Annotated in this window: 120 protein-coding genes and 2 pseudogenes (2 of these 122 cut by a window edge); 70 read left to right on the top strand and 52 right to left on the bottom strand. The window is 52.8% G+C overall.

Going from position 1 to position 112,770, the window contains the following annotated elements:
• Positions 1-31, top strand: the 3' end of a protein-coding gene (locus CRO33_RS17935) for a LysR substrate-binding domain-containing protein (protein WP_034829867.1). The gene continues 842 nt to the left of window position 1, outside the view; 31 of the gene's 873 nt are visible here — the last part of the coding sequence; its start codon lies off the left edge, out of view; it ends in the stop codon at positions 29-31.
• Here the strand turns inward: CRO33_RS17935 and CRO33_RS17940 are convergent, their stop codons facing one another.
• Together CRO33_RS17940 and CRO33_RS17945 are read right to left on the bottom strand one after the other, a co-directional pair.
• A complete protein-coding gene (locus CRO33_RS17940) occupies positions 32-208 on the bottom strand; it encodes a DUF1289 domain-containing protein (RefSeq protein ID WP_034829866.1) in 177 nt (58 codons plus the stop codon). It abuts the gene before it with no gap.
• 12 nt (positions 209-220) lie between these two features.
• Positions 221-1,246 (bottom strand): nickel/cobalt efflux protein RcnA, encoded by a 1,026-nt coding sequence (locus CRO33_RS17945; RefSeq protein ID WP_097119188.1) that lies wholly within the window; start codon positions 1,244-1,246, stop codon positions 221-223.
• Positions 1,247-1,361: 115 nt separating this feature from the next.
• On the opposite strand from CRO33_RS17945, the gene CRO33_RS17950 reads away from it, so the two are divergent.
• Together CRO33_RS17950 and CRO33_RS17955 are read left to right on the top strand one after the other, a co-directional pair.
• Positions 1,362-1,637, top strand: a complete 276-nt coding sequence (locus CRO33_RS17950; RefSeq protein WP_097119070.1) for a metal/formaldehyde-sensitive transcriptional repressor — start codon at positions 1,362-1,364, stop codon at positions 1,635-1,637.
• Positions 1,638-1,646: 9 nt separating this feature from the next.
• Positions 1,647-1,997: a DUF3147 family protein gene (locus CRO33_RS17955; RefSeq protein ID WP_097119071.1), complete on the top strand. Its 351-nt coding sequence runs from the start codon at positions 1,647-1,649 to the stop codon at positions 1,995-1,997.
• A gap of 172 nt (positions 1,998-2,169) precedes the next feature.
• Here CRO33_RS17955 and CRO33_RS17960 read toward each other — a convergent pair whose 3' ends face one another.
• On the bottom strand, positions 2,170-2,706 hold the full coding sequence (locus CRO33_RS17960) for a cysteine hydrolase family protein (RefSeq protein WP_097119072.1): 537 nt from the start codon (positions 2,704-2,706) through the stop codon (positions 2,170-2,172).
• Between the two features lie 352 nt (positions 2,707-3,058).
• Between CRO33_RS17960 and CRO33_RS17965 the strand changes: the two genes are divergently transcribed.
• From CRO33_RS17965 to CRO33_RS17975, 4 genes are all read left to right on the top strand, one after another.
• Positions 3,059-3,880, top strand: a complete 822-nt coding sequence (locus tag CRO33_RS17965) for a helix-turn-helix transcriptional regulator (protein ID WP_255253289.1) — start codon at positions 3,059-3,061, stop codon at positions 3,878-3,880.
• A 68-nt stretch (positions 3,881-3,948) separates the two neighbouring features.
• Entirely contained in the window at positions 3,949-4,320 is a 372-nt protein-coding gene (locus tag CRO33_RS24855) for a LysE family translocator (RefSeq protein WP_255253297.1), read from the top strand.
• Positions 4,251-4,496, top strand: coding sequence for a LysE family translocator (locus tag CRO33_RS24860; RefSeq protein ID WP_303621686.1), 246 nt, complete (start codon positions 4,251-4,253; stop codon positions 4,494-4,496). The genes CRO33_RS24855 and CRO33_RS24860 overlap by 70 nt, the downstream gene beginning before the upstream one ends.
• Before the next feature lie 24 nt (positions 4,497-4,520).
• Positions 4,521-4,808: a chorismate mutase gene (locus CRO33_RS17975; protein WP_097119074.1), complete on the top strand. Its 288-nt coding sequence runs from the start codon at positions 4,521-4,523 to the stop codon at positions 4,806-4,808.
• Between the two features lie 95 nt (positions 4,809-4,903).
• On the opposite strand, the gene CRO33_RS17980 is transcribed toward CRO33_RS17975, so the two are convergent.
• Entirely contained in the window at positions 4,904-5,194 is a 291-nt protein-coding gene (locus CRO33_RS17980) for a hypothetical protein (protein WP_097119075.1), read from the bottom strand.
• Positions 5,195-5,318: 124 nt separating this feature from the next.
• Positions 5,319-5,564, bottom strand: coding sequence for a regulatory protein YcgZ (gene ycgZ, locus CRO33_RS17985; protein WP_058960954.1), 246 nt, complete (start codon positions 5,562-5,564; stop codon positions 5,319-5,321).
• Between the two features lie 317 nt (positions 5,565-5,881).
• On the opposite strand from ycgZ, the pseudogene CRO33_RS24990 reads away from it, so the two are divergent.
• From CRO33_RS24990 to CRO33_RS17995, 3 genes and pseudogenes are all read left to right on the top strand, one after another.
• A pseudogene (locus tag CRO33_RS24990) lies at positions 5,882-5,980 on the top strand (hypothetical protein); the annotation flags it as partial.
• Positions 5,974-6,246 carry a type II toxin-antitoxin system RelE/ParE family toxin gene (locus CRO33_RS24995; RefSeq protein WP_097119076.1) on the top strand — a complete coding sequence of 91 codons (273 nt, stop codon included), beginning with the start codon at positions 5,974-5,976 and terminating at the stop codon, positions 6,244-6,246. The pseudogene CRO33_RS24990 and the gene CRO33_RS24995, both read left to right, overlap by 7 nt.
• On the top strand, positions 6,239-6,565 hold the full coding sequence (locus CRO33_RS17995; RefSeq protein ID WP_097119077.1) for a helix-turn-helix domain-containing protein: 327 nt from the start codon (positions 6,239-6,241) through the stop codon (positions 6,563-6,565). The genes CRO33_RS24995 and CRO33_RS17995 overlap by 8 nt, the downstream gene beginning before the upstream one ends.
• An 87-nt stretch (positions 6,566-6,652) precedes the next feature.
• Here the strand turns inward: CRO33_RS17995 and CRO33_RS18000 are convergent, their stop codons facing one another.
• A complete protein-coding gene (locus CRO33_RS18000) occupies positions 6,653-7,492 on the bottom strand; it encodes an oxidoreductase (protein WP_097119078.1) in 840 nt (279 codons plus the stop codon).
• Between the two features lie 108 nt (positions 7,493-7,600).
• On the opposite strand from CRO33_RS18000, the gene CRO33_RS18005 reads away from it, so the two are divergent.
• Positions 7,601-8,539, top strand: coding sequence for an AraC family transcriptional regulator (locus tag CRO33_RS18005; protein WP_255253290.1), 939 nt, complete (start codon positions 7,601-7,603; stop codon positions 8,537-8,539).
• 3 nt (positions 8,540-8,542) lie between these two features.
• Here CRO33_RS18005 and CRO33_RS18010 read toward each other — a convergent pair whose 3' ends face one another.
• Entirely contained in the window at positions 8,543-9,124 is a 582-nt protein-coding gene (locus CRO33_RS18010) for an XRE family transcriptional regulator (RefSeq protein WP_058960949.1), read from the bottom strand.
• Between the two features lie 55 nt (positions 9,125-9,179).
• On the opposite strand from CRO33_RS18010, the gene CRO33_RS18015 reads away from it, so the two are divergent.
• Positions 9,180-9,686, top strand: a complete 507-nt coding sequence (locus tag CRO33_RS18015) for a GNAT family N-acetyltransferase (protein ID WP_097119080.1) — start codon at positions 9,180-9,182, stop codon at positions 9,684-9,686.
• 102 nt (positions 9,687-9,788) lie between these two features.
• Here the strand turns inward: CRO33_RS18015 and CRO33_RS18020 are convergent, their stop codons facing one another.
• Positions 9,789-10,712, bottom strand: coding sequence for an AraC family transcriptional regulator (locus CRO33_RS18020; RefSeq protein WP_255253291.1), 924 nt, complete (start codon positions 10,710-10,712; stop codon positions 9,789-9,791).
• Between CRO33_RS18020 and CRO33_RS18025 the strand changes: the two genes are divergently transcribed.
• The 3 genes from CRO33_RS18025 (at position 10,687) to CRO33_RS18035 (ending at position 14,819) form a co-directional block, all read left to right on the top strand.
• Positions 10,687-11,844, top strand: coding sequence for an SDR family oxidoreductase (locus tag CRO33_RS18025; RefSeq protein ID WP_255253292.1), 1,158 nt, complete (start codon positions 10,687-10,689; stop codon positions 11,842-11,844). The two genes, CRO33_RS18020 and CRO33_RS18025, sit on opposite strands and share 26 nt — an antisense overlap.
• 123 nt (positions 11,845-11,967) lie before the next feature.
• Positions 11,968-13,167 (top strand): FAD-dependent oxidoreductase, encoded by a 1,200-nt coding sequence (locus CRO33_RS18030; protein WP_097119083.1) that lies wholly within the window; start codon positions 11,968-11,970, stop codon positions 13,165-13,167.
• A 455-nt stretch (positions 13,168-13,622) separates the two neighbouring features.
• A complete protein-coding gene (locus CRO33_RS18035) occupies positions 13,623-14,819 on the top strand; it encodes a cupin domain-containing protein (protein ID WP_097119189.1) in 1,197 nt (398 codons plus the stop codon).
• 39 nt (positions 14,820-14,858) lie between these two features.
• Here the strand turns inward: CRO33_RS18035 and CRO33_RS18040 are convergent, their stop codons facing one another.
• A complete protein-coding gene (locus CRO33_RS18040) occupies positions 14,859-15,320 on the bottom strand; it encodes a YlaC family protein (protein ID WP_097119084.1) in 462 nt (153 codons plus the stop codon).
• A gap of 116 nt (positions 15,321-15,436) precedes the next feature.
• Here CRO33_RS18040 and CRO33_RS18045 point away from each other — a divergent pair, with 116 nt between their 5' ends.
• A complete protein-coding gene (locus tag CRO33_RS18045) occupies positions 15,437-15,979 on the top strand; it encodes a DUF924 family protein (RefSeq protein WP_097119085.1) in 543 nt (180 codons plus the stop codon).
• Between the two features lie 225 nt (positions 15,980-16,204).
• Here CRO33_RS18045 and CRO33_RS18050 read toward each other — a convergent pair whose 3' ends face one another.
• From CRO33_RS18050 to CRO33_RS18065, 4 genes are all read right to left on the bottom strand, one after another.
• Positions 16,205-16,918, bottom strand: a complete 714-nt coding sequence (locus CRO33_RS18050) for an ArsR/SmtB family transcription factor (RefSeq protein WP_255253293.1) — start codon at positions 16,916-16,918, stop codon at positions 16,205-16,207.
• Positions 16,894-17,289 carry an amino acid-binding protein gene (locus CRO33_RS18055; RefSeq protein ID WP_097119086.1) on the bottom strand — a complete coding sequence of 132 codons (396 nt, stop codon included), beginning with the start codon at positions 17,287-17,289 and terminating at the stop codon, positions 16,894-16,896. Before CRO33_RS18055 ends, CRO33_RS18050 begins: the two co-directional genes overlap by 25 nt.
• Complete coding sequence (locus tag CRO33_RS18060) at positions 17,282-17,599, bottom strand: antibiotic biosynthesis monooxygenase family protein (RefSeq protein WP_097119087.1); 318 nt, start codon at positions 17,597-17,599, stop codon at positions 17,282-17,284. The genes CRO33_RS18055 and CRO33_RS18060 overlap by 8 nt, the downstream gene beginning before the upstream one ends.
• A gap of 107 nt (positions 17,600-17,706) precedes the next feature.
• Complete coding sequence (locus CRO33_RS18065) at positions 17,707-18,348, bottom strand: HD domain-containing protein (protein ID WP_097119088.1); 642 nt, start codon at positions 18,346-18,348, stop codon at positions 17,707-17,709.
• A gap of 155 nt (positions 18,349-18,503) precedes the next feature.
• Here CRO33_RS18065 and CRO33_RS18070 point away from each other — a divergent pair, with 155 nt between their 5' ends.
• Positions 18,504-19,415, top strand: coding sequence for a GlxA family transcriptional regulator (locus tag CRO33_RS18070; RefSeq protein ID WP_369682981.1), 912 nt, complete (start codon positions 18,504-18,506; stop codon positions 19,413-19,415).
• 178 nt (positions 19,416-19,593) lie between these two features.
• Here CRO33_RS18070 and CRO33_RS18075 read toward each other — a convergent pair whose 3' ends face one another.
• Both CRO33_RS18075 and CRO33_RS18080 read right to left on the bottom strand, forming a co-directional pair.
• Positions 19,594-21,054, bottom strand: a complete 1,461-nt coding sequence (locus tag CRO33_RS18075) for a UbiD family decarboxylase (protein WP_097119089.1) — start codon at positions 21,052-21,054, stop codon at positions 19,594-19,596.
• 10 nt (positions 21,055-21,064) lie between these two features.
• Entirely contained in the window at positions 21,065-21,637 is a 573-nt protein-coding gene (locus CRO33_RS18080; protein ID WP_097119090.1) for a non-oxidative hydroxyarylic acid decarboxylases subunit B, read from the bottom strand.
• Between the two features lie 86 nt (positions 21,638-21,723).
• Between CRO33_RS18080 and CRO33_RS18085 the strand changes: the two genes are divergently transcribed.
• Both CRO33_RS18085 and CRO33_RS18090 read left to right on the top strand, forming a co-directional pair.
• Complete coding sequence (locus CRO33_RS18085; protein ID WP_097119091.1) at positions 21,724-22,188, top strand: MarR family winged helix-turn-helix transcriptional regulator; 465 nt, start codon at positions 21,724-21,726, stop codon at positions 22,186-22,188.
• Between the two features lies 1 nt (position 22,189).
• Positions 22,190-23,218: a GlxA family transcriptional regulator gene (locus CRO33_RS18090; protein ID WP_097119092.1), complete on the top strand. Its 1,029-nt coding sequence runs from the start codon at positions 22,190-22,192 to the stop codon at positions 23,216-23,218.
• 23 nt (positions 23,219-23,241) lie between these two features.
• Here CRO33_RS18090 and CRO33_RS18095 read toward each other — a convergent pair whose 3' ends face one another.
• The gene (locus CRO33_RS18095; RefSeq protein WP_097119093.1) at positions 23,242-24,618 is read right to left on the bottom strand and encodes an MFS transporter; all 1,377 of its coding nucleotides are present in this window, start codon (positions 24,616-24,618) and stop codon (positions 23,242-23,244) included.
• A 294-nt stretch (positions 24,619-24,912) separates the two neighbouring features.
• A complete protein-coding gene (yddG, locus tag CRO33_RS18100; RefSeq protein ID WP_097119094.1) occupies positions 24,913-25,827 on the bottom strand; it encodes an aromatic amino acid DMT transporter YddG in 915 nt (304 codons plus the stop codon).
• 383 nt (positions 25,828-26,210) lie between these two features.
• On the opposite strand from yddG, the gene CRO33_RS18105 reads away from it, so the two are divergent.
• The 3 genes from CRO33_RS18105 (at position 26,211) to CRO33_RS18115 (ending at position 29,542) form a co-directional block, all read left to right on the top strand.
• Positions 26,211-27,110 carry a dihydrodipicolinate synthase family protein gene (locus tag CRO33_RS18105; RefSeq protein ID WP_097119095.1) on the top strand — a complete coding sequence of 300 codons (900 nt, stop codon included), beginning with the start codon at positions 26,211-26,213 and terminating at the stop codon, positions 27,108-27,110.
• Positions 27,111-27,119: 9 nt separating this feature from the next.
• The gene (locus tag CRO33_RS18110; RefSeq protein ID WP_097119096.1) at positions 27,120-28,616 is read left to right on the top strand and encodes an aldehyde dehydrogenase; all 1,497 of its coding nucleotides are present in this window, start codon (positions 27,120-27,122) and stop codon (positions 28,614-28,616) included.
• Positions 28,617-28,840: 224 nt separating this feature from the next.
• Positions 28,841-29,542 (top strand): GntR family transcriptional regulator, encoded by a 702-nt coding sequence (locus CRO33_RS18115; protein ID WP_097119191.1) that lies wholly within the window; start codon positions 28,841-28,843, stop codon positions 29,540-29,542.
• A gap of 67 nt (positions 29,543-29,609) precedes the next feature.
• On the opposite strand, the gene CRO33_RS18120 is transcribed toward CRO33_RS18115, so the two are convergent.
• Both CRO33_RS18120 and CRO33_RS18125 read right to left on the bottom strand, forming a co-directional pair.
• On the bottom strand, positions 29,610-29,855 hold the full coding sequence (locus CRO33_RS18120) for a DUF2543 family protein (protein WP_058960931.1): 246 nt from the start codon (positions 29,853-29,855) through the stop codon (positions 29,610-29,612).
• Between the two features lie 13 nt (positions 29,856-29,868).
• Entirely contained in the window at positions 29,869-30,351 is a 483-nt protein-coding gene (locus CRO33_RS18125; RefSeq protein WP_064511353.1) for a cold-shock protein, read from the bottom strand.
• A gap of 202 nt (positions 30,352-30,553) precedes the next feature.
• Here CRO33_RS18125 and CRO33_RS18130 point away from each other — a divergent pair, with 202 nt between their 5' ends.
• Positions 30,554-31,252, top strand: a complete 699-nt coding sequence (locus CRO33_RS18130) for an RluA family pseudouridine synthase (protein WP_097119097.1) — start codon at positions 30,554-30,556, stop codon at positions 31,250-31,252.
• 15 nt (positions 31,253-31,267) lie between these two features.
• On the opposite strand, the gene CRO33_RS18135 is transcribed toward CRO33_RS18130, so the two are convergent.
• Entirely contained in the window at positions 31,268-31,807 is a 540-nt protein-coding gene (locus tag CRO33_RS18135; protein ID WP_097119098.1) for a DUF2058 domain-containing protein, read from the bottom strand.
• A gap of 94 nt (positions 31,808-31,901) precedes the next feature.
• Positions 31,902-32,252, bottom strand: a complete 351-nt coding sequence (locus CRO33_RS18140) for a DUF1304 domain-containing protein (protein ID WP_045815627.1) — start codon at positions 32,250-32,252, stop codon at positions 31,902-31,904.
• Between the two features lie 259 nt (positions 32,253-32,511).
• On the opposite strand from CRO33_RS18140, the gene yajD reads away from it, so the two are divergent.
• The gene (yajD, locus tag CRO33_RS18145) at positions 32,512-32,859 is read left to right on the top strand and encodes an HNH nuclease YajD (protein ID WP_034824111.1); all 348 of its coding nucleotides are present in this window, start codon (positions 32,512-32,514) and stop codon (positions 32,857-32,859) included.
• Between the two features lie 63 nt (positions 32,860-32,922).
• Here yajD and CRO33_RS18150 read toward each other — a convergent pair whose 3' ends face one another.
• A complete protein-coding gene (locus CRO33_RS18150) occupies positions 32,923-33,594 on the bottom strand; it encodes a DUF3313 domain-containing protein (protein ID WP_097119099.1) in 672 nt (223 codons plus the stop codon).
• 172 nt (positions 33,595-33,766) lie between these two features.
• Between CRO33_RS18150 and CRO33_RS18155 the strand changes: the two genes are divergently transcribed.
• Positions 33,767-33,988, top strand: a complete 222-nt coding sequence (locus tag CRO33_RS18155) for a hypothetical protein (protein ID WP_097119100.1) — start codon at positions 33,767-33,769, stop codon at positions 33,986-33,988.
• On the opposite strand, the gene CRO33_RS18160 is transcribed toward CRO33_RS18155, so the two are convergent.
• Together CRO33_RS18160 and CRO33_RS18165 are read right to left on the bottom strand one after the other, a co-directional pair.
• Positions 33,976-34,596 carry a TetR/AcrR family transcriptional regulator gene (locus tag CRO33_RS18160; RefSeq protein ID WP_097119101.1) on the bottom strand — a complete coding sequence of 207 codons (621 nt, stop codon included), beginning with the start codon at positions 34,594-34,596 and terminating at the stop codon, positions 33,976-33,978. The genes CRO33_RS18155 and CRO33_RS18160 overlap by 13 nt on opposite strands.
• A 100-nt stretch (positions 34,597-34,696) precedes the next feature.
• The gene (locus tag CRO33_RS18165; protein ID WP_097119102.1) at positions 34,697-35,569 is read right to left on the bottom strand and encodes an EamA family transporter; all 873 of its coding nucleotides are present in this window, start codon (positions 35,567-35,569) and stop codon (positions 34,697-34,699) included.
• A 68-nt stretch (positions 35,570-35,637) separates the two neighbouring features.
• On the opposite strand from CRO33_RS18165, the gene CRO33_RS18170 reads away from it, so the two are divergent.
• On the top strand, positions 35,638-36,159 hold the full coding sequence (locus CRO33_RS18170) for a MarR family winged helix-turn-helix transcriptional regulator (protein WP_097119103.1): 522 nt from the start codon (positions 35,638-35,640) through the stop codon (positions 36,157-36,159).
• A 356-nt stretch (positions 36,160-36,515) separates the two neighbouring features.
• On the top strand, positions 36,516-37,835 hold the full coding sequence (locus CRO33_RS18175; RefSeq protein ID WP_097119104.1) for an NAD(P)/FAD-dependent oxidoreductase: 1,320 nt from the start codon (positions 36,516-36,518) through the stop codon (positions 37,833-37,835).
• A gap of 47 nt (positions 37,836-37,882) precedes the next feature.
• Here the strand turns inward: CRO33_RS18175 and CRO33_RS18180 are convergent, their stop codons facing one another.
• Positions 37,883-38,734, bottom strand: a complete 852-nt coding sequence (locus CRO33_RS18180) for a Vmh family MBL fold metallo-hydrolase (protein ID WP_097119105.1) — start codon at positions 38,732-38,734, stop codon at positions 37,883-37,885.
• A gap of 120 nt (positions 38,735-38,854) precedes the next feature.
• Here CRO33_RS18180 and CRO33_RS18185 point away from each other — a divergent pair, with 120 nt between their 5' ends.
• From CRO33_RS18185 to CRO33_RS18195, 3 genes are all read left to right on the top strand, one after another.
• Positions 38,855-39,733, top strand: coding sequence for a LysR family transcriptional regulator (locus CRO33_RS18185; RefSeq protein ID WP_097119106.1), 879 nt, complete (start codon positions 38,855-38,857; stop codon positions 39,731-39,733).
• Between the two features lie 68 nt (positions 39,734-39,801).
• On the top strand, positions 39,802-40,485 hold the full coding sequence (locus CRO33_RS18190) for an O-methyltransferase (protein ID WP_097119107.1): 684 nt from the start codon (positions 39,802-39,804) through the stop codon (positions 40,483-40,485).
• Between the two features lie 127 nt (positions 40,486-40,612).
• Positions 40,613-41,701 carry a dienelactone hydrolase family protein gene (locus tag CRO33_RS18195; RefSeq protein ID WP_255253294.1) on the top strand — a complete coding sequence of 363 codons (1,089 nt, stop codon included), beginning with the start codon at positions 40,613-40,615 and terminating at the stop codon, positions 41,699-41,701.
• A 4-nt stretch (positions 41,702-41,705) separates the two neighbouring features.
• On the opposite strand, the gene CRO33_RS18200 is transcribed toward CRO33_RS18195, so the two are convergent.
• Complete coding sequence (locus CRO33_RS18200) at positions 41,706-42,680, bottom strand: AEC family transporter (RefSeq protein ID WP_097119108.1); 975 nt, start codon at positions 42,678-42,680, stop codon at positions 41,706-41,708.
• 91 nt (positions 42,681-42,771) lie between these two features.
• On the opposite strand from CRO33_RS18200, the gene CRO33_RS18205 reads away from it, so the two are divergent.
• Complete coding sequence (locus CRO33_RS18205; RefSeq protein ID WP_097119109.1) at positions 42,772-43,659, top strand: LysR substrate-binding domain-containing protein; 888 nt, start codon at positions 42,772-42,774, stop codon at positions 43,657-43,659.
• 314 nt (positions 43,660-43,973) lie between these two features.
• Positions 43,974-45,311 (top strand): DUF4105 domain-containing protein, encoded by a 1,338-nt coding sequence (locus CRO33_RS18210; protein WP_141399033.1) that lies wholly within the window; start codon positions 43,974-43,976, stop codon positions 45,309-45,311.
• A gap of 17 nt (positions 45,312-45,328) precedes the next feature.
• Here the strand turns inward: CRO33_RS18210 and CRO33_RS18215 are convergent, their stop codons facing one another.
• Both CRO33_RS18215 and CRO33_RS18220 read right to left on the bottom strand, forming a co-directional pair.
• Positions 45,329-46,042 (bottom strand): substrate-binding domain-containing protein, encoded by a 714-nt coding sequence (locus CRO33_RS18215; RefSeq protein ID WP_097119110.1) that lies wholly within the window; start codon positions 46,040-46,042, stop codon positions 45,329-45,331.
• A complete protein-coding gene (locus tag CRO33_RS18220; protein WP_097119111.1) occupies positions 46,011-47,081 on the bottom strand; it encodes an ABC transporter substrate-binding protein in 1,071 nt (356 codons plus the stop codon). The genes CRO33_RS18215 and CRO33_RS18220 overlap by 32 nt, the downstream gene beginning before the upstream one ends.
• A 219-nt stretch (positions 47,082-47,300) precedes the next feature.
• Here CRO33_RS18220 and leuE point away from each other — a divergent pair, with 219 nt between their 5' ends.
• From leuE to CRO33_RS18260, 8 genes are all read left to right on the top strand, one after another.
• Positions 47,301-47,939, top strand: coding sequence for a leucine efflux protein LeuE (leuE, locus tag CRO33_RS18225; protein WP_058961387.1), 639 nt, complete (start codon positions 47,301-47,303; stop codon positions 47,937-47,939).
• A gap of 335 nt (positions 47,940-48,274) precedes the next feature.
• Positions 48,275-49,261 carry an ABC transporter substrate-binding protein gene (locus CRO33_RS18230; protein ID WP_097119112.1) on the top strand — a complete coding sequence of 329 codons (987 nt, stop codon included), beginning with the start codon at positions 48,275-48,277 and terminating at the stop codon, positions 49,259-49,261.
• Between the two features lie 61 nt (positions 49,262-49,322).
• On the top strand, positions 49,323-50,168 hold the full coding sequence (locus CRO33_RS18235; RefSeq protein WP_097119113.1) for an ABC transporter permease: 846 nt from the start codon (positions 49,323-49,325) through the stop codon (positions 50,166-50,168).
• A complete protein-coding gene (locus CRO33_RS18240) occupies positions 50,168-50,929 on the top strand; it encodes an ABC transporter ATP-binding protein (RefSeq protein WP_097119114.1) in 762 nt (253 codons plus the stop codon). The genes CRO33_RS18235 and CRO33_RS18240 overlap by 1 nt, the downstream gene beginning before the upstream one ends.
• 18 nt (positions 50,930-50,947) lie before the next feature.
• Positions 50,948-52,276 carry a histidinol dehydrogenase gene (hisD, locus tag CRO33_RS18245; protein WP_097119115.1) on the top strand — a complete coding sequence of 443 codons (1,329 nt, stop codon included), beginning with the start codon at positions 50,948-50,950 and terminating at the stop codon, positions 52,274-52,276.
• The gene (locus CRO33_RS18250; protein WP_097119116.1) at positions 52,269-53,564 is read left to right on the top strand and encodes a hypothetical protein; all 1,296 of its coding nucleotides are present in this window, start codon (positions 52,269-52,271) and stop codon (positions 53,562-53,564) included. The genes hisD and CRO33_RS18250 overlap by 8 nt, the downstream gene beginning before the upstream one ends.
• Position 53,565: 1 nt before the next feature.
• Positions 53,566-54,531 carry a zinc-dependent alcohol dehydrogenase gene (locus CRO33_RS18255; RefSeq protein WP_097119117.1) on the top strand — a complete coding sequence of 322 codons (966 nt, stop codon included), beginning with the start codon at positions 53,566-53,568 and terminating at the stop codon, positions 54,529-54,531.
• A gap of 5 nt (positions 54,532-54,536) precedes the next feature.
• A complete protein-coding gene (locus CRO33_RS18260) occupies positions 54,537-55,289 on the top strand; it encodes an SDR family NAD(P)-dependent oxidoreductase (RefSeq protein ID WP_058961388.1) in 753 nt (250 codons plus the stop codon).
• Here the strand turns inward: CRO33_RS18260 and CRO33_RS18265 are convergent.
• Together CRO33_RS18265 and CRO33_RS18270 are read right to left on the bottom strand one after the other, a co-directional pair.
• Entirely contained in the window at positions 55,282-56,418 is a 1,137-nt protein-coding gene (locus CRO33_RS18265) for an alpha-hydroxy acid oxidase (RefSeq protein WP_097119119.1), read from the bottom strand. The two genes, CRO33_RS18260 and CRO33_RS18265, sit on opposite strands and share 8 nt — an antisense overlap.
• Positions 56,419-56,522: 104 nt before the next feature.
• Positions 56,523-57,359 (bottom strand): undecaprenyl-diphosphate phosphatase, encoded by an 837-nt coding sequence (locus CRO33_RS18270; RefSeq protein WP_217992814.1) that lies wholly within the window; start codon positions 57,357-57,359, stop codon positions 56,523-56,525.
• A gap of 438 nt (positions 57,360-57,797) precedes the next feature.
• Here CRO33_RS18270 and CRO33_RS18275 point away from each other — a divergent pair, with 438 nt between their 5' ends.
• From CRO33_RS18275 to biuH, 3 genes are read left to right on the top strand one after another with little or no spacing between them, the layout of a single operon-like run.
• A complete protein-coding gene (locus CRO33_RS18275) occupies positions 57,798-59,246 on the top strand; it encodes an amidase (protein ID WP_097119121.1) in 1,449 nt (482 codons plus the stop codon).
• A complete protein-coding gene (locus CRO33_RS18280; RefSeq protein ID WP_097119122.1) occupies positions 59,239-60,549 on the top strand; it encodes a purine-cytosine permease family protein in 1,311 nt (436 codons plus the stop codon). The genes CRO33_RS18275 and CRO33_RS18280 overlap by 8 nt, the downstream gene beginning before the upstream one ends.
• Positions 60,542-61,249 carry a biuret amidohydrolase gene (gene biuH, locus CRO33_RS18285; protein ID WP_097119123.1) on the top strand — a complete coding sequence of 236 codons (708 nt, stop codon included), beginning with the start codon at positions 60,542-60,544 and terminating at the stop codon, positions 61,247-61,249. The genes CRO33_RS18280 and biuH overlap by 8 nt, the downstream gene beginning before the upstream one ends.
• On the opposite strand, the gene CRO33_RS18290 is transcribed toward biuH, so the two are convergent.
• Together CRO33_RS18290 and CRO33_RS18295 are read right to left on the bottom strand one after the other, a co-directional pair.
• The gene (locus tag CRO33_RS18290) at positions 61,238-62,140 is read right to left on the bottom strand and encodes an alpha/beta hydrolase (RefSeq protein ID WP_097119124.1); all 903 of its coding nucleotides are present in this window, start codon (positions 62,138-62,140) and stop codon (positions 61,238-61,240) included. The genes biuH and CRO33_RS18290 overlap by 12 nt on opposite strands.
• Positions 62,141-62,238: 98 nt before the next feature.
• The gene (locus CRO33_RS18295) at positions 62,239-63,570 is read right to left on the bottom strand and encodes an aspartate aminotransferase family protein (RefSeq protein WP_097119125.1); all 1,332 of its coding nucleotides are present in this window, start codon (positions 63,568-63,570) and stop codon (positions 62,239-62,241) included.
• A 98-nt stretch (positions 63,571-63,668) separates the two neighbouring features.
• Here CRO33_RS18295 and CRO33_RS18300 point away from each other — a divergent pair, with 98 nt between their 5' ends.
• On the top strand, positions 63,669-64,568 hold the full coding sequence (locus CRO33_RS18300; protein WP_097119126.1) for a LysR family transcriptional regulator: 900 nt from the start codon (positions 63,669-63,671) through the stop codon (positions 64,566-64,568).
• Between the two features lie 300 nt (positions 64,569-64,868).
• Here the strand turns inward: CRO33_RS18300 and betA are convergent, their stop codons facing one another.
• Genes betA through betI form a run of 3 tightly spaced genes read right to left on the bottom strand, consistent with a single transcriptional unit; the run spans position 64,869 to position 68,657 of the window.
• The gene (betA, locus tag CRO33_RS18305; protein WP_097119127.1) at positions 64,869-66,548 is read right to left on the bottom strand and encodes a choline dehydrogenase; all 1,680 of its coding nucleotides are present in this window, start codon (positions 66,546-66,548) and stop codon (positions 64,869-64,871) included.
• Positions 66,549-66,574: 26 nt separating this feature from the next.
• Positions 66,575-68,047, bottom strand: coding sequence for a betaine-aldehyde dehydrogenase (gene betB / locus CRO33_RS18310; protein ID WP_097119128.1), 1,473 nt, complete (start codon positions 68,045-68,047; stop codon positions 66,575-66,577).
• Positions 68,048-68,060: 13 nt separating this feature from the next.
• Complete coding sequence (betI, locus tag CRO33_RS18315) at positions 68,061-68,657, bottom strand: transcriptional regulator BetI (RefSeq protein WP_034824050.1); 597 nt, start codon at positions 68,655-68,657, stop codon at positions 68,061-68,063.
• A 253-nt stretch (positions 68,658-68,910) separates the two neighbouring features.
• Here betI and CRO33_RS18320 point away from each other — a divergent pair, with 253 nt between their 5' ends.
• Both CRO33_RS18320 and uvsE read left to right on the top strand, forming a co-directional pair.
• A complete protein-coding gene (locus CRO33_RS18320) occupies positions 68,911-70,941 on the top strand; it encodes a choline transporter (protein ID WP_045815600.1) in 2,031 nt (676 codons plus the stop codon).
• A gap of 86 nt (positions 70,942-71,027) precedes the next feature.
• Positions 71,028-72,002, top strand: coding sequence for a UV DNA damage repair endonuclease UvsE (gene uvsE, locus CRO33_RS18325; RefSeq protein ID WP_097119129.1), 975 nt, complete (start codon positions 71,028-71,030; stop codon positions 72,000-72,002).
• Here uvsE and CRO33_RS18330 read toward each other — a convergent pair.
• The 5 genes from CRO33_RS18330 to ascF all read right to left on the bottom strand — a co-directional run bounded on the left by CRO33_RS18330 (position 71,989) and on the right by ascF (position 77,344).
• Complete coding sequence (locus CRO33_RS18330) at positions 71,989-72,462, bottom strand: OmpA family protein (protein WP_097119130.1); 474 nt, start codon at positions 72,460-72,462, stop codon at positions 71,989-71,991. The two genes, uvsE and CRO33_RS18330, sit on opposite strands and share 14 nt — an antisense overlap.
• Complete coding sequence (locus CRO33_RS18335; RefSeq protein WP_058961349.1) at positions 72,459-73,673, bottom strand: diguanylate cyclase domain-containing protein; 1,215 nt, start codon at positions 73,671-73,673, stop codon at positions 72,459-72,461. The genes CRO33_RS18330 and CRO33_RS18335 overlap by 4 nt, the downstream gene beginning before the upstream one ends.
• 1 nt (position 73,674) lies before the next feature.
• Entirely contained in the window at positions 73,675-74,259 is a 585-nt protein-coding gene (locus CRO33_RS18340) for a YfiR family protein (RefSeq protein WP_097119131.1), read from the bottom strand.
• A gap of 195 nt (positions 74,260-74,454) precedes the next feature.
• On the bottom strand, positions 74,455-75,888 hold the full coding sequence (locus CRO33_RS18345) for a 6-phospho-beta-glucosidase (RefSeq protein ID WP_097119132.1): 1,434 nt from the start codon (positions 75,886-75,888) through the stop codon (positions 74,455-74,457).
• Positions 75,889-75,904: 16 nt separating this feature from the next.
• The gene (ascF, locus tag CRO33_RS18350) at positions 75,905-77,344 is read right to left on the bottom strand and encodes a PTS cellobiose/arbutin/salicin transporter subunit IIBC (RefSeq protein WP_097119133.1); all 1,440 of its coding nucleotides are present in this window, start codon (positions 77,342-77,344) and stop codon (positions 75,905-75,907) included.
• A gap of 254 nt (positions 77,345-77,598) precedes the next feature.
• Between ascF and CRO33_RS18355 the strand changes: the two genes are divergently transcribed.
• Entirely contained in the window at positions 77,599-78,627 is a 1,029-nt protein-coding gene (locus CRO33_RS18355; protein ID WP_097119134.1) for a LacI family DNA-binding transcriptional regulator, read from the top strand.
• Between the two features lie 312 nt (positions 78,628-78,939).
• Positions 78,940-79,998, top strand: a complete 1,059-nt coding sequence (locus CRO33_RS18360) for an acyltransferase family protein (RefSeq protein ID WP_097119135.1) — start codon at positions 78,940-78,942, stop codon at positions 79,996-79,998.
• Positions 79,999-80,039: 41 nt separating this feature from the next.
• On the opposite strand, the gene CRO33_RS18365 is transcribed toward CRO33_RS18360, so the two are convergent.
• Positions 80,040-80,363, bottom strand: coding sequence for an AzlD domain-containing protein (locus CRO33_RS18365; RefSeq protein WP_034824025.1), 324 nt, complete (start codon positions 80,361-80,363; stop codon positions 80,040-80,042).
• A 1-nt stretch (position 80,364) separates the two neighbouring features.
• Positions 80,365-81,105, bottom strand: a complete 741-nt coding sequence (locus CRO33_RS18370; RefSeq protein ID WP_097119136.1) for an AzlC family ABC transporter permease — start codon at positions 81,103-81,105, stop codon at positions 80,365-80,367.
• A 104-nt stretch (positions 81,106-81,209) separates the two neighbouring features.
• On the opposite strand from CRO33_RS18370, the gene CRO33_RS18375 reads away from it, so the two are divergent.
• From CRO33_RS18375 to CRO33_RS18425, 11 genes are all read left to right on the top strand, one after another.
• Complete coding sequence (locus tag CRO33_RS18375) at positions 81,210-82,043, top strand: helix-turn-helix transcriptional regulator (RefSeq protein ID WP_034824023.1); 834 nt, start codon at positions 81,210-81,212, stop codon at positions 82,041-82,043.
• 18 nt (positions 82,044-82,061) lie between these two features.
• Positions 82,062-82,496, top strand: a complete 435-nt coding sequence (locus CRO33_RS18380) for a DJ-1/PfpI family protein (RefSeq protein ID WP_097119137.1) — start codon at positions 82,062-82,064, stop codon at positions 82,494-82,496.
• 70 nt (positions 82,497-82,566) lie between these two features.
• The gene (locus CRO33_RS18385) at positions 82,567-83,622 is read left to right on the top strand and encodes an NAD(P)H-dependent flavin oxidoreductase (RefSeq protein WP_097119138.1); all 1,056 of its coding nucleotides are present in this window, start codon (positions 82,567-82,569) and stop codon (positions 83,620-83,622) included.
• A gap of 145 nt (positions 83,623-83,767) precedes the next feature.
• The gene (locus CRO33_RS18390) at positions 83,768-84,202 is read left to right on the top strand and encodes a RidA family protein (RefSeq protein WP_045815588.1); all 435 of its coding nucleotides are present in this window, start codon (positions 83,768-83,770) and stop codon (positions 84,200-84,202) included.
• Between the two features lie 2 nt (positions 84,203-84,204).
• Positions 84,205-84,879: a DUF1028 domain-containing protein gene (locus tag CRO33_RS18395; protein WP_097119139.1), complete on the top strand. Its 675-nt coding sequence runs from the start codon at positions 84,205-84,207 to the stop codon at positions 84,877-84,879.
• A 14-nt stretch (positions 84,880-84,893) separates the two neighbouring features.
• Positions 84,894-86,045, top strand: a complete 1,152-nt coding sequence (argE, locus tag CRO33_RS18400) for an acetylornithine deacetylase (protein WP_097119140.1) — start codon at positions 84,894-84,896, stop codon at positions 86,043-86,045.
• Positions 86,046-86,275: 230 nt separating this feature from the next.
• The gene (locus CRO33_RS18405) at positions 86,276-87,424 is read left to right on the top strand and encodes an ABC transporter ATP-binding protein (protein ID WP_097119141.1); all 1,149 of its coding nucleotides are present in this window, start codon (positions 86,276-86,278) and stop codon (positions 87,422-87,424) included.
• A 3-nt stretch (positions 87,425-87,427) separates the two neighbouring features.
• Positions 87,428-88,423, top strand: a complete 996-nt coding sequence (locus CRO33_RS18410) for an NAD(P)H-quinone oxidoreductase (protein WP_097119142.1) — start codon at positions 87,428-87,430, stop codon at positions 88,421-88,423.
• A complete protein-coding gene (locus CRO33_RS18415; protein WP_097119143.1) occupies positions 88,420-89,034 on the top strand; it encodes a glutathione S-transferase in 615 nt (204 codons plus the stop codon). The genes CRO33_RS18410 and CRO33_RS18415 overlap by 4 nt, the downstream gene beginning before the upstream one ends.
• 12 nt (positions 89,035-89,046) lie before the next feature.
• Positions 89,047-89,496 (top strand): type II 3-dehydroquinate dehydratase, encoded by a 450-nt coding sequence (locus tag CRO33_RS18420; protein WP_045815582.1) that lies wholly within the window; start codon positions 89,047-89,049, stop codon positions 89,494-89,496.
• Complete coding sequence (locus CRO33_RS18425) at positions 89,493-90,422, top strand: 2-hydroxyacid dehydrogenase (protein ID WP_097119144.1); 930 nt, start codon at positions 89,493-89,495, stop codon at positions 90,420-90,422. The genes CRO33_RS18420 and CRO33_RS18425 overlap by 4 nt, the downstream gene beginning before the upstream one ends.
• Positions 90,423-90,428: 6 nt before the next feature.
• Here CRO33_RS18425 and CRO33_RS18430 read toward each other — a convergent pair whose 3' ends face one another.
• Positions 90,429-91,391 carry a LysR family transcriptional regulator gene (locus CRO33_RS18430; RefSeq protein ID WP_097119145.1) on the bottom strand — a complete coding sequence of 321 codons (963 nt, stop codon included), beginning with the start codon at positions 91,389-91,391 and terminating at the stop codon, positions 90,429-90,431.
• Between the two features lie 344 nt (positions 91,392-91,735).
• Here CRO33_RS18430 and CRO33_RS18435 point away from each other — a divergent pair, with 344 nt between their 5' ends.
• The 5 genes from CRO33_RS18435 to CRO33_RS18455 all read left to right on the top strand — a co-directional run bounded on the left by CRO33_RS18435 (position 91,736) and on the right by CRO33_RS18455 (position 97,099).
• Entirely contained in the window at positions 91,736-92,767 is a 1,032-nt protein-coding gene (locus tag CRO33_RS18435) for an ABC transporter substrate-binding protein (RefSeq protein WP_058961376.1), read from the top strand.
• A gap of 64 nt (positions 92,768-92,831) precedes the next feature.
• Positions 92,832-93,686, top strand: a complete 855-nt coding sequence (locus CRO33_RS18440; protein WP_097119146.1) for an ABC transporter permease — start codon at positions 92,832-92,834, stop codon at positions 93,684-93,686.
• Between the two features lies 1 nt (position 93,687).
• Positions 93,688-94,512: an ABC transporter permease gene (locus CRO33_RS18445; protein ID WP_097119147.1), complete on the top strand. Its 825-nt coding sequence runs from the start codon at positions 93,688-93,690 to the stop codon at positions 94,510-94,512.
• A gap of 118 nt (positions 94,513-94,630) precedes the next feature.
• A complete protein-coding gene (locus CRO33_RS18450) occupies positions 94,631-95,881 on the top strand; it encodes a flavin-containing monooxygenase (RefSeq protein WP_097119148.1) in 1,251 nt (416 codons plus the stop codon).
• A 78-nt stretch (positions 95,882-95,959) separates the two neighbouring features.
• Positions 95,960-97,099, top strand: coding sequence for an alpha-hydroxy acid oxidase (locus tag CRO33_RS18455; protein ID WP_255253295.1), 1,140 nt, complete (start codon positions 95,960-95,962; stop codon positions 97,097-97,099).
• Between the two features lie 45 nt (positions 97,100-97,144).
• Here the strand turns inward: CRO33_RS18455 and CRO33_RS18460 are convergent, their stop codons facing one another.
• The 4 genes and pseudogenes from CRO33_RS18460 to CRO33_RS18475 all read right to left on the bottom strand — a co-directional run bounded on the left by CRO33_RS18460 (position 97,145) and on the right by CRO33_RS18475 (position 101,216).
• A complete protein-coding gene (locus CRO33_RS18460; protein ID WP_255253296.1) occupies positions 97,145-97,741 on the bottom strand; it encodes a dienelactone hydrolase family protein in 597 nt (198 codons plus the stop codon).
• A 402-nt stretch (positions 97,742-98,143) separates the two neighbouring features.
• A pseudogene (locus tag CRO33_RS18465) lies at positions 98,144-98,890 on the bottom strand (MFS transporter); the annotation flags it as partial.
• A 204-nt stretch (positions 98,891-99,094) separates the two neighbouring features.
• Positions 99,095-99,784, bottom strand: a complete 690-nt coding sequence (locus CRO33_RS18470; protein ID WP_097119151.1) for a type 1 glutamine amidotransferase domain-containing protein — start codon at positions 99,782-99,784, stop codon at positions 99,095-99,097.
• Between the two features lie 13 nt (positions 99,785-99,797).
• On the bottom strand, positions 99,798-101,216 hold the full coding sequence (locus CRO33_RS18475; RefSeq protein WP_097119152.1) for a coniferyl aldehyde dehydrogenase: 1,419 nt from the start codon (positions 101,214-101,216) through the stop codon (positions 99,798-99,800).
• A gap of 104 nt (positions 101,217-101,320) precedes the next feature.
• Here CRO33_RS18475 and CRO33_RS18480 point away from each other — a divergent pair, with 104 nt between their 5' ends.
• Positions 101,321-102,211 carry a LysR family transcriptional regulator gene (locus CRO33_RS18480; protein ID WP_097119153.1) on the top strand — a complete coding sequence of 297 codons (891 nt, stop codon included), beginning with the start codon at positions 101,321-101,323 and terminating at the stop codon, positions 102,209-102,211.
• On the opposite strand, the gene CRO33_RS18485 is transcribed toward CRO33_RS18480, so the two are convergent.
• The 5 genes from CRO33_RS18485 to CRO33_RS18505 form a co-directional block, all read right to left on the bottom strand.
• The gene (locus CRO33_RS18485) at positions 102,208-102,954 is read right to left on the bottom strand and encodes a Fic/DOC family protein (protein ID WP_097119154.1); all 747 of its coding nucleotides are present in this window, start codon (positions 102,952-102,954) and stop codon (positions 102,208-102,210) included. The two genes, CRO33_RS18480 and CRO33_RS18485, sit on opposite strands and share 4 nt — an antisense overlap.
• A complete protein-coding gene (locus CRO33_RS18490; RefSeq protein ID WP_058961386.1) occupies positions 102,951-103,214 on the bottom strand; it encodes a hypothetical protein in 264 nt (87 codons plus the stop codon). The genes CRO33_RS18485 and CRO33_RS18490 overlap by 4 nt, the downstream gene beginning before the upstream one ends.
• A gap of 130 nt (positions 103,215-103,344) precedes the next feature.
• Positions 103,345-104,991: a malate dehydrogenase (quinone) gene (gene mqo / locus CRO33_RS18495; RefSeq protein ID WP_034823997.1), complete on the bottom strand. Its 1,647-nt coding sequence runs from the start codon at positions 104,989-104,991 to the stop codon at positions 103,345-103,347.
• Positions 104,992-105,297: 306 nt separating this feature from the next.
• On the bottom strand, positions 105,298-106,686 hold the full coding sequence (locus tag CRO33_RS18500; RefSeq protein ID WP_097119155.1) for an APC family permease: 1,389 nt from the start codon (positions 106,684-106,686) through the stop codon (positions 105,298-105,300).
• 149 nt (positions 106,687-106,835) lie between these two features.
• Complete coding sequence (locus CRO33_RS18505) at positions 106,836-107,666, bottom strand: helix-turn-helix domain-containing protein (protein ID WP_034823993.1); 831 nt, start codon at positions 107,664-107,666, stop codon at positions 106,836-106,838.
• Positions 107,667-107,897: 231 nt separating this feature from the next.
• Between CRO33_RS18505 and CRO33_RS18510 the strand changes: the two genes are divergently transcribed.
• The 5 genes from CRO33_RS18510 to leuD form a co-directional block, all read left to right on the top strand.
• Entirely contained in the window at positions 107,898-109,037 is a 1,140-nt protein-coding gene (locus CRO33_RS18510; RefSeq protein WP_097119156.1) for a tyramine oxidase subunit B, read from the top strand.
• A gap of 25 nt (positions 109,038-109,062) precedes the next feature.
• Positions 109,063-109,485, top strand: coding sequence for a RidA family protein (locus tag CRO33_RS18515; protein WP_097119157.1), 423 nt, complete (start codon positions 109,063-109,065; stop codon positions 109,483-109,485).
• Between the two features lie 16 nt (positions 109,486-109,501).
• Positions 109,502-110,797: an NAD(P)/FAD-dependent oxidoreductase gene (locus tag CRO33_RS18520; RefSeq protein WP_097119158.1), complete on the top strand. Its 1,296-nt coding sequence runs from the start codon at positions 109,502-109,504 to the stop codon at positions 110,795-110,797.
• 147 nt (positions 110,798-110,944) lie between these two features.
• Positions 110,945-112,366: a 3-isopropylmalate dehydratase large subunit gene (leuC, locus tag CRO33_RS18525; protein WP_097119159.1), complete on the top strand. Its 1,422-nt coding sequence runs from the start codon at positions 110,945-110,947 to the stop codon at positions 112,364-112,366.
• Between the two features lies 1 nt (position 112,367).
• On the top strand, positions 112,368-112,770 hold the 5' portion of the coding sequence (gene leuD / locus CRO33_RS18530) for a 3-isopropylmalate dehydratase small subunit (protein WP_097119160.1). 224 nt of this gene lie beyond the right edge of the window; 403 of the gene's 627 nt are visible here — the first part of the coding sequence; it begins with the start codon at positions 112,368-112,370; the stop codon falls past the right edge of the window.

Here is a 112,770-nt window from a genome sequence, read left to right on the forward strand (position 1 = left end):
GCTGGTGCGCATGATTGAACGAAGCACCTGACTATTTTATTTGCAACGTCGCAACGCGATCTTTCAATGCGCGTTCAATCGCCTTGCGGTGATAGGGTGACATTTTGCGCCACTCCTGTGCCTCTTTACGCGTACGGCCGCAGGCACGACACCAGCCATTTTTTCCCTCAAAAATACAGACATCAGTACAAGGCGATTTTACAGACATGGAAATAATTCCTTATTGGGTGAGGCCACTGTAGCCATGGAACATCATATAGACGCCCACGATGGCAATCAGGGCACTAGAGAAGTAAGGTGCGCGGCGTGCAATATCGGCGAAACCTTTCCATCGACGGGATACATGCCGAACACTTAGCGCCGCACCTACGCCGACGGTCACCAGCGTAAGCGCCAGGCCGATGCTGAAGCAGACCACCAGCGCCGCACCAAGACTAAACTGCTTCACCTGCAGGCAGAGAAGGAGGACCGTGATCGCTGCGGGGCAGGGAATTAATCCCCCCGTCAGGCCGAAGAGAAGAATTTGCAGATTGCTGATTTCACGGCCATCAAAGCGTCGGCGTATGTCTTCCGCGTGCGCGCGCTCGTGAGCATCCTGATATTCCTGAGAACCTTTCGCGAACCTGGCCAATTCGCCATGATGTCCGTGTTCATGATGATGCCCGTGCCCATGATGATGTTCATGCTTATGATGATGCCCGTGCTCATGATGATGCTCATGTTCATGATGATGCCCGTGCTCATGATGATGCCCGTGCCCATGATGATGCTCATGCTTATGATGATGCCCGTGCTCATGATGATGCTCATGTTCATGATGATGCCCATGCTCATGATGATGCCCATGTTCATGATGATGATCCTGCGTATGTTCATGATCGTGGTGCTGATGCCACGCTTGTGCTTCAGACCAGGTACGCCAAAACATCCAGGCAGCTGTTGCAATGATAATGAGGCCCGAAATCAGCTGCAGCCAGGGTTCGGCAGCTTCGGCAGTAAACTGCCGACTGATATACATCCCGCCCATCGCAATCAGCCATACCACCGTAGTGTGGGAAAAAGTGGCTGCCAGACCCAGCATCACCGCCTGGCGAACACTGCCACGTATGGCGACGATAAATGCCGCCATCATCGTCTTAGAGTGACCCGGCTCCAGGCCGTGCAACGCCCCAAGCAAGATGGCGCTTGGGATAAACAGCAACGCGCTAGACGTGCCCTGGCTCAGCAGGGCAGCGAAATCATTCATGGTGTGCATCTCGTGTCGTGATAAGTTGAAAGCGGCATTGCAGTGCCGTAAAATCAAAAAATTCAAAGAAAATATACTATACCCCAGTATACATTAAGATCAACAGGAGCCGAGAATGGGCCATATACTCAAGCATCAGAAAAGCCTGTTAACCCGCGTACGTCGTATTAAAGGGCAGGCAGCTTCGCTCGAGACCGCATTGGAATCGGGTGAGGAGTGCCTAAAAGTGTTGCAGCAGGTAGCAGCGGTACGCGGGGCAGTTAATGGTCTAATGGCAGAACTGCTGGAGGGGCATATCAAAGAGCACCTGATGAATGAATCTGCCACCGAAGCGGAGCGCACTCAGGATTTGGAAGAGATTGTCAGCGTTATTCGTTCATATCTGAAGTAGGAGCAAACCATGCTGTGGCTCATCGTAAAATACGCCATCACGGCGGGCATGGTGGTGCTGATTTCTGAAGTGGCGAAACGCAGTGACCGTCTCGGAGGGTTGATTGCGGCGCTGCCATTAGTGACGATATTGGTGTTGATCTGGATGAAGCTGGAAGGTCAGAGCCAGGCAAAGATCGCCAGCCACGCCTGGTATACCTTCTGGTACGTGGTGCCAACCCTGCCGATGTTTGTCGCCTTTCCATTTCTCTATCAGCGCTGGGGATTTTGGCCCACGCTGGTGGCGAGTTGCCTGTTAACTATCGTGATTTTTGTCCTGTGGGCAACGTTGCTAAAGCGCTTTGGCATACAATTGATGTAGTCTGATATTTTATGCCTGCACCCTTTTTCTTTACCCCTTTTTTATCTCGCGCTTGATGAATGAGGAGGGAGAATCCAGCACACAGGTTTATCAAAGTATTTTACTGGGTGCGGGATTCAGCGGGCGCGCGCGGTACTGAGGTCAGGGCGCGATATTGACCGCGCCCAAACATTCAAATGAGCGCGTCAGCCGTAGCCGCCAGTTGGGCAAACGGACCCGATAGCGTTTGGTTATGATGGGCAATGATCTGGGATGCACTCATCTGCCCGTTGTCTGTCGTGCTATGTGCATCGCTGATTAATACCACGCGAAAGCCTAAGTTTGCCGCTGCCCGGCAAGTCGTATCCACGCAATATTCTGTTTTCATACCACAAATCACCAACTCTTCAATTCCGGCGAGTTGTAGCGAAGCCAGGAGCGTCGTGCCACGGAAACAGTTGGGGTAGCGTTTCACAAACACACCATCCAACTCGGCATCTATCGCCAACTGTGGAATAAGCTGCGTGAGAGGACTGCTCTCGGCAAGAGGTGTTCCCTCAGGCCCGGTATGGCGAGCAGCAAAGATCGGAGCTTTTGCGTCGCGTGCACGGGCAATCAACGTGTTGATATTGTTCAGCAAAGTTTCTGCGGCAAATGGCTGCTGCGGCGCAAAAAACAAACCGTGTTGCATATCGATAATCAATAGCGCTTTTTTACTTGAGGATGGCATGGTGTGTCTCCTTTCACTGGGTGATGAACGGAGACAATCCCCGTCCATTGGCTGACGGGGTGAGGATTCTGTACGCTTACGTTTTTGCTACAGATACACTCACGCCGCCGATGAATGCGGTGGTGGTTGTCACTGTGGTCAACGTAATGAACCAAGACATCATCGGCTCGCGGCAGATTGGGGAATAAATCTGACGTTAGCACAACATCGTACAAAATCCCTGCGGTTTTTTTTCTGCTGAGAGGAAAAGGCGCTAAAGTAGCAGTCAGTGTGTATCTGCGGAGAAACGACGTTGGTAAAGCCCGTCCACTTGTCACGCGTTCTGCATAGCCCTATGGCGGGTACAGAGGCCATGGCGCTGCAGAGCGAACATACCTTCCCGCGCCATTCCCATGATCACTTCGGGATGGGTGTCATCTCGCAAGGTGCACAGCGCTCATGGAGCCTGCTGGGGCAGATAGAGGCCGGCCCTGGAGATGTGATTATTGTCAATTCGGGAGAAGTGCACGATGGTATGCCGCTTCAGGGCGCGCGTAGCTGGCAGATGGTCTATCTGGAACCTGAACTGTTGTGGCAGGAGTTACGGATGGAGAGGATTGATGCCGATGCAGTGCTCAAGCCGTTAGTCAGAGACAACTCTCTGAGCCATCGTCTGCTTCAGCTTTTTTTTGCCCTAAATCAGACCAAGGTTGAACCGGGTTTTCTGGAAGAGACGTTATTACAATGCTTAATGCACCTCTGTCATCACCACCTTCTGACCCTGGCTTTCCCGCCCAACATGACACCCACGATACAAAGGGCAAAGCAATATTTAGATGATGCTCCATCACGTCAGACGAGCCTGAGTGAATTGGCAACGTTGTGTGGGCTAAGTCGATTCCAACTTTTGCGCAGTTTTGCTCGTGAAGTTGGAATGACGCCCCATGCCTATCTCATGCAGTTGCGCGTCCGTAATGCAAGACAATGGCTGGCAAAAGGGAATAGTGTGGCTGATGCCGCTGTTATGAGTGGTTTTGCCGATCAAAGCCACCTCACGCGTGCATTCTCGCGCCAAATGGGTATCACGCCGGCACGCTATCAAAAAGCCATTCTGCTGCAATCCTCAGCAATTTTGTTCAAGACGCAGGCATTTCGTGAATTGATACTCAGGCGATACATTCGACTGAGGGATTAAAAATGCACGCTGGAATAGAGTTTTATGTCACTACTTTGGTGGTGGTGATGTCACCGGGCCCTGGGGCTATGTTAACTATTGCCAGCGGTCTGAATCGAGGAATGCGTGTCAGTTTTATTACGGCTTTAGGGTGCACGCTCGGTATTGTGCCGCATCTTCTCGCTACATTGCTGGGATTAGCCGTTATTTTTCATACCAGTGACTACGCATTCAACATGTTGAAGCTAATCGGCGTTGGCTACTTGCTCTACATGGCGTGGATGGCGCTACGTGAGCGGACGTCACTGACCACGGAGGTGGAGAGTAAAAATCCGCATTGCGTATTATTAACCATGCTCTGTTACTCAATCTCTTTAACCCTAAATTATCGCTGTTTTTTCTGGCTTTTTTACCGCAATTTATCGCTTCAGAGAGTTCGACGCCGACACAAGATATGTTAGTGCTGAGTGCCATTTTTATGTTGCTGACGCTTTTCATCTTTATGTTGTATGGCGCTTTTGCCGCGCTGATGAGGCGTCGGGTGCTCGAAAAACCGCGCGTGATGCGCTTTATGAACCGAATCTTTGCGTTGAGCTTTGTTTGCCTGGGCATCAAATTGCTCATCAGTTCGCGATAACCCATTTATAAAGGAGAAATCTTGATGGAATTTGACTCTATTGATGCAGTCAGGGAAGAAATTGATAAAGTGGATCAACAAGTTGTGGCACTGATTGCCCGGCGTGGAGAGTGTGTTAAGGCCGCTGCACAGTTTAAACAAGACCGCGCAGCGGTACGCGCTCCCGATCGTGTCCAACAGGTGATTGATAAAGTGAGATGTCAGGCAAAAGCGCAGGGGTTATCTGAGGAAATTATTGAGCAGGTTTACCGTGCGATGATTACGGCCTTTATCGATTATGAGCTGCAACAGCATGGTGAATTGAAAGCGTAGTGAAGCGCCCGACAAAAAAAGGCTGCAATGGGTTAAAATTGCAGCCTTAAGTTATGAAAATTTCATTAACAAGAGGGTGCCTCGAGGCCCCGATTTTAATGCTGTGTGTCTTTGCCCGTATTATCGCGGTTGCGAAAAATGTGTGTGACGTTGTTGGTATCTTTGAGTGCCATGCTGTCCTGAGTGGAGGATTGCATGTTGTTCTTCACTTCTGCCATGGCGCGGCTTAGTGCTTTTTGGCGGCCAGCATCGGGTTCAACGGACGCCATCAAACGAAGCTTATCGAGCAGGGCGCTGTTCGTCACCGGCCCCTTTTTTTTCAGCAGCTGCAGTACGGCATCGCCCATGACGATATCAGTTAATCGTTCATCTTTACTTCTGTTCATACACGTTCTCTGGTTACCGCAAAGACCTGCGACAGGTAACAAAGTGGATTCAGTCTAACGTGAAATAACCTATGAGGCGGAAGCCACTTTGTCCGATGTCAGGTCGGTGCGTAAGTTCTCAGGATCATCGCTCGGAGGTAAACATCAGGCCAATTAACTGTTGGTAGTGCAACTCTTCTTCCGGGCTGTTGGCCTGTTCCAGTCGGCAAATCAGCTTGGTGCAGATCGTTTTGCGACTCAGTGAACGGCCTGAACGCAGTATTTCTCCAACGATTTTACCCAGGATTTCCTGCTGAGAAGGCAGGGAAGCCTCATTAAAATAACGCGTAATCGCATCCGACGTTGATAGCAGGTTTCGACCCTGACGCATGGTTCCATCCTCCAGGTTAACTAATGAGCACCAGGCCCACTAAAGTTATACAAAGAACAGCCTGTTGTACAGGAATAAGGTTAACCATCAGGGGAGCTGTTTTTGCAAAAAGTGCTAGTCTATTAATTACAGATGCTTATGTAAAAGCACTCTTTTCAGGGCATTAAACTTGATGTCTGGGCTAATAAGATAGAGATTGAGTTAACCTATGGTACTTAGTACTATAGATATTGCATGTGTGGACAAGGAGCGTCCTTATCGAATCACAGTCAGGAGACACCATGGCAATTTATGTTTTATAACCATTCGACAGAAATACCAAAGCTGATGGGATTGACGACGGCAAGCTATGCATTGCAGCGTTAGAAGTTATCGCGGGTCGATATGAAGCTAATTTAGGCGGTGGCGTATATTAGGCGGTGGGGTATATAAGAAACGCATTCCCTTAACCAAAGGTAAAAGTAGTGGTGCCAGAGCTGTCATTGCTTTCAAAATTGATAAGCACCTCTTCTTTGTAAATGGGTATGCTAAGTCAGCAGTCAAAAGCACAATACGAGAAATGACCGAAACTGAACTGTTACTTTATAAGCAAGTTGCCAAAGAGTTATTCAACCTCACCACTGAACAAGCAAGACGAGCGATTAGGGCGGGGAAAATGCGAGAGGTGCAGTGTGATGGTTAATCACCTTAAAGATCTTCAGGAAATCGCACATGATTTCAATGAAATTGGCGTTGTCTCTGATGATCTTAAAGAAAAAATCGATTCAAGGGTAAGATTGCGCGAGTTGCGAGCGGCACTGCCTGTTCAGCCTATGATGTCGGGCCAGGCTATTAAAGAATTGCGTGAGCGTTTGGGCTTGAGTCAAGCAATGCTGGCGGCTTGCGTTGGAATGTCAGTCGCCACGATTATTAAATGGGAACGAGAAGAAAAAAAACCAAACGGCGCGGCGCTGCGTTTGCTCAATATTATTGATCGTAAAGGTTTGAGTGTTCTTCAGTAATACCAAAGCCCCTGAATCGGGGCTTTAAGTTCCTTATTAATTATTTGAACCCCCAATGTGCTAATTACTATTACATTCCTGTAAAGGTCAGTAATCACCATCTGTTGAACGTGTCAGCGTTTTCCACGCCTCGATCTCTGCATTCAACGCCACAAGTTTATCTTTCACCAGCTTTAATGCATCGCTGCCGAGCAGCAAATGTGCAGGCGGGTTATCGCTCTCAATGATAGCCAGCATCGCGCGCGCTGCTTTCTCTGGATCCCCAAGCTGTTTGCCGCTTTTCGCTTCTCTTGCCTGGCGGATAGGATCAAAGAGAGCGTTATAATCACTGATGCTGCGCGCGCTTCGCACCATTGAGCGGCCTGCCCAGTCAGTACGGAATGAACCGGGGGCAACGGCCGTTACATGAATATTAAATGCGGCGAGTTCTTTGCTAAGAGTTTCTGAGATTCCTTCCAGCGCAAACTTACTCCCACAGTAATAACTAATGCCCGGCATGGTGATAAATCCGCCCATCGACGTGATGTTAAGGATATGCCCGCGACGCCGTTGGCGCATGAAGGGCAATACGGCTTTGATCATCGCCACGGCACCAAATACATTAACTTCAAATTGGTGGCGCATCTCCTCCAGCGAGGACTCCTCCATAATCCCTTCGTGTCCATAACCCGCGTTATTGACCAAAACATCAATTGGACCCTGATCAGCTTCAATGTCGGCTATAAGGTCATCAATAACAGCGAAATGAGTGACATCGAGTTCAAACGCCAGCGCATTTTGCGGATGGAGTTGTTCAAATGCCAATTTAGCTTCTACATTTCGCACCGTCCCGATCACGCGATAACCTTTGGCTAAGGCCTCCAGCGCCAGCGCACGACCGAAACCGCTGCTTACACCAGTAATCAAAAGTGTTTTAGAGGTAGACATCGTTTTTCTCCCTACATGAATGATGCATGCATAATATTCTCTGGAGGTCAGCGCTATAAGGCCGTATCTTCTGCTTTTATTGCCTAATCTTATGAGTGAGGAGGAGTGGTGGTAGATTCAGAGGTACAACAACGTACGGTGGAATTGCTTAAATCGCTCGCGCCGCATGAGGGCTACAACCTGACGGCACTTTCTGATGTGCGTATTTTGCGTTCAGATCGCCCACTAGCACGCACACCAGTGCTTTACGATCCCGGTATTGTGATTGTCTGCCAGGGCACTAAGCGTGGTTTCTTTGGCGATCAAATCTACCTCTACGATGAGCAACATTATCTGGCGGTTTCTGTGCCGGTTCCCTTTACCATGGAAACCGCAGCGAGCGCAGAACACCCGTTGCTGGCGATCTACATGCATCTTGATTTCAGTCTGGCGACAGCATTGTTGCTGGAACTAGAGCAACAGCAAGTGCCTTTCACGGCGAAAGCGGCGCAGAGCATGATGTCGAGTCCCATGGATCAGCCGCTACGTGATTCAGTGCTACGTTTCCTGACGGCTCTGAGTCATCCTTTGGATGCACAGATCCTCGGCCCCGCACTGGTGCGTGAACTCTATTATCGTGTGTTGACGGGTGCACAAGGTCAGGCACTGCGTGCCGCGCTAACGTTGCAGGGGCAATTCGGCAAGGTGGGTAAAGCGCTGCGTCATATTCATGCCTGCTATGCCCAGACGCTCAATCTGGCGCAGTTGGCGGGTGAAGCAGGCATGAGCGTGCCGACCTTCAGCGCGCATTTTAAAACCATCACCCAGCAGTCACCGATGCAATACGTGAAATCGGTACGCTTACATCAGGCGCGAATGCTGATGGTGCGTCAGGAGATGACGGCGGCCTCGGCGAGCCTTGCGGTGGGTTATGAAAGCGCATCCCAATTTAACCGGGAATTCAAACGTCTGTTCGGGCTGCCACCGGCGGAGGAGATCAAGCGCATGCAGCGCAATTTCGCGGTGCCGCCTGCACAGCAGGCTTCTGCATATGTCTCTTCGCATTAGGGCTCACACAGTGGTTTTAAGCACCATTACCGCATAACAACAAATGTCATCAGTCGCATTGGTAAACACGCAATCCGTTGGATCGCCCAATTCCAGGCAATCACCGACGTTCATTTCAAACAGATTGTCGCCCTCCTGAAAGCGCAAAGTGCCTTCCAGCACCCAGATCAACTGACGACGTGAAAGGTAGGAAATCGCTGGCATTGGCACGTCAGTGTGCGGAGGGAGCTCTACACTCACGACATCCAACGGGATATCGCCAGGTGAAATATGGCGGCGAATGTAGCCCGTTTCCGGATCCTGCCACACGGGTTGTTGTGCATGGCGCAGCAACGTCCCGGGTTGAACTTCCGTGAGGGCGATGAGCTGCGACATGCTCATAGCAAACGAGCCGGCGAGGCGAGCGAGAGACGTCGCAGTTGGGCTGCTCTCACCCCGTTCTATTTTATGGATCATCGCCCGTGAAACACCGGACTGTTCTGCCAGGTCGGTTAAAGACCAGCCGCGCTTCTCACGTTCGATTTTAATGTTCTGACCAATGCGCGCATTGATGTCATCTTCTTTACTGGACAATTCATCTAACATAATGGATAACTACAATAGTAAACGAAACATCCACTATAGTGACGAGGCGGAAATCATGCAAATACGAGCAGCAGAAGAGGGCGATGCCGGGGCGATCGCGGACATCTACAACGACGCAGTACTCAACACCACCGCGATTTGGAATGAGAATACCGTGGATATTGCTAACCGCATCCAGTGGATGGCTGCACGCCAGGCCGCAGGGTTTCCGGTATTGGTGGCGATTCAGGAGCAAGCCGTCATTGGCTACGCCTCCTATGGCGACTGGCGTCCCTGGGACGGCTACCGACATACCGTTGAACATTCAGTCTATGTCCATAAAAACGGGCGCGGCCAAGGTGTGGGCGGCATGCTGATGACCGCCTTGATTGAGCGGGCGCGCGAGCAGGGCAAACATATGATGATTGCCGGGATTGAGTCAGAGAACAGCGCTTCAATCGCGCTGCACAAGAAGCTGGGCTTCAATGATGGGGGGAGATTAAATCAGGTAGGCTGCAAATTTCGCCGATGGCTCGATCTGACCTTTTTGCAGCTTCAGCTTGATGCAAGGCCGCAGCCTTAACTTAGTGTTTCTGCAAAACGTATTCACTGGGTAAGCTGTCGATATCCTGCATGATCCGCGATACATGCTTGCGCATGCGATTACGTGCTAAGGCGGCGCCTTTTATCCCATCGAACGTTCAGCCAGTCGCCACGCTTTTGGCGACATTCCCGTCTCGCGTTTAAACGCATGGCTGAAGGCGCTTTCTGAAGTGTAACCCAGCGACTGCGCCACCACGGCCACCTGATCGGACTCCTCACGTAAGGCGCGTTCGGCTAATCGCATGCGCCATTGTGTCAGATAGGCAACCGGTGTCACACCCGCCACAGTTCGAAACTGCTGAGCAAAGGTGGTGCGTGACATGGCGCAGGCTTTTGCCAACTCTTCCAGATGCCAATTTCTTGCCGGATCGCCATGCATCAGTTGCAGCGCAGGCGCAAGACGTGCATCGCCAAGGGCTCGCAGCCAACTGGCGGGGAGTGCATCACAGGTTTGCAGATGAGCACGCAAAATCTGAATAAACAGAAGTTGCGCCAACTGTGAGGAGGCCAGTTGCGAACCCGGCTGTGTGGTACGACGCTCTTGTACTAACTGGTCCAGTAACCAACGGAACGAGGCCGCTTGCGGAGAGGCGGCAGGGACATGAATCCATGGCGGCAAAACGTGCGTCAATAAACGGCCACTGGTGGGATTCAGCAGGACATGCCCACCGATATGCGCAAAATCATCCCCTTCACCAATGGGTGCATGAGGTTTTCCGGCACCGAAAAACACACTCATGGCATCAACCGGCTCTACGCCGGGCTCGCTGGACAGCACAAAGGCGCGTTTTGCACTCAGTAAACCAACATCGCCGGTTGAGAACAGAATTGGCCTGGCGCCGTCGTCAAACTGAACCCAGCATTGTCCTTTCAGGACGGCGAAAAACTTAATCTTCTCGGGCGCAGGGAAACGTAACGCCCAGCGCCCGCCCGCGCTAAAGCCTCCCGTCACCAGGGATTCCGCGTGGACGAATTTCAGGATGTCGGAAAAAGGGTCGTTTTGCATTTCCGTACTATCACGCAACTTACACGCACTATCAAGCATTCAAAATCCGGTCATGGCTGTTTACTCTGCTCAGTATCACAACAGCGAGGCATTTTTCATGACTAAAGAAACCGTTTTGGTGACGGGTGGTACCGGTTTTATCGCGCAACATTCCATTATTTCCCTGCTTAAACAGGGATACAGAGTGCGCACGACGGTGCGTTCAGCCCAGCGGGAGAACGAAGTGCGACAACATCTCCAGCAAGGAGGTGTAGAGCCAGGCGAAAACCTGACATTTGTCGTGGCTGATTTAATGGCCGATCAGGGTTGGGATGCGGCCACTCAAGGCTGTACTTATGTGCTGCACGGCGCATCACCTACACCATCCGGTGAGCAGGTCACCGAGGCCGATTGGATCAACCCCGCGATTGAGGGAAATTTGCGCGTTCTGCGGGCCGCGAGGGATGCAGGCGTGAAACGCGTGGTGTTAACGTCGGCATTTGGTGCGGTCGGAGTCGGTCACGCGGCGGACTACCCGCGCCCATTTAAGGAGACGGACTGGACGAACCTGGACAGCGATTTATGGCCGTATCAACGTTCCAAAACCTTATCGGAACGGGCAGCCTGGGCCTTTATTGAGAAGGAGGGGCGGGGTTTAGAGCTGTCAGCTATCAATCCCGTGGCTGTACTCGGACCTGTGCTGGGCGCAGACTACTCACACTCAACCCGGATTATCAAAGAGATGTTAGAAGGGCAGCCGGGTTGCCCTGATATCAACAGCTGTTTTGTGGATGTGCGGGATGTCGCCGATTTACACGTCATCGCTATGAAGCACCCAGCAGCCAGGGGGGAGCGATTCCTTGCCAGTTCGGGCCATAGTTTGCGTCTGGTGGAGGTAGCCCATACCTTGAAAACGTCACTGGGTGACGCCGCCCGCTGCGTATCAACGATCGAACTCACGGATGAGAGTGTGCGGGCTGCTGCAGATAAGAATCCAGTGATGATAGGGATGGTGAAATTGTTGGGGGTAGATATGAACGTCACGGCAGAGAAAGCGATGTCTGTGTTGGGCTGGCAGCCGCGCACACCCCAACAGGCAATTATCGCGACGGCCCAGAGCTTGATTGAGCTGGGTTTGGTCTCACACAACTAGCGTCTGCGGGCAGCATGCAGTTATGTACTGACAGATACTGTGGCATTTATTCCCACCTAAACCTCAACACGATGCTATATAAATGATAACGATTATCATCAATTGCTTTATGCTGAGGTCAGGATGCAACCAACAGAACTCACCGCCGACTGTTGTATTGTCGGCGGCGGACCAGCAGGATTAATGCTGGGTTATTTACTGGCGAGATCAGGATTAAGCGTCGTGGTGATTGAAAAACATCCCGACTTCCTGCGCGATTTTCGTGGCGATACCATCCATCCCTCGACGCTGGAGATCATGCGCCATCTCGGGCTGCTGGATGAGCTACTGACCTTACCGCATCAGAGAGCCGAAAAATTACAGGCAGAAGTGGCTGGTCAGGAGATCACGATGGCTGATTTCTCGCGCTTGCCGGTGCAGTGCCGCTTTATTGCCTTTATGCCGCAATGGGATTTCCTCAATTTTCTCGCGAGCAAAGCGGCCGCTTTTCCCGGCTTCACGCTCTTACAATCCACCGCTTTTGATGATTTGATCTATGCAGAGGGTATGGTATCGGGTGTTAAAACGTTACAGGGTAACGATACGCGCATCATTCATACCTCGTTGGTGATAGGCGCGGATGGGCGTAACTCGGAGGTACGTGCCAAAGCCGGATTGCAAAGTAAAAGCTTTGGCTCATCCCGTGATGTGCTGTGGTTCCGGTTGGGCAAACAGGGAAGCGATCCTGAATGGGGTATGGGCCACAAAGGGCCAAAGCAGAATTTCATTGTGATTGATCGCGGTGACTACTGGCAGTGCGGCTACACCATCCAAAAAGGAGAGTTTGACGCATTAAAGCTTGCCGGTCTGGAGACGCTAAAGCAGGCTATGGCTGAAGTGGCGCCCTTCAGCGCTGAGCGCATGGCGGACCTCGACGGTTGGGACAAATTGAAGCTGTTGTCGATTCGCATTGACCGGCTGGATCAGTGGATGAAGCCCGGCGTGCTGTGCATTGGTGATGCAGCCCATGCGATGTCGCCGATTGGTGGCGTTGGCGTCAATCTGGCGATTCAGGATGCGGTGGCAGCGGCCAATTGCCTGACTCTTCCACTGAAAAAAGGCCATGTCACACTACGTGACCTGCAGAAAGTGCAACAGCGCCGACAGTTTCCCACCGTTGCCACGCAATTCCTGCAAATTAAAATGAGCAGTAATAAACGTAAGCGCACTACGCCGAGTAAAGTGCCGCAGATGATCAGCCGTTTTCCGTTCTTGCGCCATCTGTTCGGTCGTTTAATTGGTTTAGGCTTTCGAACTGAAAAACCAGAACATCTCAATGAGTAAGTTTGGCTTTCCAATCCTGAAACTTGCTTCCATTTATCCCGATGCCTCCAGCGGCAACAATAGATTCACAGAGCAGACAACAGTGGGTTGTCTGCTAACCCTCATCAAATTGCAGGTGGGTATAAGCGATCTGCTTGTCATTTGTAACATTTCATTAACTTTATGATGGGGTTTTGATAATTTTTTCTAATGGTTTCTTGGCTGAGTTAACCTCTTCGTGCCTTTTATTCATTTGGATGCGCGCCAGAACCTCAATGTTTAATCAACAATTTGTTTATTTTAACCTGTTGATGAGATTAGTTTCTGTCCTCGATTAAATCCTTGATTTGAAATGACTCGCACGCTGTTACATCGCAATACCACAGTTTCACTATGGTTAATGAGCTCTTTTAAGACCATAAGAAACTGAGGAAACAGCAGGTATGAAATTAGAAAACTTATCTCGTCGAACCTTCATGGCATTTGCAGCGGGTGGCACCGTGGCGCTGGCAGCGGGTAAAGTTCATGCCCACGAGGAAACAGTGGCCACTTACCCAGCAAACGATCTCCGCCATCCCCGCGACCCCGGTCCACACGATCCTATCCGTGAGGGGCTCAATCCCGATATTGTCGATCCACCCGCAACAGACAGCGGTACATTACCGAATCTGCGCTTCTCTTTTAGCGATGCGCATGTACGCAAAGGCAGCGGAGGTTGGACGCGGCAGGTGACACAACGCGAATTAGGGATTTCCACTACCATCGCTGGTGTAGATATGCGGCTTGATAATGGCGGCATTCGTGAACTGCACTGGCATAAAGAGGGCGAGTGGGCGTACATGCTCTATGGCAATGCACGTATCACTGCACTGGACACCCAAGGTGGATGGTTTGTGGATGATGTTGGCGTCGGTGACTTGTGGTATTTCCCGCCCGGTGTGCCGCACTCTATCCAGGGGCTCGGTCCCGACGGCTGCGAGTTTCTACTGGCCTTTGATAACGGTAACTTTGATGAGGACAGCACTTTCCTGCTTAGCGACTGGTTTAAACACATTCCGCCTGAAGTGCTCGCCAAAAATTTTGGCGTATCAGCGGACGTTTTCAACACGCTGCCATCACCGGCCGACGAGTATATTTTTGCCGGGAAAGCGCCGGAGGGCGGGGATTTTGCAGCTGTGAAAGGTGGCGTGAAATCTGTGCTGAATTTCTCGCATAAAATGCTGGCGCAAAAACCGATTACCCTGCCGGGTGGCACTGTACGCATTACCGACACCAGTAATTTCCCCATATCAAAAACCGTCGCCGCTGCATTGGTGGAACTTGAGCCCGGCGCTATGCGGGAATTGCATTGGCATCCAAACAACGATGAGTGGCAATACTATCTGGAAGGTGAAGGGCGCATGGGCGTGTTTGCCTCATCGGGGCAGGCTCGGACCTTCGATTTCCGCGCGGGTGATGTTGGCTATGTTCCTTTCGCCATGGGGCATTACATTGAAAATATCGGTGATAAGCCGCTGCGGTTTTTAGAATTATTTAAAAGCGATTACTACGCGGATATTTCATTGAACCAATGGTTAGCCAGTACGCCAGCAGATTTGGTGCGGCAGCATCTGCATCTGGATGATAAATTTATGCAGGCGCTGCAGTTTGCTAAGCATCCGGTGGTGAAATAGCATGGAAAGCGCGTCGCGGGAGCGGCGCGCAATAAGGGTTTAATGCCTTAAACGATAGATATCAGCAAAGTACAGATAGCCTTTTCTGGCGCGCATCTCGTTTAGCCGTGTTTTTTCACTCTCGGTCAGAATGGCGCTGCCCAGCAGTTCATCGACAAAAGCGTCCCGGACATGGACTTCCATATACCAGTCACCGGTGTAGCAATTCTTCCAGGCACCTTTATCGATATCCTTCGCTTTGTACGACGGATTGACATGGAAGAAGAAGAAGAAATTACACACCGCAAAAATCAGAATGCAAACCACATATTCGATGGTGCCGAAAGAGTCGGAGTACAACAGCAGCGCCATGGTAAGAACAAACAGTATCCACATCAGGCTGAATAAACCGGGATAATTTTTGATAAAGGAGATATCAAAGTAGGGGCGGTCATTACGCTGCTCTTCTACGTTGATTCTATCCAGCTCGGTTTGTAGTCGCTCATCCAGTTGATTAATCATGCATTCACCTCAGTGGTTTCCTTATCCATACTGCGCCCGCGCGAGTCTAACAGATAACCACCACGATTTTAGCCTAACCTTGATGGTGATTAGGGGAATTATCTGTGGGGAAGAGAATGGAGTATGAAACCGTATTGGCATTCTGGTTTAACGCGCACCATGAAAGCTATTGGTTCAAACAGAATGACGGGTTTGATGAAGCGATACGAGATGGTTTTTATGATAACTGGGAAGCGGCTCGTCGCGGTGAGCTATCGGCCTGGCGGAAAGACATTCGGGGACGATTGGCAGAAATCATCGTGTTGGATCAATTCTCCCGCAATCTTCACCGGGACAGTGCTCTCGCCTGGCAGCAGGATGGCATGGCGCTATTGCTCGCGCAGGAAGCGGTGAAAACTCCGGGCTATGCGTCACTGAACCTGGATGAAAAAGGCTTTCTCTTGATGCCCTGGATGCATGCCGAGTCTCGTGTTATCCATCAACAAGCCGAAGTGTTGTTCGATGCGCTGAAAGGATCGTCTTACTATCAGAGTGAGTTAGAGCATCGGCAGATTATTGAAGTGTTTGGTCGCTATCCACATCGTAATCAGCGCCTAAATCGCCCATCAACGCCGGCAGAGCAAGCGTTTCTTAATGAGAGGAAACGCTCATTTTATTGACTCAACATCTGCCTCTGCTATTGGGATGGGGCATACATGGACAAAAAAAAGCCCGCTAAGCGGGCGGGGTAATTAAACCAAGGAAAAATTCTCGTAGGCAACGCATTGCTGTGTGTTGCGTCACTATATTAGCAACGATAAGTGACCAATACATAAAATGATCGATGATTAAATTTTGCTGATTTGATAAAGGTTATATTTGTGACGAGCGTGTTATTTTGATGTTTACAACTGCACGCAAAATAGGCGTTGAAGCGCCTTTTTCCCGGCTGGTGTGACATTTATCTCTCGATAGCCTGCCGTGCGGCTTAGCCACTGTTTATCAATTAGCAGACTAAGAAGCGCGGCTCCCGCTGCGCCACCGAGATGCATGCGGCGTTCACTCCAGTCGAGGCAGGCACAACAAGGTTTACGTTTACTACGAAGATTTCGCTGCATGCCGATGCTCTCTAACTGCCGCCGGCCTAAGGGGGTAAGTGCACTACCGTCGGCAACAACCCACTCGTTTTCTTGCATAAAACTGTATATCTCAACCGCCAGTTCACCTGCCAAATGATCATAACAGGTGCGGGCATGGCGCAGATGGCTGGGTGTAGCGGAAACCAGTGCTCTCTGTGGCTGCATCGATACCCCCATAAGGGTTTCAAGCAGGTGCGCAATATCGCTGCCCGCCAAACGGAAATAGCGATGGCGGCCCTGAGATAAACACGTGACAAGGCGGGCATCCAGTAGTTTGCCCAGATGTCCGCTGGTGGTGGAAGCGGCGATATCGGCGACGCCGCTTAATTCTGTGGCTGTCCAGGCACGGCCATCCATCAGCGCGCACAAAATGCTGACACGCGAAGGGTCTGCCAGAGCGGCAGCCACAGCAGACATCGCCTGCTGCAAGCCTTGTTCCGCCGTCTCATTGGTGATTATGGGGCTGCTACGGCTTGCCATGCGGCGGTTACCTCTGCTGCACGTTCAGGATTATCGGTAATCAGGATCAACTGGTTGTTGTGGTCACTGCATTGAAGCTGAATGTTAACGCCATTGCGTGCTAGCACGTCAGCAATTTCGCCAAGCTGTCCTGGTCGATCCTGTTTCAGCTTGCGGATCAGCGGCTGTTGTACTGAAACCACCTGAAAACCGGCCGCCATTAGCACTTGTCTGGCTTGCTCCCCTTGCACAACTAAAAAATGCGCGTGACTTTGTTCACCCACCGTGAACACGCCGCCTCCTTCAAGTCCTACACCATGCTTGCCAAGGGTCAAACCTAATGCGGCTAACTCGCCTGGGACATTATTGAGCATCACGTGAATATCAAACATGTTGGCTTGCCTCGTGCGCGTATTCCCGCAGTACAGCGGCGATACGGATGTGGTAGAAAGAAAACAAGCTGTTTCGACCTTCCTGTTGAGCCTTTTGGTGCGAGATATTTCTCTTCCATGCCAGCACGGCCTCTTCGTTTTCCCAGTAGGAGAGGGACAGGATCTTTCCAGGATCGTTGAGGCTTGAAAATCGCTCTACTGAAATAAACCCAGACAAACGGGTAAGTTGAGATTTCAGTTGTGCGGCGAGTTCAAGATAGCGGGCTTGGTGCTCAGGTTGGGTGCGTGCTTCAAACAGGACAGCAATCATGGTTCAGCTCCATCAGTCAGTGATGGCAGCAGTGTAGCGAGTGGAGATGAAGATGCTTCGGCGAACAACGAAGTATGGCGCAGCGCGAGTTCGCTGCGCCAGCCCACTCATCCCACCCAGCGAGACTGACGGATGACGCGACAAAAATTCATTGGTGAAAAACCAGGCTGCTTATCGGCAATGACATCGGCTTTAATATTGCCGAAGGTGGTATCAGGCTTGTTTTTAATCCCATCGTAGAAAGCCTGAATAATCTCCTCCTTAAATTGGGCTGGGCGTGAATGCTGTTCTACCACGGCTTCACGCTCCGCATCGCTGAAGTGATCATAGTTGATGCCCAATACATCCATTTCCACGCCAGCGGTGACTAATGCAATTTCCGGGGCCATAAATTGCGGAATGCCCGGGGTGGTATGCAGCGCAATCGCGGTCCAGACTTTATCGATATCGGCCTGCTCTACACCATACTGTTGCAAGAAATCGCGCGCCGCATTGGCGCCATCCACCTCAAAGCGTTTGTCGCAGCTGCAGTGTTCGTGCGTCAGGCCAACATCATGGAACATACAGCCGACATAAAGCAGCTCAGCATCCACCTTAAGATCTAAGCGGCGTCCTGCGAGTGCGCCCCAGTAATAGACGCGGCTGGAGTGGTGAAACAGCAAATCGGATTCGGTATCACGGACGAACGTCGTCGCGTCACGGGTCATTGCAGTATCGGGAATAGTGATGCCGTTAATGGAAAATTTCATGGGAGGATCTCCGCTCGGTTAAGTTGCAACCAGCTTAATGCCGAGGCAGAATGTCTTAAATAAGCTTTTGGCGACCTTTTGAGACATTAAGACTTTTACAGACGGGAATAGCGCATGAATCACCATCTTGCGATTTTAGCGGTGCCGGGGCGCAATTGCTCGATGTCTCTGGACCGTTGGATGTGTTTGCCGAAGCTAACCGACTGCTCAATCGTGCCGTTTACCAGCTGCAAGTCATGTCACTGGAAGGGGAACATATTCGTTGTTCTTCGGGCGTGCGCCTGATGGCGGATATCACACTGCACGATATCCAGCAAACTGACACGTTTCTGATCGCGGGGGCACCTGAGGCGCGGGATATGCAGCTAACTGCGCAGCAAACCGCTCGTCTGATTGAGCTATGCCATCACAGCCAGCGCTTTGGCTCGATTTGTACCGGTGCGCTGCTGCTGGCACAAACCGGGTTACTGAGTGGTAAAAAAGTGACGACCCATTGGGCCTGCGCTGACGCACTGATGGAACAGGTATCGGATGCGCAGGTAGAGGCCGATGCGCTTTATATCGCAGATGGACGATTGCGTACCGCCGCTGGCGTCACGTCGGGGCTCGATCTTGCCCTGAGGTTGGTGGAAGAAGATTTGGGGCGCGAATTGGCTCAGGATATCGCTGCCAATTTGGTGATGTTCTTTCAACGGCCAGTGAATCAAGGGCATTTTGTTCGCAAACAACCACTTTCGCTGGGTGGGCGCAGTGCGTTTCAGGAGATGCAGAGATGGGCTTTGGCCAATCTGGCACAGGTGAGTTCACTCGATGATCTTGCCGCACATATGCAAATTAGCACACGGCATTTAGCGAGGCTTTTCCGTCAGCATATGGATGTACAGGCGGGCAATTGGCTGGAGAATGCGCGAATTGATCAAGCGCGTAAGTTGCTGGAAGCAGGATCAATGCCGCTGAAAGCCATTCCGGCCGCCTGTGGTTACCGCAGTAACGATGTTCTACGACGGGCTTTTGTTAAGGTGACGGGCATGACGCCATCGATGTATCGCAAGATGTTTATGCGCTAGCGGCGCGGCTCTTAGCGCATGCATGAGACGTCAATACTGGCAATATATTGCGTCGCTACGTTTCATGAGTAGAAGAGGCGTTGAGCACCTTAGCGGCGTGATTTTCACGCGTATTCAAAGCCAGGGTGGCACTGGAAGATGCGCAATAAATGTGGCCGCTACGGTTGGTGTGTATTATTTATTCCGGCCAGTTATCCAGAATGCGCTGACGTACTTCTTCCGGATAGCCTTGCGCGAATGAAGCATGCAAATGGCGCTTAGTCTGTAAGGTGTCAAACACGACTTTGACGCCTTTCCCGGCAACGTATTCTGCCTCGTCGTAGCATTGTGGCAGGCGAATGACACGTTGATCCTCAAACACCGCACGACGGCCTACCGGGTGCACGCGCGTTGACAATGCCCAAACCACTTCACGCAGGTTGGTGGGATCAAAGTCATCATCCACGACATAGACTTTCGGGATAAATACCATCGCATCGGTTTTGAACAGCACTTCACCAATGCGTTGGGTCAACTCTTCACTGCTGATACCCGGCAGCAGTTCGCGCCAGTTTTCTGGCATCACCACCAGCAACCAGTGCACGGTGGAATCTTCCGGAATCCAGGTGGTTTTGATCGGCAATTCCGCTTCACGCAGATAAGTCAGTGCATCCGCCGCTAAGCCCATTGCCCACAAGGTGTGCGATTCATCGGTGGGGCGACCGGTGATCGACATCGGCCAGATCGGATCGTCGCGATGGGTAATGGTTTCCACGTGGAAAGTGGGCTGAGCTGAAGAACCTTCGCCGAGGTAGCCGCCGTACTCGCCGTAGGGGCCTTCCTGACAATCACGCTCAATCGAAACATGACCTTCAATCACAATTTCAGCCGTTGCGGGCACATCAAGATCGAGACTAATGGCTTTCACTACCGGCACTGGCTCTCCCGTCAAAGTGCCGATGTAATCGGCTTCATCCGCGTTGGCTGGGATCGGAATCCCTGACACACATGAGATCGCCGGCGCAGGACCTTGCACGAGTGCATAAGGCATCGGCTCACCGCGTGCTACCCACTGCGTCCAGATCTGACCAATATGCTGACTTGGTACAATCAGACCAACCATGCGCTTGCCATCCACTTTCATCACGCGGGCAATAGACCAGTTGACCCATTTTCCATCCGGGGTTTTCACAATCAGCGTGCCCCAGGTGTTGGCGTAACGACCACCGTCTTTGTCATGAGCGAACGGGATAGGGAAGCGGTCAAGATTTGCCGCATCGCCACGTAAAATATTCTGCTGGCATTCTGGCTGAGCAGACTCAACGCGGACAGGCGGAATACCGGGTTTAAAGCGGGCAGCGGACAGAGCTTCGATAATCTCCGGGCCGCTGGACTCAGGGGCTAAGCCCAGTGACATCGCGACGCGTGCGTAGGGCATATCGCTGCGCGACGATAATGCCGCAGGCGCACCAAACAGACGAAAACCCGGTGCGACACCGGCAACCTTGTGAAACAGCGGCGCAGGTGACTGGATTTCATAGCTGCGGCGCGTGATGGCGCTGGGTTCGAAATCACCATCCACTTCACGCTGCACGTGCATGATGTCGCCCATTTCATCGAGGGCAGTGATAAAGCGGCGTAAGTCGCCGTAATTTTTCATCAGGCTCTCCTTAAGCCAGGGTAGAACGTGGACCCGCCCAGCGATGGGTAATGTCGTTATCAAGGCCGAACTGATCAAGAATGCGAGAAACAGTGTGGTTAATGATGTCGTCAACGGACTGCGGGTTGTTGTAGAAAGCAGGCATTGGCGGGAGCATCAACGCGCCCGCGCGGGTGAGCGCCAGCATGTTTTCCAGGTGAATGGCGTTGAGCGGCGCTTCGCGAGGCACCAGCACCAGCTTGCGTTGCTCCTTGAGCGTCACGTCAGCAGCGCGCGTAATCAGTCCATCGCCATAACCGCTGCGGATACCCGCCAGGGTTTTCATGCTGCACGGCACCACGATCATGCCATCCACACGAAATGATCCGCTGGAGATGGCCGCCGCTTGATCGTGTTCGCTGTAAGTCCTGGTCGCGAGGGCAGCGACCTCCTGTACACTGTAAGATGTTTCCATTTGGATGGTGGCGCGCGCCCATTTGGAGATGACTAAATGGGTTTCGACTTCAAGTTCACGCAACGCAGACAGCACGCGTACGCCGATTGCTGCACCTGTTGCGCCGGTCATACCTACAACAAGCTTCATAAGTGATCCATTTTGCAGTATAGTTTAAGTTCAAACTGTTTGTGTTCGAACTATAAGTTTGACGATTTAAGGAGTCAAGTGCACCGATGTCACAAAATCCTGACTTAATTCTTGCCGCCCCCTTGTGGCCGCACGGCGATTGTTCGTTAATGCACCTTGTACGGCGTGCCGGACAACACTCGACTTTTTGTTGGTCTCAATCTGTGGATACCGGCCTGTCAGCCGTGCAGTACGCGATTCTGGTGGTATTGGCTGAGGAGTCAGCCTGCGATCAGCAAACGCTGGGTCAGCGTGCCGGGTTTGATAAAGCCACCGGCACCTATGTTATTGATCGAATGAATAAAAGCGGTTTGCTGAATGTAGTGACAGATGTGAACAACCGTCGTCGTAAACTGGTGTCGATGACCGCAGAAGGGGAAGTGATGCTGAATCGTATGATTGAGCAGGCAAAAAGCGCGGAGAAGATGATCACCACCGGCCTCGACAGCCAGGATATCGCCGATCTGAAGCGCTTATTAAGCAAACTGGGTGGATTGCAGGAACCTGAATAACATGCCGCAAACAGCTTTCGCCGAGCAACCTGGCGAACCGAAACCGGATCTCACCATCGGCTTTTTGCTGATGAAAAGTTTTACCCTGGCCTCCGTCGCGGGGCTGGTAGAGTCACTGCGTTTTGCGGCAGACGAATCGTTTACCAGTCGCCAGATCTTTTGTCGCTGGGAATGGATGACTTGTGATAACCAGCCAATCACAGCCAGCTGCGGACTACCGGTTTCGCCTACGGCTGACCTCGATTTCAGCAAGAACTGGGATTACTTTGTGGTGGCGGGAGGCTTACTGGAAGAAACACGCCAGTCGCCACCGTGGCTGTTACAGGCACTTCGCGACTTACATGCGCGTAATATTCCCATCATCACGCTATGTAGCGGCGCCTTTGTCGCTGGCAACGCAGGCCTGCTGGATGGACGGCATTGCGCCATTCATTTCACCACGCGTGATGAATTTCGCCTGCGATTTCCGAAAGCGATCCCGGTCATCGACAAGACCTACATCAAGGATGGTGGCATTATTTCCTGCCCCGGCGGCACGGCGATCGATCTCGCTGCCGATCTGATCCGCCAGCATTGTGGGCTGGTGCGTTCACAGAAGGTCTTAAAGTATTTGCTGGTGGAAGAGCCCGCTGCACCGGTCAAAAAGACACAGCAAAAGAACACGCTTAACGAGCCGGATGTGTATGAAAACGAGCTGGTGAATAAGGTCATCGAATTTATGAAACATCACCTCGATTCGCCGGTTCCGCTGGCCGATGTAGCCGAATTCGCAGGCGTCACTTTCCGCCAGCTCAATTTGATTTTCACCAAATGCACCGGCTACTCGGCGGCTGTCTACTGGCGGCGTATGCGGCTGGAGCTGGCGCGCAAGTTGATGGCGGACTCCAGCAACAGCATCAATGCGATTGCCACTGCGACAGGATTTGCCGATGCTTCACATTTGATTGCCTGGTTCCGTAAGCAGTATGGCGAAACGCCCAGCTCGTTTCGTAAACGGCGGCGTGTGGTGGAGAGATTGGTTAAGGAGTAGGGGCCGAAATGGCCCCTTTTTACTTAGTGCGAATGCTTAGAGAGTTTGCCAGAAACGGATGGCGCTGGGCTTTCTCCCTCCAGTGAGGCCGCATCATCCAGATTGCGCGATGCGGTTTCTGGTGCCAGGAACCACGACACGATCAGGCCGATAAACGTAATGCCTGCAGCAATGTACATGGTGGGACCAATGCCGATGGTTTGCAGTGAGATCGGTACCAGATATGTCCCAACCGCCGCGCCAATGCGCGACATTGAGGTGCCAATGCCGACGGCTCCGGCGCGAATTTCAGTCGGGAAGATCTCATTTGGATAGACCAGCTGCAGCACCTGCGCGCCGCCGATAAACAGGGCGTAAGCACCAAACATCAGCAGGATGATCATTGAAGGGCCATCACGCAAGGCACCGAGTAACAGCAGTGCCAGACCTGACCACAAGAAACTGTGCAACAGCAACTTACGGCGTCCCAGTGAGTTCACCAAACGCGTGCCGATCATGCAGCCCACCACGAACAGTAAGGTAATGGCGATGGAACCGTAAGATGCCCAGTCACCACTGAGATGTAGCGCCTGCAAAACTTTGGGTGCAAAGGCGTAAACGGCGAACACCGGAATAACCGAGCAGGTCCAGAAAATGGTCACAAACGCCATGCGTTTGCCATAGCCAGAATGCAGCAAGCTACCGAATGACAGGTGATTGTTTTCAGGTTGTGGGGGCAGGTTCTTTAGACTAAAGCGGTCGCCATAGACGCGGCGGATAACGGCTTCTGCTTCCTGATGTCGTCCTTTGCTAATCAGCCAGCGCGGTGATTCAGGTGTGCCCATTCTTACAATGAAGAGCAGCGCGCCGATGACTGCCGTGCTCGCCAACGTATAACGCCATGCTTCTACACCGCCAAAATTCAGCAAAGCTTCACCCACCAGATACGCGGTGGCCGCCCCGGCAAACCACAGAATGGTGAGCGTGGCGAGGCAGGGGCCGCGCGACTTCTTCGGCATAAACTCAACCAGAAAAGCGGTAGCAACCGGGTATTCAATACCCACGGCGACGCCCGTCATAAAGCGTAAGGCAAAGAGCGTTTCTCCGCTTTGTACCCAAAACTGCGCCAGCGAACAGACAATAAAGAGGGTGGGGCCGACGAAGTAGATCATGCGGCGACCCAGGCGATCGGTCAGTACGCCACCCATGAAGCCACCAAAGAAAATCCCGATCAGGGCAGAAGCCGCAATCAGACCTTCCCATAATGGGCTGAGACCCAAGGCCGGCGACACTTTCGTCATGGCTATACCAATAATACTGAGCACATAGCCATCGACGAAAGAGCCGCCGCCTGAGCGCACCGTTAATAAGCGGTGGAAACGGCTGAAAGGAACATCTTCAATAGACATGTTATTTGACATGTTTTACTCCTGTTTCTTTTCGGCGTGAGGGAACTTCACTACGCCAATGCGACTGAATTAAGCACAATCTGCGATGGGTGCTTAACATCATCAGGACGCCAGATAAATATAAACCTGTAGCGGTGATTAAAATGTTATTCAGAACAGAAATTAAAAAAGAAGTGCATCGATAACGCTAGCGGGATTGTTTCATATATCATTTCCTCCGGTGCAGGATAGTCGGATAAATACAACTGAGAGCTTTATCATTTTGATGTGGCTTTTTTGCGGGAGGCGACAACGCCTCCCGAAGTGTTATTCAGAAATCTTACTGCTGACACTTTTGGTAACCACGGTACGTGTTGACCACCAGCAGACTAACGACCCAAGACTGACCATCGCCGTGCCTTGCCAAAACGACAGGGTAAGGTGCGAACTGAGAATAAAGGCCGCTAAAATCGACGAAATGATCGGGATAAAGTAAGACGCGGCGGCTAATACCGTTACATTGCCATGCAAAATGCCGACGTTCCACGCCGCGTAACCGAATCCCATCGCCATCGCCGCCAGCGCCAGTGAAATCCACGTATTAAAAGAGGGTGCAAATTCGGGTTGCGGCGAAATGAGGTATTTAACCCATAATGTTAATGCTGTTAAAACAAAGAACAGCGTAATACCGTTATTACCGTTGGCAATTCTTTTGGTGACCACGCAATAAATGGCCCAAATGATGGCGCCGGAAAATGCCAGACCATAGCTCAGCGGGTTTTCCATTATATTGTTCGTCATCTCACTGAGCGAAAACCCTTGATCACCACCCAGTACGCGGCATATTCCTGCCACGGCTAAAATCACGCCCGGAATAATCAGCGGGCTGACTTTTTGCCGGTTAACAATCACCGCCAGCACAATCGTCATACTTGGCCATAGATAATTCACCATGCCCACTTCAATCGCTTGCCGTCCGCTATGGGTAAATCCGAGTGAGAGCGAAAGGCAAAGTTCGTAGCAGACAAACAGCACGCTGCCGATAATCACATAACGGCGGGAGAATTTTTTCAGGTTGGGAAATCCGACGCTGAACAGCAGCAATATGGCACTACAGCTGTAGATCAACGCCGCCCCAGCGATCGGACCGAAGCCTTCGCTAACACTTTTGATCAATCCAACAATCGCGCTCCATAACAGGATGGCAATCAAACCTATGAGCGTCGCTTTCTTTTGGGGCATCACCCGCTACCTCTTCTACACAATGTTCACCTGAAATGCCGGTGCAAGCTTACCTGTTAAATTCAGGTTAAAACCAGCATAAAACTATGCCGCCTGACGCACAGTGTAAATACGTCAAAGGGGACGATAGTTGTGGAATGTGATCGTTATCTGAATTCATTTAGAAAATTATTACGTCACTAAAAATAATTTAAATTGTTGATTAATAGTGAATATAAGTTAATTCCTGGTAGGAATGTTCCATCTGATAGTATTTCCTTTGTATTTTTCACGTATACAAAAAACTTATCCCAATTGACCTCTCTTCATGCGATATGCAAATTGTTAACAAACGCAACCATACGGCGTTGCATTTGGTCCTGAATTCACCTGGAGATTTCGTGATGACATTTGAAGGTATCTACACCCCGGCAATTACCCCTTACGCAGCAGATGGCAGCATTGATTTCGCGGCGTTCGCCAACGTCCTCGAATCGCTGATCGAAGCGCGCGTGCACGGCATTATCATCGGTGGATCAACCGGTGAGTATTATGCACAAAGCGCAGAAGAGCGTCTGTCTCTGGTTGAACATGCACGTAAAGTGATTGGCAACCGTCTGCCACTGATTGTGGGTACCGGCGCGATTCGCACTGAAGACGCGGTGGCTTTTGCAACCCACGCTCGTGAGCATAAAGCCGATGCCATTCTGGTGACGTCACCGCCGTATGCGCTGCCAACTGAACTGGAAAACGCCCACCATGCGCTGACCGTCGACAAAGCCGCTCAGTTGCCGATCATGCTGTACAACTATCCGGGCCGTATGGGCATCTCCATGGGAGAAACTTACTTCCGCGAAGTAAGCCGTTCGAAAAATGTGGTGGCGATTAAAGAGAGTTCAGGCGACTTCAACAATCTGCATCTGCTGGCCTGTCAATTCCCGAACATCGCGCTTTCTTGTGGTTGGGATGATCAGGCGCTGGAATTCTTCGCCTGGGGCGCGCGTAGCTGGGTGTGTGCGGGCTCTAACTTCATTCCACGTGAGCACGTCGCGTTGTACAACGCCTGCGTCGTGGAAAAAGATTTCGATAAAGGACGCAAGATCATGGCTGCGATGATGCCACTGATGAACTTCCTTGATGGCGGCAAATTTGTGCAGTCGATTAAATACGGTTCTGAACTGGCAGGCCTGAAAGCAGGCCCGGTGCGCGCACCGCTGCAGGCACTGGAAGAAGAAGAGAAAGCGCAGTTGCAGGCCGTGATCGACGGTGTGAAACGCAATGTGGCAGCCGTTGCAGTGCTTTAAGGAGTGCGCATGAAACAGGTACAAACGCTGAGCGATGTGGTGAACGTGGCGCGAGAACTGCGGTTCCCGGATCAGGCGTTCATTAACGGACGTTTTACTGCGCCGGTCTCCGGCAAAACACTGGAAACCACCAATCCTGCTACGGGTGAGATTCTGACGCACATCGCTGCTTGTGAAAGCGCGGATGTGGACCTGGCGGTACAGGGCGCACGTAGCGCGTTTGAGTCAGGCAGCTGGAGCCAGCTTCATCCCGGCGAGCGCAAAGCCGTATTACTCAAGCTGGCTGACTTGCTGGAAAACGAAGTCACGCAACTGGCGGTAATGGAAAGTCTCGACAGCGGCAAACCGGTTAGCGAATGCCTGGCAGTGGACGTGCCAGAGACGATTCACGTGATTCGCTGGTATGCGGAAGCCATCGACAAGCTGTACGACCAGACCGCGCCGACCGGCAACGGGGCGATGGCGATGATCGTTCGTGAGCCGATTGGTGTGGTGGGCTGCGTGCTGCCATGGAATTTCCCGCTGCTGATGCTGGCGTGGAAAATCGGCCCAGCGCTGGCTGCTGGCTGCTCGGTGATTGTGAAGCCGGCGGAGCAAACTTCGCTAACGGCATTGCGCGTGGCTGAACTGGCGCATGAAGCGGGTATTCCAGCCGGCGTGCTCAACATCGTCACCGGTACCGGGAAAGAGGTGGGGGAACCCATCGGCCTGCATCCTGATATTGATATGGTGAGCTTCACCGGTTCAACGGCGACCGGACGCCGTTTCCTGCACTATTCCGCGGAATCGAATCTGAAGAAGATTGTGCTGGAATGCGGCGGGAAAAACCCGGCGCTGGTGTTCGATGATGCCGAAGATCTGGCCAGCGTTGCCGCCAATGTGTTAAACGGCGCATTCTGGAATATGGGTGAAAACTGTTCTGCAACTTCCCGACTGCTGGTGCAGGAAGGTGTGAAGGATAAACTGCTCGCTCAGATCGCGGAGCAGATCGGTGAATGGCGTATGGGCAATCCGCTGGATCCAGAGAATCGTCTGGGTACCATGATCACCACCGATCATTTCTGCAAAGTCAGTGACTATCTGAAAACCGCGCGCAAAGAAGGATTACGCATCATTCAGGGCGGATTCACCGATCGCGGTATTTACGTGCAGCCGACCATTGTGGATGGCGTGACGCCGAAAAGCGCACTGTTCCGCGAGGAGATCTTTGGGCCAGTGCTGTGTATCACCACCTTTAAAACGGAAGCCGAAGCCATCGCACTGGCAAATGACACTGATTACGGTCTGGCGGCATCGGTTTACACTGGCAAACTAAGCCGTGCAATTCGCGTATCGCGTGCAGTCCGTGCGGGAACGGTGACGGTCAACTGTTTCGGTGAAGGTGATGCAACCACGCCATTTGGTGGTTATAAACAGTCTGGTTTTGGTGGACGTGATAAATCTGTATACGCACTTGATCAGTACACCGAGCTGAAAACCATCTGGATTGATGTGCCTGCTGAGTAAGCTTAATGCCCGCCACGGATGGCGGGTATGCCCTGGAAATAGGATAATTCTCTGCAGATGATGACTCGTTTTTTTCTTCTGTAACTCCTTGTAATATCATCATTCCCTTTTCTGTGATCCACCGCAGAATGCAAAAAATATCCCATAATTATTTTTGCTGTATACACACTTTTTCTGTAGGTTAAGCAGGAATCGCATGCGGAATGTCATCACAGGAGGTCACTTTGAGATCGGGAAAAGCAGCGTTATACGAAGATTTAAAACGCCTTATTTTGACCATGGAACTGGACCCAGACGAGTTGCTGGATGAAGCCAGCCTGACGGGACAATACGGTTTATCTCGCACGCCTGTGCGTGAAGTTTTCCAGCGACTGGCAGGAGAGGGTTACTTAGAAATCGTCGAAAAACGCGGCGTGCGCGTCATCCCGATGAGCCATTCCACACTGCGCAATTTCTTCCTCGTCGCACCGATGATCTACGCCGCTACCGGTCGCCTGGCGGTACAGAATTTTAAACCTTCCCAGCTTAAATCGCTGAAAGAGACGCAAAAGCGCTTCCGTAAAGCGGTGCAGACGCGTGATGCCGAAGCGCTGGCACTGGAGAACAATCGTTTCCATGAGATCATGGGCGAGATGGCAGCCAATCCCTATTTACAGCCCAGCCTGGGCCGTTTACTGATCGACCATTGCCGCATCGGCCACACCTTTTTCCGCCCGCAAAATGAAGACATGGAACGCCGCCTGCAGCTAGCCGCCGAGCATCATGATGCCTTTATCAGCGCGATCGAAGCGCGAGATGAGCAGAAGGTGGTGGATCTGGTGTTCGAACATTGGGAACTGTCACGCGAAAATATGGAGATCTTTATCGCGCCGCAGGGGTTGAAAGCGGACGATCTGGTGCAGTCACAGGAAGGGAATAAGTTGTAGTTTCAGGGTTGTCGATTTTGACATGATAAGGCGGCTGCAAGCCGCCTTCAGACGGGAGGGGTGAAGCTTACTCGTTGCCCCACTCATTCAAAAAGTTAGCAATCTCATCGATTCGCACCGCTTGAATACCCGCTTCACGGGCCATCTCTTGCTGCGACTCTTCGCTAATCTCTTCGTTATTGCTAAGACGAGTCAGTAACAGCTGGAAGTAGTGCGCCAGTGCATCGAGTTCTGCTTCGCTCACATCGTGTTCAGATTCCGACGCGTATTCTTCAGCAATGTCATAATACTTCAGTGGAATATTGTTATTCATTATCAGCTCCCCTTTAAACTTTGAGCATTTTCACTGCGGCATCAATGTCGATCTCATCTTCAGTAAAGATCAGCGTCGTCCCCTGGAAAGTGGTCACCGCCAGTTTTTTTACTGAGCGCATTTCATCAGGCTTAACGTCTGTCTTGGGTTTGATGTTGTTCATCAGAAGGCCCACCGACAGAACGGTGTTTTCTTTATCAATGCGGGTATCAACCGGCTCTTCTTCACTGTAAACCACGAAGGATTTAATCGATGTGAGCTTCAGACGCTCACCGGCGATAAAGATGTATTTGCTGTCCGGTATCACTTTCACCGAAAAGGCCGATAAACCTTTGTTATTGGTGGTCGGTTCGAACGTCACTGCCGCGTCTTTTTTAATCAGATCAGGGTTGGCGACCTTAATCACATGGAAATAACGGTTGTCTCCGTTTTCATCTTTGATAAATCCAAAACCTTTGTCTTCAAACCAGGTTGTGATCGTTCCGTTCATCGCCATTACCGCCTACTTAATCGTTAATCTAATCAGTTTTTTGCAGCGCGCAGTGTAAAGCACATTGCCTGCGTAGACTACGCCTTTGCTGTAAGTCTGGACGATAAATTTCTGCTGTGCGAGCGTGAGCCTGTGAGAAGAGAGCAAAATTCGTCAGCTCGCTGAAAATTGGTTATCATCCGCACCCACTTCCCAGCCTGGCAGTCCGATGTCCACCATTATCGATACTTTTATAGCTCCGCCGTGTTCTGAAGAGATCTCGATTCTCTATCAGGATGAGCATCTGGTATTGATCGATAAACCCACGGGGCTGCTCAGCCTTTCAGGTAAAAATCCGCAAAATCTGGATTCCGTGCATCACCGGTTGGTGAAGTTATTCCCCGGCTGCACCTTAGTGCATCGCCTCGATTTCGGGACATCCGGATTAATGGTGGTGGCGCGCAACAAAGCGATCAACGCCTTGTTGTGCCAGCAGTTTAGCCAGCGCAGCGTGACTAAAATTTACACGGCGCTATTGTGCGGACATCTCAACCATAATGAAGGGTTGATTGACGCCTCGATAGCAAAAGACCCGGCGCTGTTTCCGTTGATGTCGATTTGTGCCGAGACGGGGAAACCTGCGCGTTCGCGCTATCAGGTAATAGAACGCTTAACTCGTGAAGGGGATAATGGCGTGATATTGCCGGTTTCGCGGGTGCAGCTATTGCCAGAGACGGGCCGCACCCATCAATTGCGTATCCATTGCCAGCAATTGGGCCATCCGATTCTTGGCTGTGATCTGTATGGCGGGTTACTGCAGCCGGGTACGGAAAAAACACCCCGGCTGATGCTGCACGCCAGTGAATTGCATTTTGTCCATCCCGTGAGCGGGGAGATCATCACTGCGCGTCATGCCAGCCCGTTTTGACACGGGCGGCATGTATTACCACATCAAATCATCCGGCACTTTGAAGTCCGCGTACGGATCGTCTTCATCCTGCTCTTCCTGACTCAATGCACTGTTCAATACAATGCTATCTGCATCACGCTGCGCAATTTTATCAGCCACGCTGGCGGGAATAATCGCGTATTTGCTTTCGCCACTGCTATCCGCCGCCAGGCGCGCAATCGCCAGACGGCCATTGATCAACTGTGTTTGCGTGGTCTTATCCACACTGATCTTTTTAATTAGGTTGCTATCGGTGAAGTTGAAATCAATCGTCCCTTTGGCAATGGTGATCGCGTTCATTTCGATCAGTTGCTTAACCTGTGCTTTGTACTCTTTGGACAAAGTGGCTTGCTTCTGCTGCTCACTTAGCTGCTTATCACGCTCAATTTGCGCTTTTTTATTCTCTTCCACCGCTTCACGCGCTTCACGTGCCTGCACACGAGACTTCTTGGCAGTGCGCTGCACTTTGGCCATTTTCTTGGTGGAAACTAATCCAGCTTTGAGCATCTGCTCTTGTAAGGTGAGTTTTGTCATCTTCGTCTCTAAAATCCGTTAAAACCTGGCCGGATTATACCTCTAATGCGAAGGCTGATCACGGCGAGGTTTGAGATCCCGATGAATCGACCTATCAGCGCAGGAGTAATGCCAGCAAGGCAATCAGAGCGGGAAGGGCCTGCACATAGAGAATTTTTCGACTGGCGGTCATCGCGCCGAAGATTCCGGCAATCAACACACAGATGAGGAAAAACAGAGTGACAGGCACACCGTTTTCCCCCAGCCATAACCCCCAGAGTAAACCCGCCGCCAGAAAACCGTTATAAAGGCCCTGATTGGCCGCGAGTACACGGGTTTCGCGCGCAAAGTCGACGCTGAGTTTGAAGGCTTTCCGGCCGGTTTTCGTCTCCCACAGAAACATCTCCAACACCAGAATGTAGATATGAATCACGGCGACGAGAGCAACAAGGATATTGGCTAACACGTGAGTCCTTATTTTCAATTAAGATTATTTAAAATAAATTTTTTTGGATTAAAAACAGGCCACAAAATTGGAATAATTCACTCTTAAACAATTCGACAGAGCGAAAAGGATAATCCATTTAGAGGTCTGGAGCATCATAACTCACTGTAGATGCTCTAAATGACTTGATTGCTATCAGCATACTCTTCTTCAATTCGGTTTTGCGCTATATTGGCAGCACTAACACCCGAATATCTCTGCGAAACAGGTAACATTGGCAATGGCTCTGATCCCGAAAAACTATGCGCGGCTGGAAAGCGGCTACCGTGAGAAAGCATTAAAAATCTATCCGTGGGTTTGTGGACGCTGCTCACGTGAATTTGTTTACTCCAATCTGCGTGAACTCACCGTGCATCATATCGATCACGATCATACTAACAACCCGGAAGATGGCAGTAACTGGGAGTTGTTGTGTCTTTTTTGTCATGATCATGAGCACTCTAAGTACACCGAAGCTGACATGTACGGCACCCGAGTGGTGGCCGGGGAAGATGCACAGAACGATGTAGAAGCAGCAACCTACAATCCCTTTGCTGATTTAAAATCGATGTTAAATAAGAAGAAATAATCGGCACTGATCATTGATGCTGCCAGCATGCCGAACAGAGGCTGGCAGCCTTTACCGTTTGATTTACTGGCGTAACTTCTCTAAAAGTTGCTCAGCCCCTTTATCAATTCCTGTCTCTGCTGCACTAAGTGAACCAAAAGTCGCACCCACGTTCATCGCATTTGGATATTGTTCCGCAACGTACGCCAGTAAGAGTTCGTTTGATGCCGCATCTTTCACCTCCACGGCGAAATTCACGTAGCCACTCATCAAGCCACGTCCTCCACGTACCGACTGAACGATATTGTATGGGCCGCCGGCTAAATCAAACTTTGTGAATGTACCAATCACTTGCGGCGTGGTATCGGCGCCGGTCAGCGTCAGTTTCAATTTGAGCGCAGGAGCCGCCCCGGCAGGGGGATTGGTGATGAATTTCTCCGCTAGCACGTCTTCAAACTTCTTACGCATATATTCAGCGAGTTGACGACGATCATCCACAGACAAGTCATTGAATTGCGCATCATTGCCGCTGTAAATGTCGACCGGTTCAATGCTGATGCTGCGATATTTGCTCCAGTCTACGGGAGCGGCATAACGAAAGGGAATGCGATCGCTATCGTCAGACGTATTCGGCGACATGCGTGATGCTGACGCGATACCAGCATATTTCACCGGGCTGGTAGAGGAACAACCGACAGCGGCAAAAGCGGCCGCTAATACAAGGCTACGACACAACGGGCTGAACAAACGACTCATCTTGATACTCTCCGATAGAAGACATAAATGGACTGTACGGTTTAGTTAATATCAGTTAGCATAAATCTGTCAAGAAGAGGTTTCAGGGTGTGACATCGTGATGCGGGGGCTGAGAGGTGAGTGCAAGACGTTCGTTAGTGTCGGGTGAAAGAGTTAACGGAAACTATGCAGGATGATGGCCGTATTAGCGGCAATTTTGCTATTGCTCTTCCGCGCCATCCGCAATTTAGGCGAGATACTTCATCTCTGGCAATTAGGTATAAAACGAGGCGGGTTTTATGCCGTCAGGGTTTGGGGCGCGCGCCGCAAACCCTTATTGATGCTGCTGGTTATCGACACCATTGTGGTGGTGGCGCTTATTTTCATTCTGTCAGCCAGAATTCAGATGTTGTGACCAGCACCTCTGAGGAACAACGAAACGGCGTTTTGCACCATAGTCCTCACCTCACTTTTGGTATAATTCGGCAACGTTCGCTGAAGGAATAATTCATCGACTTCAGCTTTTACTAACGCTGAAAATTGTTTGGCGCGTAATGCCGGGCTGCCGCCGATCAATTCCCCGCTGGCGATGTGATGCTCCATTACCGCCGTCAGGGCGTTCATACTCTCACGCACCCCGGACTCATGAAAAAGCGCGCCGATATCGGAATAGCCCGCTTCACCGACCACCATTCTGTACAACTGCAGAGCCTTCCAGTCTGATGTCAGCGCGCCCAGCATACCTTCACCAAAACGCTGTAACTTCTCACTTAACAACAGGGATTGAGTCTCCGGGTGGTTAAGTTCATCAGCCGCACGCATCAGAAAATTTGTACTAAAACATCTGACAACGGCTTCAAACAGGCTCTCTTTAGAAGCGAAGTAATTATAGAGTGTCGCCTTCGAGCAACCGGCCTGCTTTGCAACGCTATCCATTGAAGCTCGCTCATATCCTTGTTCCAGGAACACGGCTGAAGCGGCGTTGATAATGTCAGTTCTCTTTTGTTCGGTTAGCGTGCGCATCACTCTCTCCTTTGTCGGCGATAAATATTAACAAAACCGGCTGGTTCATTAAAGGAAAGAGGATAGTGGATTCGTCGTCTGGAAAATGACGAGTGAAACTTTAATTGCCACGAAGGGATGTGCGCTGCACAAGCAACACGCTGATTAAAACGATGACCAGTCCGACAAAAGCCGTACCGCTCATCACCTGAGATAGCACTATCCAACCCAGCAGCACGGCGGTGATCGGGCTGAGTAATCCGAGCGATGCCACCGCAACGCTGGGCAGGCGGCCAATTCCCCTGAACCACAACCCGTATGCCACAAATGCACCGGCCAGGGAGAGATAGGCATAAGCGGCCCACTGCGGCAGCGTCAGTGTGGGCAGTGGGGCGTCAATCAGCCACGCTGCGGGTAGCAACATTATTCCACCCAGTATCAGCTGCCAGCCGGTGAGGGCCATCACCGGCAAATCCATTTTCCAGCGGCGTGTCAGCCATACGCCTGTGGCCATACAGGTCGCGCCCAACAACGCTGCCACAATGCCGACCGGTTCGAACACTGTTTGCGGAGAGAGTAATAGCAAGGCCATCCCGACAACCCCGGCCAGCGCGGCCCATAAAGTGATTCTCGCTGGCGCCCGATGTTCAACTCCCCATGCCAGTAACATCACCAGCAGCGGTTGTATCGCGCCCAATACGGCAGCAAGCCCGCCAGGCAGCCGATAGGCAGCGACAAACAACAGTGCCTGGAAAACACCGATATTCAGCGCACTAAGAATAATGAGCCGTCCAATATCACGGCTGGCGGGCAGGCGACGAGTGAACAGCAACATTAATACCCCTGCCGGAAGTACCCGAATCAGCGCCGCCGTAAAAGGGCGATCGGGTGGCAGAAATTGTGTTGTGACGATGTAGGTTGATCCCCAGATAGCCGGGGCCAGGGCAGTCAATATCACGTCACGCCAGTACGAAAGAGAGAAAGAGGATTGCATCATTTTGCCTTTATCTTCAATTCAAGATAAAATTAGTGTGTCCACCAATTACCTTGAAGTCAAGATAAATGAATGATCAAACTGAAACCCGATCTGATGCCGTCGATCTCATCCTTCAGCAGTGGCAGCGCGAGCGGCCAGATTTAGACTGCAGCCCGATGGGGCCGATTGGACGTCTCAAGCGTTGCACGGCGCTGATTGAACAGCGACTTGAAGAGGCCTTTGCCGAGTTTGAATTGAGCATGTGGGAGTTTGATATGCTGGCAACACTGCGCCGTGCCGGAGCACCTTATAGTTTAAGTCCTACCGAGTTGTTTTCGACGCTAATGGTCACCTCGGGCACCATGACGCATCGCTTAAAACGCCTTGAATCCAGAGGGCTGATTACCCGACAGGTAAATGCAGAGGATGCGCGAAGCATGCTGGTGCAATTAAGTCAGGACGGGCTGGCGTTAATTGACCGTGCGGTAGAAAAACACGTGGATAACGAAAGAAAAATTCTGTCTGGGCTCTCTCCTGAAGTGCTGATGGCACTGGATAGCCACCTGTCGGGTCTATTGCGATCGCTTGAAGGATCCCATCAGCGCTAATTGCCCCATTCTCACGCGTCAGCGCTGTGACGGTGTATTGGAGATTCCCCTTTCAGTCCACCGAAATTTAATTCAGGTCCGGTGCTGTGGCGTAAGTTGAGCACGCCGGATCCCTCTAACACATTCTTGCTAATCCCCGCGCCTGGACCCCCGATTTTTTGCGATCCATAACACAATCGTATCGTGATCATATTGACAACATTTCATGAGATTCAGTAAAACTTTATACATCAGGTATACATGATAAATACCCGTGAAATTCATTAAATACTTACGCTTTACACCGCTAAAAAACCCTACGTTGTACGGGCAATCCGCCAGTACAAACAATGAAAACGTGTATTGGAGTAACGGAATTGCAAAAGATCACCTCACTGCCTGCCGATGATTCGATGCCGGGTTGGTTTCATACCAGTGCCGCTCGTACGCCACGCCCGGCGCATATTGGTCAGAAAAAAACACGCTTCGCGATTGTGGGGGCGGGCTTAACGGGCCTGGCGGCTGCGCGACAATTAGCGCTGAATTTCCCCAATGATGAAGTGGTGCTGATTGAGGCGCAGGAAGTGGGATATGGATCGGCAGGACGTAACGCCGGTTTTGCCATCGATGTACCACATGATATCGGCGCGAAGGATTATATTGGCGACGTCACCATTGCGAATAAAGTCCTCAAGCTGAATACATTAGGGCAAAACTATCTGCGTCAGATTGTGCAGGAACACGGCATCGAATGTCAGATGACCGAATCCGGTAAATATCAGGCATCAGTCGGTGAGCAGGGCACGGCGATTCTCGAAGCCTATCGTAGCGGATTGGCAAAGATCGGGCGCGAATCCGAAATGATCTCGGGTAAAGATCTGCCGGATCACATTGGCACTTCTTATTACAAGCAGGCGCTGTTTATTCCCGGCACCATCTTGTTGCAGCCTTCAGCATTGGTAAAAGGTCTGGCGGATAATCTGCCCGCGAACGTCACGCTGTACGAGTACACACCCATCACGTCGATTGACTACGGTGACAAAGTGACGTTGGTGCATGACAAAGGGAGCATCACCGCTGATACGTTGATCCTGGCTAATAACGGTTTTGCGTCGCACTTTGGTTTCCTGCAGCGCCGTTTGCTACCGACTTTCCTTTACGGCAGCCTGTCACGTCAGTTGACTGAAGAAGAGCAGGCACGATTGGGTGGCAAAGCGGTGTGGGGGGTGATTCCGGCGCATCCGTTTGGCAGCACCATTCGTCGCACAGTGGATAATCGTATTCTGGTGCGCAACAGTTTTAGTTTCCATCCGGATGGACGACCACGCGAGAAATACCTTAAGCAGTATCTGGAAAACCATCGCAAATCGTTTGAACGCCGTTTCCCGATGCTGCCGCAGGTGGATTTTGAATACACCTGGAGCGGCGCGATCTGCCTGTCAGAAAACCACGAAGGCTTCTTTGGCAAACTGGCACCGAATGTTTATGGTGCGCTGTGCTGTAACGGATTGGGCATAACGCGCGGCACGGCAACCGGCAAATTGATTGCCGATATGATCGCCGGTGAGAAAAACGAACTGATCGATTTCCTCACCCAATCACCGGGTCCAAACCGCACGCCAGCTGAGCCTTTCCTTTCGATTGGCGTGAACTCGGTGTTGAAGTGGGGCCAATACCGCGCAGGCATGGAAGTATAAGAAGGAAATTGCCGCCAGCATTAATGGCGGCTTTTACCCTTGGCTGCTTACCACTTCATCTCACCAGTATTCACTTTCGCACTCAGTTCCAGTGAACTTTCATCCGGCAGATTCGGATAGGCTTTTTTCATCGCCTCAATCACTTCTGCTGATCCCTTGTGCTGCTGGAGTGCTTTTTCAAAACTCTGCAGATAGTTAAGGGTAAATGTCACCGCGCCATCGCCCGCCGGACGTGAGCCAATGTAGTGTCCTGGAATGACCACTTTCGGTTTAAGCTGCTGAATTTCTTTGAGCACGCTGCGCCACTGCTCACGGCTGGCTGGCGTTTGCGTATCTGCGGTCCAGACGTGGATGCCCGCTGCCACGGCGGTGCCCCCCAGCACGGCCTTATTGGCTGGGATCCACAGATAAGCGGATTTATCCCCCGCATGGCGCAGTTCAATACGTTCACCATCCACGCTAAACGAAGTCTGATGGGTGATCTCCGGTACATAAAGTTGGGTAGGCGCACCACCCGGCATTTTCGGGCCCCAGTACGCTAACTTGGCGGCTTTGGTAGCTTCGATATGCTCAACCACCGTCGGTGCTGCGACAATTTTCACCTGAGGGAAGGCTTTGACGATGGGCTCGAGACCAAAGTAGTAGTCAGGGTCACCGGAGGTAACCAGGATTTGCGTGAGTTTTTTGCCGCTGGCTTTGATCATCTCCACCAGTTTCTCGCCGTCTTTCGGGCTGAACTGTGCATCGACCAGCAGCGCTTCGTGTGGCCCGGTAATCAGCGTTGACGATACCGGAAACACACCTTGTTCCTGCGGATTGTAAACTGCCAATTGCAATGGGGCAGCAAACGCCGGGCCAGCTGCCAGTGCGAGCACCAACGTCAGTGACTTCATCTTCATCTCATTTTCCTTTCAGTGCCAACATGGCTGGTAAGCACATCATTGTAAGGATTTTTCTGTCTGCTAGAATTCCCGCAAATAGAGATGATCAGTTTCATAAAACGATCAGATGGAGAGCAGATGGACAGAGTCACAGCCGCTTCAGTATTTAATCGCATTTGCGAACTAGGCAGCCTGAGTGCCGCAGCGCGGGCGCTGGATATCTCACGGCCAATGGTCAGCCGTTATCTGGATGAAATGGAGAAATGGGCAGGCGCACGTTTACTACACCGTTCATCACGTCGCTTGACCATTACCCCGGCCGGGGAAAAAGTGCTGGAGAAAACCCGCATGCTGGCACGGCTGGCCGATGAGATAACCGGACAGGGCGAACCGGGAGAACCGCAGGGCACATTACGCGTCGCCTGTGCGCACTCCACCGCGACCCATATTCTGGGGCCGATGATCCCGGCATTTCTGGCACGCTATCCACTGCTGCGCATTGAGTTAGAAATCAACAACCAGCCGGTGAGTTTAGTGGGAGAACGCATCGATGTGGCGGTGAGGATCACGGAAAATCCTGAACCGGGCGCAATTGCCCGCCGTCTTGGCGAATGTGCTTCGGTGGTGTGCGCATCACCCGATTATTTGCGCAAGCATGGCAATCCTGAAACGCCGCAGGATTTGAGCCAGCATAATTGCCTGCACTATAGCCGCTTTGCCGGGCAGAGTTGGCAGTTCAACGATGCCAATGGCGATGCACTGAGCACAGCCGTGAGCGGAAATTTCAGTGCCGGCATCTCATCGGTATTGTGCGATGCCGCCATCGCCGGATGTGGGCTGGCCATGGTGCCAGAAATGGAGGCGCGCGCCGGGATAGCAAACGGTCAGTTGCAATGTGTACTGCCGGACTTTACGCCAAAAACCCTCGGCATTTATGGATTGTATATGTCGCGCGAACGCCAACCCGCCGCGCTGCGACTGTTTCTTGATGCGGTGCAGCAACAGCTGGCTTCATAAATACATTACGCATATCGTCATACAGTTGTGCTATGTCTTGAGAATCTGACACGCAAGGAGAACTCAAGATGCGCATACCCGACTACCCCTCGCAACATAATGAACAGTGGGCACAAGTCGATAATTACTTTGCAAACGCATTGGCAGCCGAGGATGTGGCGCTGAAAGCTGCATTAGCGCATAACGCTGCTCAGGGCTTACCGGTGCACGATGTTTCGGCATTACAGGGCAAATGGCTGGCATTGATGGTGACGATTACAGGTGCAAAGCGCGTACTGGAAATTGGCACATTAGGGGGATACAGCACAATCTGGATGGCTCGGGCTCTACCGGAAAACGGCCAAATTATCACGCTCGAATTCAATCCCCATCACGCTGAAGTGGCCCGTCACAACCTGGCGTTGGCACGTGTTCACGATCGCGCAGAAGTGATAGTGGGCGCTGCATTGGATAGCTTGCCGATGCTGACTGCGCCGTTTGACCTGATCTTCATTGATGCCGATAAAGTCAATAATCCTCACTATCTTCACTGGGCATTGAAACTTGCTCGTGTTGGGACCGTGATCATTGCAGACAACGTGGTACGTGGAGGGGCGGTAGTCGTTGCTGATAGTGAGGATCCTAATGTCAGCGGCCTGCGTGAGTTCGTCGATATGATCAACCAGGATAATCGATTGGAAGCCACGGCACTGCAGACGGTTGGCGAAAAAGGCTGGGATGGACTGATCATGGCGGTGGTGAAAAGTTTGTAAGCGCTAAATGGGTGATAGTATCCCTCAGCAAATATCACTGAACGTTAATAATGGAGTGTTAACTGATGCGCCACTGGGTACTGACTTTGTTCTCATCTTTGGTTTGATGGGAGGGAGTCACTTTGGCTTGCCAGCACAGACAGCCGGCGCTACGCAACTCGCGGGATTGATACGTGAGCCGCTCTCATTAACCATAACCTTCCCCAACGGGCAACGCGCGGTGCTGGATGCTTATGTCACACGACCAGACAAACCCGGTGTGTTTCCTGTTGCACTGATCACCCACGGCACCGATGGCAGCGAGCAGAGCGATCGCCAGCATCTCACGCCGAACCGTTTCTCAGCTGCCGCCATCACCTTTGCCCGACATGGTTATGCCGCTGTGGTGGTGATGCGACAGGGCTATGGTCAATCCACCGGCCACAACGATTATCAAGGCAACAGCTGCGCCCAGCCGCAACATGCTCTAGCAGGGAAAATGGCACGAGACGATATCCTTGCTGCACTGACGGCGATACGGGTACAGCCCTGGGCGGCAAAACATCAAGCGGTGCTGGTCGGCCAATCATCTGGCGGATTCAGCGTGCTCGCCGCCAGTGCCCTGAATCCACCGGGTGTACAGGCTATCATCAGCTTTTCAGGTGGACGCGGAGCCATGGGTGAGGGCCAGGTTTGTGATAAAACCTCACTGCTGGCGACGCTGAAATCTTATGGTCAAACCGCACGAATCCCAACACTCTGGCTTTACACTGCCAATGATCAGTCGTTTTCACCCCAGCTTGGCGAGGAGATGTTCAAGGCTTACCATCACGCAGAGGCTAAGGGTAAGCTGATCACTCTGCCGGCTTACGGTAACGATGGGCATGATTTACTGATTTCAGCACCGGAAGGATTCTGGTGGCGCAGCGTCTCGTCGTTTCTAAGCCAGCAACATTTGCCGAGCCATGGAGTCGTGTCCCTTGCTGAGGCCGAGCTTGCTGCACCGGCAGGATTAACGTCATCAGGTCTACAGGCTTTCAAACACTATCTGTCAGATCGCGGCTATGAGAAAGCGTTCGCGACCAACGGCGAAGGTGTGTGGGGCCGCGCCCACTGGGCTCGCACCCAGCAGGATGCAAAGCATGAAGCTCTGGCAAATTGCGAGCAGTATCGTGAGAAGGAAGAAGCGGCGTGCACCATTTACGCCGCTGGAGATCAACGCCCAGCGGCGAAATGACGCGCTAGGCGATGGGCGTGACTTGCATAAAGTGCATGATCGCCACCAGTGTAACGATCGACAGCACCGTGGAGATGAGGATCGCGCCAGAAGTGATTTGCGCATCACGCCGATAATACTCAGCCAGCATAAAGGGCCCGGTGCCGGTGGGCAGTGCCGCCAGCAGAATCGCCATGTTGGTGAGATCCTGCGGCAGGTGAAACAGCCAGACGGCTAAAATCCAGGTCAGCAGCGGCTGCATCACCAGCTTGGCCACCACGACCAGGCCCACCGTGGTGAAACTCATTTTCGCCGCGGTGGGCAATTTGCTGGCTTTGGCTTTTTGTCGGCTGGCTAGAAACACCCCTAAACACACCAGCGCGCAAGGGCTGGCCGCACCGCCGAGCAGTTTCAGGAAGGTTTCAACGCTGCCGGGCATGGTCAAACCCGCGCTGGAGCAAGCTGCCCCCAACAGCGGTGAGATAATCAGCGGGTTCTTTAAAATGGCGCGCAGTACTTTAATCGCCAGTCGATGAAATTCACGTTCACTCTGCAAACCAATCTCGATCATCGCGATGGCAATCGCGAACAGGATACACGCCACCACAATAGTCGCCGTGGTGGTGGGGATCAGGCTGCTTTTACCAAAAATCAGTAACAACAGCGGAAAACCCAGATAACCGGTGTTGGGATAGGCGGCGGCAACGCCATCGACGCTGGCATCGGCAGTGGATTTGCCTTTGAATTTTTGGCAGGCAAAGACGATAACAAATGAGGCGGCGCAGGAGAGGGCAAACGCCCAGAAGAATCCCGGTTGATAAATGGTGTGCCACGGCGTGTGTGCCATGATGTCAAACAGCAGCGCAGGCAGCGCAAGCCATACCACAAATTTATTCAGTTCCGTCGCCGAGGTTGGCCCTAATACACCTAGCATGCGGCAAGCATATCCCGCCACAATTAAGCCGAAAACCGGCAAAAGAATCAGAAACGTCGCTATCATTGTGTCCTCCCAGTAAGCTGAAGGACTCTAGTGCCTTTAGTGATGCAGATCCAATAGCAAATTTGGCCGGGATTGATACGGAAAATGAATCATGCTTGATATGAAGCCGCTGCGGTACTTTATCGCGCTGGCAGAAGTGAAAAATTTCCACCGTGCCGCGGAGCGTCTGCATCTATCACAGCCGTCCTTAAGTCGTCACATCGCTGCACTGGAAAAAGCGGTGGGTACACAGCTGGTGGAACGCAATACGCGCCAGCTAATGCTGACGCCCGCCGGTGAGAGCTTCTACCAGGATGCACGTAAGATCCTCGAATCACTCCAGCAGGCGCAACAACTGGCGCGTGACACCGCCGCGGGCAAATCGGGTTTATTGCGCGTGGGTTTCACTATGTACTCTGCACATAGCGTGATCCCGGAGTATGTGCGATTGATTCGCCATCACTTCCCCTACATTGCTCTGGAGTTGGAAGAGGCGGTCACTGAAGACCTGCCGGATAAAGTGCTGGCAGGTGAAGTCGATTTAGCGGTACTGGTGGAAGGAACTGCACGCGTGGGCATGCAGACATTGACCGTGTTAACCGAGCCTTTATGTGTGGCCATGTCGCGCACACATCCTAAAGCGAGAAGTCGGAAATTGCAGATCGAAGATCTGCGCGACGATCCTTTTGTGATGACCTCCGCCAGCGCCGGGAGCCGATTAACCGCGGTAATTATGGATTATTGCCGGGCTCATGGTTTTGAACCGATGGTCAGTCTGCAGGTTCGTCTGCAACACACCATGCTTAGCCTGGTCAATGACGCTAGCTATGTGGCATTGGTGCCTTCATCTGTTCAACAACTCAAAATGGATGGCATCGTCTTCAAACCGCTTGCGGATGCGCCGCAGGTTAATCTTGCCGTTGCCTGGAGCAGCGATAACCGCAATCCCTGCCTCAACAGTTTTATAAAACTGCTGATTCAACGACACGCAGCAGTGTGAAACCTACGCCAGCCGCATAATCCTCTGCGGTGCGATAACTACAATGAATTAAATCAATAAGTTAAGATGGGCGGGCCCTGCGAGTCAGTGGCGGTTTCAGCCTGAAATCGCCACAAATTCAGCATTGTGTTGTTCAAAAAATAAGCCAATATTTACTTTATCGTTAAGCCAATTTTAATCTTCACCACGTAGAGTGCCCTCACAGTCACAACCATCAGTAAACGAAGTCAGAATTGCCGAGGCGTAACAGAACTCCTGTTAGTTGCCCGCGTCTATAGACCGTGCTGAGCTGTGTTATCCGCTGGAGAGTACCTTTGCTGCGACTATTATTTCTGTTGATGGGTGGACCGGCGCTAAGAGCGGGTTGGCCTTATCTGACCGGGCTGGGCCTGCTGTGTGCTGGTGCGAGTACCGGGATCCTGATGGATCTGTTGCAACATGGAAGTTTATCGTTCCCCTTGCATGTGTTAGGGGTATTCCTTGCGGTCGAAGGGCTGGCGGAAGCAGTGAGTGCAATCTATTCGCCTGCCGGCATTGCCTGGCCACCTTTGATGAAATCTGCAGGGCTGATGCTGTTTGGCCTGTTGGTATTCATTGCACCGCATGACAGCAGCCTCTGCTTCTCACTGGGTTTTGCCTTGATTTTTCTGCTGGATGGCGGGTTCCGTGTCATTTCATGCAGCCTGATGCGCTGTCGGCGATGGACGCGGAAATTCAGCCTCGGATGCGCGGAAATCCTGTTTAGCCTCCTGATTGCCATCCATTGGCCGCTGGCTCCGCATGTGATCGTGCCGCTGTGTTTTGCACTTCTGCTGGCGGGATGGGGCATCAATCTCTTGTTTATGGGAGCGCAAATTCATGCGCTGCCAGAGAATACCAGTGTCACCGCACTGCCTCTCTTTACCCGCAAAGGGCTGCGTGCGCCGCATGGATTGAATTATGAACATCCGCCGCTGCAGGCTGGGCATACCAGTGTGCCGCTCAATGTCTACATCTGGACGCCGTTGGGTTCGGGCGATGTCGCTGGACGTCGTCCATGGTTTGACCGTTGGGTCGCAGCGATTGACCATCGCGGTAAAGTATCTACCGGCCATACATCGTTAGAGATGGGTAATGAACTCTATATCAGCCTCTACCCGGTTGATGACGTTTCACGCAGCTTGCGCGGTTTCCTGCAAACGCTGCGCGCAAAAGAGGAGTTCGACGTTGAGGGTTGTTTGCTGCCATCGCTGGAAAGTGAAATCAAAAGATGGTGCCGCCCTGATAAACGTCTGGTTCTTACGCACTACAATCAGGCAGCCTTGCGCAATTACTGGCGGGCGAATTCAACCGATACCCGCTATAACCTCACATCACGTAACTGTTCGACCAGCGTAATGCAGGCGCTGGACGTTGCTACTGAAGGCTTGTTGGGTGAACACGGTTTGAAAGGGCTTTGGGTCATCCTCAACCCCGATTTTTGGTTGTTGAGCCTGGTACGCAGCCGCGCAGAAGGCATGACGTGGACGCCAGGACTGGTGATGGATTACTGCATTTTGCTGCGCCGTGTGCTGGAAACTCAACAGCGAACCAGCCGCTATCGCAAAATCATTCATCGTTTAAGAGTCGAACTGCTCGGCGCACGCATGGTCGTGCGCAGTTTGTTACGTTGACCGTTTTTGAACAGCATTCAGGCAAAACCATTCTGTTGCAGAATGGCTCTGGCCGCTGTTGTACTGAGAAAGGCGGCAAGGGGATTAGCAGAGTGGGTGAAAGTCGCCCATCCATATTCTGCCTGAATGTTGAACGGTTCCGGGATGCTCAATACCTGCAAATGCGGATGATTGATTAGACGTGGAGCATAGCTGGCGTAACCAATGAAGAGATCTGCGTGCTGTTGGTCGATTAACCATTGTGCTGCCAGTTCGCCCGTGGGGACAGCCAGGCTATCGATGCCACCCACCAGCTGACGCGCGCGCTGTTTCAACCTTTCACCGCAGCCTGGATAAACCTGTCCGATATTGTCAAACAGCTGCCAGGTGTAATCGCCGGAAGGGTCGCTTAACGGCGTCGATGTTGCCAGCCGCAGGTCGTCACGTTGTAAAAGTGAAAGCCAGGTGTCGTTTTCGGTGACAACGTCACTTCTAGTGGTCAAACATAAGCTGTTAGCGGCAAATTTGCCGGTGTGCATTGCCAGACCGCGCTGTAACAGCGTGGCCGGGTGCTGAAGATTGGCGGAGGCAAACAAATCGCATTGTGCACCTTGTTCAATCCTCAGCCGAAGTAAGCCAGCAGGACCAAAGTGGGTGTCGGTCGTCAGGCCAGACTGATGATGAAAGGTTGTCATCAGATCCGGCCAGACACCCCGCAGGCTACCGGCTGCCAGAATGTGTAGCGTTGTCATGATAGGCGGTCCGATAAAAATGCTGATACCAGCGATCAGCCTGCTGTTGCATATCAATATCGCGGAATTTTTCCGGATAGAGTTTTTTCGCCATCCAGAGCTCGCCCAAGCCGATAGCTTCTGGCATCGGATAGCCCCAGGCTTTGGCATATTCCGGCATCAGCCAGACCCGATGATGCTTCACCGCGTCAATGGTGCGCCAGCGTGGATCTTGTTGGATCTCATCCACCACTTGAGGATAGCGATCCTGGACAAAAATCACCTGAGGATTCCACGCCACAACTTGCTCCATGCTGACTTGCTTGAAACCCTGAACGGTCGATGCCGCAACGTTGTAGGCGCCCGCGTGCAACATCATCAAACCGGTGTATTTGCCAGAACCATAAGTGGTGAGGTCCGGATTGGCCATGTAAGCACGAACACGCTGTTGCTCAGTTAAACCTTGCAGACGATCGCTCACCAGTTTACGTCCGGCAAACGCCGCGGCAATCAGTTCTTTGGCCTGTTGCTGCTTATTCACCACCTCACCAATCAAGGTAATCCCTTCTTTGATGCCGAGATCGTAAGCTTGATTCTCATTCTGCATGCTGGGGTTAATCTTGCCTTGTTCCCCTGCATCGTCATGGCGTAAGGAAATAGCCAATACCGGAATGCCCAGCGCCGAAATCTTGTCAATCATCTCTTTTGGCGCGTAGTTAGTGACAAAAACCACCTGCGGATGCAGCGCCACCAATTTTTCTAAATCCACATGGGTCAGATCGCCCAGCATGGCTTTCTGTGTCAGTTCAGGCACCAGCTGCGCGTAGCCATCACCCAACTGTTGCTTCCAGTTCGCGAGGATGCCGACGATATTATCGGTCGCGTTGAGTTGCACCAGCAGGTTCAGCGTTTGGTGCTGTAGCACCACCACGCGATCGACCTGATCGGAGATCGTCACCTGACGACCAATTTGGTCGGTCACCACACGGCTGGCGAAGGTGTTCAAAGAGGTAAAGGTGAGTAAGCCCGCCAGAATCATGCGGTTAAGCGTTGTGTTCATGAGTTATCCCTGCAGCGTAATGCAACGGATTATATAGCGCTAATTGGCAGGTGCCTATGACTGTTTCAGTGATACGCAGTCGTCGGACGACATGGCACAGCGTCATCTGCTACAATATCGGGCCAATTGCAGCGCGATCCGCTGTCAATTTTCACCTGTCAAATCAAAACAAAAGCCATCGGGCGAATTAACCTGCATGGCGGTGGAGTAGTGGTTGTTATGTTGCACGATGTAGGAATTATCAATGTCTGGACGTTTCTGGCGGGTGCGCTGGTGATTATTCTGCTGCCCGGCCCAAACAGTTTATACGTGCTGCGTACCGGGATGAGCCGCGGTGCTAAAGCGGCGTCTAAGGCGATAGCAGGGGTGATGATGGGTGATCTGATTCTGATCTTCCTTGCCTGGGCCGGTGTCGCGACGCTGATTCGCACCAGTCCGCACATTTTTATGGTGGTGAAGTATCTGGGCGCGATGTTCCTGCTCTACTTAGGCGTAAAAATCATTCTGGGTGCATTGCGCAAGCGCGAAGGTAACCAGCCCGCTGAAGCCGTTAAAATAGAAAATTATTTCCTGCGCGCACTGCTGCTGGGCGTGACCAACCCGAAAGCCATTCTGTTCTACGTCTCCTTTTTCATCCAGTTTATTGATCCAGCAGTCACTCACACTGCGCCTGCCTTTGCAGTGCTGGGCTCGATGATTCAACTGATCAGCCTGAGCTATTACCTGATTTTGCTGATGGCGGGCAACGTGATGGTTCGCTTTCTGAAAAACCGCACTCGACTGGTAAAACTGGGGAATATGCTCACCGGCATGTTGTTCTTTGGTTTTGCTGTGCGCTTAATGAGTGCACAAAGTTAATTTTATCCCCAGCGCTAATATCCAGGAAACAGCAGGAAAACCTGCTGTTTCCGTTTTCGGGTAGCATTTAAATCATCCCCGGCTTTCTACTCCCACCAAAATTTGTTGTGACCCGCCCAGCTTTTTTCTTTTAATTTATTCGACGTTCTTAATGAGCAGGATATTGTTTGCCATAGTGCAGTGCACTATTGGTGTGCACCGTTAAGGCGCAGAAAAGATTAATGACTGCGGACACAAGCGGATATTTAACTGGCACCACTCTTGCATACCCTTGTATATACATGAGTGTATCACTTGTCGCTAACACCCCATAATCATAACAGAAGGAAATAACTATGTTTTCTCTCCATGCTGTGAAGAAATCAGTTTCTCATGTTTGCTGCTTAGGTTTATTCACACTCGCGGCACACTCTGTTTATGCAGCGGAAACAGCGCCTATCAAAATGGGGGTTGAACCCTGGTTGGGCTACGGCCAGTGGCACATAGCCTCGGCAAAAGGCCTTTTTGCCAAATCTGGGTTGAACAAGGTTGAAGTGATTAACTTCGCCGAAGATAAAGATATCAATGCGGCGCTGGCGAGTGGTCAGATTGATGCCGCCAATATCGCTACTCACACCGCTATGGGGATAATTTCCGCCGGGCTGCCGGTAAAAATCGTCCTGGTGCTGGATCAGAGCAACACGGCAGACGCCATCCTGGCGAGCAAAGAGGTCGGCAGCGTTAAGGAGCTCAAAGGCAAGCAGGTCGCATATGAAGAGGGCACCACCAGCGATATCCTGCTGCGCAGCGCGCTGGCATCGGCAGGATTATCCTTTAGTGATATTAAACCGGTGCCGATGCCTGCAGCTTCGGCTGGTAGTGCCATCCTGGCTGGAAGAGTACCCGTAGCAGTCACCTACGAGCCGTATCTCAGCGTGGCGAAGAAATCAGACCCCAGTATTAAAATGCTGTATAGCGGATCTTCCGATCCAGGTTTAATCAGTGATGTGCTGGTCGTGCGTGATGATTTTATTAAAAGCCACCCGGATGAAATAAAAGCATTAATTAAAACCTGGGGTGCGGCGCTCGATTTTTATAACGCCAATACCACTGAAGGCCGCGCCATTATTTCTAAAGCGGTGGGGGCTACGCCTGAGGATTTAGATACCGCCTTTGATGGGGTTAAATATTTTACCTTGAGTGAAAACAAAGCCTATCTCTCACATGATTTCACCACTAAAACCTTCCCGCATATTTTAAAAGCGGCAACCGAGGCCGGAATTGTGACCCAACCGGTGACGCCTGCTCAAACCATTGATGCAGAGTTTGCCAATCAGCAATAAGCGTTGATAGCGCCTCTCTGCCGCACCTGTCAGCGGAGAGGCATGGAAATCAGGAGGGGGCATGAGTTCAGTTGAGTTGCAGCGGGTTAATCATCAGGCGAAGAAAAAACGCCGTCGAAGTCACCTTTTAACCATTGGTAGAGAACCCTCACGGGCCCAATTTTTAACTATCGCGATTCTGGTGTTCGTATTCTTGATTCTGGCCTGGTGGCTGGCCACATCCTCAGGAGCAATCAAACCTATTTTTCTGCCGGGCATTGAACGCGTCTGGCATCAGATGGTGACGCTGGCACAGAACGGTACTTTGCAAAGTGATATCGCCAGCAGCCTGTATCGCATGGTGATTGCGTTCGCGATCTCCTCGGCGATGGCCATTTTCATTGGCGTTCTGGCGGGTTGCTACGGTTTGTTTAAAGCCATAGTTGAACCTCTGGTCGATTTTATTCGCTATATGCCGGTGGTGGCGTTTGTCCCTCTCACCATTTTATGGACGGGTACTGACGATATTCAGAAATTCCTCGTGATCTGGATTGGTACCTTCTTTCAGCAGGTGCTGATGATGATCGATGCCATCAAACGCGTGCCACCTGATTTCGTCGGGCTGGGTCGTACCCTTGGCTTATCCGATCGCAAAATCTTACTGCGAATTGTCATCCCCTCTGCTTTACCCGCAATTTGGGATGCATTGCGCATCAGCCTCGGTTGGGCATGGACGTGGTTAGTGCTGGCTGAATTGGTGGCTTCTACCTCAGGTTTAGGCTACCGCATTGTGGTTTCCCAACGCTATTTCCAGACCGACACCATCATCGGCTACATCCTGTTACTGGGGCTGCTGGGCCTGATTACCGACCAAATCATGCGCGCCGCTGAGCGTGTGTTATTCCGCTACAACCGGAGACGTTCCTGATGGCGAGCTTAACAATAAATAAACTGGAGAAGAGTTTCGCTCAGGGGAAATCTCGCCGCCGCGTGCTGCATGGCATCGACCTGACGCTCAATGACAACGAGTTTGTTTCGATTGTTGGGGCTTCCGGCTGCGGCAAAAGCACACTGTTATCTATTGCAGCTGGTCTGGAGGAGTTTGACAGCGGCGATGTGCTGGTAGACGGGCAACCGATTCCCGGCCCTGGGCTGGATCGCGGCGTAGTGTTCCAATCTTACACTTTGCTGCCGTGGCTGACGGCGCGCGGCAATATTGAATTTGCCCTGAAAGCCGCAGGCACACCAGCCAGCCAGTGCCGGGAAATCGCGCAGCAGCATCTGGAACTGGTGAAACTGGGTGATGCCGCCGATCGCTGGCCCAGTGAACTCTCGGGAGGGATGAAGCAGCGTGTGGCCATCGCCCGAGCGCTCTCGTATCGCCCCAAAATTCTGTTAATGGATGAGCCTTTTGGCGCGCTGGATGCCATGACGCGTCACCAGATGCAGCAGTTACTGATTGAGATTTGGGAAAAGCATCGCCTGACGGTGATGTTTGTTACGCACGATATTGAAGAAGCCGTCAGGCTGTCGGACCGCATTGTCGTGATGGGCCCAGGAAAAATCGATACCACTTTCGCGGTGAACTTACCGCGCCCCCGTCATGAGGGGATCAATCGCGTACCTGAATTTATCGAGCTGCAGCATAAGGTGCTGAGCCGCATTCACCAACACGAATTCACGCACTGACAATATTGAGGATTAACTATGGCCGTTTCATTTCATGATCTGTCAACGTCTGACGTATTACCTGAGCAGCTATTCAAACGCACCGAATCTGACCTGTCGAGTTTTGCCGAAAAGGTGAAGCCGATTATTGAAGCAGTCAGAACTGAAGGGGATCAGGCGTTAATTCGTTTTGCCCGTGAATTTGATGGCGTGCAGCCAGAAACCTTTGCCATCAAGGCTGACGAACAGGAGTTCGATGCGGCATTCGAACGCGTTGATCCGCAGGTGATCGACGCGATCCGTTTCGCGGTGGAGAATATCCGCGCGTTTCATGAAGCACAGAAGCCCGAGGAGATGTGGTGGAAAGAGATGCGTCCTGGTGCTTTTGCCGGTGATCGCCATGTTCCGATTGATGCCGTAGCCTGCTATGTCCCGCGCGGTAAGGGTTCATTTCCCAGCGTATTGCTAATGACAACCATCCCCGCCATCGTCGCCGGTGTGCCGCTGCCCATTGTGATTACGCCCCCAGGCCCGGATGGCACTGTGGATGATGCAACGCTGGTTGCTGCGCGGTTGGTGGGAATTGAGCACGTGTACAAATGTGGCGGTGCACAAGGGGTGGCGGCAGTGGCGTTTGGCACCGAATCCATTCCGAAATGTTTAAAAATTGTCGGCCCCGGCAGTCCCTGGGTGGTAGCGGCCAAACGTCAGCTTGCGCATTTGATCGATCCCGGTGTGCCTGCGGGTCCTAGCGAAAGCCTAATCTTAGCGGATGATTCGGTGAATGGGGCATTGGCGGCGCTCGATCTGATAATTGAATCCGAACACGGCCCGGATAGCTCGGCTTATCTGGTGACGTCCAGCCGTCGCGTGGCGGAAGAGGCCATCGCCGCGCTACCGGGCTACTGGCAGCAGATCGGTGAAAAAAGGGCAAATTTCTCCCAGCGCGTACTCTGTGGCGACCACGGTGGCGTGATCCTCACCAAAGACTTTGCCACGGCGATTGAATTCGTCAACGCGTACGCCCCGGAACATCTCGAAGTGCTGGCACACGAACCGATGGATGTGATGATGAAAATCCGCAATGCGGGTGAAATTCTGCTGGGAGAGCATTCGCCGATTGTGCTGGGTAACTTCGTGCTCGGGCCTAATGCGGTGTTACCAACCAACGGGGCGGCGAAAACCGCAGGACCGCTCTCGGTGTTTGACTATATGAAGCGTATGTCTATCGCTTATGTCACCAGCCGGGGCTATCAGGAATTGGCTCCTAAAGCCAAACGCTTTGCGGAATATGAAGGGTTCCCCGGCCATGCATTGGCGGTGTCAGATATCCGACAGACCTTACTGAAAGGTGGGCGCGATGAATGATCGCCTGCGTCCTCCACTTGCGGCAGAAGCGCGTCGTTTAACCAAAGAAAACCAGTGGGAACGTGCCAGCGAGAAACTTCAGCAGTTGATCGCAGATGTCACCGGGATCGAGGCGATCAGCCTGCAGATCAACCGCGATCAATACAGCCTGAACTCTTTAAATGGTCGCGTGGTGCTCGCGGATGGGCGCACGCTGTTTTTCAAATTCCATCACGAAGAAGGGGAAGAGCACACCATTGATGAGTATTACCGCGCTGAACTGTTGCGTGAGCATGGCTTCGCTGTCGATGTGCCGGTCTACACCTGCGGTGAACCGGGACGACAAATTCTGCTGTACAGCTTACGCAACGATCAGCGTCTGGCGGATGTGTGCCGTGCAGTGGAATCCACAGCGGACTGGAAGCAATCAGCAGCGATTATTGAGGCTCAGCGTCGCGCCGATAGCGATATTCTCGCTCACACGCTGCCGCCGTTGCGTATGGCAACGGCGGCAGAAGTGGCAGCTGAATCTATTCATCAATTGTTCTGGAATCGACTGGTTTCCGAGGGTGATCCGGATGGCTTGGGTGGGCGAGTAGCGCAGTTCTATATTGGGCAGCGCTTCACGCTGGGTGAGGTGCAGCTCGATTGGGAAACTCTGAGCCAGATGCATTGGCAGGTCAACGGCGTGTTATATCCCAAGACTCTTCACCAGCTGTTCCTGGCCGCGGGAGAAGTGTTGAAACCTGCTGCGCTGGCGTCTCACGGTGTCGTGGTGGCACATGGTGATGCACACAATGCCAACGTATGGTACGAAACGCAGCACGGTGAACCTGAACTGGTGAGTTTCGACCCTGCTTTTGCGGGTAGCAATATTCCCGCTTTACTGGCTGAAATTAAAGCCACGTTCCATAACATTTATGCGCATCCGTGCTGGTTGTATGAACCTGACGATGCCGCCGCCCGCTATCAGGTCAATGTGCGGTGCGATGGCAACACGCTGATTGTTGAACATGACTGGCAACTCAGCCCGCTACGCCGCGCATTTCTGACCAGTAAAGGAGAGCTTTACTGGAAGCCTTTGCTTGCAGCCCTGCAGGAGAAAGGCTGGCTGCCCGGCAACTGGCAACAGATTATGCGGCTGGCGTTGTTCTGCTGTCCGACGCTGGTGATGAATTTACGTGCCGGCTCATCCAGTAACCATAATCCGACAAGCTCAGCGATTGGCTTCTCGGTTGCCGTGATGCTGGCGTGCGGCGGAGAGGATGAATTCACCCACTGGATCAACAGCCTGATCACGGAGAACTGAGATGAAAGCGATACGCCTCAAAAGTATTGGTCAGGTCACTGTTGATGAACTCTCCCCACCCGATTTGCCCGCCGGATGGGCCAGGATCAACGTGCACTCAGCAGGAATCTGTGGCTCCGATTTACATAATTTCAAAACTGGAAAGTGGATTGCTCATCTTCCGGTAACACCAGGACATGAGTTGTTCGGCGTCATTAGCGAAATCAACGGCGAGAGCGACCGCTTCCAGCCAGGCATGCGCGTAGTCGCTGATTCGCGCGTGTATTGCGGCCATTGCGCATTTTGCTCGTCTGGCGCGATGAACCTGTGCGAGTCCCTGGGCTTTGTAGGAGAAGTGTTTGACGGTGGTTTTGCTGAACAGGTGGCGTTACCGCTAAGTAGTTTGCTGGCGGTACCCGATGCGATTCCCGATGAGATAGCGGTATTGAGTGAACCGCTAGGCGTGGCGTTGCGAGTGGTGAATCAACTCAATCCCGCAGAAGGTGATGCTGTGTGTGTCACGGGCGGCGGAACCATCGGAGGTTTGACAGCGTTACTTCTGCATCGCTTGAAAAAATGTCAGGTGCAGTTAATCGAACCGAATGCGCAGCGCTATCAATTGATCGCTTCTGTCGTGCCGCTGTCCACGCCCCAAAAATATGCCTTGGGTGTTGAAGCCTCAGGATTTCCTGCCGCACTCTCGCAGCTGATCGCAGGGATAACTTCGGGTGGTCGCATTGCGATGGTCGGAATATTTCACCATACGGACGGCATCGATCTGAATGCTTTAGTGGAGCGGGAGATCACGCTGGTGGGTTGCAGTGTCTTCCAGCATGAACAGCAGGCGGCACTGGATATCATGGCCTTGCTGGCGGACGACTTAACAGGGCTTATCGCGCCACCGGTGCAGCTGGATGATGTGCCTGAAACCTATCAGACGCTGATTGAGGGCAAATCGGCCTTCCTGAAAACGGTAATCAAATTATGAGTGTCATGACGTCATTTTCCTTACAAGGTAAAAACGCATTGGTCACGGGCGGGACACGTGGCATTGGTTATGCGCTGGCACAGGCGTTGGCTCAGGCCGGTGCGCGTGTGACGATCACCGGTCGTGATGCGGTTACACTAAAAGCCGCGGTGGCGCAGTTGCGCGCCTCTGGCGTAGAGGCACAGGGACTGATTCTGGATGTCACTCAGGTTGAAAGCATCCAACAGACGCTAGCCGCTGCGGGGCGGGTGGATATTTTGATTAACAATGCAGGCACCGAACAGATTCGCCCTTCGCTCGAAGTGGATGAAGCGTTGTGGGATACCATTGTTGGCACTAACCTCAAGGGCGCATTTTTTTGTGCTCAGGCGGTGGCGAAAAACATGGTTTCTGCGGCATCCGGCGGTGCGATCATTAATGTGTGCTCGCTGACCACCTGTGTGGGCGTGCCCGGCGCCGTTGCCTATGCCAGCTCCAAGTCAGGATTGGCGGGGATGACGCGCACGCTGAGCGCGGAATGGGCGGCGCATAACATCCGCGTGAATGGCATCGGTCCCGGCTACTTCGAAACGGAAATGACTCAGGTGTTTTATCAGGATGACGCGTGGCGCGACGCGATGCAGAAAAAAATCCCGCTTGGTCGATTTGGTGAATTCGACGATCTGGCCGGCAGTGTGGTTTTTCTTAGCTCGGAGGCTGCCCGATATATCACCGGGCAGATTCTGTATGTCGATGGGGGATATCTGGCCTCTATCTGATCTGCAGCATCTCTGGCCGCAGGTCTGCAAGGATGTTGCAGCCTAATTGGGCCAGCGTGCGGTCAACTTCCTGAACCAGCGCAGTGATCACCTCGTTCGCCAGTGCTTCGCCACCTGCGGCCACCGCATACAATAAGGGCCGTCCAATCAATACGGCATTAGCCCCGAGGATCAGCGCTTTAATCACGTCGGTGCCGCGGCGGAAACCGCTGTCGATCAGGATGATAAATTCATCACCGACCGCCGCTCGCACACTGGCAAGCACAGACATTGGGCTGGCGGTACAATCCAGTTGTCTGCCGCCGTGATTCGACAGGACAATGCCTTGAGCACCGATTTTTTGCACCATAAGGGCATCATCAACGGTCATGATGCCTTTCACATACAACCCGCCGTCCCACAGTGAGCGGATCCACGCCAGCGTTTCCCAGCTCAAGGTCTGGTCCATTTGCTGAGCGAAGTAAGTGGCACCGCCGGCTCCTTGTTGCTTTTCAGCGGGCAGGTAAGGCTTAAGATTGCCGAAGCCCGGCATACCGTGTGGCACCAGAGTGCGCAGCACCCAGCCCGGTTTCATCGCCACGTCACAGAGTGCCGGGAATGAGAGTTTCATGGGCCGTCGATAGTGCTGCTTATCGCGCTCACGATGACCAAAATGCACCGCATCAACGGACACCACCAAAGCAGTACAGCCTGCGTCTTTGGCGCGACTGATCAAATTCTCAGTTACTTGCTTATCTTTAAGGACGTAGAGTTGAAACCAACGTTCCTGATGACCAGTCGCTTGTATATCCTCAATAGAAGCGGTTGAAACGGTGCTCTGGATATGGCCAATGCCCGCCTGAGCCGCAGCGCGGGCGAGCATGAGATCGGATTGATTTCTCAGCATGCCGTTATAGCCAGTGGGAGCAACAAGAAGTGGGGCAGCCAACTGCGTGCGGCCAAGGGCAACACCGATATTCCGCTGACTGGAATCGCGTAATACTGAGGGTAAAAATCGCCACTGTTGAAAGATAGCCCTATTGTGATTGAGCGTCACTTCCCCCTCTGCGCCACCATCAATATAGTCGAAAGCGAAATGGGGCAGTGTGCGTCTGGCTTTTGCGCGCAGTTGTTCTGGATTGAGCTTCATCTTTATCCCTGTCTGTCATTCGAGGTTACCTACCTGTATAGACAACCTGCAAGCAGCATGCCAATGATTTCACTGCTGAGGTTCAGAGAAGCTCAATCCGCGAGTCAGCCCAACCAACCAATCAGTGCCGCAGCGCACAAGCAATAGCCACCGAACAGATGCCAGCGATCATGCTCCAGCCAGCGGGAAAGCCAGCGTAGCGCCAGAAGTCCGGCGACAAAACTTAATATCATGCCCACCAGGCTGGGCAGAAGCACTCCGCTGCTCACTGTGACCGTACCAGCAGAACCTGAACTGAAAGCACGCAGGCCCTCTTTAACGATCACCGCCGGTGTCAGCACCACGGCTAACGCAAAACTAAATTCTTCCGCACGTTTACGGGCCACACCCAATGAAAGACCGGTAGAAATCGTGGCGCCAGAACGAGAAAAACCGCGAAATGGCAGGCATAAACCCTGAACGAAACCAATACCTGCAGCGCTTAAGGGCGAAAGTTCGCCGCGATCTTTTTCTTTCAGGCGTGAAGAGAGGATAATTAATAAGCCTGCTGCAGCGAGACCACTGGCGATTATTTTACTGTTACTGAATAAGGATTCTATTTCGAACGTGTCGTCGTTCGCGGCGAAGAAATATTTAATCAGCTTCATTAGCGCTAAACCCACTACGCCGGTCACTGCGGTGGCGAGAATAATTAAAAATACATTCTTCTTAAATGCACGGCTCGAACTGAAATAGGTCTCCCGCCAGTTATTCCAGAAGTAAACAATCACCGCGAACATCGTGCCGGTATGCAGCATCACCAGCAACAGTGTCATATCGGGGGCCGCAGGGTCCAGCCCCAGGAGTTTCTCCGTCATAATGACGTGTGCAGAGCTGGAAACCGGCAGTAACTCTGCCAGCCCCTGTATTACGGCCAGAATGGATACATCGAAATAATTCACCCGTTCGCCCTCAGATAAAATAATGGGAAATGAGACCTGACTTAACCTGGCACACCCTGCCACATTTCTCATTTTAGCCGTGATAAGTATTATCCTATTCGTGATGTCGTTTATGAAATGTTTACTGAATTAAAAATCGAATAATACGCAGGTTATAACTGCATGACGTGGCGCTGTATTTTCCGATGATGTTTTATCCATCCAGTGACATTTAGCAACGCTGAAAGCAGCCTGCATCGGTGATGACCAAAATGGCGCATCGCTGCGCTATTTTTGTGCTTCCTGTTAAACCGAATGCATTAAAACGAAACATAAGTATTCGATCTTGTATCCAAGTCCGTATCCCATCAGGCGTTATCTCCTCGCCGCTGATTGTTGGCACCTTCTGGCACGCAAACTGCATTAATCCCGTTAAGTGACCAAATCGGGAGATGAATCATGTTTGAGGCTTTACTGGATGAGGATGCTACTACATTGGCAGCGCTGATCCGCAATGGCGAGGTGTCTGCCCGCGAATTAACGCAAGCCGCGTTGGATCGTATGGAAAAACGCGAACCACTGATTCGGGCTTTTTGTACGGCATCACCCGAATTGGCGTTACAGCAGGCATCAGTGGTGGATGCGAAGCGTGCACGCGGTGAAGCGCTGGGGGCTTTTGCGGGTGTGCCATTGGCGGTAAAGGATCTCATTTGCACGGCGGGTGTGAAAACCACCTCCGGTTCGGCAGCCTATGCCGATTTCATTCCTGAAGATGACGACATCACCGTCGAGCGCCTGCAGGCTGCTGATGCTGTGCTGCTGGGGAAAACCACTGCGCCCGAGTTTGGTTATAGCGGCGTTGGGCACAATCCGCTGTTTCCTTCACCGCGGAATCCCTGGGATTTGAGCAAAACGCCCGGCGGTTCAAGTGCCGGATCCGGCGCGGCGCTCGCCGCTCGCCTTTGCCCGATGGCATTGGGCAGTGACGGCGGCGGATCGGTACGTATTCCAGCGGCGCACTGCGGCGTTTATGGATTCAAGGCCTCGATGGGGCGGGTGCCGTTATGGCCTGGCTGCCGCGATGAACGCTTTCCCGGCGTCTCTAGCTGGGAATCACTGGAGCATATTGGCCCCATGACACGCACGGTGCGAGACAGCGCACTGATGATGTCAGTGATGGCAGGCCCGGATATGCGCGATCGTCACTCCATTCCCTGCAGCGACGTGAACTGGATTTCCTCTCTGGAAAAACCCTTAAACGGGCTGCGCATTGCGTTTAGTGCCGATTTTGGCTACATCGCCGTCGATAAAGAGGTGCGTGACGTTGTCACTAAGGCCGCTCGACATTTCGCCCGTGAACTGGGGGCGGAATTAGAAGAGGTTGATCCAGGGATTGCCGATGAAGGCGCCACCTTTGCCGCGCTGGTGGCCTTTGAAAGCGATCTCACAGGCATGCGTCAGATGCAAAGCGAACTGGGCTCACGCATGTCACCTCATCTGAGCGCCATGCTGCAACGCGAATGGCGCGCTGAACACTTTACCGACGCCAATACCGCACGCAAGAAGATCTGCAATCAGCTGTGGCGATTTATGCAGCGTTACGACTTGCTGTTGACGCCAACGCTGGCAGTGCCGCCGTTCCCGCTCAATATGCAGGGACCGGAAATCATCGATGGGCGCATGGTGCGAAGCGATCATTGGTTGTCGTTCTGTTATCCCTTCAATTTCACTGGCCAACCGGCGGCCTCAATCCCTGCGGGCTTCACCGCCAGTGGCTTGCCGATTGGTCTGCAAATCGTGGGTCGTCATCTGGACGATGGCCTGGTGCTGGCGGCAAGTGCCGCTTTCGAGCGCATCCAACCGTGGAATCACCTTTATCCTGACTTAATCGGAGTTGCCCATGAGTAACAAATCCTCCCCTGCGCTGGAGCAGGAATTTGAACACGAACCGGTACCTTTAAGTCACCGTCACTCGACGCGGTCGGTATCAGCTGTCTGGTTCGGTTTCCCGATGATCCTTACCAACGCGTTGTTTGGTGGCATTATTACCTGGCATTTGGGTTTCTGGCCCGCGCTGATTGCCATCCTGCTCGGCAATCTGGTGCTGTTCGCTTATGTTGGCGCTCTGAGTTGGTTTGCAGGTAACACCGGGATGAACTTCGCCCTGCAGGCAAAGCGTACCTTTGGCACTAAAGGCTATATCCTCGTTTCCGGTTTTCTCTCGACCGTCGTGATTGGCTGGTATGCGTTTCAAACGGGTTTAACTGGTACAGTCATTAACCAAACCTTTGGCTGGAACGCACTCGCGGTGACCGCTATCGCCATGGTGCTGTATACCGGCGTCACCTTCCTCGGCGTGCGTGCGTTGTCGATCCTGGGCATGATTGCCGCACCGTTGTTTGTGGTGCTCGGTTTGGTCGCACTGTGGTTGATTGGGCAGGATCACGATTTCAGCACCATCACTCAGTTCAAAGGCAGTACTGGTGCAGTCGGCGCCATGAGCATGGGAACGGCGGTGACCATGGTGGTGGCAGGATTCGCCGATTCGGGCACCATGACCGCGGATTTTACCCGCTGGTCGAAAGACGGCAAATCAGCGGTTATCGCGGCATTTTCCGCCTTTCCTATGGCGAACGTCATCTCATATCTGTTCGGTGTGGTGATTGTAGCGGTGGGCGCGGCGTTTGATTCGGTCAATAATGGCGGTAATTTCCTGCCAATGCTGATGAACCATGGCACGTTACTCTCCATCATCGCTTTCCTGTTTGTTTTCATTAACCTCGGCTCGGTTTGTACCCATTGTTTGTACAACGGTGCCGTTGGCTTTAGCCATCTGTTCAGCAGCAAGATGCGAGTCTGGACGTTGATCCTCGGCGCCATCGGCGGGGCACTGGCGCTGGCGGGCGTCTGGTCTTACTTCCTCGAGTGGCTGAGTTTGCTCGGCATCGTGGTACCGCCGTTTGGTGCGGTCATGATCGTTGACCTGATCTTCATGGCAAGAATCAGCGAGCAGCGCAAAACCCGTCGTCTGCGCGGTAGCGCTTTTGCCGCCTGGGCGATTGGCAGCTTGTGTGCGGTGATTGCCCACATTGAATTCCCGCAGTTTGGTGAAGCGGTGATTGGCCTGGTGACGGCTGCTGCCAGTTACACTTTGATTGTCAAACTGAAACGTGAAAACGCAGCGAGCCTGATGGAGCAGAAAAATGCCTGAATTCACCATTGATTCAACACCTTATCCCTGGCCCTTTGATGGGCGGTGTACGCCTGCGGATACCGCACTGATCATTATCGATATGCAGACCGATTTTTGTGGCAAGGGCGGCTACGTCGATAGCATGGGGTATGACATCGCACTGACCCGCGCTCCGATAGCGCCTTTGCAGCGCGTGCTGGCACGCATGCGGGAGTTAGGCTTCCCGATCATCCATACGCGTGAAGGCCATCGTCCTGACCTGAGTGATTTGCCGGCCAATAAACGCTGGCGTTCAAAGCGGATGCAGGCGGAAATCGGTGCGCCCGGTCCCTGTGGCCGCATTTTGGTGCGCGGTGAGCCGGGCTGGGAAATTATCCCGGAGCTGGCGCCACTGGCGGGTGAAACCATCATTGATAAGCCAGGCAAAGGCTCTTTTTATGCCACCGATCTTGAACTGATCCTGCGCAGTCGGGGGATACGTAATCTTATCATCTCAGGTATTACCACCGATGTCTGTGTGCATACCACGCTGCGCGAAGCCAACGATCGCGGCTTCGAATGTCTGGTGCTGTCTGATTGCTGCGCCGCGACCGAGCTAAAACACCACGAAGCGGCACTAAGCATGATTCACATGCAGGGCGGTATTTTTGGTGCGGTGGCCAGTTCGGAGACGTTGCTGGCGGGCCTGGCTCAACCTTCCGCCGCGCTAAGCGTTTAACCATTGCAGATAATGTCCCGGCCACTCAGTCGTTTGTGTGCCGGGCTTACCCAATCCAAAACCATGCCCCCCGATGGGATAGCGATGCATCTCAACCGGCACATGCTGCTGCTTGCACGCGGCAGCCATGATCAAGGTGTTGTGTGGATCGGAAACAGGATCGTCTTCGGCCTGCACCAGGAAAAACGGCGGTGATTGCGGATTAACATAGGATTGAACCGACCAGGCGGTATCCGCGCTGAGTGATGCGTCTTTCCCGACCAACACTTTATGCGTGGAGGTGTGTTCATAAGGTGGCTCAAGCGTAATGATGGGATAGATCAGCGCGGCACGATCGGCCGTTGCGGGGAGATTGTCCATTGCATCACTGGCCTGATAAGCGTGAAAATCCGCGCGGTTCGCCGCCATTCCCAGCAGGTGCCCGCCAGCCGAAAAGCCCAATACGCTGACATTGTTCTCACGGTGGCGCACGATACGCAGTGCGCGCTGTGCATCCTGAAGTGACACTAACGCGCCATCTTTCCAGCCTTCCTGCGGCAGGCGATAACTCAGCACATACGCTGTGTAGCCTTGAGCCGCCAGCCACGCGGCAGCGGGCCAGGCTTCTTTGCCCATTTCGATACGCGTATAGCCGCCGCCAGCCGCAATCAGTACAGCGCGTCCCTTCGGCTGAACAGGCTTAAAGACGGTGAGCGTCGGCATGGCAATATTCCGCTGCGCACCTTTGGCACTAAACGTCATCGCCCCTAAAGGTCCACCGCCACCAGGCGGTTGTTTTGGCCACAAGGGCAATACCTGTGCGGGTTTTGCCGAGGAAGCGGCCAGGCTAAAGCCGCAGCGCGCAGCAAAGGGGGAGAGCAGTAAACCGGTAAGAAAGTGGCGACGGAGCATGGCCGATCCAGACTGAATGCAAAAAGGTATTGAATCAGAAGAATCGGCAGAGAGTATGAAGAAGATGTTGTTAAGTATGACCAATCAACTCATTTTCCTCACGCTATGTGATGTAACGTCTCACCTACAGCGTCAAACAAGCGATCCAACTCGGCAGGCTGTGTATTGAACATCGGGCCAAACTGCAGCGTATCGGCACCGAAGCGCACATAAAAACCGGCTTTCCACAGCGCCATGCCCGCTTCAAACGGCCGAATGGTGGCATCGCCGCCGCGCGGAGCAAGCTGGATGGCACCCACCAGACCGCAGTTGCGGATATCGATGACGTTCGGGCAATCACGCAGCGCATGCAGTGCATGGGCAAAATGCGGTGCCAGCTCGGCGGATTGCGCAATCAGCGCGTCATGTTCCAGTAACTCCAGCGTCGCCAGGCCCGCCGCACAGGCCACCGGATGGGCAGAGTAGGTGTAGCCGTGAGCAAATTCAACCGCGTGTTCTGGCAGTTTTTGCGCCATAAAGGTGTTGTAGATTTCGCTGCTGGCGACCACGCCACCCAGCGGCACCGCGCCATTGGTGATCTGCTTGGCGAAATTGAGGATATCGGGCGTGACGCCAAAATACTCAGCGCCGCTCCAGCGGCCCATACGACCAAATCCGGTGATCACTTCGTCAAAAATCAGCAGGATATCGTGCTGCGTGCAGATTTCACGCAGGCGCTGCAAATAGCCTACCGGTGGGATAATCGCCCCCGCAGAGCCGGAAAGAGGCTCAACAATAAGGGCGGCGATGTTGGAAGCATCATGCAGCTCAATCAATTTCAGCATCTCATTAGCCAACGCCACACCGCCGGTTTCGGCCTGGCCAGCAGTGAAGGGCAGATCGGTTTGCAGCGTGTGTGGAATATGGTCAACGTCCATAAACTGACCGAACATCTTACGATTGCCGCCAATGCCGCCCAGGCTGGTTCCGGCGATATTTACGCCGTGGTAACCTCGCGCGCGTCCGATAAATTTGGTTTTCGCCGGCTGGCCTTTGATGCGCCAGTAAGCGCGCGCCATCTTCACCGCCGTGTCTGCTGATTCCGAACCCGATCCGGTGAAGAACACATGGTTTAGATCACCCGGCATATGCTGGGCAATCTTGTCTGCCAGCTGAAATGACAGCGGATGACCGTACTGGAAGCCGGGCGAATAATCGAGCGTACCCAGTTGTTTCGCCACCGCCTGCTGGATTTCACTGCGGCAGTGGCCCGCGCCACAGGTCCATAAACCGGAAAGGCTATCAAAAATCTGCCGTCCTTTATCATCAGTCAGCCAGCGGCCTTGAGCGCCGACAATGATACGGGGATCGCGCTGGAAATTCCGGTTGGCAGTAAACGGCATCCAGTGCGCTTGCAGATTGAGATCGGTAGTGTTGACAGCATCAGACATGATGTTTCTCCAGACGGGTGTATGAAGAGTTTGCATTTAACGGTTAGTTAAGTTAAATCCCTATTAATTCATCTTCAGTTATTGATTTACTCACATATATGAAAAGCAAATCGCTCGCGCAGGTCACCGACTTTGATCTCAAATTATTGCGCCTGTTCAAAACCGTTAATGAGAGCGGCAGCTTCTCTGCGGCAGAAAGTTTATTGGGGATGACGCGTTCGGCTATTAGCCTGCACATGGGCGATCTGGAAAAGCGACTTGGCATGCGATTGTGTCAACGCGGACGGGCGGGTTTTGCCTTAACCGAAGAAGGGCGTGAGATCCTGCGTCACAGCGAAAGTATGATGGCGGCTATCGAGCAGTTTCGCCTGCAGGTTAATCAGATGCATAAGCAGCTGCGCGGGGATTTGAATATCGGGATTATCAATAATCTGGTCACGCAACCACGCATGAAAATTACCCATGCGCTGGAGAAACTGCATGAGATAGGTCCCGACATTAGGCTGAATATCAGCATGATGACAGCTGCAGAGATTGAAAGAGGGCTGATGGATGGTCGATTGCACGTCGGTGCACTACCGGTCACTTCGCCAATTTCCGGTCTGGATTACATGTCGTTATATGATGAGCGGTCGCAGCTTTACTGCAGCGACACCCACGCGCTGTTTTCCCACGAACCTGATGATGCACAACTGAAAAGGTGTGATGCCATCGCACCTGCATTTCGCATGACGGCAGAAGCCATTGCCATGCATCAGAAACTCAATTGCAATGCAACGGCAACCGACCGCGAAGGCATTGCCTTTTTGATTCTCACCGGCCGCTTTATCGGTTTTCTGCCCGATCACTATGCCGCACAGTGGGTGGATAAAAAGACCATGCGCGCCATTGCACCGGAACGTTTCCACTTCACCAGTAAGATCGCTGTGGTAACACGCAAAGGGCGCAATCAGAATGCCATTCTTGAAAGATTTTTACAGGCGATTGATTGGGAATGAGTTTTAACAAAAGATGTAAAGCAAACGCGTTACTAGTTACAACATACTTTAAAGCTGCATCAATACGCTAAATGCCGGCAATTGTGCGTCATCAGTCTACAGGAAAGAAGGGAGCGTCAGTCACTGCAGAATATGACGAACCTCCCTGCTTTAAGTTGTAAAAGGGGGTGCATGATGCCGCAAGACGCGATCAACTGGGCTCAGATGACATTAAGCTTGAGTTACAGCGGCTGATTATGGCTTATCTGCAAAGCTAGCTGGAAATGAGCAGGGTGACGAGAGCCACCCTGATAAAAACGGTTAAGCGCGCTTCGGTTCACCACGCACCGGCAGATCGCCAGCGACGAAGTAATCTGCTTCGCTACGCGGCAACGGCTGGCGACCACGAATGTTATCCGCGATCTTTTCACCGATCATGATGGTGGTGGCATTCAGGTTGCCAGTGATGATCAACGGCATAATTGACGCATCTACCACGCGCAACGCCTGCAATCCATGCACACGACCTTCACCATCAACCACCGCCATGCTATCGCTGCCCATTTTGCAGGTGCCGCAGGGGTGATAGGCGGTTTCCGCATGGTTACGCACAAACTCATCCAACTGTTCATCAGTCTGGCAATCGAGGCCCGGACTGATTTCTTTGCCGCGATACTTATCCAGCGCGGGCTGATTGATGATCTGGCGCGTAATACGAATCGCGTCACGAAATTCCTGCCAGTCCTGTTCATGTGCCATGTAGTTGAACAAAATAGCCGGATCACGACGCGGATCGCGCGATTTAATCTGCACATGCCCACGGCTCGGTGAACGCATTGAACCTACGTGACACTGGAAACCGTGCGCTTCAACGGCGTTAGAGCCGTTGTAGTTAATCGCTACTGGCAGGAAGTGATACTGAATGTTCGGCCAGGTAAACTCTTCGCGGCTGCGAATAAAGCCACCGCCTTCAAAATGGTTGCTGGCACCGATGCCGGTCCCGTTAAACAGCCACTCTGCACCGATCTTCGGCTGGTTCCACCATTTCAACGACGGATAGAGTGACACCGGCTCTTTGCACTCGTACTGCAGGTACATTTCGAGGTGATCCTGCAGGTTTTCGCCGACGCCCGGCAGATCATGTACCACCGGAATGTCGAATTTGTTCAGCAGCGCAGCAGCGCCCACGCCAGAACGTTGCAGAATCTGCGGCGAGGCGATGGCACCGGCGCACAGCAAAACTTCACGTCGCGCATGCACCTGATGTGGCGTGTTGCCCGATCCCTGCAAATATTCCACGCCCACCGCGCGCTTGCCTTCAAACAGGATGCGATCGGTGGTGGCATGGGTGACGATCTTCAGGTTTGGACGCTTTTTGGCGGTATCGAGATAGCCACGCGCGGTGCTGGATCGACGACCTTTCGGCGTGACGAAGCGATCCATCGGTCCGAAGCCTTCCTGCTGATAGCCGTTCAAATCTTCCGTGCGTGGATAGCCGGCTTCAACACCGGCTTCGATCATCGCAGCAAACAGCGGATTGTTATCGGGTTTACAGGTGGTGATGCTGACCGGGCCTTCACCGCCGTGATAGTCATTGGCGCCAATATCGCGGGTTTCTGACTTGCGATAGTAGGGCAGGCAGTTCAGGTAGCTCCAGCTTTCCAGCCCAGGCTGCTGCGCCCAGTTATCGAGATCCATCGCGTTGCCGCGGATATAACACATACCATTGATCAGCGATGATCCGCCCAGACCTTTACCGCGTCCGCACTCCATGCGGCGGTTATTCATATGCGGTTCTGGCTCGGTTTCATACGCCCAGTTATAGCGTTTTCCCTGTAGCGGATAAGCCAGCGCGGCTGGCATCTGCGTGCGGAAATCGAAGCGGTAGTCAGGGCCACCCGCTTCTAAAAGCAGCACATTCACGCTGCTGTCTTCGGTCAGTCTTGTTGCCAAAACGTTCCCTGCGGATCCGGCTCCGATAATGATGTAATCAAATTCCATTAGTCGCTCCTCAGGTTAAAGCTCAATTAAAATACGGACTGAAAACGGGATAACTCGACCTGCACCGACTTCACCTGGGTGTAGTTTTGCAAGGTCATCAGGCCATTCTCACGGCCAATACCAGAGTGCTTGTAGCCGCCCACCGGCATTTCGGCGGCAGATTCGCCCCAGGTGTTGATCCAGCAGATACCCGCTTCGATCTGGTGAATCACGCGGTGTGCGCGGTTCAGGTCTTGCGTCACTACGCCCGCAGCCAGACCGAAATCGGTGGCATTGGCGCGACGTACCACTTCTTCTTCGCTTTCGTAAGTCAGAATCGACATCACCGGCCCGAAGATTTCTTCACGCACAATGGTCATCTCATCACGGCAGTCGGTGAATACGGTCGGTTCAACCCAGGCTCCGTCATCGAAATCGGCGCCGCTCAGACGTTTGCCGCCGCACAGCAGACGCGCGCCTTCGTTGATACCGGATTCGATATAACGCATCACGTTGTCACGATGGGGGAAGCTCACCAGCGGGCCGAAATTGGTGTCAGGATCGTTGAGGTCACCCGCTTTGATGCGTGCAACACGTTCAGCGATTTTCGCTTCAAACGCGGCCTGGAATTTTGCCGGGATAAACACGCGCGTACCGTTAGTGCAGACCTGGCCTGAGCTGTAGAAGTTGGCCATCATGGCGATGTCAGCGGCCAGATCGAGATCGGCGTCATCAAAGATAATCAGCGGCGATTTGCCACCCAATTCCATAGTGACTTCTTTCAAGGTGGAGCCCGCAGCATTCGCCATCACTTTTTTGCCGCTGGCCACGCCGCCGGTAAAGGAGACTTTATCGATGCCCGGATGGTCAGTCAGCAGTTGACCAGTGACCGCGCCACGACCGTTCAGCACATTGAATACGCCGGCAGGCACGCCCGCTTCGGTGTAAATTTCTGCCAGCTTCAGTGCTGTCAGTGGAGTGACTTCACTCGGTTTAAAGATCATCGCGTTACCCGCTGCCAGTGCAGGGGCAGATTTCCATAAGGCGATCTGAATCGGGTAGTTCCACGCACCAATACCAGCGACCACGCCGAGCGGTTCACGACGGGTATAAACAAACGCCGTGTCGCGCAGTGGGATCTGCTGGCCTTCCAGCGTCGGGATCAGACCGGCGTAATATTCCAGCACGTCAGCACCGGTCACGATGTCAACATATTGGGTTTCGCTCAGCGGCTTACCGGTGTCGAGGGTTTCCAGCGCGGCCAACTCGTCGTTGCGCTCACGCAGAATATCGACGGCACGGCGCAGAATGCGTGAGCGCTCCATGGCGGTCATCGCGGCCCAGACTTTCTGGCCTTTTTGCGCGGCAGCGACAGCACGATCAACATCGGCCTGTTCCGCCTCATGTACTTCGGCCAGTACTTCGCCATTGGCCGGGTTGATGGTCTGGAATGTATTACCTGCGCTCGCCGCAATGAACTGACCATCGATATACAGCTGCTGTTCGGTGAATCGGGACATGATTTCTCCTTCCTCAGTGATTCAGTGCGCCAGCAAGTTGCTGACGGATAAATTGGGTGGTGAGCGTTTTCGCGACATCGATATTGAAGGGCAGACCGCTTAGCGCAGCTCGCAGCCAAAGGCCATCGATTAGCGATGCCAATCCGTGAGCCGCCAGTCGCGCCTGTTCACGCGGCAATTCACGGTGAAACTCGGCGGCGAGAGTTGAAAACAGGCGTCGACTACTGACCCGTTCCAGACGACCCAACTGCGGCTGATGCATGCTGCTGGCCCAGAAATCCAGCCAGGCTTTCATTGCCGCGCTGTGCACCTGCGTGTCATCGAAGTTACCTTCGACAATCGCCAACAAGCGTGCTTCGGTCTTCGCGCCCGCCAACGGTTTCAGGCGGGCAGCCACGGCATCACGTAACTGACGAGTGATATCGCGCATAGTGGCTTCCAGCAAACCGTTCTTGTCCTTGAAGTAGTGGCTGATGATGCCGGTCGAAACCCCCGCACGGCGGGCAATCTGCGCAATAGTTGCGTCATTAATTCCTACCTCGTTAATCGTATCGAGGGTTGCATCAATCAGCTGCCGACGACGAATCGGCTGCATTCCCACCTTTGGCATGACTCCAGCTCCACCACAATGTCAGAGGACTATTTAAACTTTTTTTGATTGCACGTTCAATATAAAAAAGAATTTTGTTAGGATACTGTGCTTCGATTGTTACAAAAGCGCAGCGGTGAACCGGGCTATGCGGCTCATCGTCAGAAGAAAGCACTACAGGGAGGGATAACAGGGGTACTGATAACAACAAGGCCTGGCAGACAGGTCTCGCTAATCCATTGAGTCATTACAGGAAATTAACCAGAGGTCATCGATGATTAATCCACCTGCCAGTGAAAAAGACAGAATCAATCCTGTGGTGTTCTACACCTCAGCCGGACTGATTCTGACATTTTCACTTGTCACTATTTTTTACAGCGAGCTGGCTGCCAGCTTGATTCAGACTGCGGTTAACTGGGTTACCGCTACGTTTGGCTGGTACTACATGCTGGCCGCGACGCTGTATATCGTTTTCGTTATCTACATGGCCTGTTCACGTTACGGCGCCATCAAGCTCGGGCCAGAGCAATCCAAACCAGAATTCAGCTTATTAAGCTGGTCAGCGATGCTGTTTGCGGCCGGTATCGGTATCGATCTGATGTTCTTCTCAGTGGCCGAACCGGTCACGCAGTACATGCAACCGCCTGAGGGCGCCGGACAAACCATGGAAGCCGCCCGACAAGCCATGGTGTGGACGTTGTTCCACTACGGCGTAACTGGCTGGTCAATGTACGCGCTGATGGGGATCGCGCTGGGGTACTTTAGCTACCGCTACAATTTGCCGCTCACCATCCGTTCTGCGCTGTATCCAATCTTTGGCAAACGTATTAACGGGCCGATTGGCCATACCGTGGATATTGCAGCGGTAGTGGGGACCATCTTCGGCATCGCCACCACCTTAGGGATCGGCGTGGTTCAGCTCAATTATGGCCTGAACGTGTTGTTCGATATTCCGGAAGGCTTTACCGCGCAGGCGGCGTTGATTGTGCTGTCGGTGATTATCGCCACCATTTCCGTGACCTCTGGCGTGGATAAAGGCATCCGTATTCTGTCGGAACTCAACGTTGCGCTGGCATTGGGGCTGATTCTGTTTGTGCTGTTCATGGGCAAAACCGACTTCCTGCTGAATGCGCTGGTGCTCAATGTCGGTGATTACATCAACCGCTTTATGGGCATGACGCTGAACACCTTTGCGTTTGATCAGCCAAGAGAGTGGATGAACAGCTGGACGTTGTTCTTCTGGGCATGGTGGGTCGCCTGGTCCCCGTTTGTTGGCTTGTTCCTGGCGCGTATTTCACGTGGTCGCACTATCCGTGAGTTCGTGCTCGGTACGCTGATTATTCCGTTCACCTTCACGCTGTTGTGGCTGTCGGTCTTTGGTAACGCCGCGCTGTATGAAATTATCCACGGTGATGCCGGCTTTGCTCAGGAAGTGATGGCGCATGCAGAACGTGGCTTCTACAGCCTGCTGGCGCAGTATCCGGCGTTTAAGTTCAGCGCTTCGGTCGCCACCATTACCGGCATGCTGTTCTACGTCACCTCAGCGGATTCCGGTTCACTGGTGTTGGGTAACTTCACTTCGAAGCTGAAAGACATCAACAGTGATGCACCGAACTGGCTGCGTATCTTCTGGTCAGTGGCGATTGGTGTTCTGACCATGGGTATGTTGATGACCAACGGTATTTCTGCGCTGCAGAATGCAACGGTGATCATGGGACTGCCGTTCAGCTTTGTGATCTTCTTTGTGATGGCCGGTTTGTATAAGTCTCTCAAAGTGGAAGACCATCGCCGCGCCAGCGCCAGTCGTGAAACGGCACCGTACATTCCGGCCAGCAACGATCGCCTGAGCTGGAAGAAACGTCTGTCGCGTCTCATGAACTATCCAGGCACACGCTACACCCAGCAAATGATGGAGAACGTCTTATTCCCGGCAATGCAGGATGTAGCGAAAGAACTGGAGTTACGCGGCGGTCGGGTTTCACTGGACCGCGTGGAGCCGGAAGAGGGCCATCCGTTAGGTTATCTGGATTTGCGCGTGCTGCTGGGTGAAGAGCAAGACTTCGTGTATCAGATCTGGCCGCAGCAGTATTCGGTGCCGGGCTTTACCTATCGAGCGCGCAGTGGTAAATCGACCTATTACCGTCTGGAGACATTCCTTCTGGAAGGTAGCCAGGGCAACGATTTGATGGACTACAACAAGGAGCAGGTGATTATCGATATTCTCGATCAGTACGAACGTCACCTGAACTTTATCCATCTGCATCGCGAAGCACCGGGCAGCAACATTACTTTTCCAAGCGTGTAACCCTACGGACAGCGGCAGCCCTGCCGCTGTCCGTGCACTTTCCCTGGAGCAAGCTACACTTTCAGCCTGCTCTAAGGGAGACTGAAATGAAATTGGGTTTTGCGTGTAAGTACTTCGATGCACAGGCTAAGCAGCCGTTTCCGTTTAAAATCACCACGCGTACGCGTTTCCTGAGTCTTGATCGCGAAGAACAAGCGCGTTTACTGTCGCAGCTGGCAACCAACAACCTCGAAAACCAATTCCTCACGCTGCAACAACTGGCGAAACTGCCGGATGCGATGCGCATGATGCGGATTGGCAGCGACCTGTTGCCGCTGTATACCGTACCAGAGGCCACCGCCATCTACAGCGAACTGATGCCCGACTTACAGCCGCTGCTGGGCCGCTGTGGCGAATTTGCCCGCGCTCACAACATTCGTCTCTCATTCCATCCTGGACAATATTCCGTACTCGCTTCGGATAATGAAGGGGTAGTGGATCGGGCAATTGAGGATGTGGAGTACCATGCGCTGTGTGCCGTGTTAATGGGGTATGGTCGCCAGTTTCAGGATTTCAAAATCAATATCCATATGAACGGCAAAAAAGGCATCGAGGGGTTTCGCGCGGCGTTTCAGCGTCTCTCTCCTGAAGCACGCAATATGCTGACGGTTGAAAATGATGAAATCTCTTGTTCGCTGGATGATGTATTACAGGCGCGCGATCTCTGTCCGGTGGTGCTGGATATTCACCATCACTGGGTGAAAGAGAATCAATTTATCAAAGCGGATGATGCGCGTATCCCGTTAATTATCGAATCGTGGCGCGGTGTGCGTCCGGTATTACACTATTCGATTGCGCAGGAAGGATTAATCCCAGAACATGGCTTCCCGGATCAGCACGATTTAACGGTGGCAAAAACCAAACTGCGTGCGCATTCTGACTACTACTTCAATCAGGATTTAAACGACTGGGCGCTGTCATTTACTGACTTCGACATTATGTGCGAAGTGAAAATGAAAAATCTGGCGGTCGAGCGCTTATACCGTTATGCGCTCGACCAGGGTGAGATTAAGGCGAGGTAATTACAATCGCCACACGGCGATTCTGCGCGCGGCCTTGTGCACTGTTATTGCTGGCAATCGGGGCGCTCATACCCAGGCCTCGGGTGGTGATGTTGGTTCGCGGTACATCAGCACCCAACGCCCATTGTGTTGCCACAGCATCAGCACGTTTCAGTGACAACTGCTGGTTATAATCCGCCTTGCCGTAATTATCCGTATGACCGTCAATGCGGACATGCTGAATGCCCGTCGCTGAGAGGTTTTTCGCCATATTGGCGATGTTGGCTTTACTGGTCGCGGTGAGTTCAGACTCATTTACCCCAAACAGGATTTTGTCCGATAAACCTAATCCCCAGCCTTCCATGTTTTCAGTAAAGCCCGCGCTTTGCATCGCTGCAATCTGTGCGGCGGTGAAACGACCTTTTGACTGACATCCCGCGCACACCAGAATACACAGCATCAGAAAGAGTTTGATTTTCATACCCGTACCTTACTTATCCCTTTATTTTTGTACATATGCATATCCGCACGTTCCAGAATTGATTGCACCGTATCGCCATGCTGCGACCAGGCGTAACCAATTGTGACCGAGGTGGTTATCGGTGTGCCTTCCGCGATCATAATCTTCTGCGCAATGGCTTCCCTGATCTCCTCTGTCAGCTGCAGCAGCTGTTTCTCAGTCGCGCGGCTGGTTATTAACATCGCAAACTCATCACCGCCGAGGCGCGCGACCATATCCTGTTTATAGGCCAGTGCAAGCAGGCGGGAACCGATGGCTTTCAGCACCTCATCGCCCGCCGCATGTCCCCAGTTATCATTGATGCTCTTGAATCGATCGCCATCCAGGAACAGCAACACAAAGCGCTCATGAGCGAATTGGCCATCAAGCAATCGGGTTAACTGCGTGACAAAGGCGGCGCGGTTGGCCAGTCCGGTGAGCGGATCTTCCAACGCTTTCGCCGCTAATGACCGGTTATCACGCAGTAACGAAGCTTGCAGCGATTGCATCTCCGCTAACAACGAGTTGAGATCGTCCGAAAACAGCTGAAATTCTTTGGTCGGGCTTTCAGGGATTCGCAGTGAAAAATCCCCCGAGCTGATGACGTAATGAATCGAGCTGGTGATATTGCGCAGCGTCTGCAAAATGCCCCGATGCAAGAATGCGCTTAGCATAAAGGCGACGATTAACACACACAGCATACCGCTGGATAAAATCATCACCGAGTAACGGATAAAATCCGTCGCCCCTTTGACTGTACCCGCCAGCGTCAACGTCCCGACGACATTTTCCGCATGGTTAATATTCACGCTCAGCGGGCGCGCGTAGATCCATTCGCGTAAGAAGTTCTCATACCAGCCATCCTGCTGCTGTTGATCTTGCCAGTTAACCAGCACCGTTTGGTCGTCCGTCACCAGTTTTGCCGTAGCAAACATGCCTTCGTTGCCCAACATGGCAATTTTTTTGTGGGCGTCATAACTGTCTTCAAAGACGGTGGCGGCGGTCAGGCTGTTGCTCAGCGTCGCGGCAATCAGCTCCAGGTTGCGCTTCTCATAACGCTTGATGAAAAGTAACGAAGTGGAGGTCAGCAGCAACCAGCACAGCAACAAGATAACGGCGGAGTTGATGATGCTGATCTTGCGCAGCCTGATGCGGATAGATGATTTTTCATTTTTAATTTTTTCAAATTTCATCTTATTGGCTTCCTTTGCGCGACAGCAATAACACATCCGGACTCACGCGAACGCCACTGCGAGCCAGTGAATCAAGGTTTACGGCAAACATCGGATGATCGGCATTAAAAATAAGACAGAAAGCGGCTCCGATGGCGCAATCAGTATTATTTTCAGCCAGAGAGAGAACGGCGTGGCCTTTCTCCAGGCTGAGCAATTCGGTCTGTTGCTGCGGCGACTGATCGCCGAAATAGAGGGCATCACAGCGATTGCTGGCTAACTCGGTTTCACTGTTGAGATAGACCACGCTAAAGGGCAGCGCTGTCGCGGTGGCACTGGCAGGAAAATTGACGTGGCGCGCAGAATTGAACACACACAACTGTGGGGCGTCGTGCAACGCTGGCCAGCGGGTGAAGCTAATGATGCCGCTGACAATACGGTTGGCTTTGTCATCTTTCGTCGCGGGGTTTTGCGCCGCAGCGGCAGGCAGGGATAGCGGCAATATCAACAGTGCCAGCGAACCGATGCAGATCAGCGCGGCTTTAAGCTGAGCCAAAAGCAGAAATAAAACTTCACGAGGGTGAAGACGAGGTTCAAAACGTAACATGACGCTATTCCGCTGGATTCAACCCGCAAATAGTACCATCGGCATTTATAAAAGAGTACAGGTGTTCAATAGCGTAAAACGCGGACTATTTACTCTGGCAGGATAATCAGATCCAATCATTAATAGAGAAATTGATGCAGTATTTATATAAACATGCCGGGCGAACTAACATCGCCCGGCAGTGAATCGCAAAGATTATTCACTTAAATCGCGGCCATTGCTGGCAATCACTTTTTTATACCACCAGAAAGATTTTTTGCGGGTGCGCGCCAGTGAGCCATTACCCTGGTCATCACGATCGACGTAAACAAAGCCATAGCGTTTGCTCATTTCACCCGTTGAGGCTGCGACCAGATCAATGCATCCCCAGGTGGTGTAGCCCATCACCGGGATGCCATCGGCTATCGCCTCGCCCATTGCCTGAATGTGCTGCTTCAGGTAGCTGATACGGTAATCGTCATGAATCTCGCCGTTGGCATCGATTTCATCGCGCGCCCCCAGGCCGTTTTCCACCAAAAATAGCGGCTTTTGATAGCGGTCGTACATCATGTTCATGGTGATGCGCAGGCCTAAGGGATCGATGCCCCAGCCCCATGCGCTCCGGGGAATGTGCGGGTTGGTCAGCGATTTCACCACGTTCGCCGCACTGCTGTTTTTCTCGTTCATATCGGCTGAGGCACAGCGCGACGCGTAGTAGCTGAAGGAGACAAAATCCACGGTATGACGCAGGAGTTCTGCATCACCGTCCTGCCACTCAATCTCAATGCCTTTCTCGCGGAACACGCGTGCTGCGTAGGAAGGATAGGCACCGCGCGCCTGCACATCGATAAAGAACAGGTTCTCGCGATCTTTTTCCATCGCCGCCCAGACATCTTCAGGGTTACATGACCACGGATAGAAATTGCCGCCCGCCAGCATGCAGCCGACCTGATTTTCGGGGTCAATCTCGTGTGCAATTTTCGTCACCAGCGCACTGGCGACCAGTTCATGATGCGCCGCCTGGTATTTAACCTGCTCTCGATTATCCTCTGGTCCGAAGACCAGGCCAGCGCCAGAGAACGGGCTGTGCAGCAGAATGTTGATCTCGTTAAACGTCAGCCAATATTTCACCAGCCCGTTGAAAGCGTCAAAGCAGGTGCGGGCATAGCGGGCGAAGAATTCAATCATCTTGCGGTTGCGCCATGAACCGTACTCGGTAACCAAATGCATCGGTACGTCAAAATGGCATAACGTCACCAGCGGCGTGATGCCATATTTTTGGCACTCTTCGAACAGGCTGCGATAGAAAGCGATACCTTCAGGATTTGGCGTTAACTCATCACCTTTCGGGTAGATGCGGCTCCAGGCGATGGACGTGCGAAACACCGTGAAGCCCATTTCCGCCATCAACGCGATGTCATCTTTATAGCGACGATAAAAATCGATGGCATCGTGGCTCGGATAGTATTCATCATCACGCAAGGTGAAGCGCGGTTCCAGCCCGAGTTTGACCGGCATACGGTGTTCGCCATGCGGGATCATATCCACCGTGGTTAAGCCTTTACCGCCCGCCAGATAGCTCCCCTCCGACTGATTAGCGGCTAACGCGCCGCCCCATAAAAATCCCTCTGGAAATGTCACTTCAGACATAAAAAACCTCAGTTAATCAATTCACATTGACGGCTTTAGCAGGATCCACAACCGGTTTAGGCTGCGCTGTTTCACTCACCGGAATATCTTCAAAGCCAAGAATCAGGGTCAGAACAAATGAAAGCACCACCGACAACACCATCACGCCACCCACCCACACAATGCTCATCGGGTTGGCCGGATCAAAAAACTGTACGCTGGTAAACAAGCCGGGTGAGGCCATGGAGTGGCTGGCGAGCCCGCCGATGCCGGCTACCGCGCCACAGATAAATCCGCTGATCAGGCTGGCGATCAGTGGTCGTTTGAGTCGCACCGCAACACCATACAGCGCGGGTTCCGAGATCCCAGCCACGATCGCTGAAGCCGCTGCGGCAAAAGCGGTCTGACGCAATTCCGGATTCTTGGTTTTGAAGGCTACGGCCAGCGATGACCCGCCGAGTGACAGATTGGCGCCGATTTCAGAGGGCATCACCATGCCTTCTTTGCCCGTTTCCGCGATGGTCTGAATGATGGTCGGGGTGAAGACGCGGTGCATGCCGGTCATCACCAGCAGCGGCCATAACGCGCCCATAATCGCTACGGATAACCAGCCGAGATAGCCATGAATGGTGTAAACCAGCGCTGAAATACCGCTACCAATCCAGATGCCTAGCGGGCCAATCAGCACAATGGCAATCGGTGCGGCGATCAGCACAATCAGCATCGGTTTGAGGAAGTTTTTGGTGACCGCAGGGGTAAAGCGATCCACCCAGTATTCGATGTGCGACAGGATCCAGGTCATCACCAGCGCCGGGATGACGGTGTAGGTGTATTTCACCGCCGTCACCGGGATATAGGCGAACTCCACGACCTGGCCTTGTGCCGCTTTGGCCATCAAATCAATAAAGTTGGGATGCACCAGCACGCCGGCAATCGCAATCGCCAATGACATATTGGTTTTGAACTTCAGTGCCGCCGAGGCCGCCACCATTACCGGCAGGAAGAAAAAGGCACCGTCACCGATGACATTTAGGATCACCAGCGTAGACGAACCTTTCTCCAGTACACCGCCCATCTCCAGCACCATTGCTAGCAGCTTGACCATCGATCCCCCGATGATCGCCGGGATCAGTGGCGACATGGTGCCCACCAGCGCATCAAGAATGCCCGCGCCAATCCTGCGCAGAGTGATTTTGCGTTTCACTGGGGCGCTGTTATCGCTATTCGGTGTACCGAGTTTAAGCACTTCCTGATACGCGAGATTGACGTTATTGCCAATGATCACCTGGCATTGCGTATCGGTATGCACCACGCCCATCACGCCCGGAATCGCTTTCAGCGTGGCGTTATCGATCAGGGTAGTATCGCGTAGCACGAAACGCAGGCGCGTCATGCAGTGCGTGACGGCTTCAATATTGGTTAAGCCGCCGAGCGAAGCCACGATGGCGCGTGAAACGTCAGCATAATTTTTAGCCATGGATTGTAGGTCTCTGATTTTTTCGAGTAGGGGTACGTTTGCCCGCATATCTATTGCGAGTCATGAGAAACCGGTTTCACAAAATCATGAATATGAAATCATTACCAGGCAAGGAGTTTAAAATTTGATGTTTAAAAGTGTGATAGTGATCGATAACGAGGTGAGGAGCGGGCAAACATTACGGTGAAAAAATTCTCCGCATAATTCGCGACTTAGGTAAACTTCAGCGATACGAGCGTAAATCAGAGTGAAAAATGGCAACCATAGTTGAGGTGGCAAAGGTCGCAGGCGTATCGAAAGCCACGGTGTCACGTGTGCTGTCCGGCAACGGTTATGTCAGCGAAGAGAAGCGGGAATTGGTATTTAAGGCCATCGCGGCAACCGGCTTTCGCCCCAATTTACTGGCGCGAAATCTGGCAACCAAGTCGAGCCAGACCATTGGTTTGGTGATCACCAATACCCTCTATTCCGGCAGCTATTTTACTGAGCTCATGCAGCATTCCGCCCGACTGATGGAGCAGCAGGGGCGACAACTGCTATTGGTGGATGGCAAACACAGTGCGGAAGAGGAGCGTGCTGCGATTCAATTTTTGCTCGATTTGCGCTGTGACGGCGTCATCATCTATCCGCGCTTTCTCACCATTGAAGAAATGGACGCTATCATCGATCAGCACTCGCATCCGATTCTGGTGATCAACCGTCGTCTGCGGCAACACGACAGCTACTGTATTTACGCCGATCAACAACGCACCAGCGCCGACGCCGTTGAAGCGTTAATCAAACTGGGGCATCGTGACATTGCCTTTATTACCGGCTCGCTCGATTCGCCCACCGGCCGTGAGCGCCTGGCGGGCTACCAATCGGCGCTGGCAAAACACCAGATTCCGGTTCAGCAAGCGTTGATTATTGAAGGGAAGTGGCAGGCGCAAAACGGCGTAGCGGCGGTAGAAACGTTGTTAAAACAGGGCATTCCGTTTAGCGCACTGGTGGCCAGTAATGATGATATGGCGGTAGGAGCGTTAAAAACGTTGGCATCGCACAACATTACGGTTCCTGCTCAGGTCTCCGTGCTGGGATTTGATGATATTCCGCTGGCCCCCTTCACCGTTCCATCGCTCTCTAGCGTGAAAATGCCGGTGACGGAGATGATTCAGGAAACACTTGCAAGGCTGATATCGATGCTCGACGGGGGCGAAATGCGCAATCGCCAGCGCTTCTCGGGTGAAGTGATGATGCGAGAATCCGTCGGGCCTGGGCCTTATGCCAGTGAAAACGTTGCTTGAATGACCCAAGTTGGTGTCGCAATCATTAACGCCACTACTTGAAATCCTTTATCAAGCCTCAATGCCTTTGCTAATCATTGGTATATTAACCATCCAAAATCAGAGGCGTTAAAAAGGGGGCGGTTGTATTTAGTGCATTCAATCGCATTCTATTTTGAATTGGAAAGTCCAAATTAAAGTGAGGTTTAATTGTATATTCTATTAGTTAAATGCATTCGGTGTATAATTTAATCAGAATAAGTCTTATTGTGAGTAAATAATTGTCAGTGCTAAGTTGAATTTACACATCCGGACATCTTTCCTGAGGGAATTATGCACGCACGCATCAAGCATCTTGACGGAATGCGCGGTCTTGCCATCTTAATGGTGATTGGTTACCACGCGTATGCACGTTGGCCAGAACTCTTGCCCTATGTAAACCTCACACAACATATTCCAGTTTTTTCATTTGGCTGGCTTGGCGTAGAGTTATTCTTCATGATTTCCGGCTTTGTCATATTTATGACGCTGGATAAGTCTGATAGCTATATCAGCTTCCTGAAAAAACGCTGGCTGCGACTGTTTCCGGCAATGCTGATTGCCAGTTTGTTACTCTATGCTGTGGGTGGGTTTTTCCCGGAATGGACAGCTATGACACCCTATGTCAGGAATCTGCTACCTGGGCTGATCTTCACTAATCCTGAAACGTTGACACAAATAACCGGTATTGAATTTAAATCGATGGCGGGTTCATTTTGGTCGCTGTACGTTGAAGCGGTATTCTATCTGATTATTGGTGCCATCTATTTTACACTGGGACGGAAATATTGCTTGCCGGGCTTGCTGGTGCCCATGTTACTGCTGTCCGCCTCCTCGGTATTAAAATCTTTAGGTCATCCCATTTTCATTGATGTTATTGCTAAGTTTGGTTTTATTCACTACGCGTGGTTTATGATCGGATGCCTGGTGTATGAAAGAATGCATGGCCGTGACAAAGTGCTTCATTATGCGATTGTGGCTTTTGCCATGCTGATTAATTTCAGCTATTACGTCAAGAATGCCGGGGTGCTGACGGTGATCCCGCTGCTGATAGTGATGTTGTTCTTCATTGCCAGTTTTTATTCTAAACAGCTTGAGCGTCTGTTATCACTTCGATTCTTCACCGCGATAGGTTTTGCCAGTTACGCGTTTTATCTGATACACGAAAACCTCATGATTGCCATGCTGATAAAACTCAACGTGCACATTAAAAGTGAGATGATCATATTGCTCATGCCAATAGTGGTCGCCACCGGGCTGTATTATCTGGCCTGGTTTATCACCAAATATCTTGAACCGGCGTTGAGAAATATGTTGAAGGGCAAGCGGACACCGGCACCAGAGGTGGGGTAATAAAATGGGTGCGGTGTTAATCCCGCACCCGATGCTACACGTTACAAACCAAACCCATAACGCAGCGCAGTATACGCCACCATGCCAGCCAGCACGGTGGCAAACAAACCGCGCGTCACGATGCCGGTGATCGCCGCAATCAGCGCTGCCAGTAACGATAAACTCAAACCTGAAGCGGTTAACGCCGGCTTTTCGATCAACTCGGCCGTGACAATGGCCGCCATAATGCCCGCCGGGATAAAGCTCAGCCACTGTTGCGCCAGCGGGGCGAGTCGGAAGCGGGAAAGCAGCAGAATCGGGCCAACGCGCATCACCGCTGTGATCAGCGCGGCAACCACAATGGTCATCAGGACATTACGCTCCATGTTATTTCCCCTCCTTGTATTTCATGCGTAACAGCAGCGTGGCCAGACTGGCGGCCATTGAGGCGGCGATGATCACCACTACGCTGAGATCCAGATGTCCCGCAGAAAAATAGGTCACCAGCACCGCAACCACAATCGCCAGCGTCTCCAGCCATTTGCGGCGGCTGGCAAACCACGTCATTAGAATCAGCCCGATAAACATCGATACCAGACTAAAACTCAATCCGGCCATCAGCGATTCAGGGACGGCAGATGCGGCATAAGCGCCAATCACACAGGCAATAATCCAGTTCAGCCAGGCGGGCAGGTTAAGACCAAACATCCAGGCAAAGGCGATTTTGCCGTGCTGGCTGCCGTGCTGTACCGCGACGCCGAAGGTCTCATCGGTGAGCAGCAGGCCGCTGACGACTTTCTGCCAGCCACTTTGGCCACGGAAGAACACGCTAATCGCTGAACTCATCAGCAAGTAGCGCAGATTAACCAGCATCACACTCAGCACCACCGAGGTCATTTCCGCGCCTGCTGCCCATAGCGAATAAAATAAGAACTGCGCCGAACCGGTGTAGAGCAGCGTCGCCAGCAGCGCGGTTTGCAATACGGAGAAACCGGCCAGCGTGCCAATGGCACCCGCAGCAAAACCGATGCTCAGGTAACCGGGCACGGTAGGTAAACAGGCGATAAAACCCGCGCGAAAACTCAGTGGATCGCTGTGTTTCGGCAGGGTGTGACTATTCAACGACATGACAATTTTCCAAAACCTTCTCAACAGATGCACCAATTTTAAGCCACGATGCGCAAGGCTATAGTAAAATCCTGCTCCCGGAGTACATCAGCGAAGGATTTGTGATGCAGGAAAAACGTGATGACATCAAATTGTGGCGTGACCGTGGTATGCACGGCGGTATGGAAATCCTGCGTGCACGCTGCTACGAGCACAGTTATCCGCCACACTTCCACGACGAATTCGTGATCGCGGCGTTTGCCCGAGGGGCACAACGTACCCGTATTTGCCGTCAACAGGGGATTGCCGCCGCTGGCACGGTGATGGTGATTCTGCCGGGAGAAGTGCACACCGGTGAAGCGGTCCAGCGTGAGGAAGGCTGGGATTACTGCGCGTTTTATCCTTCCGCCACACTGGTTAATGAGATCGCGGAGTCACAAATCGGCGGCAAAGGTGAACTCAATTTTGGTGCGGAAGGGATGCGGTATGATCCGTTGCTGGCGCAGCAGATGTTGCAGGCTTCCGCCGTAATGCAAGAAAGTCCGGACGCAGTGGAAAAAGAGTGTGCGCTGTTTCAGGTACTGAGCGCGTTAATCCGCCAACACGGCGAACGCACGTTAAAAGGCGGTGAGCGGCATGCGTTACGCGCCGATATTCGGCAGGCGATCGATTTTCTGCACAGCGATTACCATCAGCCGCTGGCGGTCAGTGAAATCGCCGCCGTCGCCGGGCTAAGCGAATACCATTTTATGCGCACCTTCCAGAAGCTGACTGGCTTGTCGGTACATCAATACCTCACGCAGATTCGCCTGATGCGGGCAAAACGACTGCTGTCACAAGGCTTCGATGCCGCGCACACCGCCAGTGAAGTGGGCTTCTTCGACCAGAGCCACTTCATCAAGAAATTCCGCGCCCATTTTGGCATTACGCCGGGTGCATTTGCGGCGGCATCGCAATGATGGAACGAGGATCTTGCCATGACTTCCCGTAACAAACCCAATGAACAGGCAACGCCGCTGTCGGTCGGTTTCGTCCTGCTGAACCGCTTTACGCTGCTACCGTTTGCGGCTTTTGTGGATTGCCTGCGTCTCGCCGCCGATGAAGGCGATCGCAGCCGTCAGCTGCGCTGTAGCTGGACGTTCATGTCCAGCTCTGGCAGTGAAGCGACTTCAAGCTGTGGCGCGGTGATCTCTCCCTGTGAAGCCCTCAAGAATCCGGAAAATTTTGACTACATCGTGGTAATTGGCGGGGTCCAGGATGACAAGGACAAAACCGATCATCGCGCGCTGGATGATATTCGCCTTGCCGCGCAGTTTGGCACGCCATTGGTCGGTTTATGTACCGGTGTTTTTGCATTGATTCAGGCTGGCGTGATGAAATGCCAATCATCAGCCAAAAAGTTGAAGTGGTGAGTCATGCCGATTCTCTGCCACAGAAGGGGAGTTTAGGTTTGCCCAACTGCAAAATCAAAGGAATAGAAACATGACGAACGCCCTGTGTCAGGCGCTTCAGCTGCAATACCCGCTTATTCAGGCACCGATGGCGGGCGTCTCCACCCCTGAAATGGCCGCCGCCGTCACCAATGCCGGTGCGCTAGGTTCTATCGGTGTGGGGGCCTCCACTCCGGAACAGGCAGCTGTGATGATCGCGCAAACGCAGGCGCTCACCCGAGGCCCCATCAACGTCAACCTCTTTTGCCATGCGCCAGCGGTACGCGACGTTGAACGCGAGCAGGCGTGGATTAATCGCTTTTCGCCGTTGTTTGCGCGTTATGAAGCCGAGTTACCTTCGACTCTCTCGGAGATCTATCAAACCTTCCTGAATAATGACGCGATGCTCAACGTGATTGAGCAGGCGGCGCCGGCAGCAGTGAGCTTTCATTTTGGCATCCCTTCTGCGGCAGTGATTCAACGACTCAAGGAGCGTGGGATCGTGTTGCTGGCCACCGCGACCAGTGTGGCAGAAGCATTGACCATCGCGCGCAGCGGCATTGATTTCATCGTGGCGCAGGGGATTGAAGCAGGCGGGCATCGCGGGCATTTTGATCCTCAGGCTTTCGACCATCAAATGTCGACCTTCACCCTGGTGCAGGCGATCCGTCAGCAAACTGCGCATCCGGTGATTGCCGCGGGTGGCATCATGGAGGGTTCAGGTATCGCTGCCATGTTGCAACTGGGCGCAACCGGTGTGCAGTTGGGTACCGCCTTTGTGTTATGCCCGGAATCGGCGGCAAACGCGGCTTATCGCGCGGCAATGAAACAGGCCAGTGCAACCGGCACCGAACTTACCGCTGCGATTTCTGGACGTCAGGCGCGCTGTTTACGCAATGATTTCTGCGATTTTAGTCGTGACTTCGCCACCAGTGATGTACCGGATTATCCGTTGACCTATTCGCTGGGCAAAGCGCTGGCCGCAGCGGCTGCGGCGAAACAGCACCACGGCTTTGGCGCGCAGTGGGCTGGGCAGGCTGCAGCACTGGCGCGGGAAATGCCTGCGGGTGAGCTGGTGTCATTGTTGATGAATAAGTGGCAAAGCTAACGAAAACTATCTGCCATTCATGGCAGATAGCCATTGATTCACTGGATTAGGATTTTCAAAACCAACACCTCGGTTAATGCTGTTTTGTCTGCTGCGCGTCGCGCGGTATACCTTGCGGGACATCCATTCATCTCCGCAGGCAGACATGAGCACACATACACGCATCCGCAAATTCAACACCAAAGAAACGTACCCTAACCAAAACCTCGACAACGATCTTTGCCAGGCTGTGCGTGCCGGGAATACCGTTTACGTACGCGGTCAGATTGGCACTGACTTCGAGGGCAATCTGATTGGGCTTGGCGATCCGGCTGCACAGGCCGATCAGGCGATGAAAAACGTCAAGCAGCTGCTGGAAGAGGCGGGCAGCGACCTGTCACACATCGTCAAAACCACCACCTATATTATTGACCCGCGTTATCGTGAGCCGGTTTATCAGGTCGTGGGTAAATGGCTGAAGGGTGTGTATCCGATCTCAACCGGACTGGTGATTTCAGGGCTGGGTCAGCCGCAGTGGCTGATGGAAATTGATGTAATCGCGGTTATCCCGGACGACTGGCAGCCACAAGCAGGAGCCTGATCATGACGTTATCAATTGTAGGACGCTGTGCCGAGACCGGTCAGATGGGTATCGCCATTAGCTCATCCAGTATTGCCGTCGGCGCGCGCTGCCCTTGGTTACGCACCCAGGTGGGCGCCGTTTCCACACAGAACATCACCTTACCGGCGCTGGGCCCGCGCATTCTTGACCAGTTGCAGCAGGGAAAATCTGCTCAGGCCGCCTTAGCCGCCGGGCTGGCGTCTGACGAATATCATCAATATCGCCAGGTCACCGTGCTGGCGGCTGATGGGCAAAGTGCCTGCTTCAGCGGAGAAAAAACCTTGGGAGTGAACCATGCGTTGAGTGGTGTGGATTGCGTGGCGGCAGGAAATTTACTCGCCAATCCCGAGGTAATCGTCGCGATGGTAAACGCCTTTGAGCGGAGCGAGGGGCACCTCGCCGATCGCCTGATCTGTGCCATGCAGGCAGGTATGAAGGCGGGAGGTGAGGCCGGGCCAGTACATTCGGCTGCGCTGTCGATAATAGCTGAACCAGCCTGGCCTATTGTTGATCTGCGCGTTGACTGGACCGAGGCCGATCCCATTGAGGAGCTCAACACCCTGTGGCAGGCCTATCAGCCTCAGATGCAGGATTACGTGATCCGCGCATTGGATCCCACCAAAGCCCCCAGCTATGGCGTACCCGGCGACGAGTGATGCAAGGAGCTTCTATGGTGACCAGCCGTACGTTACTGGCTCAGTTGGTGGCCTTTGATACCACCAGCCGTGAGTCCAATCTGGCGCTGATCGATTTTGTCTGGCGCTATCTGACCGATCTGGGTGTGAACTGCGAACTGATTCATAACGCTGAGCGCAGCAAAGCCAATCTGTATGCGAGGCTCGGTCCCGCAGGCAAGGGCGGCGTGATGCTCTCAGGGCACAGCGATGTGGTGCCTGTAGATGGGCAAGCGTGGAGCGTTCCGCCTTTTGCGCTGACCGAGCATGACGGCAAACTCTACGGGCGCGGCACCGCGGATATGAAGGGATTTATCGCCTGTATGCTGTCGGCCGTACCGCATTTTCTGGCACAACCTCTCACTCAGCCGCTGCATCTGGCGATCTCTTATGACGAAGAAGTGGGTTGCCTCGGCGTCAGAACCTTGCTGGATGCGTTAGCGCAGCGCCCGGAAAAGCCGGACATTTGCCTCATCGGCGAACCCACCGAGCTGCAACCGGTTTTAGGCCACAAAGGCAAACTGGGCATGCGATGTGAAGTGCAGGGCGCGGCGTGCCACTCTGCTTATGCGCCACAAGGCGTGAATGCTATCGAGTACGCAGCGAAATTGATTCATCGACTAACCGAGATGGGTGAGCGACTGGCTGCTGCGGAAAATCAGGATGCGCGTTTTGATCCGCCTTATACCACCGTGCAAACCGGCGTGATTCAGGGCGGGCGGGCGCTGAATATTGTGCCTGCAGAATGTAGTTTTGATTTTGAAGTTCGCACCTTACCCAAAGATGATGCGCAACAGGTAGCCGACGAACTGGAGCGTTACGCACAGCGCGACCTGTTGCCCCGGATGCAGGCCGTCAATCGCGACACGTCGATTCGTTTCACATCTATCAGTGGCTATCCCGGTTTATATACTGACGCGGAGAGTCCCGCAGCGCGTTTGATTGCGCACCTAACCGGTACCGACAGCTTTAGCACGGTGGCCTTTGGCACCGAGGGCGGCTTGTTCCATCAGGCTGGTATCCCATGTGTGATCTGCGGTCCTGGCAGTATGGCGCAAGGGCACAAACCCGATGAGTTTATCAGCCTGGAACAGCTGACCGCCTGCGATGCCATGTTGCGGCGGTTAGCGGAGTGGATGTGTCTATAAAGTGACACTGTCACTCATTGCGCAGGCTTATTGAGCCGCACCCTTCAGTTATCTCGTTCTTGTTTTCATCAATCACACACCAGGCTGAAGGGCGCGGTTATCAGGCCGCGCCCAGCCAATTTGCCTGCTTTAACTTTTCCAAACACCAGCTTCAGGAAGCACTAACCGCATGATGCACGCATTCACCGTATGCTGGTGGTAAGCAAAGATAGCCCGTTTCTGGAGAGTCCATGGTCAGTGCAGAAGTCACCCCGTTCCCGCAGCCCGACGTGCTGCATCCTGTAGCCAATAAAGCCAACGTTGCCGTGCAACTGGATGGCGTACTTAAACGCTTTGGCGATGCCATAGCGCTACACAAAATTTCGTTAACCATCGAAGAGGGTGAGTTTATTACGCTGCTCGGCCCATCAGGCTGTGGCAAAACCACACTGCTAAACCTGATGGCAGGCTTTGCCGAAGCAGATGGCGGCGAGATCTTTATTGATGGCGATCTGGTCACCGAGATCCCTCCTTACCAGCGTGAAATCGGTATCGTCTTCCAGAACTACGCACTGTTCCCGCATATGACCGTGGAGAAGAATGTTGGTTATGGTTTGCGTATGCGCGGTGTACCCAAGGCGGAAATCGCTGAGCGTGTAGAACAGGCATTAGCGCTGGTTAAACTGGCGGGCTACGGTCAGCGTAAGCCGCGTGAACTTTCTGGTGGGCAGCAGCAGCGTGTTGCCCTGGCGCGCGCTCTGGTGATTCGCCCGAAAGTGCTGCTGCTGGATGAGCCGTTTTCCGCACTCGATAAAAATCTGCGTTTATCGATGCAGGTCGAGTTAAAAGCTATTCAGCGCAAACTCGGCGTCACCACGGTATTTGTCACCCACGATCAGGGCGAAGCGCTGAGCATGAGTGACCGGGTAGTGGTGATGTCTGCTGGACACGTTCGCCAGATTGGTACCCCGGATGACATCTATCGCCGTCCGCAGGATCCTTTTGTCGCGGGATTTGTCGGCGATGTGAATATCTTGCCAGGCCACTACGCTGGCCGCGACAGCACCGCCGTTATAGAGCTAGGTGGCAATAAACTGCGTCTTCCGTCAGAGCGAGTAAATGCCCATGTGGGCGAACGTCTTGATGTCTACATGCGCCCAGAAAACCTGCAACTGGCACCGTTGAGCCCCCACTCCCTGTTCAGTGCCACGGTGATTACCCATGTTTTCCAGGGTGATCATGTGGATGTACATCTTGATGCGCCAGCACTGGGCAGCGCGGCATTATTTGCGCGCCAATCGGGACTCGAATCCCTGACGCGCTGGCCGGTAGGCAGTGTGGTGGGCGTGAGCGTTGATGATGAAGGTGTTTGTGCGTTTAGCGCGGCGAAGCAAGGATAATCGATGTTACCTGAAATGATGAACGCCGTAATAGCACGCCAGCCCGGCAGTCCTGAAGTACTGGCATCAGTCAGCCGTCCTGTGCCGCAACCGGCGGCTGGAGAAGTGTTGATTCGCGTCAGCTGTGCCGGCGTTAATCGCCCGGATATTATGCAGCGTAACGGTATGCCGCTACCGCCAGGCACCACCGATATTCTCGGGCTGGAAGTCTCAGGCACCGTGGTCGCACTCGGCGCGGGTGTCGAATACCCGAGAATCGGGAGCGCCGTGATGGCGTTACTCAACGGTGGCGGATACGCCGACTATTGTGTCGCGCGTGCCGAACTCTGCCTGATCGTCCCGCATACCTTGCCGCTGGATCATGCCGCTGGCGTGCCGGAAGCCGCATTTACCGTCTGGCATAACCTGTTTGAGCTGGGCCGTCTGCAACCGGGTGAAACCGTATTGATCCATGGTGCTGCCAGCGGCGTCGGGACCTTTGCGATTCAATGCGCTCAGGCGTGCGGAGCAAAGGTATTCGCCACCGCGGGCGGTGCCGATAAAATCGCCGCGCTGCAGCAACTCGGTGTTTGTCGAGCCATTGACCGACATCACGAAGACTTTGTTTTCGTTATTGAGGATGAAACCCAGGGCCGCGGTGTGGATGTGGTGCTGGATAATGTAGGCGGCGATTACGTGGTGCGTAACCTCAGCGCTCTGGCACCAGGCGGACGCCACGTGAGTTTGTCGTTTATGCAGGGGGCGAAAGTTGAGCTCGACTTACAGCTGGTGATGCGCAAAGGGTTAAGCCTGACGTCATCCACGTTGCGTCCCAAAAGCGCCGTAGAGAAAGCACGGCTGGCGCAAAACATCAGCAAACACCTGTTGCCACTGATGGCGAGCGGAAAAATTTCCCCGATCATTCATACGACATTACCGCTGGCACAGGCCGCCGACGCCCATCGCATTCTTGAAGCCAACGCCAACATCGGCAAAGTGCTGTTAAAGGTGGCGCCATGATGCAGCTCTTTTACGCCAGCACCTCGGCGTATGTGCGTAAAGTCATGGTCTGTGCACAGGTGTTGGGGTTAGCCGACGCGATCGTGTGGCTGGATTCGGCGGCACATCCTGTCGAACGGGATGAACGGATCGCGGCATTTAATCCTCTGGCGAAAGTGCCCGCATTGCGAACCCATCATGGACTTTGTCTGTATGACAGCCGCGTCATTTGTGAATATCTGAACACGCTGTCACAAGGCACGCTGTTCCCCGCAACCGGGGATGCACGCTGGCAAAGCCTGACACGACAGGCATTAGGCGATGGCTTAATCGATGCCGCTTTATTGGCCCGCTACGAATTTAGCGCGCGTCCGGAAGAGAAACAGTGGCAAAACTGGGCCGACGCGCAGTTAAAAAAAGTCACCGCCGCTCTGGCAGAAATCGAACGACAGGTTTCGCAATTCAGCCCGCAGCCTGATGATATTGGTTTGATTGCAATTGGCTGTGCACTGGGCTATCTCGATTTTCGTTTCGCAACGCTTAACTGGCGTGATAGCTATCCGCTGACTGCCGCATGGTTCGCCCGTTTTGATGCTCATCCGGCAATGGCCGCAACGCGTCCGCACGTTTAATCAGGAGTTTTCATGTCACAGCAAATCTATTTTCTGAATGGACCCAATGCCAATTTGTACGGCCTGGATAAAAACGGCACCTACGGAAGCGAGAGTTTTGTCAGCATCGGCGAACGTTGCCAGCGCCGCGCAGCATCACATGGCGTGGTATTGCACTTTCGTCAAAGTAACCATGAGGGCGTCCTGGTCGACTGGATTCAGGAAGCGCGACAAAACGCCGCCGGGCTGATTATCAATGCCGCCGGTTTGACCTACAGCTCAGTGCCAATTCTTGATGCATTGCTGATGTTTGATGGCCCGATCATCGAAGCGCACATGAGCAATATCTGGAAGCGTGAGCCGTTCCGCCATCACTCCATGGTATCCAAAGCGGCAACCGGTGTGATAGCTGGACTCGGCGTGTTGGGCTACGAACTGGCCATTGATGCGGTGGTCACCCTCATCAAGGCGGATGTGGCATGACAACCCTGGTGTTTTACAGCGAGTTTGACAGTTACTCCGAGTGGTCAGCACTGCTGGCACCACATCTGCCCGGTGTCACAATTTGCCGAGCAGAGGAGGTTCTGGACGCCAATGACGTGCACTTCGCGCTGGCGTGGAAACCGCCGCACGGTTTTTTTGCCCCGTACCGCAATCTTAAGCTGTTGGTGAATCTCGGTGCGGGTGTTGATTCGCTGGTAGGACGCGATGACCTGCCGGATATCCCGATTATCCGCCTGTCCGATCCTGATATGGCCAGGATGATGGCTGGCTATGTGCTGTTCGCGGTGCTGCGCTATGCGCGCGACATCCCTGCATTTGAACGGGCGCAACGCGAGCGGCGCTGGCACTATCTTCATCCTCGGGTGCCATCAAGCGTACGGGTTGGCGTGATGGGTTTGGGAGAGTTGGGGGCTTTTGCCGCGCAGGAATTAGCACGGCAGGGGTTTGCTGTGCGTGGCTGGTCACGCTCACAAAAAAACATTGCCGGTATTGAATGCAGCAGCGGGCTGGCATCGCTGGATGATTTCCTCAGTCAGAGCGACATTTTGGTCGTGATGTTGCCATTAACGCCGAGTACCACCGGTTTGCTCAGCCAACAACGGCTGGCGCAACTGCCAAAGGGGGCGGCCTTTATCAATGTGTCACGCGGCGCGATTGTAGATCAGGCTGCGCTGACCTGCGCGCTACAATTGGGAGATATTGCCGAAGCTACGCTGGATGTGTTTGACCGCGAACCGTTGCCGCCGGAAGATCCGCTGTGGCGTATGGAGAATGTGTTAATCACCCCCCATCTGGCCTCGGTCGCCATTCCCGCCAGCGCAGCGTTACAGGTTGCTGAAAATATTCAGCGCGCCGCGCGCGGGGAAGCGGTATCCAATCAGGTGTTCCCGGAACGCGGATACTAAGCGGGTTCAGGCCACGCGCACCACTTGCGGGTCGAAATAGCTCGGGGCTGCCATGCCCGGAATGTATTGATCGGAGATGAACATCTGGCAACGTTCGGCAAAGGCGTTCACCACCATGGATTGCTGGGTGTTAGCCATGGTGGCATAGCCGAGTTGCATCGGCTTATTCACCCCCGCAAGGCGCACCCGGATCAGTCGTTTGCCATCCTGTGACAGGTGCGCTTTCGGGCGCACGTTGGCAATGCCAAATCCGACGCCGTTGGCCACCATGGCGCGTACCACTTCCATATTGCTCGAGCGCATCACCACATTTGGCGCCACACCCGCTTCACTGAACAGGCCGAGGAAATATTCGCGGCTCCATGGCATATCCAGCAACACCATCGGCATCGTTGCCAGGTCCTGAATGGTTACCGCCGATTGTGTCGCCAATGGATGATGTTCGCCCACCATCACATACGGCGGCAACTGCGCCAGGGATTTAAACGCCACGTCATTGGCCGGCACTAAATCATAAGTGAGGCCGATGTCGATATCTGCCGAGCGTAATTGCTTCAGCAATTGCTCGTGGTTGCCTTCGACGAGGGTGATACGCACGCCAGGAAATGCGCGACCAAAGCCAAACACCAGTTCCGGCGTCAGCATCGGTGCCAGCGTATCCAGACAGCCCACACGCAGAGGACCACGCACGTTGTTGAGTGACTCAGAGGCGATGGTATAGAGATTGTTCATCTGATCCAGAATCAGCTTGGCCTCTTTTAACACTTGATGACCAATAGCCGTCAGGGAGACGCCCTGCGCATGGTGACGCACAAACAGCTGCACCCCCAGCTCAGATTCAATATGTGTAATAGCTGCGGAAATCGACGGTGATGAAACGTGAATACGTTCCGAGGCACCAATAATGCTTCCGGCCTCACCGGACGCGACAAAGTATTCCAGCTGACGCTGGGTGATGCGACTGAGCATGCAGATTCTCCTGGGATCGCCGACGCGATCATGTCGCGCCAGTCATTCTAATAGTCCCGATGACCCTGCATTAATCATGCCAGAGGCCAGCTAACAGCATAATCGCCTGACCGCTCTGTCACGCCCATTCGCTTCTGCCTCATCACTGGTTAAGAAAATCCGTTGTAAAGCAGCGTCCTTTTTAGCCTCAGAAATTCTGATGCAAGGGCGAGGAAAAGGCTGTTTTACCGAATCACCTCGCGACGGCATTATCCCAGCAACACCAGAAGAGTCCGATAGCACTGTTTTGGTGCATCGCGTTTCACATTGCTGTTACAGCCATTTCATTCATTGGGGACGAGAATATGTTGCGTAAGATTTTTGCCTTAACGTTGCTGACGACGAGTGTATTAACTGCAGGTAATGCAATGGCCGCCGACAAGCTGATTGTCAGCACCTGGGGCGGCAGCTTTAAAGACCTGATTGATGAAACCATCGCCAAAGAGTTCACCAAAGAAACCGGCGTCGAGGTGCAGTTTGTCACCGGCGGCACCATTGATCGTTTGAACAAAGCCAAGCTGGCGGGTGGCACACCGGAGACGGATGTGACCTTTACCACCGCGCACGTCGGCTATCTGTATGCCAACAGCGGCCTGTTTGAAAAGCTCGATATGAGCAAAATTCCTAACGCGGTGAATCTGGTTGAGCAGGCGAAGGTCAGCCCGTATCACCTCGGCGTGTGGGGCTATGTCTATACCATCGGCTATCGCCCGGATCTGGTACCGAAAGGTGAAACCTTCACCAGCTGGAATGACCTGTGGAAACCAGAGCTGAAGGGCACGCTGGCCCTGCCAGATTGGGACCCAAGCCATATCATTGCCGTTTCCGCCAAACTCTCCGGGGCTGATGCCGCACACTGGCAGCAGGGCGAAGCGAAGATGAAAGCGCTGATTCCGAACATCAAATCCTTCTATACCGATGACGCCAACAGCCAGCAGTTGATCTCCACCGGTGAAACACCAGTGCAGGTGATGCTGTCGATGAATGCCTACAGCATGATGGCCGAAGGGGTGAACATCAAACTGGCGATACCGAAAGAGGGTGCCATTTTGGGTGTGGACACCGTGGGCATCAACAAAGGGACCAAACACGCCGATCTGGCCTACAAGTTTATGAATATCGCGCTGAAACCGGAAATTCAGGAGCAGGTGGCGAAGATCTATCGTGGCAGCCCAACGGTGACCAACGCGCATATCGATCCTGAACTGGCGAAATTGCCTGGCATGTTGACCACGCCAGCTCAGTGGAATGCCACCATCAACACCGATCCACAACTGCGTGCCGAGAAAACAGCCGAATGGCGCCAGTGGTTCTCTGAAAACATCATGTCTCACTGATTGGTTCATCACGGGCGGCCACCAGGCCGCCCACAAGCAACACTTTATTCAGGCAGCAACGTCTATGACGAGAAAACCGACATTCTTACCCTGGTTCATTATTCCCGCCACACTGACAGCACTCGGACTGGTTGTGGCCATGTTCGCGGTGATGCAGTTTAGCGTGCGGGCTTATATTCCCGGTTCGCTCGACGTGGGCGGATTTACCCTGGCTAACTTTAACGGACTGCTGAAAAGCATTTACGCCGATGCTTTTATTAACACGGTGATGTTAAGTGCCAAAACTGCCATCTTTGGCCTGCTGATGAGTTACCCATTGGCCTATGCGCTGGTGCGCACGCGCACCACCTGGATCAAATCGACGATTCTGATTATCGCGATTACGCCGCTGTTTCTCGGTGAAGTGGTGCGTACCTACTCGTGGATTATCGTGTTGGGAAACAGTGGCTTCCTGAACAGCCTGCTGCTGGCACTCGGCATCATCTCAAAACCGATTCAGTTTATGTTCACCCAGAGCGGCGTGGTGGTAGCACTGGTGCACGTCACCATGCCGATCATGGTGCTGATGCTGGCCACGGCGCTGTCGCATATCAACCCTGACTATGAAAAAGCGGCAACCAGTCTCGGTGCCGGACCCGTTCGTACCTTATTGACGGTGACGATTCCACTATCGATCCCAGGTATCGTGGCCAGTCTGACCACGGCATTTGCCTGGACCTTTAGTGCTTTCGCCACGCCGCAGTTGATTGGTGGCGGACGCGTAAGCACCGTGGCAACCATGGTGTATCAGCTTGGTTTCTCGTCAATGAACTTCCCGTTTGCCGCCGCGCTGAGTATTGCCGGCTTGATTCTGACCATCCTGCTGCTGATGGCATTGAAACGCCTGACCCGCTTCCTGCACGCTATGGGAGAACATTAATATGACCCGTTCGATGAACGATAAACTGGTGACGCTGGCCGGACGTTTGCTGGTGGCCGCCATCCTCATTTTTGTCATGCTGCCCACCGTTGTGGTGTTTATCTCTTCGTTCAGCAGCACTGCGGTCCTGTTTTTCCCGCCCAAAGGCTGGTCGCTGCGCTGGTTCGAGCGTGCGGTGAATTACGATGATTTTCGTCACGGCTTTTATTCCGGACTGATCGTCACCGCGTGGGCATCTTCGCTGGCAGTGATCATTGGTGCAACGCTGGCGATTGCCATTGAGCGCTATTCCTTTCCGTGTAAGCGCGTGCTGGAAGGCATTTTACTGTCGCCACTGTTTATCCCGCATTTCACTATCGGTTTAGGACTGCTGATGCTGGTCTCACAGCTGGGCCTCGGGCGCGGCTATCCGCTGGTGATTTTCTGCCATATTGTGCTGGTGCTGCCATTTGTATTGCGCAGCGTCTACGTTTCGCTCAAGAACCTCGAACAGCGTATTGAAATGGCGGCAGCCAGTCTGGGTGCTTCGCCACTGCGGGTCGTGTGGACCATTACGGTGCCGTTGATTTTACCGGGCCTGTTTGGTGGCTGGATGTTTGCTGCGATTCTTTCTTTTAATGAATTTACCGCGTCGCTGTTTATTACCACCCAGGCAACACAGACCTTGCCGGTCGCCATGTACAACTATGTGCGTGAATTTGCCGACCCAACGCTGGCCGCGCTGTCAGTGATTTATATTGCGGTAACGGCAGCCATGCTGATTATTGCGAATAAGTTTTTGGGCCTTGGCAAGATATTAAACGTTGAAGCCCGCCACCAATCATGAATCTGTGCGCTTTGGTTTTACCGAAGCGCTGAATTAAAAAAGCTTGCTTAGCGTTAACACGAACAATGATTACGATGATGAATAACCCATCGCGTTAAAATCTATTTAGGGATTCCACATGTCAGTAGAAAAAATTAATACCGTAATTGTCGGTGCAGGTCAGGCGGGCATTGCAATGAGTGAACATCTTTCATTGATGGGTGTCCCGCATATTGTATTTGAGCGTAACCGCATTGCAGAGCGCTGGCGTTCAGAGCGTTGGGATTCACTGGTCGCCAATGGCCCCGCCTGGCACGATCGTTTTCCTTCAATGAAATTCGATAATATTTCTCAGGAAGCTTTTCCTCCTAAAGAGCGCATGGCTCAATATTTCGAAGATTATGCCAAAATGCTCAATGCGCCGGTGCGCACTGGCGTTGAAGTGCATCAGGTTGAACGTCTGCCGGGACGTAGCGGCTTCAAAGTGCTGACCTCTATTGGAGAATTTGAAGCAGATAATGTGGTGGCGGCAACAGGGCCGTTCCAGAAGCCTTCATTCCCGCAAATCGTGCCGGACAGTGCCAACCTGCATCAAATTCATTCCTCTTCCTATAAGAACCCGCAGCAGTTGCCAGAAGGCGGCGTGCTGGTGGTGGGCGCGGGCGCGTCAGGCTCACAAATCGCGGAAGAGCTGGGTAAAACGGGCCGCAAAGTCTATCTGTCGGTCGGCGAACATTATCGTCCACCACGCTCTTATCGTGACCGAGATTACTGCTGGTGGCTGGGTGCTTTAGGCTTGTGGGATGAAGTGAAAATCAAGCCGAAAAAACAGCACGTTGCCTTTGCCGTGAGCGGCTATGAAGGCGGTAAAACGGTTGATTTTCGTCGTCTGGCTCATATGGGCATTACCCTGGTGGGTATTACTCAGCAATGGGATAACGGCGTGTTGAGCTTTGCTGATGGCCTGGCTGAGAATATTGCAGAAGGTGATAAAGCTTATTTCGACGTACTACGTGATGCCGATGCTTATATCGAGCGTAATGGTCTGGATCTGCCGCTGGAGCCACAGGCCTGGGCATTATTATCCGATCCAGACTGCCTGATTAATCCTTTAACGAAATTAAACCTGGCCGAGGCCGGTATCACCTCTATTATCTGGGCGACAGGTTTTAAATTTGATTTTAGCTGGTTGCAGGTGGATGCATTTGATGAGAAAGGCGTGCCTTTCCATAAGCGTGGTATTTCAGCGGAGCGGGGTATTTATTTCCTTGGTTTACCGAATCTGGTGAATCGCGCCTCCTCCTTTATTTATGGCGTGTGGCACGATGCAAAATATATTGCCGATCATATTGTGCTACAGAATGCCTATACCGACTACGAGAAATCGTAAGTTATCTGTGTGTGTATTTGCGTGATCGCAGGCGGCTAAATGTTCTTTTGTTTAGCCGCTTTTTTATCAGGTGGAAAAGTGACCATTACCTGTATTGAAGAATTACGGCAACTGGCGCGTAAACGCGTGCCAAAGATGTTTTACGACTATGTCGATGCAGGTTCCTGGACGGAATATAGCTATCGCGCCAACGAAGCTGATTTACGCCGCATCGAATTTCGTCAGCGTGTCGCGGTAGATATTGCCGAACGCAGCACGGCAAGCCGAATGATGGGGCACGATGTCGCGATGCCGGTGGCGATTGCCCCCACCGGACTGACCGGCATGATCCATCCCGATGGTGAAATTCATGCGGCACGCGCAGCCAAAAAATTTGGTATTCCCTTTACGCTCTCTTCCATGAGCATCTGTTCGCTGGAAGCTGTATCTCAGGCCACACAGGGGCATCCATTTTGGTTCCAGCTCTATGTATTGCGTGACCGGCAGTTTGTGGCAAATCTGATCGATCGCGCTAAAGCGGCTAACTGCAGCGCGTTGGTGGTGACCATGGACTTACAGGTCTTCGGTCAGCGTCATAAAGACATCAAGAATGGCCTCTCCACGCCGCCAAAAATGACGCTGCGCAATGTGCTCAATATTGCCAGTAAACCGCGCTGGTGCTGGCAGATGCTGAATACGAAGCATCGTAATTTTGGCAATATTATCGGGCATGTAAGCGGTGTGGATAACATTGACTCGATGGTGGAGTGGACGGCACAACAGTATGATCCGCGGCTCTCCTGGAAAGATATCGAATGGATTAAACGGCACTGGGGCGGCAAGTTGATTGTGAAGGGCATAATGGATGCCACTGACGCGCAACTGGCGATCGAAGCGGGTGCCGATGCGTTGATTGTTTCCAACCACGGTGGGCGTCAGCTGGACGGCGTGTCTTCGTCAATTACACTGCTGCCGGAAATTGTGGAGGCGGTCGGCGATCGAATAGAAGTGCATTTTGATGGCGGCATTCGTTCCGGGCAGGATGTATTAAAAGCCATAGCGTTAGGCGCCAAAGGCACCTACATCGGGCGTAGTATGATGTATGGATTGGGGGCGCTAGGTGAAGAAGGGGTGACCACAGCGCTAAGCATCATCCGTAACGAGTTTGATCTGTCGATGGCGTTTTGTGGCAAAACCAGTGTAGCGGCCATTGATGGCGGGATTTTACGCGTGCGCTGAAAGACGGGGAAATAGCGGGAGGCTAGTCATCCTCCCGCCGCGTCATTAAAACACTTCATCCAGCAATTGATACAGGCGTTTGAAGGCACGCTGCGTCACTTCCGGATGATACTGCGATACGCCAGCATTATCGGCTTTTGGATCGGTGAAGGAGTGCACCGCACCGGCAAAGCTCACCAGCTGCCAGTCAACGCCTTTGCTGTTCATCTCATTGGCGAAGGCGGCTAGCTGCTCGCGCGGCACAAGAGGATCGGCCGCGCCGTCCAGTACCAGCAGTGAAGCCTGGATAGTATGACTGTCATAAGCGCCCTGGGTATCCAGCGTGCCGTGGAAAGAGGCGGCCGCTTTGATGTCCGCGCCGCTACGTGCCAGTTCAAGCGCACAATGGCCGCCGAAGCAGAAACCGATAGCCGCAACCTTATCGGCGTTGACGGGGGCGGTGGTTTGGGTGCGCAATGCGCTGAGGGCTGCCTGCATGCGCGCCACTTCGGCGGGGGTGTCTTTCACTGCCATCATCATCGCACCCGCTTCTTCGCCGTTAGTGGGGCGTTGACCCTGACCGTACAGGTCAGCTACCAGCACCACATAGCCGTGGGCGGCAATGGCTTTGGCTTGTTCAGCAGCATCAGTGGTGGCCCCCATCCAATTGGGCGCAATAACAATGCCCGGTTGAGCAGTGTTATTATCAGCCTGGTAAACTAAAAACCCTCAAATGTCTCGTTGTCCACGGTGTAAGAAAGGAATGAAGACTGGATGTTGCTCATTAATTAAGCTCGCTTATTTTTATTAGCAGATGAAGCCACGACGTTACCGACTATTTTAGATTTAGCAATTGCATGCTGGGCTCACCGCACCAAATGTTTAATGTCATATTTAACATTTCACTTCAGCATTAAATTTCTGCCATTTTTGGCTGGGCTTTTCCTCCGCCAAGCGTGCTAAGAAAACTGAACAGGGTGAATACCGTCATAATGCTCACCATAATCCAGGGCGTACCGTTGTTAAGCCCTGCCAGCAGCAGTGAGGAAACAATCCCACTACCGTGATGCCGAAATAGCTGATATACACCGCAGGCGAACCGACAATAAAGGCGTAAGCAGCAACGTAATAAAAAGTCACGCATAAGGTAAAACGCATAAAGTTTTTATTTTGCAGCAGGGTGCGATAATTACCCATTATTTGCCGAGGTGACGCCGTTACCCTTTTTTCTGCCGGCAGTGTTTCAGGAAGCCAGAGCAGTGATATGAACATCAATGCGCCGACTACCGCCAGAAACCAGAAAATCACCGGCCATTGCGAGTAACGAATGATTTGCCCACCCATTAATGGCCCCGCGATAGGGGCAATCGCCATAACAATGATCAGCGTCGATAGCATCTGCGCAGCACGCGTGCGGCTGAAAAGGTCGCGGATCATGGCACGCGCCAGCATCGGGCCGGTGCAGGCGCCAGCGGCCTGAATGACACGCCAGAAGACAATCTGAGGCATGTCGCTGGAGAGTGCGCATCCCGCTGAGCCGACAGCAAAGATAATCATCCCGATATATAGCGGTGTTTTGCGGCCGAGTTGATCGCTAATCGGGCCCCAGATTAACTGCGCAATGGCAAAGCCAATCAGGAATCCGGTGACCGTCAGCTCCGAATCGCCGTTTAACGCGGCTGACATTGCGGGCATGGCCGGAAGATAAATGTCGGTTGAGAGCGAGGTAAATGCCATCAACGCGCTGAGAATAATAATAAAAGCGATGCCGGTTTTCATATCCGGAGGATGCGTTGCAGTTTTGATATCCATAGTGTTTTTTTATGAGGATAGGACCTGTGCGGTGCCAGGGCTTGAATACAGTGATGGAAAAGGGATTGCGGGGTAGCTTAACAAAGGCGGAAGGGATTGATTAGGTGCGCCAGTCTACTAGCACCTATGAGCAAAATTCATTAATGGGAGGGTTAATAAGACGAGGGCGCATCACCGCCAGAGCAGTGATGCGCTTTAACGCGATTAAGGCTGTTGTGCTGCCAGTTGCAGCAGCAGCGCTTTCGCCACATCTTCTGAGCTGGCCGGATTTTGCCCGGTGATCAACTGACCGTCTTGTACGACAAACGGTGCCCAGTCCGTGCCTTTTTGATAATGCGCGCCCAGTTTGATGAACTCATCCTCAATCAGGAAAGGCACCACGTCGGTCAGCTCAACGGCTGCTTCTTCGCTATTGGTAAAGCCGGTGACCTGCTTACCCTGAATTAACGGGGCGCCGCTCGCAGCTTTCACATGGCGCAATGCGCCAGGTGCATGGCAGACAAAACCCATCGGCTTACCCGCACGATCGAAAGATTCGATCAACTGGATGGAGTCTGCTGACTCCGCCAGATCCCACAGTGGACCGTGGCCGCCAGGATAAAAGTCCGTATCGAAATTCTGCTGATCAATGCTTGCCAGCTTCACGGTATTGGCCAGCGCCTGCTGTGCCGCCGCATCAGATTTGAAACGTTCGGTCATAGCAGTCTGAAATTCAGGTAAATCACTTTTTGGATCCAGCGGCGGTTGTCCACCCGCCGGAGAAGCCAACACCACTTCGGAACCCGCATCTTTAAACACGAAGTAGGGTGCGGCGAACTCTTCCAGCCAGAACCCGGTTTTTTTGCCGGTGTTGCCCAACGCGTCATGTGATGTCAGAACCATCAAAATTTTCATTGTCTGTCCTCGATTAATGTTGGTTATTCAGTAATGCAGTCAATGCTGCGCTTTTGTCCTGATAGGGCGCACGCAGCCGTAAATTTGTGGTGCCCGCCTCATCCTGGATCACAATCGGCTTGGCGTGACTGAAACGACGGAATCCGTGAATCCCGTGATACGCGCCGATACCGGATGCGCCCACGCCACCAAATGGCAGGCTGTCGAGAGAAGCATGGGTCATGACATCATTTATCACCAGTGCGCCAGAAGTGGTGTGCTGAGCCATCAGCTTTTGACGCTGTTTATCATGGCCAAAATAGTAAGCGGCCAGTGGACGTGGATGCGCATTGATATAGCGAATCGCTTCCTCTACCTCTCCGCTGTAGCTTTTGACTGGCAGCAGCGGGCCAAAAATCTCTTCCTGCATGACTGCCATCTCTTCGGAGACATTGAGGATCAAATGCGGCGCGATTTTGCGGCTTTGCGCATCAAAGTCCGGCTCACCCGCAGGGGCCAGGCTAACGATCCGGGCACCTTTAGCTCGGGCATCTTCGATCAGACCGATCAATCGCTGATAATGACGAGCACTGATTATGGCGGTGTAATCCACGTTGCTTTGTAGCGTTGGGTACGTCTGATGCATGAACTGCTGTGACGCGGTGATAAATTCCGCTTCAGCGGCATACGGAAGTAATAGGTAATCCGGTGAGATACAAATTTGACCGGCGTTAAAGGTTTTTATGGTCAGGGTTCGGGCTGCCGCCATTGCCACATCCGCATCTGCGTCGATCACCACCGGCGACTTTCCACCCAGTTCCAGCGTAACAGGCACCAGATTCTCTGCCGCTGCACGCATCACATGCTTACCGACGGCGGTGCTGCCGGTGAAGACCAGATGGTCGAATGGCAGAGCGCTAAACGCTTGTCCCACGCTGGCGTCACCCAAAACCACGCTGAGTTCATCGGCGGCAAAGTAACGCGGCACTAACTCCGCCAGTAATGCCGAGGTGTGGGGTGTCAGCTCAGAGGGTTTTAGCATCGCAGTGTTGCCCGCAGCAAACACACCGGCCAATGGGCCAAATGCCAGGTTAATCGGGAAATTCCACGGGCTGATAATGCCAACGACACCTAAAGGTTGCGGTTCGATACGCGCCTGCATACCCGCAACCGGGACTTCGGCGATCTCCGGCTGCATCCACTGCTCCAGATGCTCGGCGGAGTGCTGCAACATGTTGATGGTGGTCATCAGGTCGGCCGCCTGGGTTTGATAGGCACTGCGATGACCAAAATCGGCGCTGATAGCCGCAGTAAACGCAGCATGATTCTCGCGAATTAATGCCATGCTGCGTAATAAGCGATCACGGCGAAGTTCGGCGCTAGCAGGTTCGTTCTGCAGATGAGCCTGTTTCATTGTGTGCAGCAAATGCAGTAATTCTTGCTGAAGTGACATGATTTTTTCCCGTGCGTTTCAAGTTGTGGGCAGCTTACTCGCGCTGGTGTTTGACGGCTAACAAGGCTATTTTGGCAGGGGTATAAAATAATTTATGGGGCACTATGTCACTTGTTCGCTTACGAACGTTTATGGAAGTGTATCGCCAGCGCTCAATTTCCGGTGCGGCGCGCGCACTGAATCTGACGCAGCCTGCGGTTTCGCAACACATTAGCGGCCTGGAAGTCGCAGTGGGTCGACCGCTGTTTGAACGTCAGGCCCATGGCGTAATGCCGACGGCCGCTGCCGACGATTTGGCCGCTGATATAGGCAACTCTCTGGATACCGCAGAGTCTGCTTTATCATCGGCGCGTGCCCGATCGATGGATGTGAGTGGAACGTTGCAGATCATTGGACATGCTGATTTTATGGCGGAGAAATTATCGGCTGAATTGCTGCCTCTGCTTGAAAGCGGCATTCGCGTGCATATGCACAGCGGTGATGGTCCGCTCGTTGCGCAGATGGTGATTGAAGGGCACTGTGATCTTGGCGTGACGGCACATCCGGTGACCGATCCACGTTTAAAGGCTGAAGTGATTTTTCAGGACCGTGTGGTTGCAGTGGCTGCACCGGCCGTGGCGGCTCGCTTACACAACAGTGCAGATTTTTCTGCGGATTTGATTAAAGAACCTTTGCTGGCTTATGACCTAAAACTCTCTTTGATTGATCATTGGCTGGATAAAAATCGCATTAAATACCAGACGCTGTTACCTGCGGTAGTTGGGCAGGATTTACGTGGTTTGCGAAGTTTACTCTGCGGCGGATTTGGCTGGTCGGTGATGCCAGCATTTTTATGCCAGGCGCAAATCGCGCAAGGGGAGTTGGTGATGCTGGACGCGCCGGTGGGGGATACGGAAATTCGTTATCACCTTATCTGGTTACCCAGCGCTCTGCGCCAACCGCGTATTGCCCATGCAAGACAGGCACTGGTTTGGGGGATGAATAACAGCCATTAAGATTTATTATCTAAAGGTTGTGACTGGTAGCTTTTATAATGTTTCCTGACTAGCGGATCGTCAATGTCGCTATAATTGATTTGCCCTTTATCCAATCCATCCAGGCCTTTAATACTACCGATGGTTAAAGGCCATTCGTCCCTGCTATGAATCTCGATAATGAACGGTTGGAGATAACGATCCAGATGTCCTTTCCCAGGTTCACGAATTTCTCTGATCAATGTGCGAAGGTAATCATCTTTTTTTGTTTTAGACCAGTCGACAGAAAAACCTGCACGGAAGCTTAATTCCATGAAAGTTAGCAAAATTGTACGTCCGTTACCATTGAGGAAAGGGTGAGCAAAAGCCAACTGCCCCATCACTTCTCCTGGCTTTTGACGAAATTTGTCCCTGTCACTGGCAAGCTTTAACGCATACTCCACTGCAAGCTGAATAAGATGTGGATATTCAAATACCGTAAAGTGTTCGTCTTCACGCGCGCCTTTAAAGATCGATAGGTGAGGAACTAACTCGTTTCGGCCTTTTCCTGCCCAGTGATAGAAGTCACCGAAAAGAATTTCGTGAACTTTAAGTATGGAAGAATATTTTACGTGTTTTAGCGTTGATAGGTACAGCAGCGCATCTTCCAGACTCAGTTCGAATGAAAGATGTTCAGAAGCTTTAACTTCATCAGGATCTTTTAAATTTAAGGCATTCTGTAAATAACCCGCTGTTTCATAGTCGCCGAAAGGATTAAAAATCATGCAGAAAAATTCTGTTTAATTTGTCTTTTCTCACGCAGATAGTCGCCTTGCATCTCCAGCGTTTCTGCCTTGGTTAAAATGCCTTTTTTCTTCAGATTAACCAGAAGTTGTTCAATGACATCAAGTTCTACGATGTCATCGGCCAGGCGAGTAATTGCAACAGCCATGCGACTCATACCATCACGGTCAGCCGTTACGTGGTGAACTTTAGCCAGTTCACGTACCTGATTAGCAACACTTAATGATGCAGATTTATTCATGTCTTTGCCTCATTCAATGATACCCAATTTTAGCACGCAGAAGGTTGAGTGTCTGCTATGCGATTTGACCTTATTCCAGACACAAAAAAGCCGGACATTGTCCGGCTTTCTTCATTAGCGCGAAGGAGAATTACAGCGCCATATCCTGCTTAGCGGATTCTGCACGAGGCTTAGCCTGCGTAGGGGCAACGGACTGATCACCCATGTTGATGACCGGTGGTTTGGTCAACTGCAGCGTAGCAGCGGTGTTGTCCCAGACCTGCTGAGTCAGTGCGGTGTTACCGTTCAGTTTCTGGCCGAAGCTTGGAATAATGCCGCGAATCTTCTCTTGCCACTCAGGAGAAGCGAACTGCTCCGGGAACAACTTCTTCATCACGTCGAGGGTGATTGGCGCAGCAGTTGAAGCACCTGGTGATGCACCCAACAGGGCCGCCACGGTTTTCTGCTGATCGGTCACGATTTCGGTGCCGAGTTTCAGCACGCCGCCTTTATCCGCATCTTTCTTGATGATCTGTACGCGTTGACCCGCCTGGATCAGTTTCCAGTCTTCTTTACGTGCGTTCGGGTAGTACTCTTTCAGCGCGGCAAAACGATCGTCGTCGTTCAGCATCACCTGACCAATCAGGTACTTCACCAGGTCAAAGTTATCGATACCCACGTGAGTCATCGGCATGATGTTGCTGGTGGTGGTAGCGCTTAACAGATCGAACAGTGAGCCATTTTTCAGGTATTTGGTGGAGAAGGTCGCGAACGGCCCAAACAGCACTACGCGTTTACCGTCCAGATTACGGGCATCGATGTGTGGAACAGACATCGGTGGCGCACCGACTGAAGCCTGGCCGTACACTTTTTCCAGGTGACGACTGGTCACTTCTGGATTCTCGGTCATCAGGAACGAACCCCCGACCGGGAAGCCGCCGTAGTTATCCGCTTCAGGAATACCGGTTTTCTGCAGCAGTTTGATGGCCGCGCCGCCTGCACCGATAAACACATATTTCGCGTCAACCGAACGGTTCTCACCGCTCTTCACATCTTTGATGGTGACGTGCCATGAATTATCGCTGTTACGTTTGAAATCAGTAACCTCTGAAGAGGTTTCTAATTTGAAGTTCTGATCTTTCTTCAGGCTGCCAATCAACTGACGGGTGATTTCACCGTAGTTAACGTCAGTACCGACTGGCGTCCAGGTGGCTGCCACTTTCTGATTAGGATCGCGACCTTCCATCACCAGCGGAGCCCACTGCTCAATCTGCTTGTGATCGGTTGAGAACTTCATGCCCTGGAACAGGGTGGTTTTCTGCAGTGCATCGTAACGCTTAGTCAGATACTCAACGTTTTTATCGCCCCAGACAAAGCTCATGTGCGGGGTGGAGTTGATGAATGAACGCGGGTCATGCATTACGCCGCGCTGTACCTGAGAGGTCCAGAACTGACGGGAAATCATGAAAGCTTCGTTAATTTCCAGCGCCTTGCTCACGTCGATTGAACCGTCTGCACGCTCTGGCGTGTAGTTCAGTTCCATGTTCGCAGAGTGACCGGTACCGGCGTTGTTCCAGCCGTTAGACGATTCCAGTGCGACGCCATCCAGACGCTCAACCATCAGTTGCTTCCAGCCTGGTTGCAGTTCCTGTAGCCAGGTTCCCAGTGAGGCGCTCATGACGCCGCCGCCAATCAACAGAACATCGGTTTTTTCTGGTGCGTTTTCAGCGTGGACCACTGAAGAAACAAGCAGCGCTGCCAGTGAAAGGGCAGACACGATTTTTTTAGAGTGAGTCATTCTGATCCTGATCTTTGTACTTTGCAGGTGAACGTTAAAATTTCGGTTTGCAAATTAAAAGATTGTTACGAAAAGATTAACTTGTTTTTAGTTAATAAAGTATTGGTGTTAATTACTTAACTTACATAAAACCAATATGGCGGGAATTTAAGCAATGAATGCGAAAGGTAGGGAGATATATCCGTGAGTACTGCGCGGTTATTCTTTATAGCGAGCATCGCGACTTAGGTCAAATAAAACACCATAACGCCAGGTTAAATATTTACTCGCTAACTGGGTGCGCATGGCTGCGCACCACGACGATGACTAAGCGCGAGCTTTAAAATTGCGTTTCAGCGACATACCGTATCCCATCAAGGCGCAGCCAGCAATGAACCAGGGAATCATCTTCACCACGCTGGAATCACTGCCGCTTAAGGATTGCAGATTATTAACCACCAAAATAATCGTCACGCTCATGCACACCATTGACAGTAACGGTGCCCAGAATACGGTGAATGGATTTTCGCTATTCTCCATCCGACGGAAGAACAGTATCACGGCAGCGGAAACGCCCAGTTGTAAAATCAAAATACACAGTGTGGCGACGGCGGAACCGATAGCGAAGATGTGCACCATCGGGTCCAATCCCGCGCTGCCCATACCTGCCAGTAGCATCAGCATGATCACGCTGTGAACGTGGCTGGCATTATGTGGCGTGCCGTTAGTGGGATGAGTTTTGCACAACTCTTTCCAGATCAGACCATCGCGGCTAATGCTGAACAAATACCGTGAAATATTGTTATGAAACGCCAGCGCCGCTGCAAATAAACTGGTGATCAGCAATACCGACATGGTTTCTACAGCCCACTGTCCAACATATTGCCGGGTAATGTTAAACACGAAGTTGCCGGGATCTTTGCTGGCAATCGCGACAATCTGATCAAAACCGTATGCCTGCACCAGTGACCAACTGGTGAAACAGAAAAATGCCGTGATCAGTAACAAGGCACAAACTGTGGCACGCGGCACAGTTTTATGTGGGGCACGGCACTCTTCCGCATATATGGCGGTAGATTCAAAACCGATAAAAGCGGCGATGGTGAAAATAAAGGCGATGCCAAGGTTGCCCTGCATAAACACTGACGGCTCGAACGATTGGAAGCTGTACGGACCGACTTTTTTGATTAACAGCATCACGTCGGTGAGTAACACAATAGCCACTTCCGCCAGCATTAATATGCCGAGTAATTTTCCACCGACTTCGACGCGTTTAATGCTCAATACCCAGCATACCAGCACAAATAGCATGCTCAATGCCCACCAGGGAATATGGGCTGAAAAGTGCTCTTCAATAAATAACTGCGTGAAGAATCCCAGCATTGCGACGATGGCTATCTGAATAGAGATATACGCCATCAGCGCTAATACTGACGCGGAAGCGCCCCAGTTTTCGCCGATTCCTTTAGAGATATAGGTATAAAAGGCCCCCGCATTATTGACATGACGGCTCATGGCAATAAAGCCCACGGCGAATAACATCAAAATAATACACGAGAGAATATAAAACACCGGAATGCCACCGCCGTTGCCAGAAATAATCGCCACCGGCAAGCCGCCCACCACGCCTGTCAGCGGCGAGGCTGCCGCGACGACAAAAAAGACCAGAGAAAACAAACCCAACGTATTTTTGCGTAAGCCGGAATCCTTATTCATCGCCAAAGCCCTCAACCGCTAAGAGAAAGTTCTCAGGCAATCTGTGCCGCCTGAGGCCGGTAACATAGCGGCATCATTTCTCAGCTGAGCATCTGGCGGATAGAAAAAATCGGACAGCGTCACAGTGCAACGCTGCACCCTTTTAGTGCTCAGTGGAAACGCAAACGATGGAAATAGGCATCATGCGAAATACGCCGCTGATAATCACAGGGCGTGGTGCTGACAAACTTTTTAAACTCGCGCAGGAAGTGCGACTGATCGCTAAATCCAAGATCAAAGGCCAGATCGCTAAACGATACTTCCTGCTGTAAGTGAATGCTGCCCAGCGCCGACTGGCAGCGCAAAATGCGGCTAAAAGCCTTGGGTGACATCCCGGTATCCTGGCGAAACTGGCGCTGGATAGTGCGGCAGGTGTAGCCGGTCAGCGCTTCCAGTTGATCAATGCGAATGTTGCCTTTCTGCTGGCGCATGGTGTGGATGATCAAGGATGTGACGGCGGAAGCTTTGCGCACCAGGCGCGGCGTGAAACTGGCGTTGAACAAAGCAATCTGCCGCGAAAAATCGCGCGTCTGCACGATCTGTTCAAAGGCTAACCGTGCATCCGGCACCACATCGAGGAAATTAAACTCACGATCGGGAATCTCTTCTGCCATCACATCGAGGAAATCAGGAATGATGCCCGGTGCGAAGCGCACACCAAAATAGTGGTGGTTATGCTGCATATCGGCACCGCGCGCTTCCAGCGTGGTGCCACACACGCGTGCTGCTGGCCGCTGCGCATCGCAATCAAACACGATATCCACGCAGCCGTCGGGAATCGCCAGCGTCATGCTGGCACTCTGCGCCACATCAAAACTGTAGAAATGGGAAATAGCCGGGTTGTCTGACGCAATCAGCGAATAATGCTGCGCGGCGTTCAGCACAAACCACGGCTGCTCGGGTTGAAATCCACTGTGGCGATAGAGAGGCAATTGTGTCATGGCGGGCTCCGCTGCGGGCTATTTACTGTCTGTGTGATGCAAGGGCTGTGCCACGCACGAATTTCCTCATGTCGCAAATATTCAATACAGCTCGACAACTGACGCGCTATTTCTATTTCACCCAGCGAAGACCATCGACACCTAAGACGGTTTTAGCCAGTGAAATCGCTAGTTATGGCAGCGCTCGCCACGGCGGGAAATAGACCAAAAGACTGATTGATGAGGCGACTTATGAGTGATTCAACCCGGATTGATTTTATTTACCTGTCGGAGCAAGACATGATTCGTGCGGGCGTGACCGATATGGCCGCCTGTGTCGATACCATGGAAGAGATGTTTGGCCTGTTGTATCACGGCGACTATCGCATGGCCGGATCCAACAATGATTCACACGGCGCGATGGTGACCTTCCCGGAAAATTCGCCGTTCCCGACGATGCCAAAACCCACTGCCGATCGCCGCATGATGGCGATGCCTGCCTACCTTGGCGGCAATTTCGGCACGGCTGGGGTCAAGTGGTATGGCTCCAACATCGCCAACCGTGAGAAAGGGCTGCCGCGCTCGATTCTGATGTTCACCCTCAATGATGCGGATACCGGCGCGCCGCTGGCGCATATGTCAGCCAATCTGCTGTCGGCGTATCGCACCGGGGCGGTGCCGGGCGTCGGCGCACGTCATCTGGCGCGAAAGGATTCTCGCGTGATCGGTTTGCTCGGACCGGGCGTGATGGGAAAAACCGCTGTTGCGGCATTTATTGCTGTTTGCCCACACATCGACACCATCAAAGTCAAAGGACGCGGCCAGCGCAGCCTCGATAACTTCATTACCTGGGTGCAGGAGACCTATCCACAAATTCAGCAGATAGAAATTGTCGACTCACTGGAAGCGGTAGTGCGCGATAGTGACATTGTCACTTATTGCAGCTCAGGTGAAGTCGGTGATCCCGCCACTTATCCGCTGGTGAAACGTGAATGGGTGAAAGCTGGCGCGTTCCTCGCCATGCCTGCGCTGTGCAATATCGATGAAGGAATGGAGCAGTCGGATGTGCGTAAGGTGCTGGATAACACCGGACTCTATCATGCCTGGTTTGATGAAGTTCCCAAGCCTGCGCATCGCTGCGTGCCGATTATCGGTGTGCGCTTTATGGATATGGTCGCTGAAGGGCAGCTGCAGGCGGAGCAGCTGGAAGATATTGGCAAAATTGTCGCCGGCGAGGCGCCTGGCCGCCAAAACGATAGCGAAATCATCATCATGTCTGTCGGTGGTATGCCGGTGGAAGATGTGGCCTGGGGCACGGTGTTGTATCGCAACGCACTGGAAAAAGGCATTGGCGTCAAACTCAACCTGTGGGAATCACCGGTTTTAAGCTAAATCATTCATTAATAGAGAAAACATCATGACCAATATCATTAAAGTAAAAACCGGTTCGAAATTTGAAGAGCAGGCGAGTTATTCGCGCATCGTGGCCGTGGATAACTGGATTTATGTCTCCAACACTGCCGGTCGCAACCCACAAACCAAAGAAATTCCCGAAGACCTGCGCGAGCAGACTTTGCAGGTGTTTGCCAATATCGAAGCCGCACTGGCAGCCATCGATGCCTCATTACAGGATGTGGTGTGCTCGCGCGTGTTTATTCAGAATCCGGCGGATGTACCTGCAGTGATGGCGATCATTGGTGAGAAGTTCCGCGGAATTAATCCCGCCTCGACAGTGACTTGCCCGCCGCTGGGATCGACCGTTTATAAAGTTGAACTGGAAGTTACGGCCTATCGCGGGGCCGGTAACGCTCAGGTTCAGGAAATTACCGTAGACCTGTAAGGGTGGGAGACGCGCTATGGCACCTGTTATTTCTCCGGTTACGCCTTCGCCAACGTTGCCGGATGCCACCACGGTGGTCGTTATTGGCGGCGGGATTGTAGGGTTGACCGCCGCACTGACGCTGGCGGAGCGCAATATTCCCGTCGTGGTGTTGGAAAAGGGGCGGATTGCGGGCGAACAGTCTTCCCGCAATCTCGGCTGGATCCGTAAAACCAGCCGTGCGCTGGAGGATATCCCGCTGGCGCAGGCCGCTGACCGCTTGTGGGCGGGGATGGCCGCGCGGGTTGGCAGTGACGTGGGATATCGTCAGGCTGGCATTATGTTTGTGGCACGCAACGAGCAGCAGATGTCACTGCATGAAAAATGGTTAAGCGGGGTTAGTGCCGCTGGCCTGGATACGCGCTTGCTCAGCCACGCACAAATTGCAGCACAAGTGCCAGGCGGTGCGGAGAAATGGGCAGGCGGGATTTACACTGCTTCCGACGGGCGAGCCGAACCCACGCTGGCGGCCAGCGCGATGGCGAATGCCGCCATCGCCAGGGGGGCGATTATCATGGATCACTGTGCGGTGCGTGGCCTGGTCACCAGCAACGGCAAGGTCAGTGGTGTGATGACCGAACGCGGTGAGATTCGTTGTGACCATGTGTTGCTGGCGGCAGGTGCCTGGTCGCGTCGTTTCCTTGGCAATCACGGTATTAATCTGCCGACGCTGCCGCTGATTTGTTCGGTGATGCGTACCAAACCGCTGGAAGGACCGGCCAATATAGCGGTGGGCGCTCCTGACTTCTCATTCCGAAAACACCAGGACGGTGGCTTTATCATCACTCAACGCGGTGCGCTGGATGCGCCAATAACGCTTGATCATCTATTGATCGGCACACGTTATATGCCTCAGCTACGGCAGGCGCGTGACAACCTGCGGATTTCGCTGGGCAAATACTTTGTGAAGGATCTTGCACTGGCACGTCGCTGGCGCAACGATCGGCGTTCACCCTTTGAGCAGGTCCGCACGCTGGACCCTCTTGCCAATCCGGCACTGAACCAGGAAGCGATGCGCAACCTTCGCGCGGCGTGGCCGGTGTTCCAGCAGGCGGAGATGGCGGAGTCATGGGCTGGCGTGATAGATGTTACCCCGGATTCGAACCCGGTGATTGGCCCAGTGGCTTCGATACCTGGGCTAACTTTGGCGACGGGCTTTTCAGGGCATGGTTTCGGGACATCACCCGCAGCCGGGCAGTTAGCCGCAGATTTGGTGACCGGGCATACGCCGCTTATCGATCCCGCACCTTATCGCTTCGAACGCTTGCAGTAGCATCATACTTCTATCGGCGGCTGTGAGGTCGCCCATTAAACACACTTCATAAACCATCACTTCACGTACTGTGTTCATAGTCTTAACCACAACTGTATTACCCTAGAGTCTCTAATGACTTGTTGATACTTTTATGTGGGCAATCGCATGGCTAACAAAACACTGTATGAAAAACTGATCGATCAGCATGTGGTACGTCAGTTAGACGATGAAGGGCATGTGTTGCTCTATATTGATCGATCAATACTCAACGAATACACCAGCCCGCAGGCCTTTAGCGGGCTGCGTGAACATCATCGCCCGGTACGTCGTCCGGCGACTATCTTACTCAATGTCGATCACGTAAATCCCACGCGTCCTGAGCGTGACGATGCGATGACCGATGCCGGCGGGCAGCTGCAGGTGGATTACTTCCGTCAAAATGCCGCCCATTTTGGCATCGAACTGTTTGATGTCATGGACCCGCGCCAGGGCATCGAGCATGTGGTTGCGCATGAGCAGGGGCTGGTCATGCCCGGTATGGTGATCGCCGCCGGTGACAGCCACACCACCACCTATGGCGCATTTGGTGCGTTGGGTTTCGGCATCGGAACGTCAGAAATTGAACATCTTCTCGCTACGCAAACTCTGATTTATCGCACGCTGAAAACCATGCGCGTCACGGTAACGGGTGAGCTGCCTTATGGCTGTTCGGCTAAAGACATCATTCTGGCGTTGATTGAAGATATTGGCGCCTCAGGGGCAACCGGTTATGCCATCGAGTTTGACGGCCCGGCGATTGACGCGCTGAGTATGGAAGGGCGCATGACGCTGTGCAATATGGCTGTCGAGGCCGGTGCACGCGGAGCGATTATTGCGCCAGATGAGAAGGTATTCGCCTACATCCAGGGCAAACCGCAAATGCCAACGGGTGCATTGTGGGAGCAGGCAAAGGCCGAATGGATGACTTTGCGCAGTGATGACGGGGCCAAATTCGACCGTGCGATTGAGCTGGATTGCAGCGACCTTGAACCTAAAGTGACCTGGGGCATCAGCCCGGATCAGACCTGTGCTATTGGCGGCTGTGTACCTGATCCGCAATACGAACCCGATTTGATTAAACAGCAGGCAATACAAGCCGCACTGAAATATATGGGGCTGGAACCTGGCATGCGCCTGTCTGACATCGCCATCACCCATGCGTTTATTGGCTCCTGTACCAACGGCAGAATCGAAGATTTGCGCGCTGCAGCAGCGGTGATTGGCGAGCGCAAAATCGCCCGACACGTGCGCGGGATCATCGTGCCAGGCTCCACACAGGTGCGTCAGCAAGCAGAGGCTGAAGGCTTAGCCGACATTTTTATCAATGCAGGTTTTGAGTGGCGGCAGTCGGGGTGCTCAATGTGCCTGGCAATGAATGAAGATGTCCTGGAACCCGGCGATCGCTGTGCTTCAGGAACCAACCGCAATTTTGCGGGCCGCCAGGGTGCAGGAGCACGAACCCATTTAATGAGCCCGGCGATGGTCGCCGCCGCTGCGGTGGCCGGTCATCTGGTCGATGTACGCAACTTCACGACAGTAGAGGTTTAATATGGACGCTTTTCACAGCATGACCGGACGCATTGCCCATTTACCGGCGGCCAACATTGATACGGATGTGATCATGCCAAAGCAGTTTCTGAAAGGCATCGATCGCCAGGGTTTGGATCGGGGCGTGTTCTTTGACCTGCGATTTTTGCCCGACGGTAGTGCGAATCCCGCGTTTATCCTCAACCAGCCTGCCGGAAAGAACGCGGCATTCTTGCTGGTAGGACCCAACTTTGGCTGTGGTTCCAGTCGCGAACATGCGGTGTGGGGACTCAATCAGCTGGGCATTCGCGCCATCATCGGCACCAGTTTTGCCGGCATCTTTGACGATAACTGCCAGCGCAACGGCGTATTGACGCTAACGCTAAGTGAGGAGGCGTATCAGCAGCTCAGCGCTGCTACCGCTG

It is taken from the genome of Pantoea sp. GL120224-02 (assembly GCF_900215395.1).
Classification (GTDB): domain Bacteria; phylum Pseudomonadota; class Gammaproteobacteria; order Enterobacterales; family Enterobacteriaceae; genus Pantoea; species Pantoea communis.

Bases quoted from the DNA above. Each gene is read 5' to 3' on its own strand.
- biuH (WP_097119123.1), top strand. From the start codon at position 60,542: ATGCCTGAATTCACCATTGATTCAACACCTTATCCCTGGCCCTTTGAT.
- CRO33_RS18385 (WP_097119138.1), top strand. From the start codon at position 82,567: ATGACGAACGCCCTGTGTCAGGCGCTTCAGCTGCAATACCCGCTTATT.
- CRO33_RS18475 (WP_097119152.1), bottom strand. From the start codon at position 101,216: ATGTCACTTCAGCAAGAATTACTGCATTTGCTGCACACAATGAAACAG.
- CRO33_RS18470 (WP_097119151.1), bottom strand. From the start codon at position 99,784: ATGAAAATTTTGATGGTTCTGACATCACATGACGCGTTGGGCAACACC.
- ycgZ (WP_058960954.1), bottom strand. From the start codon at position 5,564: ATGCGTCAGGGTCGAAACCTGCTATCAACGTCGGATGCGATTACGCGT.
- uvsE (WP_097119129.1), top strand. From the start codon at position 71,028: ATGAAATTGGGTTTTGCGTGTAAGTACTTCGATGCACAGGCTAAGCAG.
- CRO33_RS18235 (WP_097119113.1), top strand. From the start codon at position 49,323: ATGAGTTCAGTTGAGTTGCAGCGGGTTAATCATCAGGCGAAGAAAAAA.
- CRO33_RS18055 (WP_097119086.1), bottom strand. From the start codon at position 17,289: ATGTTTGATATTCACGTGATGCTCAATAATGTCCCAGGCGAGTTAGCC.
- CRO33_RS18155 (WP_097119100.1), top strand. From the start codon at position 33,767: ATGATGGCCGTATTAGCGGCAATTTTGCTATTGCTCTTCCGCGCCATC.
- CRO33_RS18260 (WP_058961388.1), top strand. From the start codon at position 54,537: ATGACGTCATTTTCCTTACAAGGTAAAAACGCATTGGTCACGGGCGGG.
- CRO33_RS18275 (WP_097119121.1), top strand. From the start codon at position 57,798: ATGTTTGAGGCTTTACTGGATGAGGATGCTACTACATTGGCAGCGCTG.
- CRO33_RS18150 (WP_097119099.1), bottom strand. From the start codon at position 33,594: ATGAGTCGTTTGTTCAGCCCGTTGTGTCGTAGCCTTGTATTAGCGGCC.
- CRO33_RS17960 (WP_097119072.1), bottom strand. From the start codon at position 2,706: ATGCCATCCTCAAGTAAAAAAGCGCTATTGATTATCGATATGCAACAC.
- CRO33_RS18490 (WP_058961386.1), bottom strand. From the start codon at position 103,214: ATGAATAAATCTGCATCATTAAGTGTTGCTAATCAGGTACGTGAACTG.
- CRO33_RS18435 (WP_058961376.1), top strand. From the start codon at position 91,736: ATGTTGCGTAAGATTTTTGCCTTAACGTTGCTGACGACGAGTGTATTA.
- CRO33_RS18505 (WP_034823993.1), bottom strand. From the start codon at position 107,666: ATGACACAATTGCCTCTCTATCGCCACAGTGGATTTCAACCCGAGCAG.
- CRO33_RS17965 (WP_255253289.1), top strand. From the start codon at position 3,059: ATGGCGCTGCAGAGCGAACATACCTTCCCGCGCCATTCCCATGATCAC.
- CRO33_RS17975 (WP_097119074.1), top strand. From the start codon at position 4,521: ATGGAATTTGACTCTATTGATGCAGTCAGGGAAGAAATTGATAAAGTG.
- CRO33_RS18165 (WP_097119102.1), bottom strand. From the start codon at position 35,569: ATGCAATCCTCTTTCTCTCTTTCGTACTGGCGTGACGTGATATTGACT.
- CRO33_RS18330 (WP_097119130.1), bottom strand. From the start codon at position 72,462: ATGAAAATCAAACTCTTTCTGATGCTGTGTATTCTGGTGTGCGCGGGA.
- CRO33_RS18440 (WP_097119146.1), top strand. From the start codon at position 92,832: ATGACGAGAAAACCGACATTCTTACCCTGGTTCATTATTCCCGCCACA.
- CRO33_RS17940 (WP_034829866.1), bottom strand. From the start codon at position 208: ATGTCTGTAAAATCGCCTTGTACTGATGTCTGTATTTTTGAGGGAAAA.
- CRO33_RS17950 (WP_097119070.1), top strand. From the start codon at position 1,362: ATGGGCCATATACTCAAGCATCAGAAAAGCCTGTTAACCCGCGTACGT.
- yajD (WP_034824111.1), top strand. From the start codon at position 32,512: ATGGCTCTGATCCCGAAAAACTATGCGCGGCTGGAAAGCGGCTACCGT.
- CRO33_RS18460 (WP_255253296.1), bottom strand. From the start codon at position 97,741: ATGGGGGCCACCACTGATGCTGCTGAACAAGCCAAAGCCATTGCCGCC.
- CRO33_RS18000 (WP_097119078.1), bottom strand. From the start codon at position 7,492: ATGTCTACCTCTAAAACACTTTTGATTACTGGTGTAAGCAGCGGTTTC.
- CRO33_RS18075 (WP_097119089.1), bottom strand. From the start codon at position 21,054: ATGAAAAATTACGGCGACTTACGCCGCTTTATCACTGCCCTCGATGAA.
- CRO33_RS18450 (WP_097119148.1), top strand. From the start codon at position 94,631: ATGTCAGTAGAAAAAATTAATACCGTAATTGTCGGTGCAGGTCAGGCG.
- CRO33_RS18410 (WP_097119142.1), top strand. From the start codon at position 87,428: ATGTTACCTGAAATGATGAACGCCGTAATAGCACGCCAGCCCGGCAGT.
- CRO33_RS18375 (WP_034824023.1), top strand. From the start codon at position 81,210: ATGCAGGAAAAACGTGATGACATCAAATTGTGGCGTGACCGTGGTATG.
- CRO33_RS18515 (WP_097119157.1), top strand. From the start codon at position 109,063: ATGACCAATATCATTAAAGTAAAAACCGGTTCGAAATTTGAAGAGCAG.
- hisD (WP_097119115.1), top strand. From the start codon at position 50,948: ATGGCCGTTTCATTTCATGATCTGTCAACGTCTGACGTATTACCTGAG.
- CRO33_RS18355 (WP_097119134.1), top strand. From the start codon at position 77,599: ATGGCAACCATAGTTGAGGTGGCAAAGGTCGCAGGCGTATCGAAAGCC.
- CRO33_RS18085 (WP_097119091.1), top strand. From the start codon at position 21,724: ATGTCACAAAATCCTGACTTAATTCTTGCCGCCCCCTTGTGGCCGCAC.
- CRO33_RS17955 (WP_097119071.1), top strand. From the start codon at position 1,647: ATGCTGTGGCTCATCGTAAAATACGCCATCACGGCGGGCATGGTGGTG.
- CRO33_RS18020 (WP_255253291.1), bottom strand. From the start codon at position 10,712: ATGCAAAACGACCCTTTTTCCGACATCCTGAAATTCGTCCACGCGGAA.
- betA (WP_097119127.1), bottom strand. From the start codon at position 66,548: ATGGAATTTGATTACATCATTATCGGAGCCGGATCCGCAGGGAACGTT.
- CRO33_RS18395 (WP_097119139.1), top strand. From the start codon at position 84,205: ATGACGTTATCAATTGTAGGACGCTGTGCCGAGACCGGTCAGATGGGT.
- CRO33_RS18015 (WP_097119080.1), top strand. From the start codon at position 9,180: ATGCAAATACGAGCAGCAGAAGAGGGCGATGCCGGGGCGATCGCGGAC.
- CRO33_RS17980 (WP_097119075.1), bottom strand. From the start codon at position 5,194: ATGAACAGAAGTAAAGATGAACGATTAACTGATATCGTCATGGGCGAT.
- betB (WP_097119128.1), bottom strand. From the start codon at position 68,047: ATGTCCCGATTCACCGAACAGCAGCTGTATATCGATGGTCAGTTCATT.
- CRO33_RS18025 (WP_255253292.1), top strand. From the start codon at position 10,687: ATGTCGGAAAAAGGGTCGTTTTGCATTTCCGTACTATCACGCAACTTA.
- CRO33_RS18040 (WP_097119084.1), bottom strand. From the start codon at position 15,320: ATGATTAATCAACTGGATGAGCGACTACAAACCGAGCTGGATAGAATC.
- CRO33_RS18405 (WP_097119141.1), top strand. From the start codon at position 86,276: ATGGTCAGTGCAGAAGTCACCCCGTTCCCGCAGCCCGACGTGCTGCAT.
- CRO33_RS18420 (WP_045815582.1), top strand. From the start codon at position 89,047: ATGTCACAGCAAATCTATTTTCTGAATGGACCCAATGCCAATTTGTAC.
- CRO33_RS18500 (WP_097119155.1), bottom strand. From the start codon at position 106,686: ATGAATAAGGATTCCGGCTTACGCAAAAATACGTTGGGTTTGTTTTCT.
- CRO33_RS18290 (WP_097119124.1), bottom strand. From the start codon at position 62,140: ATGCTCCGTCGCCACTTTCTTACCGGTTTACTGCTCTCCCCCTTTGCT.
- CRO33_RS18295 (WP_097119125.1), bottom strand. From the start codon at position 63,570: ATGTCTGATGCTGTCAACACTACCGATCTCAATCTGCAAGCGCACTGG.
- CRO33_RS18170 (WP_097119103.1), top strand. From the start codon at position 35,638: ATGAATGATCAAACTGAAACCCGATCTGATGCCGTCGATCTCATCCTT.
- yddG (WP_097119094.1), bottom strand. From the start codon at position 25,827: ATGCCCCAAAAGAAAGCGACGCTCATAGGTTTGATTGCCATCCTGTTA.
- CRO33_RS18180 (WP_097119105.1), bottom strand. From the start codon at position 38,734: ATGAAGATGAAGTCACTGACGTTGGTGCTCGCACTGGCAGCTGGCCCG.
- CRO33_RS18230 (WP_097119112.1), top strand. From the start codon at position 48,275: ATGTTTTCTCTCCATGCTGTGAAGAAATCAGTTTCTCATGTTTGCTGC.
- CRO33_RS18080 (WP_097119090.1), bottom strand. From the start codon at position 21,637: ATGAAGCTTGTTGTAGGTATGACCGGCGCAACAGGTGCAGCAATCGGC.
- CRO33_RS18360 (WP_097119135.1), top strand. From the start codon at position 78,940: ATGCACGCACGCATCAAGCATCTTGACGGAATGCGCGGTCTTGCCATC.
- leuE (WP_058961387.1), top strand. From the start codon at position 47,301: ATGTTGCACGATGTAGGAATTATCAATGTCTGGACGTTTCTGGCGGGT.
- CRO33_RS18390 (WP_045815588.1), top strand. From the start codon at position 83,768: ATGAGCACACATACACGCATCCGCAAATTCAACACCAAAGAAACGTAC.
- CRO33_RS18220 (WP_097119111.1), bottom strand. From the start codon at position 47,081: ATGAACACAACGCTTAACCGCATGATTCTGGCGGGCTTACTCACCTTT.
- CRO33_RS18445 (WP_097119147.1), top strand. From the start codon at position 93,688: ATGACCCGTTCGATGAACGATAAACTGGTGACGCTGGCCGGACGTTTG.
- CRO33_RS18045 (WP_097119085.1), top strand. From the start codon at position 15,437: ATGGAGTATGAAACCGTATTGGCATTCTGGTTTAACGCGCACCATGAA.
- betI (WP_034824050.1), bottom strand. From the start codon at position 68,657: ATGCCAAAGGTGGGAATGCAGCCGATTCGTCGTCGGCAGCTGATTGAT.
- CRO33_RS18240 (WP_097119114.1), top strand. From the start codon at position 50,168: ATGGCGAGCTTAACAATAAATAAACTGGAGAAGAGTTTCGCTCAGGGG.
- CRO33_RS18190 (WP_097119107.1), top strand. From the start codon at position 39,802: ATGCGCATACCCGACTACCCCTCGCAACATAATGAACAGTGGGCACAA.
- CRO33_RS18415 (WP_097119143.1), top strand. From the start codon at position 88,420: ATGATGCAGCTCTTTTACGCCAGCACCTCGGCGTATGTGCGTAAAGTC.
- CRO33_RS18120 (WP_058960931.1), bottom strand. From the start codon at position 29,855: ATGAATAACAATATTCCACTGAAGTATTATGACATTGCTGAAGAATAC.
- CRO33_RS18480 (WP_097119153.1), top strand. From the start codon at position 101,321: ATGTCACTTGTTCGCTTACGAACGTTTATGGAAGTGTATCGCCAGCGC.
- CRO33_RS18345 (WP_097119132.1), bottom strand. From the start codon at position 75,888: ATGTCTGAAGTGACATTTCCAGAGGGATTTTTATGGGGCGGCGCGTTA.
- CRO33_RS17995 (WP_097119077.1), top strand. From the start codon at position 6,239: ATGGTTAATCACCTTAAAGATCTTCAGGAAATCGCACATGATTTCAAT.
- CRO33_RS18135 (WP_097119098.1), bottom strand. From the start codon at position 31,807: ATGACAAAACTCACCTTACAAGAGCAGATGCTCAAAGCTGGATTAGTT.
- CRO33_RS18050 (WP_255253293.1), bottom strand. From the start codon at position 16,918: ATGGCAAGCCGTAGCAGCCCCATAATCACCAATGAGACGGCGGAACAA.
- CRO33_RS18425 (WP_097119144.1), top strand. From the start codon at position 89,493: ATGACAACCCTGGTGTTTTACAGCGAGTTTGACAGTTACTCCGAGTGG.
- ascF (WP_097119133.1), bottom strand. From the start codon at position 77,344: ATGGCTAAAAATTATGCTGACGTTTCACGCGCCATCGTGGCTTCGCTC.
- CRO33_RS18185 (WP_097119106.1), top strand. From the start codon at position 38,855: ATGGACAGAGTCACAGCCGCTTCAGTATTTAATCGCATTTGCGAACTA.
- CRO33_RS18160 (WP_097119101.1), bottom strand. From the start codon at position 34,596: ATGCGCACGCTAACCGAACAAAAGAGAACTGACATTATCAACGCCGCT.
- CRO33_RS18520 (WP_097119158.1), top strand. From the start codon at position 109,502: ATGGCACCTGTTATTTCTCCGGTTACGCCTTCGCCAACGTTGCCGGAT.
- CRO33_RS18215 (WP_097119110.1), bottom strand. From the start codon at position 46,042: ATGACAACGCTACACATTCTGGCAGCCGGTAGCCTGCGGGGTGTCTGG.
- leuC (WP_097119159.1), top strand. From the start codon at position 110,945: ATGGCTAACAAAACACTGTATGAAAAACTGATCGATCAGCATGTGGTA.
- CRO33_RS17945 (WP_097119188.1), bottom strand. From the start codon at position 1,246: ATGAATGATTTCGCTGCCCTGCTGAGCCAGGGCACGTCTAGCGCGTTG.
- CRO33_RS18035 (WP_097119189.1), top strand. From the start codon at position 13,623: ATGGCATTTGCAGCGGGTGGCACCGTGGCGCTGGCAGCGGGTAAAGTT.
- CRO33_RS18510 (WP_097119156.1), top strand. From the start codon at position 107,898: ATGAGTGATTCAACCCGGATTGATTTTATTTACCTGTCGGAGCAAGAC.
- CRO33_RS18060 (WP_097119087.1), bottom strand. From the start codon at position 17,599: ATGATTGCTGTCCTGTTTGAAGCACGCACCCAACCTGAGCACCAAGCC.
- CRO33_RS18030 (WP_097119083.1), top strand. From the start codon at position 11,968: ATGCAACCAACAGAACTCACCGCCGACTGTTGTATTGTCGGCGGCGGA.
- CRO33_RS18200 (WP_097119108.1), bottom strand. From the start codon at position 42,680: ATGATAGCGACGTTTCTGATTCTTTTGCCGGTTTTCGGCTTAATTGTG.
- CRO33_RS18110 (WP_097119096.1), top strand. From the start codon at position 27,120: ATGAAACAGGTACAAACGCTGAGCGATGTGGTGAACGTGGCGCGAGAA.
- CRO33_RS18130 (WP_097119097.1), top strand. From the start codon at position 30,554: ATGTCCACCATTATCGATACTTTTATAGCTCCGCCGTGTTCTGAAGAG.
- CRO33_RS18485 (WP_097119154.1), bottom strand. From the start codon at position 102,954: ATGATTTTTAATCCTTTCGGCGACTATGAAACAGCGGGTTATTTACAG.
- CRO33_RS18340 (WP_097119131.1), bottom strand. From the start codon at position 74,259: ATGTTACGTTTTGAACCTCGTCTTCACCCTCGTGAAGTTTTATTTCTG.
- CRO33_RS18250 (WP_097119116.1), top strand. From the start codon at position 52,269: ATGAATGATCGCCTGCGTCCTCCACTTGCGGCAGAAGCGCGTCGTTTA.
- CRO33_RS18265 (WP_097119119.1), bottom strand. From the start codon at position 56,418: ATGAAGCTCAATCCAGAACAACTGCGCGCAAAAGCCAGACGCACACTG.
- CRO33_RS18280 (WP_097119122.1), top strand. From the start codon at position 59,239: ATGAGTAACAAATCCTCCCCTGCGCTGGAGCAGGAATTTGAACACGAA.
- CRO33_RS18105 (WP_097119095.1), top strand. From the start codon at position 26,211: ATGACATTTGAAGGTATCTACACCCCGGCAATTACCCCTTACGCAGCA.
- CRO33_RS18255 (WP_097119117.1), top strand. From the start codon at position 53,566: ATGAAAGCGATACGCCTCAAAAGTATTGGTCAGGTCACTGTTGATGAA.
- CRO33_RS18205 (WP_097119109.1), top strand. From the start codon at position 42,772: ATGCTTGATATGAAGCCGCTGCGGTACTTTATCGCGCTGGCAGAAGTG.
- CRO33_RS18010 (WP_058960949.1), bottom strand. From the start codon at position 9,124: ATGTTAGATGAATTGTCCAGTAAAGAAGATGACATCAATGCGCGCATT.
- CRO33_RS18430 (WP_097119145.1), bottom strand. From the start codon at position 91,391: ATGCTCAGTCGCATCACCCAGCGTCAGCTGGAATACTTTGTCGCGTCC.
- CRO33_RS18065 (WP_097119088.1), bottom strand. From the start codon at position 18,348: ATGAAATTTTCCATTAACGGCATCACTATTCCCGATACTGCAATGACC.
- argE (WP_097119140.1), top strand. From the start codon at position 84,894: ATGGTGACCAGCCGTACGTTACTGGCTCAGTTGGTGGCCTTTGATACC.
- CRO33_RS18090 (WP_097119092.1), top strand. From the start codon at position 22,190: ATGCCGCAAACAGCTTTCGCCGAGCAACCTGGCGAACCGAAACCGGAT.
- CRO33_RS18370 (WP_097119136.1), bottom strand. From the start codon at position 81,105: ATGTCGTTGAATAGTCACACCCTGCCGAAACACAGCGATCCACTGAGT.
- CRO33_RS24855 (WP_255253297.1), top strand. From the start codon at position 3,949: ATGTTAACTATTGCCAGCGGTCTGAATCGAGGAATGCGTGTCAGTTTT.
- mqo (WP_034823997.1), bottom strand. From the start codon at position 104,991: ATGACTCACTCTAAAAAAATCGTGTCTGCCCTTTCACTGGCAGCGCTG.
- CRO33_RS18300 (WP_097119126.1), top strand. From the start codon at position 63,669: ATGAAAAGCAAATCGCTCGCGCAGGTCACCGACTTTGATCTCAAATTA.
- CRO33_RS18380 (WP_097119137.1), top strand. From the start codon at position 82,062: ATGACTTCCCGTAACAAACCCAATGAACAGGCAACGCCGCTGTCGGTC.
- CRO33_RS18095 (WP_097119093.1), bottom strand. From the start codon at position 24,618: ATGTCAAATAACATGTCTATTGAAGATGTTCCTTTCAGCCGTTTCCAC.
- CRO33_RS18125 (WP_064511353.1), bottom strand. From the start codon at position 30,351: ATGGCGATGAACGGAACGATCACAACCTGGTTTGAAGACAAAGGTTTT.
- CRO33_RS18335 (WP_058961349.1), bottom strand. From the start codon at position 73,673: ATGAAATTTGAAAAAATTAAAAATGAAAAATCATCTATCCGCATCAGG.
- CRO33_RS18365 (WP_034824025.1), bottom strand. From the start codon at position 80,363: ATGGAGCGTAATGTCCTGATGACCATTGTGGTTGCCGCGCTGATCACA.
- CRO33_RS18320 (WP_045815600.1), top strand. From the start codon at position 68,911: ATGATTAATCCACCTGCCAGTGAAAAAGACAGAATCAATCCTGTGGTG.